This is a genomic window from Tessaracoccus sp. (assembly GCF_016714275.1).
Taxonomy (GTDB): domain Bacteria; phylum Actinomycetota; class Actinomycetes; order Propionibacteriales; family Propionibacteriaceae; genus Arachnia.
In genome coordinates this window covers 734049-849391 of the sequence record NZ_JADJNP010000001.1, presented here as the reverse complement: position 1 = coordinate 849391, position 115343 = coordinate 734049, and the positions used below count along the sequence as shown (strand labels likewise).

91 protein-coding genes and 2 pseudogenes (2 of these 93 cut by a window edge) are annotated in these 115343 nt (G+C 66.9%); 49 read left to right on the top strand and 44 right to left on the bottom strand.

Going from position 1 to position 115343, the window contains the following annotated elements; all coding sequences use genetic code 11:
• A protein-coding gene (locus tag IPJ61_RS03910) for an ATP-binding protein (protein WP_297103318.1) crosses the window boundary here: on the bottom strand, window positions 1–3778 show its 5' portion. 1703 nt of this gene lie to the left of the window's left edge; the window shows 3778 of its 5481 coding nt (coding positions 1–3778); its start codon is at window positions 3776–3778; its stop codon lies off the left edge, out of view.
• A 358-nt stretch (window positions 3779–4136) separates the two neighbouring features.
• Here IPJ61_RS03910 and IPJ61_RS03905 point away from each other — a divergent pair, with 358 nt between their 5' ends.
• Genes IPJ61_RS03905 through IPJ61_RS03895 form a run of 3 tightly spaced genes read left to right on the top strand, consistent with a single transcriptional unit; the run spans window position 4137 to window position 7491 of the window.
• Entirely contained in the window at window positions 4137–5486 is a 1350-nt protein-coding gene (locus IPJ61_RS03905) for an ABC transporter substrate-binding protein (protein WP_297103315.1), read from the top strand.
• Complete coding sequence (locus IPJ61_RS03900; protein ID WP_297103312.1) at window positions 5486–6646, top strand: carbohydrate ABC transporter permease; 1161 nt, start codon at window positions 5486–5488, stop codon at window positions 6644–6646. Before IPJ61_RS03905 ends, IPJ61_RS03900 begins: the two co-directional genes overlap by 1 nt.
• Window positions 6643–7491 carry a carbohydrate ABC transporter permease gene (locus IPJ61_RS03895; protein WP_297103309.1) on the top strand — a complete coding sequence of 283 codons (849 nt, stop codon included), beginning with the start codon at window positions 6643–6645 and terminating at the stop codon, window positions 7489–7491. The genes IPJ61_RS03900 and IPJ61_RS03895 overlap by 4 nt, the downstream gene beginning before the upstream one ends.
• Before the next feature lie 54 nt (window positions 7492–7545).
• Here the strand turns inward: IPJ61_RS03895 and IPJ61_RS03890 are convergent, their stop codons facing one another.
• The 7 genes from IPJ61_RS03890 to IPJ61_RS03860 all read right to left on the bottom strand — a co-directional run bounded on the left by IPJ61_RS03890 (window position 7546) and on the right by IPJ61_RS03860 (window position 16799).
• The gene (locus IPJ61_RS03890; RefSeq protein ID WP_297103303.1) at window positions 7546–9006 is read right to left on the bottom strand and encodes a glycoside hydrolase family 32 protein; all 1461 of its coding nucleotides are present in this window, start codon (window positions 9004–9006) and stop codon (window positions 7546–7548) included.
• Window positions 9006–10085, bottom strand: coding sequence for a LacI family DNA-binding transcriptional regulator (locus IPJ61_RS03885; protein ID WP_297103300.1), 1080 nt, complete (start codon window positions 10083–10085; stop codon window positions 9006–9008). Before IPJ61_RS03885 ends, IPJ61_RS03890 begins: the two co-directional genes overlap by 1 nt.
• A 48-nt stretch (window positions 10086–10133) precedes the next feature.
• Window positions 10134–11465 carry an ABC transporter permease gene (locus IPJ61_RS03880; RefSeq protein WP_297103297.1) on the bottom strand — a complete coding sequence of 444 codons (1332 nt, stop codon included), beginning with the start codon at window positions 11463–11465 and terminating at the stop codon, window positions 10134–10136.
• Between the two features lie 2 nt (window positions 11466–11467).
• Complete coding sequence (locus IPJ61_RS03875; RefSeq protein WP_297103296.1) at window positions 11468–12556, bottom strand: COG1361 S-layer family protein; 1089 nt, start codon at window positions 12554–12556, stop codon at window positions 11468–11470.
• The gene (locus IPJ61_RS03870; protein ID WP_297103294.1) at window positions 12553–13320 is read right to left on the bottom strand and encodes an ABC transporter ATP-binding protein; all 768 of its coding nucleotides are present in this window, start codon (window positions 13318–13320) and stop codon (window positions 12553–12555) included. The genes IPJ61_RS03875 and IPJ61_RS03870 overlap by 4 nt, the downstream gene beginning before the upstream one ends.
• A gap of 279 nt (window positions 13321–13599) precedes the next feature.
• Window positions 13600–15300: a fumarate hydratase gene (locus tag IPJ61_RS03865; RefSeq protein ID WP_297103293.1), complete on the bottom strand. Its 1701-nt coding sequence runs from the start codon at window positions 15298–15300 to the stop codon at window positions 13600–13602.
• 149 nt (window positions 15301–15449) lie between these two features.
• Window positions 15450–16799 (bottom strand): hypothetical protein, encoded by a 1350-nt coding sequence (locus IPJ61_RS03860; RefSeq protein ID WP_297103291.1) that lies wholly within the window; start codon window positions 16797–16799, stop codon window positions 15450–15452.
• A gap of 146 nt (window positions 16800–16945) precedes the next feature.
• Here IPJ61_RS03860 and IPJ61_RS03855 point away from each other — a divergent pair, with 146 nt between their 5' ends.
• On the top strand, window positions 16946–18166 hold the full coding sequence (locus IPJ61_RS03855) for an AGE family epimerase/isomerase (RefSeq protein ID WP_297103288.1): 1221 nt from the start codon (window positions 16946–16948) through the stop codon (window positions 18164–18166).
• Complete coding sequence (locus tag IPJ61_RS03850; protein ID WP_297103286.1) at window positions 18163–18579, top strand: hypothetical protein; 417 nt, start codon at window positions 18163–18165, stop codon at window positions 18577–18579. Before IPJ61_RS03855 ends, IPJ61_RS03850 begins: the two co-directional genes overlap by 4 nt.
• Window positions 18580–18672: 93 nt before the next feature.
• Here the strand turns inward: IPJ61_RS03850 and IPJ61_RS03845 are convergent, their stop codons facing one another.
• Entirely contained in the window at window positions 18673–20013 is a 1341-nt protein-coding gene (locus tag IPJ61_RS03845) for an MFS transporter (protein WP_297103283.1), read from the bottom strand.
• An 85-nt stretch (window positions 20014–20098) separates the two neighbouring features.
• Between IPJ61_RS03845 and IPJ61_RS03840 the strand changes: the two genes are divergently transcribed.
• From IPJ61_RS03840 to IPJ61_RS03830, 3 genes are all read left to right on the top strand, one after another.
• A complete protein-coding gene (locus IPJ61_RS03840; RefSeq protein WP_297103280.1) occupies window positions 20099–21175 on the top strand; it encodes a branched-chain amino acid aminotransferase in 1077 nt (358 codons plus the stop codon).
• 96 nt (window positions 21176–21271) lie between these two features.
• On the top strand, window positions 21272–21952 hold the full coding sequence (locus IPJ61_RS03835) for an SDR family NAD(P)-dependent oxidoreductase (RefSeq protein WP_297103277.1): 681 nt from the start codon (window positions 21272–21274) through the stop codon (window positions 21950–21952).
• Between the two features lie 188 nt (window positions 21953–22140).
• A complete protein-coding gene (locus IPJ61_RS03830) occupies window positions 22141–22506 on the top strand; it encodes an RNA-binding S4 domain-containing protein (protein WP_297103274.1) in 366 nt (121 codons plus the stop codon).
• A gap of 131 nt (window positions 22507–22637) precedes the next feature.
• On the opposite strand, the gene IPJ61_RS03825 is transcribed toward IPJ61_RS03830, so the two are convergent.
• Window positions 22638–24248: an alcohol dehydrogenase catalytic domain-containing protein gene (locus IPJ61_RS03825; RefSeq protein WP_297103272.1), complete on the bottom strand. Its 1611-nt coding sequence runs from the start codon at window positions 24246–24248 to the stop codon at window positions 22638–22640.
• 108 nt (window positions 24249–24356) lie between these two features.
• Here IPJ61_RS03825 and IPJ61_RS03820 point away from each other — a divergent pair, with 108 nt between their 5' ends.
• Entirely contained in the window at window positions 24357–25391 is a 1035-nt protein-coding gene (locus IPJ61_RS03820; RefSeq protein ID WP_297103270.1) for a sugar-binding transcriptional regulator, read from the top strand.
• Between the two features lie 122 nt (window positions 25392–25513).
• Here IPJ61_RS03820 and IPJ61_RS03815 read toward each other — a convergent pair whose 3' ends face one another.
• Both IPJ61_RS03815 and IPJ61_RS03810 read right to left on the bottom strand, forming a co-directional pair.
• Window positions 25514–26932 (bottom strand): sensor histidine kinase, encoded by a 1419-nt coding sequence (locus IPJ61_RS03815; protein WP_366505185.1) that lies wholly within the window; start codon window positions 26930–26932, stop codon window positions 25514–25516.
• Window positions 26929–27615 carry a response regulator transcription factor gene (locus tag IPJ61_RS03810; protein WP_297103267.1) on the bottom strand — a complete coding sequence of 229 codons (687 nt, stop codon included), beginning with the start codon at window positions 27613–27615 and terminating at the stop codon, window positions 26929–26931. The genes IPJ61_RS03815 and IPJ61_RS03810 overlap by 4 nt, the downstream gene beginning before the upstream one ends.
• 152 nt (window positions 27616–27767) lie before the next feature.
• Here IPJ61_RS03810 and IPJ61_RS03805 point away from each other — a divergent pair, with 152 nt between their 5' ends.
• Window positions 27768–28799 (top strand): LCP family protein, encoded by a 1032-nt coding sequence (locus IPJ61_RS03805; protein WP_297103265.1) that lies wholly within the window; start codon window positions 27768–27770, stop codon window positions 28797–28799.
• Window positions 28800–29263: 464 nt separating this feature from the next.
• Here IPJ61_RS03805 and IPJ61_RS03800 read toward each other — a convergent pair.
• A pseudogene (locus IPJ61_RS03800) lies at window positions 29264–29824 on the bottom strand (IS630 family transposase); the annotation flags it as partial.
• Between the two features lie 88 nt (window positions 29825–29912).
• Between IPJ61_RS03800 and IPJ61_RS03795 the strand changes: the two are divergent.
• Both IPJ61_RS03795 and IPJ61_RS03790 read left to right on the top strand, forming a co-directional pair.
• Window positions 29913–30281: a hypothetical protein gene (locus IPJ61_RS03795; RefSeq protein ID WP_297103262.1), complete on the top strand. Its 369-nt coding sequence runs from the start codon at window positions 29913–29915 to the stop codon at window positions 30279–30281.
• The gene (locus tag IPJ61_RS03790) at window positions 30278–31048 is read left to right on the top strand and encodes a COG3415 family protein (RefSeq protein WP_297103257.1); all 771 of its coding nucleotides are present in this window, start codon (window positions 30278–30280) and stop codon (window positions 31046–31048) included. The genes IPJ61_RS03795 and IPJ61_RS03790 overlap by 4 nt, the downstream gene beginning before the upstream one ends.
• On the opposite strand, the gene IPJ61_RS03785 is transcribed toward IPJ61_RS03790, so the two are convergent.
• Window positions 31032–32390 carry an IS256 family transposase gene (locus IPJ61_RS03785; protein ID WP_297103254.1) on the bottom strand — a complete coding sequence of 453 codons (1359 nt, stop codon included), beginning with the start codon at window positions 32388–32390 and terminating at the stop codon, window positions 31032–31034. The genes IPJ61_RS03790 and IPJ61_RS03785 overlap by 17 nt on opposite strands.
• A gap of 244 nt (window positions 32391–32634) precedes the next feature.
• Here IPJ61_RS03785 and IPJ61_RS03780 point away from each other — a divergent pair, with 244 nt between their 5' ends.
• A complete protein-coding gene (locus IPJ61_RS03780) occupies window positions 32635–32856 on the top strand; it encodes an integrase core domain-containing protein (protein ID WP_297103251.1) in 222 nt (73 codons plus the stop codon).
• Between the two features lie 17 nt (window positions 32857–32873).
• On the opposite strand, the gene IPJ61_RS03775 is transcribed toward IPJ61_RS03780, so the two are convergent.
• Window positions 32874–33428 carry an IS630 family transposase gene (locus IPJ61_RS03775; RefSeq protein WP_297103248.1) on the bottom strand — a complete coding sequence of 185 codons (555 nt, stop codon included), beginning with the start codon at window positions 33426–33428 and terminating at the stop codon, window positions 32874–32876.
• Between the two features lie 92 nt (window positions 33429–33520).
• Here IPJ61_RS03775 and wecB point away from each other — a divergent pair, with 92 nt between their 5' ends.
• The 5 genes from wecB to argF all read left to right on the top strand — a co-directional run bounded on the left by wecB (window position 33521) and on the right by argF (window position 37731).
• A complete protein-coding gene (gene wecB, locus IPJ61_RS03770; protein WP_297103246.1) occupies window positions 33521–34171 on the top strand; it encodes a non-hydrolyzing UDP-N-acetylglucosamine 2-epimerase in 651 nt (216 codons plus the stop codon).
• A 40-nt stretch (window positions 34172–34211) separates the two neighbouring features.
• Complete coding sequence (locus tag IPJ61_RS03765; RefSeq protein WP_297103146.1) at window positions 34212–34529, top strand: helix-turn-helix domain-containing protein; 318 nt, start codon at window positions 34212–34214, stop codon at window positions 34527–34529.
• A gap of 17 nt (window positions 34530–34546) precedes the next feature.
• The gene (locus IPJ61_RS22505) at window positions 34547–36082 is read left to right on the top strand and encodes a UDP-N-acetylglucosamine 2-epimerase (protein ID WP_297103244.1); all 1536 of its coding nucleotides are present in this window, start codon (window positions 34547–34549) and stop codon (window positions 36080–36082) included.
• 29 nt (window positions 36083–36111) lie between these two features.
• Window positions 36112–36552, top strand: a complete 441-nt coding sequence (locus IPJ61_RS03755) for a low molecular weight protein-tyrosine-phosphatase (RefSeq protein WP_297103241.1) — start codon at window positions 36112–36114, stop codon at window positions 36550–36552.
• A 174-nt stretch (window positions 36553–36726) separates the two neighbouring features.
• Window positions 36727–37731, top strand: a complete 1005-nt coding sequence (gene argF, locus IPJ61_RS03750; RefSeq protein ID WP_297103238.1) for an ornithine carbamoyltransferase — start codon at window positions 36727–36729, stop codon at window positions 37729–37731.
• Window positions 37732–37873: 142 nt separating this feature from the next.
• On the opposite strand, the gene IPJ61_RS03745 is transcribed toward argF, so the two are convergent.
• Window positions 37874–39991, bottom strand: coding sequence for a bifunctional metallophosphatase/5'-nucleotidase (locus tag IPJ61_RS03745; protein WP_297103235.1), 2118 nt, complete (start codon window positions 39989–39991; stop codon window positions 37874–37876).
• 175 nt (window positions 39992–40166) lie between these two features.
• Here IPJ61_RS03745 and pdhA point away from each other — a divergent pair, with 175 nt between their 5' ends.
• Genes pdhA through IPJ61_RS03730 form a run of 3 tightly spaced genes read left to right on the top strand, consistent with a single transcriptional unit; the run spans window position 40167 to window position 43788 of the window.
• Complete coding sequence (pdhA, locus tag IPJ61_RS03740) at window positions 40167–41234, top strand: pyruvate dehydrogenase (acetyl-transferring) E1 component subunit alpha (RefSeq protein ID WP_297105506.1); 1068 nt, start codon at window positions 40167–40169, stop codon at window positions 41232–41234.
• Window positions 41231–42208, top strand: a complete 978-nt coding sequence (locus IPJ61_RS03735) for an alpha-ketoacid dehydrogenase subunit beta (protein ID WP_297103232.1) — start codon at window positions 41231–41233, stop codon at window positions 42206–42208. Before pdhA ends, IPJ61_RS03735 begins: the two co-directional genes overlap by 4 nt.
• An 8-nt stretch (window positions 42209–42216) precedes the next feature.
• On the top strand, window positions 42217–43788 hold the full coding sequence (locus IPJ61_RS03730) for a dihydrolipoamide acetyltransferase family protein (RefSeq protein ID WP_297103229.1): 1572 nt from the start codon (window positions 42217–42219) through the stop codon (window positions 43786–43788).
• Between the two features lie 66 nt (window positions 43789–43854).
• On the opposite strand, the gene IPJ61_RS03725 is transcribed toward IPJ61_RS03730, so the two are convergent.
• Window positions 43855–44361, bottom strand: a complete 507-nt coding sequence (locus IPJ61_RS03725; protein ID WP_297103226.1) for a hypothetical protein — start codon at window positions 44359–44361, stop codon at window positions 43855–43857.
• Window positions 44362–44387: 26 nt separating this feature from the next.
• On the opposite strand from IPJ61_RS03725, the gene alr reads away from it, so the two are divergent.
• On the top strand, window positions 44388–45506 hold the full coding sequence (gene alr, locus IPJ61_RS03720; RefSeq protein WP_297103222.1) for an alanine racemase: 1119 nt from the start codon (window positions 44388–44390) through the stop codon (window positions 45504–45506).
• A gap of 9 nt (window positions 45507–45515) precedes the next feature.
• Here the strand turns inward: alr and IPJ61_RS03715 are convergent, their stop codons facing one another.
• The gene (locus IPJ61_RS03715) at window positions 45516–46301 is read right to left on the bottom strand and encodes an ABC transporter permease (RefSeq protein ID WP_297103218.1); all 786 of its coding nucleotides are present in this window, start codon (window positions 46299–46301) and stop codon (window positions 45516–45518) included.
• Complete coding sequence (locus tag IPJ61_RS03710) at window positions 46298–47320, bottom strand: ATP-binding cassette domain-containing protein (RefSeq protein ID WP_297103215.1); 1023 nt, start codon at window positions 47318–47320, stop codon at window positions 46298–46300. Before IPJ61_RS03710 ends, IPJ61_RS03715 begins: the two co-directional genes overlap by 4 nt.
• A gap of 61 nt (window positions 47321–47381) precedes the next feature.
• Between IPJ61_RS03710 and IPJ61_RS03705 the strand changes: the two genes are divergently transcribed.
• Genes IPJ61_RS03705 through IPJ61_RS03695 form a run of 3 tightly spaced genes read left to right on the top strand, consistent with a single transcriptional unit; the run spans window position 47382 to window position 50641 of the window.
• Window positions 47382–48365 (top strand): helix-turn-helix transcriptional regulator, encoded by a 984-nt coding sequence (locus IPJ61_RS03705; RefSeq protein WP_297103213.1) that lies wholly within the window; start codon window positions 47382–47384, stop codon window positions 48363–48365.
• 57 nt (window positions 48366–48422) lie between these two features.
• Window positions 48423–48926, top strand: coding sequence for a SigE family RNA polymerase sigma factor (locus IPJ61_RS03700; protein ID WP_297103210.1), 504 nt, complete (start codon window positions 48423–48425; stop codon window positions 48924–48926).
• A complete protein-coding gene (locus IPJ61_RS03695; RefSeq protein ID WP_297103208.1) occupies window positions 48923–50641 on the top strand; it encodes a hypothetical protein in 1719 nt (572 codons plus the stop codon). The genes IPJ61_RS03700 and IPJ61_RS03695 overlap by 4 nt, the downstream gene beginning before the upstream one ends.
• On the opposite strand, the gene IPJ61_RS03690 is transcribed toward IPJ61_RS03695, so the two are convergent.
• The gene (locus IPJ61_RS03690; RefSeq protein ID WP_297103205.1) at window positions 50633–51316 is read right to left on the bottom strand and encodes an EcsC family protein; all 684 of its coding nucleotides are present in this window, start codon (window positions 51314–51316) and stop codon (window positions 50633–50635) included. The two genes, IPJ61_RS03695 and IPJ61_RS03690, sit on opposite strands and share 9 nt — an antisense overlap.
• 281 nt (window positions 51317–51597) lie before the next feature.
• Here IPJ61_RS03690 and aat point away from each other — a divergent pair, with 281 nt between their 5' ends.
• The 3 genes from aat (at window position 51598) to pheA (ending at window position 54262) form a co-directional block, all read left to right on the top strand.
• Window positions 51598–52305 (top strand): leucyl/phenylalanyl-tRNA--protein transferase, encoded by a 708-nt coding sequence (gene aat, locus IPJ61_RS03685; protein ID WP_297103201.1) that lies wholly within the window; start codon window positions 51598–51600, stop codon window positions 52303–52305.
• A gap of 146 nt (window positions 52306–52451) precedes the next feature.
• Window positions 52452–53315, top strand: a complete 864-nt coding sequence (locus IPJ61_RS03680) for an Fpg/Nei family DNA glycosylase (RefSeq protein WP_297103198.1) — start codon at window positions 52452–52454, stop codon at window positions 53313–53315.
• Between the two features lie 26 nt (window positions 53316–53341).
• Complete coding sequence (gene pheA, locus IPJ61_RS03675) at window positions 53342–54262, top strand: prephenate dehydratase (protein WP_297103194.1); 921 nt, start codon at window positions 53342–53344, stop codon at window positions 54260–54262.
• On the opposite strand, the gene IPJ61_RS03670 is transcribed toward pheA, so the two are convergent.
• Together IPJ61_RS03670 and IPJ61_RS03665 are read right to left on the bottom strand one after the other, a co-directional pair.
• The gene (locus IPJ61_RS03670) at window positions 54249–55781 is read right to left on the bottom strand and encodes a bifunctional phosphatase PAP2/diacylglycerol kinase family protein (protein ID WP_297103191.1); all 1533 of its coding nucleotides are present in this window, start codon (window positions 55779–55781) and stop codon (window positions 54249–54251) included. The two genes, pheA and IPJ61_RS03670, sit on opposite strands and share 14 nt — an antisense overlap.
• Window positions 55771–56967, bottom strand: a complete 1197-nt coding sequence (locus IPJ61_RS03665) for an MFS transporter (protein ID WP_297105502.1) — start codon at window positions 56965–56967, stop codon at window positions 55771–55773. Before IPJ61_RS03665 ends, IPJ61_RS03670 begins: the two co-directional genes overlap by 11 nt.
• 353 nt (window positions 56968–57320) lie before the next feature.
• Here IPJ61_RS03665 and serS point away from each other — a divergent pair, with 353 nt between their 5' ends.
• The 9 genes from serS (at window position 57321) to IPJ61_RS03620 (ending at window position 68175) form a co-directional block, all read left to right on the top strand.
• Window positions 57321–58592, top strand: a complete 1272-nt coding sequence (serS, locus tag IPJ61_RS03660; protein WP_297103188.1) for a serine--tRNA ligase — start codon at window positions 57321–57323, stop codon at window positions 58590–58592.
• A gap of 54 nt (window positions 58593–58646) precedes the next feature.
• Window positions 58647–59447, top strand: a complete 801-nt coding sequence (locus IPJ61_RS03655) for an HAD family hydrolase (protein ID WP_297103185.1) — start codon at window positions 58647–58649, stop codon at window positions 59445–59447.
• 296 nt (window positions 59448–59743) lie between these two features.
• Entirely contained in the window at window positions 59744–60589 is an 846-nt protein-coding gene (locus IPJ61_RS03650; protein WP_297103182.1) for an ABC transporter permease, read from the top strand.
• Window positions 60590–60650: 61 nt separating this feature from the next.
• Window positions 60651–61346, top strand: coding sequence for an ABC transporter ATP-binding protein (locus IPJ61_RS03645; RefSeq protein ID WP_297103179.1), 696 nt, complete (start codon window positions 60651–60653; stop codon window positions 61344–61346).
• The gene (locus IPJ61_RS03640) at window positions 61343–62167 is read left to right on the top strand and encodes a CDP-alcohol phosphatidyltransferase family protein (RefSeq protein ID WP_297103175.1); all 825 of its coding nucleotides are present in this window, start codon (window positions 61343–61345) and stop codon (window positions 62165–62167) included. Before IPJ61_RS03645 ends, IPJ61_RS03640 begins: the two co-directional genes overlap by 4 nt.
• Window positions 62164–63057 (top strand): glycosyltransferase family 2 protein, encoded by an 894-nt coding sequence (locus IPJ61_RS03635; protein ID WP_297103172.1) that lies wholly within the window; start codon window positions 62164–62166, stop codon window positions 63055–63057. The genes IPJ61_RS03640 and IPJ61_RS03635 overlap by 4 nt, the downstream gene beginning before the upstream one ends.
• Before the next feature lie 164 nt (window positions 63058–63221).
• The gene (locus tag IPJ61_RS03630; RefSeq protein WP_297103169.1) at window positions 63222–65390 is read left to right on the top strand and encodes a glycosyltransferase; all 2169 of its coding nucleotides are present in this window, start codon (window positions 63222–63224) and stop codon (window positions 65388–65390) included.
• Between the two features lie 110 nt (window positions 65391–65500).
• The gene (locus IPJ61_RS03625) at window positions 65501–67192 is read left to right on the top strand and encodes a glycoside hydrolase family 16 protein (protein WP_297103166.1); all 1692 of its coding nucleotides are present in this window, start codon (window positions 65501–65503) and stop codon (window positions 67190–67192) included.
• Between the two features lie 176 nt (window positions 67193–67368).
• Window positions 67369–68175: a class I SAM-dependent methyltransferase gene (locus tag IPJ61_RS03620; protein WP_297103163.1), complete on the top strand. Its 807-nt coding sequence runs from the start codon at window positions 67369–67371 to the stop codon at window positions 68173–68175.
• A gap of 171 nt (window positions 68176–68346) precedes the next feature.
• Here the strand turns inward: IPJ61_RS03620 and IPJ61_RS22500 are convergent.
• Both IPJ61_RS22500 and IPJ61_RS03605 read right to left on the bottom strand, forming a co-directional pair.
• Window positions 68347–69332 (bottom strand): annotated as a pseudogene (locus IPJ61_RS22500) (IS1634 family transposase).
• A gap of 44 nt (window positions 69333–69376) precedes the next feature.
• Entirely contained in the window at window positions 69377–69862 is a 486-nt protein-coding gene (locus tag IPJ61_RS03605) for a hypothetical protein (protein ID WP_297103156.1), read from the bottom strand.
• Between the two features lie 325 nt (window positions 69863–70187).
• Between IPJ61_RS03605 and IPJ61_RS03600 the strand changes: the two genes are divergently transcribed.
• The 8 genes from IPJ61_RS03600 to IPJ61_RS03565 all read left to right on the top strand — a co-directional run bounded on the left by IPJ61_RS03600 (window position 70188) and on the right by IPJ61_RS03565 (window position 80288).
• Entirely contained in the window at window positions 70188–72359 is a 2172-nt protein-coding gene (locus IPJ61_RS03600; protein WP_297103153.1) for a glycosyltransferase, read from the top strand.
• Between the two features lie 427 nt (window positions 72360–72786).
• Window positions 72787–73365, top strand: a complete 579-nt coding sequence (locus tag IPJ61_RS03595; protein WP_297103150.1) for a hypothetical protein — start codon at window positions 72787–72789, stop codon at window positions 73363–73365.
• A gap of 37 nt (window positions 73366–73402) precedes the next feature.
• Entirely contained in the window at window positions 73403–74305 is a 903-nt protein-coding gene (locus IPJ61_RS03590) for an IS1634 family transposase (protein ID WP_459251248.1), read from the top strand.
• 60 nt (window positions 74306–74365) lie between these two features.
• Complete coding sequence (locus IPJ61_RS03585) at window positions 74366–74683, top strand: helix-turn-helix domain-containing protein (RefSeq protein WP_297103146.1); 318 nt, start codon at window positions 74366–74368, stop codon at window positions 74681–74683.
• 17 nt (window positions 74684–74700) lie between these two features.
• On the top strand, window positions 74701–75630 hold the full coding sequence (locus tag IPJ61_RS03580; protein WP_297103143.1) for an integrase core domain-containing protein: 930 nt from the start codon (window positions 74701–74703) through the stop codon (window positions 75628–75630).
• A 304-nt stretch (window positions 75631–75934) separates the two neighbouring features.
• Window positions 75935–77260 carry a glycoside hydrolase family 16 protein gene (locus tag IPJ61_RS03575; protein WP_297103141.1) on the top strand — a complete coding sequence of 442 codons (1326 nt, stop codon included), beginning with the start codon at window positions 75935–75937 and terminating at the stop codon, window positions 77258–77260.
• Window positions 77257–78429: a glycoside hydrolase family 16 protein gene (locus tag IPJ61_RS03570; RefSeq protein ID WP_297103138.1), complete on the top strand. Its 1173-nt coding sequence runs from the start codon at window positions 77257–77259 to the stop codon at window positions 78427–78429. Before IPJ61_RS03575 ends, IPJ61_RS03570 begins: the two co-directional genes overlap by 4 nt.
• A gap of 305 nt (window positions 78430–78734) precedes the next feature.
• A complete protein-coding gene (locus IPJ61_RS03565; protein WP_297103136.1) occupies window positions 78735–80288 on the top strand; it encodes a stealth family protein in 1554 nt (517 codons plus the stop codon).
• 111 nt (window positions 80289–80399) lie between these two features.
• On the opposite strand, the gene IPJ61_RS03560 is transcribed toward IPJ61_RS03565, so the two are convergent.
• The 7 genes from IPJ61_RS03560 to argG all read right to left on the bottom strand — a co-directional run bounded on the left by IPJ61_RS03560 (window position 80400) and on the right by argG (window position 89627).
• The gene (locus IPJ61_RS03560; protein WP_297103134.1) at window positions 80400–81842 is read right to left on the bottom strand and encodes a polysaccharide pyruvyl transferase family protein; all 1443 of its coding nucleotides are present in this window, start codon (window positions 81840–81842) and stop codon (window positions 80400–80402) included.
• Window positions 81839–83143 carry a polysaccharide pyruvyl transferase family protein gene (locus IPJ61_RS03555; protein ID WP_297103131.1) on the bottom strand — a complete coding sequence of 435 codons (1305 nt, stop codon included), beginning with the start codon at window positions 83141–83143 and terminating at the stop codon, window positions 81839–81841. The genes IPJ61_RS03560 and IPJ61_RS03555 overlap by 4 nt, the downstream gene beginning before the upstream one ends.
• Window positions 83144–83160: 17 nt before the next feature.
• A complete protein-coding gene (locus IPJ61_RS03550; protein ID WP_297103129.1) occupies window positions 83161–84213 on the bottom strand; it encodes an NAD-dependent epimerase/dehydratase family protein in 1053 nt (350 codons plus the stop codon).
• 5 nt (window positions 84214–84218) lie between these two features.
• Complete coding sequence (locus IPJ61_RS03545) at window positions 84219–84947, bottom strand: IspD/TarI family cytidylyltransferase (protein WP_297103126.1); 729 nt, start codon at window positions 84945–84947, stop codon at window positions 84219–84221.
• Between the two features lie 2 nt (window positions 84948–84949).
• Window positions 84950–86650, bottom strand: coding sequence for a CDP-glycerol glycerophosphotransferase family protein (locus tag IPJ61_RS03540; protein WP_297103123.1), 1701 nt, complete (start codon window positions 86648–86650; stop codon window positions 84950–84952).
• 131 nt (window positions 86651–86781) lie between these two features.
• Entirely contained in the window at window positions 86782–88200 is a 1419-nt protein-coding gene (locus IPJ61_RS03535; protein WP_297103119.1) for a Stealth CR1 domain-containing protein, read from the bottom strand.
• A 2-nt stretch (window positions 88201–88202) separates the two neighbouring features.
• Window positions 88203–89627 carry an argininosuccinate synthase gene (gene argG, locus IPJ61_RS03530; RefSeq protein WP_297103116.1) on the bottom strand — a complete coding sequence of 475 codons (1425 nt, stop codon included), beginning with the start codon at window positions 89625–89627 and terminating at the stop codon, window positions 88203–88205.
• Between the two features lie 228 nt (window positions 89628–89855).
• Between argG and IPJ61_RS03525 the strand changes: the two genes are divergently transcribed.
• Both IPJ61_RS03525 and IPJ61_RS03520 read left to right on the top strand, forming a co-directional pair.
• A complete protein-coding gene (locus IPJ61_RS03525) occupies window positions 89856–91253 on the top strand; it encodes a L,D-transpeptidase (RefSeq protein WP_297103113.1) in 1398 nt (465 codons plus the stop codon).
• 343 nt (window positions 91254–91596) lie between these two features.
• Entirely contained in the window at window positions 91597–93012 is a 1416-nt protein-coding gene (locus IPJ61_RS03520) for a right-handed parallel beta-helix repeat-containing protein (RefSeq protein WP_297103110.1), read from the top strand.
• A gap of 4 nt (window positions 93013–93016) precedes the next feature.
• Here the strand turns inward: IPJ61_RS03520 and IPJ61_RS03515 are convergent, their stop codons facing one another.
• The 3 genes from IPJ61_RS03515 to IPJ61_RS03505 all read right to left on the bottom strand — a co-directional run bounded on the left by IPJ61_RS03515 (window position 93017) and on the right by IPJ61_RS03505 (window position 99146).
• Complete coding sequence (locus IPJ61_RS03515; RefSeq protein ID WP_297103107.1) at window positions 93017–94609, bottom strand: stealth family protein; 1593 nt, start codon at window positions 94607–94609, stop codon at window positions 93017–93019.
• Window positions 94610–95130: 521 nt separating this feature from the next.
• Window positions 95131–97746: a bifunctional glycosyltransferase/CDP-glycerol:glycerophosphate glycerophosphotransferase gene (locus tag IPJ61_RS03510; RefSeq protein ID WP_297103105.1), complete on the bottom strand. Its 2616-nt coding sequence runs from the start codon at window positions 97744–97746 to the stop codon at window positions 95131–95133.
• 44 nt (window positions 97747–97790) lie between these two features.
• Window positions 97791–99146, bottom strand: coding sequence for a Gfo/Idh/MocA family oxidoreductase (locus tag IPJ61_RS03505; RefSeq protein ID WP_366505163.1), 1356 nt, complete (start codon window positions 99144–99146; stop codon window positions 97791–97793).
• Between the two features lie 129 nt (window positions 99147–99275).
• Between IPJ61_RS03505 and IPJ61_RS03495 the strand changes: the two genes are divergently transcribed.
• Window positions 99276–101945, top strand: coding sequence for a stealth family protein (locus IPJ61_RS03495; RefSeq protein ID WP_297103102.1), 2670 nt, complete (start codon window positions 99276–99278; stop codon window positions 101943–101945).
• Window positions 101946–101951: 6 nt separating this feature from the next.
• Here IPJ61_RS03495 and IPJ61_RS03490 read toward each other — a convergent pair whose 3' ends face one another.
• The 6 genes from IPJ61_RS03490 to IPJ61_RS03465 form a co-directional block, all read right to left on the bottom strand.
• A complete protein-coding gene (locus IPJ61_RS03490; protein ID WP_297103100.1) occupies window positions 101952–104696 on the bottom strand; it encodes an iron-containing alcohol dehydrogenase in 2745 nt (914 codons plus the stop codon).
• On the bottom strand, window positions 104693–105823 hold the full coding sequence (aepY, locus tag IPJ61_RS03485) for a phosphonopyruvate decarboxylase (RefSeq protein ID WP_297103098.1): 1131 nt from the start codon (window positions 105821–105823) through the stop codon (window positions 104693–104695). The genes IPJ61_RS03490 and aepY overlap by 4 nt, the downstream gene beginning before the upstream one ends.
• Complete coding sequence (gene aepX, locus IPJ61_RS03480) at window positions 105820–107178, bottom strand: phosphoenolpyruvate mutase (protein ID WP_297103094.1); 1359 nt, start codon at window positions 107176–107178, stop codon at window positions 105820–105822. Before aepX ends, aepY begins: the two co-directional genes overlap by 4 nt.
• Before the next feature lie 138 nt (window positions 107179–107316).
• Window positions 107317–108306, bottom strand: a complete 990-nt coding sequence (locus tag IPJ61_RS03475; protein WP_297103091.1) for a Gfo/Idh/MocA family protein — start codon at window positions 108304–108306, stop codon at window positions 107317–107319.
• Window positions 108306–109397 (bottom strand): DegT/DnrJ/EryC1/StrS family aminotransferase, encoded by a 1092-nt coding sequence (locus IPJ61_RS03470; protein WP_297103088.1) that lies wholly within the window; start codon window positions 109395–109397, stop codon window positions 108306–108308. Before IPJ61_RS03470 ends, IPJ61_RS03475 begins: the two co-directional genes overlap by 1 nt.
• Window positions 109397–109999, bottom strand: coding sequence for an acyltransferase (locus tag IPJ61_RS03465; RefSeq protein WP_297103085.1), 603 nt, complete (start codon window positions 109997–109999; stop codon window positions 109397–109399). Before IPJ61_RS03465 ends, IPJ61_RS03470 begins: the two co-directional genes overlap by 1 nt.
• 562 nt (window positions 110000–110561) lie before the next feature.
• On the opposite strand from IPJ61_RS03465, the gene IPJ61_RS03460 reads away from it, so the two are divergent.
• The gene (locus IPJ61_RS03460) at window positions 110562–110813 is read left to right on the top strand and encodes a hypothetical protein (protein ID WP_297103082.1); all 252 of its coding nucleotides are present in this window, start codon (window positions 110562–110564) and stop codon (window positions 110811–110813) included.
• Window positions 110814–111038: 225 nt separating this feature from the next.
• Here IPJ61_RS03460 and IPJ61_RS03455 read toward each other — a convergent pair whose 3' ends face one another.
• From IPJ61_RS03455 to IPJ61_RS03445, 4 genes are all read right to left on the bottom strand, one after another.
• Complete coding sequence (locus IPJ61_RS03455; RefSeq protein ID WP_297103079.1) at window positions 111039–112772, bottom strand: ATP-binding protein; 1734 nt, start codon at window positions 112770–112772, stop codon at window positions 111039–111041.
• Between the two features lie 40 nt (window positions 112773–112812).
• Window positions 112813–113487, bottom strand: coding sequence for a type II toxin-antitoxin system VapC family toxin (locus tag IPJ61_RS22130; RefSeq protein ID WP_366505159.1), 675 nt, complete (start codon window positions 113485–113487; stop codon window positions 112813–112815).
• Window positions 113484–113768 (bottom strand): type II toxin-antitoxin system Phd/YefM family antitoxin, encoded by a 285-nt coding sequence (locus IPJ61_RS03450; RefSeq protein ID WP_297103076.1) that lies wholly within the window; start codon window positions 113766–113768, stop codon window positions 113484–113486. Before IPJ61_RS03450 ends, IPJ61_RS22130 begins: the two co-directional genes overlap by 4 nt.
• 195 nt (window positions 113769–113963) lie before the next feature.
• Window positions 113964–115343 carry the 3' portion of a sunset domain-containing protein gene (locus tag IPJ61_RS03445; protein WP_297103073.1) on the bottom strand. It continues 78 nt past the right edge of the window, so the window shows 1380 of its 1458 coding nt (coding positions 79–1458); its start codon lies beyond the right edge, outside the window; the stop codon is at window positions 113964–113966.

Below are 115343 nucleotides of genomic sequence, written 5' to 3'. Positions count from 1 at the left end.
AGTCGTCGAGCGGCTTCAACGGCTCGGTGGGCGGGGCGCCGACCGACGCCGTCACGCCCGCGCCCGGCTGGGCATGGAAGCGGATGGCGAGCGGGGTGAGCGTGCCGCCGGTGCGGAAGCGGCCCTGGCAGAGGACCTCCTCGATGCCCGCGCCGTCGGAAAGCGGGGTGATCTTCGACTGCAGCGGGGTGACGTCGTCGAGGCTGAGGTCGATCTCCGGCCAGACGTCGATCCACACGTGGTTCATGTCCAGCTTGCTGCCGGCCGAGCCGCGCGCGGTGCGCGTCCGGCGGATGGCCTCGAGGCAGTGCGCGATGGCGCGCTCGGCGTGCGGGAGGGCGATGAGGTTGCCGTCCTCGTCGCGCACCGGAGACAGCTGACGGACCTGCGCCATGGCGACGAGGCGCCGGTCGCCGGGGTTCGACTTCGCGACGCACTCGAAAAGCCAGACGTCCTCCGGCGCGGGCAGGCGGGTGGTGTCGAAGTCGCGGAGACGCCACAGGTCGAGGCGGCGGCCGGCCATCGGGTGGGCGCCGCGGACACGGGTGTCCTCGACGAGCACGCCGTCGACGGGGCGGAACGTGTAGTAGGAGACGTCGTCGGTGCAGACGCCGACCGCGATGCGCTTCACCTCTGGGCCGACTGACCAGCCGTTCAGGAGGTCCGCCAGAACCGCGCCCAGTTCGTCGCCCGCGAGATCGCCGTCGGCATGGACGTACAGCTCAGCTACGGCGTCCTCGCCGGGCTCGCGAAGTGCGAACTGGTCCGCGACGAGGCGTTCCAGCGGGCCGCCCGTGCCCAGTTCGTCGAAGGTCCCGACGGTGGTCACGAAGCGACGCGGCCGCCCCTCGAGCACGTAGTCGGCGATGACGGCGGCGCGGCCGTCGACGTCGAGGCGGTGGACATCGCGGAGCTGGTACTCGGAGTAGTACTTGTGCAGCAGCACCTCGAGCATCGGCTCGACCGCGGGCACGCCGCCGGCGAGGTGCTGGGCCAGGTAGGTTGCCGTCCACTCGTGGATGCCGGCCAGGCGCTGGACGCGGTCGGCGTAGTCGGCGACGGTCGGGTCGGCGGCGAGCGCCGCGACCTCGGTACCGAGGCCGCTCAGCACGGACTCACGCTCGGCGTCGACCTGCGGCTGGTCGTACCAGCGGAACCGGACGGAGCGGGTGAGGTCACCGACGGCGGGGAACCGCAGCTGCGTGGCGCGCAGGATGCGCTCGAGGTCGGCGCGGGCCGACGCGGCGCGGCCGTCGTTCGGCGCGGGCTCGGCCAGCCAGCGGTCGAGGATGCCGAGAACGATTGGGACATCCGTGGCGACGCGCTTCTGTGCGAGGAAGATGCGGAACACCGCCTCCTCGAGCTGCGGCGTGCGGTCGAGCGATTCGACGCCGTAGTGCCGCAGCACGCGCGTCAGGCGCTCCACGAACTGCGCGGACAGCCCGGCGCGGTCGACGTCGAGCGTCGTCAGGTAACGGTGGAAGTGTTCGCGGTCCGAGTGGATGCGCAGCTCGGTGTGCTCCTGCGCGCCGACGGGGCGGTTGCGGCTGAGCTCGGCGAGGTCGGCGAACAGCTCGATAAGGGAGACCTCGCCGGTCAGCACATCCGATCCCGCTGCCTGCGCCTCGGCGCGCGCGGCGAGGTAGGCGGCGAGTGTCTTCGCCTCCGGGTCGACGTCGTAGCCCATGAGGGTGGCGGACAGGTCGTCGCGGAGGCGATCCGCACGTGCGGCGGGATCCGGGTCGGTCGCGGTGGCGGGTACCTCGACGGTGGCCTCGACCGCCTCGTCGGCCTCCTCGCCGTCGCCCAGCGGCTCGAGCCGCACCAGCGGCGCCATGGTCTCGACCTGGGAGCCGGTCATCACGTGAAGCTCCTTCACGCGCGCCGCGAACGGCGCGGGGATGACGGTCTCCATCTTCATGGACTCGAGCACGACGACGGGCGCGCCGGCCTCGACCTCGTCGCCCACGGCGACGGGCGTGGCGACGACGAGCGCCGGCGCGGGGGAGCGTAGAACGCCGCCCTCGTCGCGCGAGACGCGATGCATCACTCCGTCGACCTCGATCAGGTGCACCGGTCCGTGAGTGGCGCTGACGACGCGGTGCAGCCGGCCGCCCACGACGATGCGGCTGTGCACGCCGTCGAGCCGCGTGACCGTTGCGTCGGTGCTCTGGCCGTCGACGGTGACGCGGTACCTGCCGGGCGCCGTCGCGAACGGCACGACCGTGTGCACGACACCGCGCAGCTTCAGCTCGAACTGCGCGCCCGACTTGTGCTGCGTCTGCGGCCGCCCGCCATGCGCGGTGGTCAGCAGCCGCTCGGTCTCGATCGCGGTGTTCTCCTCGTAGGCCTCGATGGCAGCGACGACGAGCGCGACGCCGGCGTGCTCGTCGGCGACAAGGCCGCCGTCGGCGCGGACCCGGTCGATCCAGCCGGTGTCGGCCCACTCGGCCAGCGGTGACCCGACCACCTCAGGTTGACGCAGCAGCTCCAGCACGAAGCTCTTGTTGGTGGCGCCGCCGTCGATCACGACAGTGGTCTCACGCATGGCACGGCGGAGGCGGCCGAGGGCCTCGGCGCGGGTGCGGCCGTAGGCGATGATCTTGGCGATCATCGAGTCGAAGTCCGCAGGGATGGTGTCACCCTCGGCGACGCCGGTGTCGACCCGGATGCCGGGGCCGGCGGGGAGGTCGAGGCGGGTGATGCGGCCGGGGGCCGGCGCGAAGTCGCGGTCTGGGTCCTCCGCGTTCAGGCGGGCCTCGACGGCGTGGCCGAACTCGACCGGACGCTCGCCTAACCTCCCGCCCGCCGCGACGTGGATCTGCGCCTTGACGAGGTCGAACTCGTTGGTGACCTCGGTGATCGGGTGCTCCACCTGGAGGCGGGTGTTGACCTCGAGGAACGCGAACAGGCGGTCGCCCGGGTGGTAGAGGAACTCGACGGTGCCCGCGCCCTCGTAGCCGACGGCCAGCGCGAGGCGCTCGGCGGAGGCCTTGACGTCGGCCACCTGATCGGCGGTCAGCAGCGGCGAGGCCGACTCCTCGATGATCTTCTGGTTGCGGCGCTGGACGGTGCAGTCGCGGACGCCGAGCGCCCAGGCGGTCTCGCCGTCGGAGATGAGCTGCACCTCGACGTGGCGGGCGCCCGTGACGAGCTTCTCCAGGAAGACGACGCCGCTGCCGAAGGCGCGTTCGGCCTCGTCGCGGGTGCGCTGGTAGGCGTCGGTCAGGTCGTCGGCCGAGTCGACGCGGCGGATGCCACGCCCGCCGCCGCCCGCCGTCGCCTTGAGCATGAGGGGGTAGCCGACCCGGTCCGCGGCCGCGAGGGCCTCGCCAAGGGTGTCGACGCCGCCGCGGGACCACGGCGCGACGGGCACGCCGACCTCCTCCGCGATGAGCTTGGAGCCGATCTTGTCGCCCAGCTTGCGCATGGCGTCGCCCGAGGGGCCGATGAACGTGATGCCGAGCGACTCGACGAGGTCAGCAAAGGCCGCGTCCTCCGCGACGAAGCCCCAGCCGACCCACACGGCGTCGGCCTTCGCCTCCTGCAGCACGCGGGCGAGGAGCTGGTGGTTCAGGTAGGGCCGCTCGGAGGCCGGGCCGATCGGATAGGCCTCGTCGGCTTCGCGGGCGAACATGGCTGAGCGCTCGCCGTCGGTGAACAGCGCGATCGTCGTGATCTGTGGCCCGTCCGGGTTCTCCGCGTTCAGGTCCCGCACCGCATGGATGAGCCGCATGGCGGCCTCGCCTCTGTTGACGATGGCGATGCGCTGGAACATCAGGCCTCCTGAGAGCACGACGAACAGCTCCGGGTTGGAGCCACCTGCCAACAATGGCGCATCGGTGGCGGGCGTTGGCGCACGTCCGCGCCCAATGTCGCAGAAAGTTGTTTGTAGGGGTCTGACAATCCGCCGTTGAGGACCGCGGCGCCCGGCAGACGAACAGAGATCCGCGGCGGTTCGATGAGGCGTACGTGGGGTACAGCTCGTGCGGCCGACGCAGATTTGTGTTCGCTCTAGAGGTGACACTCATGAACTGACACGTGCTCAGATGTCGACCAGACACGTGTCTGGCGGTGTTGTTAGTCTATGTTGTCCCTCAGAGAGGCCCAACGCCGGGCCCTCTGAGAGGAGAATGATGAGCCAATCACGAGGACGGATCGGGCTTGTCGCCGTAACCGGCGTGGTCCTGAGCCTGGCTCTGACAGGCTGTCTGCAGGACCCGAATCCCCGAGCGGTCGGCGGGGGCGGTGGCAATGGTGTCATCGCACAGGGCGGCAGCACTGACAACGACAAGGTCGTGACCGTACTCGGCGCCTTCGGTGGCGACGAGGCGGTCGGCTTCCGCGAGTCGCTCGCGAAGTTCGAGGCCGAGTCCGGCATCAAGGTCGAGTACAACAACTCCACCGACTTCACGACCATCATCAAGGCCCGCGTGCGCTCCGGCGACACGCCTGACATCGCGATCTTCCCGCAGCCCGGTGGCCTCATCGAGCTGGTGGCCGAGGATCAGATCCAGCCGATCGACACCTACCTGGACTACGACGCGATCAACTCGACGCTGATTCCGGGCTTCCTCGACGCCGCCCGGGTCAACGGACGCGTCTACGGCGCGCCGATGCGCATGGCCGTCAAGTCCATCGTCTGGTACCCCGAGTCCTACAAGGAGACGGGCAAGCCGACCGAGTTCGCGTCCGTCCAGGAAATGCAGAAGGTCGGCGAGGAGATCGCCGCCGACGGCACCGCTCCCTGGTGCGTCGGGTTCGAGTCCGGCCCCGGCACCGGATGGCCGGGCACCGACTGGATCGAGGAACTGGTGCTTCGCATGTGGGGCCCCGACGTCTACGACCAGTGGACGAGCCATCGCATCCCCTTCAACGACGAGCGCATCGTCAAGGCCTTCGAGGAGATGGACAAGCTGCTCCTCGCCGACGGCGCCTCCTACGGCGGCCGCAGGGGCATCCTGGCGACGGCCTTCGGCGACACGATGAACCCGGCCTTCGAGAATCCCGCCAAGTGCTACTGGATGCGGCAGGGCAACTTCATCTCGGGCTTCTTCCCGAAGCCGATCCAGGAGACGTTGGACACCGCTGTCGGCACCACCGTGTTCCCGCCGTTCGAGGGCGGATTCGCGGGCCAGCCGATCCTCGGCGGCGGCGACATCGCGGCCCTGTTCAACGGCGATGACCCCGACGCCATCGAGGTCATGAAGTTCCTCACCAGCGACAAGTTCGGTGGCGAGTGGGCCAAGAAGGGCGGCTGGCTGTCCCCGCACAAGACGTTCGACGGGTCCAACTACCCCGACGAGACCACCCGCAGCATCGCCGAGATGGCGGCCAACGCGGACGTCTTCCGCTACGACGGCTCCGACCTGATGCCCAACGCCGTCGGCGGCGGCACCTTCTGGAGCGGCATGGTGGAGTTCACCGCAGGAACCAAGACGGCACAGCAGGTGGCCGACGACATCGAGAAGTCGTGGCCCCAGTGATGAGCGCCATGTCAGTCGCGGCCTCAGGGCCGCCTACAGCCAAGGCGCAGACCGCGGCGGACCCGAAGCGGATCGTGATCGGCGCCGCGGCGATGATCCTCGTCGGCTGGTTCATCGGCAACGGCTTCCTCGCCCTGGCCTACTACCCGCAGTGGTTCGCGGTGGGTCTGCCCGTGATCGACAAGATCATCCAGGCCCTGCTCGCCATGGTGCTGGGCATCGGCGGAGCGGTGTTGTTCTTCTACTGCATGAACATCTTCGTCGAGGGCCTGCCCGGGCGGCTCGGACAGTTCCTGATGCCGTACGCCTGGATCCTTCCCGGCTACTTCACCATCGGACTGCTCCTGCTGTACCCGGCCGTCCAGACCGTCAACTACTCGTTCGCGAACAAGGACTCGACGGCGTACGTCACGCCGATCTACCAGAACTTCGCGGACGTGTTCGCGGACGAACAGTTCACCCGCACCATCGGCAACAACCTGCTGTGGCTGCTGATCGTGCCGGCGTCGACGGTGGTCATCGGCCTCCTCGTCGCCGTCCTTGCGGACCGGCTGTCGCCCAAGGGCGAGTCGGTGTCCAAGGCGCTGATGTTCATGCCGATGGCGATCTCGTTCGTCGGCGCATCGACCATCTGGGGCTTCATCTACGACTACCAGTCCGGTGACACCCAGATCGGGTTGCTGAACGCCATCGTGAAGGCGCTGGGGGGCGAGGCTCAGTCGTGGCTGACCATCGACCGCTTCGCGCTGAACTCCATGCTGCTGATGGTGATCGTCGTCTGGCTCCAGGTCGGCTACGCCATGGTGCTGCTCTCGACGGCGATCAAGAACGTCCCCGAGGACACCCTTGAGGCCGCGAGGATCGACGGGGCGTCCGAGCTGAAGATCTTCTTCCTCGTCGTCGTCCCGCAGATGAAGGGCACCATCATCACGGTGTTCGTCACGGTGTTCATCATGGTCATGAAGATCTTCGACATCGTCTACGTCATGACCAACGGCAACTTCAAGACCAACGTGATCGCGAACATGTTCTTCCAGGAGCTGTTCGTGCAGCGCAACGCGGGCAAGGCGTCGGCCATCGTCGTCATCCTGCTGGTCGCGGTCATCCCCGTGCTCATCTACCAGGTGCGCCACTTCAAGCGTGAGGAGGCCGAGCGATGAGCAAGGCTGTTGACACCGAACAAAAGCGCAGCTGGGTCTCGATCATCGTCATGATCCTGCTCTGCATCCTCTGGCTGATCCCGACGCTCGGGCTGCTTGTCACGTCGTTCCGCGACATCGACCTCATCAACAGCACCGGCTGGTGGACGGGCATCCTCGGTCCGTTCACGGCGGAGAACTACGCCGGCGTCTTCCAGAAGACGGACATGGGAACGTCGTTCATCAACTCGTTCGCCGTCGCCGTCCCGGCCACGATCATCCCGATCACCCTTGCGGCCTTCGCGGCGTACGCGTTCACGTTCCTCGACTTCAAGGGACGTGACTTCCTGTTCGTGACGATCGTCGCGGTGATGGTCGTTCCCGCCCAGGTCGCGCTCCAGCCGATGCTGGACATGCTCGGCCCCCGCGGGATCAACATCTCCGGCCAGTACGTCTCGGTGTGGCTGCTCCACGCGGGCTTCGGCATGCCGCTGGCCATCTACACCCTCCGCAACTACATGACGACGCTGCCGCGTTCGATCATCGAGTCGGCGAAGGTGGACGGCGCGTCGCACTTCCAGACCTTCTGGAAGCTGGTGTTCCCGATGTCGATGCCGGCCATCGCCGGCTTCGCGATCCTGCAGTTCCTGTGGGTGTGGAACGACCTGCTGATCGCGATGATGTTCCTGAAGTCGCAGAACGCGACGGTCATCGTGTCGCTGGCGGGGATCATGGGCACGCAGGGCCAGGGCTGGGAGCTCCTGACCGCCGGCGCGTTCATCTCCATGCTGGTGCCGATGATCATCTTCTTCAGCATGCAGCGCTTCTTCGTCCGTGGCATGACCTCGGGCGCCGTGAAGGGGTAACAGCTGGTGTGACTGGGCGCCGGCGGGATCACTCCCGCCGGCGCCTTCCGCGTCCTATAGCGCGCTGACGGTGAGCGAGCGCAGCCGCGCGACCCCGCCGTCGGCGAACGCCACGATCCCGGTGCTCTCGGGTGAAGGGAAGATCAGGTCGCTGACAGCGACGGCCCCGTCCGCCGCGAGCACCTCCACGGAGGAGACGTCGACGAACACCTCCAGCGTGACGCGGTCGGTCTCCGCAAGCGGCGCCGGGTGCGCCGCGCCGATGTCCTGGGGCTCCAGGTGGGCGGCCGCCTCTGCCGCCTCGAAGTCCGGCGACTCCGGGGGGACGCGTCGCCGGGCGAGTCGGACGAGCCCGGAGCGGGTGCGGTCGACGGACACGGTCCCCGCCGCACGGTCCACGACGACACGCGTCGCCTCATCCCCGCCGACCCGGACGTCGAGGCCGAACCTGGCTGCCGTGCCCGCGTCGAAGTCCGCGACGATCCGCACGGCCGGCTCGGCGTTCGGGAACTCGTGCCGGCCGTCGACGACGACGTCGTGCGCCTCGAACAGCGGGGGACCCTCCCGGAAGACGGGACGCTGCACGAGCACGAGATCGTCGCCCTTGCGCCGGAGCGTGAGCCGCCGAGGGAGGCTCATCATGCCGCGGAACTCCTCGCCTGGGGTGTTGGCGGCGTAGGCCCAGTTGTTCATCCAGGCGTGGATGACCGGCGCGGGCGCGTCGGTGTACGCGACGCCGGCGTAGAAGTCGGAGCCGAAGTCCAGCCAGCGCGCCTCACCGATCGGGGTGAAGGTGTGGCCGTCATAGTCGACGACGAGGTACTGCATCCCCGAGCCGCCGGCGGGGCCGCCCGACTGGACGCTGAGCAGGAGAACCCATGCCGCGTCGTCGCCCCCCTCGATCGGCACGAGGACGATGTCCGGGCATTCCCAGACCCCTTCGGTGAAGCCGAACGGGCCGACCTCGCTGCTCAGGATCCAGTCGAGCAGGTTCTTCGACTCATACAGCCGGACGGTGCGGTCCTGGGTCATCACGATGGCCATGACGAACTCGTCCTCGCGGCGCAGGAGCTTTGGGTCGCGGAAGTCGTGGGAGTCGATGTCGATGATCGGGTTGCCCGCGTACGGCGTGAAGGTGCGGCCGCCGTCGGTGCTGTAGGCCAGCGACTGGCGCTGGATCTTCGTCACCGGGGAGAAGCTGGTGTAGATCGCGACAAGGGCAGGCCCCTCGGGGGTGCCAAGTCCGGAGACGTTTCGGTGGTCGACGACGGCGCTCCCGGAGAGGATGAACTCGTCGTCGGTGCTGGGGATCGCGACGGCAAGCTCGGTCCACTCGACGAGGTCCCGGCTCACCGCATGGCCCCAGGACGAGAACCCGGGCCACCAGCCGCGGGAGTTGTGCTGGAAGTACAGGTGGTACTCGCCATCGTGGAACAGCAGCCCATTCGGGTCGTTCATCCAGTTGCGGCGCGGCGCGAAGTGCGCGCGCGGACGCAGCGCGGGATCGAAGGTCATCACGACTCCTTGTGCGGGGCGGGCGCGGCCGTCGAGCTTCGCTCGCGCAGCGTGCAGGGGATCAGCCGGACGTCCGGCGCCCCGGCGAGGGTGGGGAAGGTCGGCGCTTCACCGACGTCGAGGCCGAGCCGGAGGAGCACCGACCGCATCGCCTCCTCGCCCATCCGACGCTGCGGCAACGCCACGCTCGTCAGGGCGGGCATCATCTGGTCCGCTACGCGGCGCTCGTCGTCGTAGCCGACGATCGACACGTCGTCGGGCACCCGCAGGCCGAGGCTGGCCGCGGCTAGCACCATGCCGACGGCGGCCCGGTCGTTGCCGGAGAGCAGCGCGGTCGGCCGCTCGGCAGCCGGCCGGTCGAGGACGTGCAGCGCGGCCGCGTACCCTTCCGCGATGTCCCACCCGGCCGGCCGTACCCAGTCTTCGCGGACGGCCGCTCTCGCGGCGCCCATCGCCTCCCGAAAGCCCTGCTCTCGCCAGCCGGCTGCGGGAGTGGTGGCGGTCCCGCCGAGGAAGGCTATCTCCGTGTGGCCCAGGTGGAGAAGGTGCCGGGCGGCGTCGGCGCCGCCGCGGACCTCGTCGGGGATGAAGGCCGGCACGGGCTGGGCCGGTGGCTCGGTGGGAAAGCAGTGGGCGAGCGCCGATGGGACGGTGTAGAAGCCCTGCGGCACGACGATCGAGTTGAGCCCGGAGAGGACGTAGAGCAGGCCGTCGACGGTGCGGTCAAGCAGGGTGCCGACGGCGCCGACGGTGCGGTGTTCGTCGTTCTCGGTGTCGGTCGAGAGGGTGAGGAACCCGAACCGCTGGGCCAGGGCGTTGGCGCCGGCGATGATCGCGCCGTCGAAGGCGCTGGTCACCGCCGCGTTGGAGACCAGGCCGATGACGTGCGACCGGCGATCGCGCAAGCTCCGTGCGACCTGGTTGGGGCTGTACTGCAGCTGCGCCGCCGCCTTGCGGATGCGTTCCTGGGTCTCCTTGGAGACGCTGCCGTCAGCGCGGCCGTTGAACACCATCGACACGGCACTCCGCGAGGCGCGGGCGAGCCGCGCCACGTCGAGAGCCGTTGCCTTGCGTGCCATGCGCCGATCCTAACCGCGCGCCCAGTGCCGAGAGAGGCGTGCGAGCCGCTATTGCGTCCGGATGGCGTCGAGTGGGCTCAGGCGGACGGCGCGCTGGGCGGGGGCGAGGCCCGCGAGGGTGCCGATCGCGGTCGAGAACGCGACGGCGCCCAGCATCAGCCAGGGCGGGATGATGGAGATCGCGCTGCCTTCACCGTCCATGCCGCCGCCCAGCATGCCGCCGAGGAACATGTTCATCGCCGCCGACACCCCAAGGCTGAGCGCCAGGCCCACCAGGCCGCCGAACATGCCGATCAGCGCCGACTCGAAGATGAACATGCCCCGGATGTCGCGCAGCGACGCCCCGAGCACCTTCATCACGCCGATCTCGCGGGTCCGCTCGAACACGCTCATCATCATGGTGTTCGCGATGCCGATGGCCGCGACGAGCAGCGATATGAACCCGATCCCGCCGAAGATCGCCTGAATCAGCAGCGCCTGGCGCTGCGCCTCCCGGATCCACTCGATCTCGGCCCACGCGCTGTAGCCCGCGTCGCGCAGCGTCGTCATCAGCGCCTCGGCGTCGTCAGGTGTCGGCGTGAACAGGCGGATCTCGTTGTAGACGAACTCGCCGCGGAGGGGTTTGCCGTCGGGTGTCGTCGGCTGGTTCGGCAGCGGCCTTCCCGGCGACTGCTTCTGCAGGAACTTGACGGTGGAGTCCAGGTCGGCGAAAAGCGCCTGCGAGAACTGGGTCCACGTCTGTCCGTCGCCCGCAACCTGTCCGGCGAACGGCAGGAGGAAGCGCTGGGGAGCGGGTGGATCGCCCCCGCCGTCGCCCGGCTCCTCGACGAAGCCTGCCTGGATGGTGGCGAACACGGAGTCGCGCTGGAAGTCGACATCCATGACCTCGCCCGTTGACTCGTCCCAGAACTGGGTGTTCAGCATGTCTCCGGCGACGACCGAGAAGGTGCTGTTCTCCGGTGGTAGCTCGCCCCACGCCAACTCCAGCCCGAGCTGCTCCAGCGCCGCGTGCGGCATAGCGGTGATCTGGCCCCACGTGGCCGAGCGGCCCACCCGGATCTCCAGGTCGACCATGTAGATCGGTGCTACCGACTGGATCTCGGGGTAGCTGGCCACCAGGTGGGTCACGAGGCGATCCGACAGCTTGTCGGGGATGCCCTGTTGTGCGGCGTCCGGCGGCGGGCCGCTCACGCTGACGGTGCGCAGAGTCCAGTTCGACTCCATGTTGCCGAGGAACTGCTGCGACATGCCGACGCCAAGGGACACCATCACGATCACGGCGGTGGTGCCGATCATGACGCCCAGCACCGTCAACGTCGTGCGGAACGCACGTTGCCGCAGCGACGCGAGGCTTGAGGCGACCAGGTCGGAGAAGCGCACGGTCAGTCTTCGCTGATCAGCGGCTCGGCGTCCATCGAAGCGAGCAAGTCGGCGTCGGCCTGCGCGGCCTTGCGGTGCCGCGCGCGCCGAACGACGATGAGAATGATGATGAGCGCGAGGAGTGCGGTGCCGGCGACCGCGAGGATCGGGATCCACGGCAGCGCCATGCCCTCCTCGGGCAAGGGCTCCTCCGGGCCGATGGGCTCCTCGGGCATCGGCATCCCCTGCGCCATGACCTGGACCTCCTGGGTGAACGACTTCTCGACACCCTCGTCGTCCTCGTAGCTGATCAGGATCTCGACGGGACCGGCCGACTCCATCGCCGCGGTCACCATCATGTCGACGGCGCCTGTCGAGCCGGGGTCGACGGTGCCGACGAACACCTCAGGACCGGTGATCGCCTGACCCTCGGGGATGCTCGCCTTCGCGTTGAACAGCTTCGACCGACCCTGGTTCTGGATGCTGAACGTCATCGACCCCTGCTGGCCGACCATCAGGATCTCCGGCATCAGCTCAGGGGCCGACGCCGAGGCCCGCGTCTCCTGCGTGACCACCACGGCCACGTCCTCCGAGCTTGTGTACGCGTTGGCCTGCATGTCCTCGTACTCGAGGTTGATGGTGACCTGGTACGGCTTGGGGTCCAGCGATGGCAGCGCGCGGAAGGTCAGCGTCCGGTTCGCGTAGTTGCCGGGCCGGATGCTCGGGATGAACAGCGACGACGTGCCCGCCATGGGGAGGAACGCGGAGTCGGCTGACGAGACCGTGACCTTCATGTTGCGCACGCGCGTCGTCGACGACGTGTTGCGCAGCGTGAAGCTCAGCTCGAACTGCTGGCCGGCGAGTACCGTGCCGGGCGAGGTGCTGAACTCCTCGACCATCACGCGCGGCACCGAGACGCCGGCGGGGCCGTCGGTGCCGCCTCCTCCGCCACCACCGCCACCTCCGCCGCCGCCGTTGCCTCCGCCGTCGCCCCCGTCGCCCGCGACGTCGGATCCGCCGTCCCCGGCGTCCGCGTGGGCCAGCCCGGCAGGCGTGATCGCCAGGAGCAGGACCGCGAGCATGGTCAGTGCGAGGCGGAGGAGAAGCTTCATGAGGCGGCCTTCTTGTGGTGTTCGGTGTGGCTGATGTCGGAGATGCGACCGTCGCTGATGGAGACGATGGTGTCGGCGAAGGACGCGAGATGGGCGTCGTGGGTGACCATCACCCAGGTCTGCTGGTAGCGCGCGATCACGGTGCGGATCAGGTTCAGGGTGGCGACGGAGGTGCGCGAGTCCAAGTTGCCGGTGGGCTCGTCGGCGAACACCAGCGGCGGCTGTGACACGAGCGCCCGCGCAATGCCGACGCGCTGCTGCTGACCGCCGGAGAGCTGGGTCGGCCTGTGGTTGACGTGCTTGCCGAGCCCCATCTGGTTCAGCACGATGTGCGCGCGCCGCAGCCGCGCCGCCTTCGGCACGCCGCGGAAGCTCAGGGGCAGCGCCACGTTCTGCAGCGCGGTGAGGTGCGGCATGAGGTTGAACGACTGGAAGATGAAGCCCACGTGGTCGCGGCGGAACGTCACGAGCTGCGACTCGTTCATCGTGTGCAGCGCGCGCCCGCCGACGTAGATTTCGCCCGCCGTCGGGCGTTCAAGCCCCGCGACCATGTTCAGCAGCGTCGACTTCCCCGAACCGGACGTGCCGACGACAGCGGTGAAGCTGCCGCGAGGGATGGAAAGCGTCACGCGATTGAGGGCCGCGAGCCGGGAGTCACCGACGCGGTAGACCTTGCTGAGGTCCTTGACCTGCAGCATGGGCGCACCGATCGGCGGCAGGGCAAGCCCCTTCGTGGGCGCCGAGCCCGGCGTCGTTGCACTCATGCGCTCGACCCTCTCAGGTGTTTCTCCCGTGCCGCATCCGACCCAGGTCTATGTTGTCGCGACAAAAGTACCCCAGTCGGGCAGTCGTGTTGAGCCTGATCCACTGCCCAACGACGCAGAATCGGCATCGTCTGCTGACGATGACTTAACCTCGATCCACCGATGTGCGCCTACTGCGCTGCCCCATCCAGGCACACTGGCTTCGCCCTGACCGCTCAACGGACGCTTCATCCGATCGTCGAATAGCGGATCCTGCTCACATTTCCGGGCGGCACGAGTTCAGAGGCCCTCGCGCTTCGGGATGGACAGCACCAGCGGCTTGCCGACCTCGGCGAAGAAGTCGTTGCCCTTGTCGTCGACGACGATGAACGCGGGGAAGTCCTCGACCTCGATCCTCCAGATCGCCTCCATGCCCAGCTCCTCGTACTCGACGACCTCGACGTGTCTGATGCAGTCCTGCGCGAGGCGCGCGGCGGGGCCGCCGATCGAGCCGAGGTAGAAGCCGCCGTGCGCGTTGCACGCCTCGGTGACGGCCTGAGAACGGTTGCCCTTCGCGAGCATCACCATCGAGCCGCCGGCAGCCTGGAACTGATCGACGTACGAGTCCATGCGCCCCGCCGTCGTCGGGCCGAACGAGCCCGAGGCCATGCCCTCGGGGGTCTTCGCCGGGCCTGCGTAGTAGACGGGGTGGTCCTTCAGGTACTGGGGCATCTCCTCGCCGGCGTCGAGGCGCTCCTTGATCTTGGCGTGAGCGATGTCGCGGGCGACGATCACCGGCCCGTTGAGCTGCACGCGCGTCTTCACGGGGTGCTTGCTGAGTTCGGCGAGGACGTCGGCCATCGGCTTGTTCAGGTCGATCCGCACCGCAGCGCCCTTTCCGGTTCCGCTGATGCCGTGCGAGTCGGCGTCGAGCTCCTCGTCGACGACCTCCGGCAGGAACCGCGCCGGCTCGGTCTCCAACGCCTCGATGAAAACGCCGTCGGGGGTGATCTTGCCGAGGCACTGCCGGTCCGCCGAGCAGCTGACGGCGATCGCGACGGGCAGCGAGGCCCCGTGACGGGGGAGGCGGATGACGCGCACGTCGTGGCAGAAGTACTTGCCGCCGAACTGTGCGCCGATCCCGAAGTTGCGCGTCAGCTCGAGCACCTTCTCCTCGAGCTCCACGTCGCGGAATCCGTTGGCCGCCATCGAGCCCTCTGTCGGAAGGGTGTCGAGGTACTTCGCGGAGGCGTACTTCGCCGTCTTCAGCGCGAACTCCGCCGACGTGCCGCCGACGACGATCGCCAGGTGGTACGGCGGGCAGGCAGCGGTGCCCAGCGAGCGGATCTTCTCGTCGAAGAACCTCATCATGGAGTCGGGGTTCAGGACGGCCTTCGTCTCCTGGTAAAGGTACGACTTGTTCGCCGAGCCGCCGCCCTTCGCCATGAAAAGGAACTTGTAGATGTTCTCGTGACCTTCTGCCGTGTCGGCGTACAGCTCGATCTGCGCGGGCAGGTTCGACCCGGTGTTGCGCTCGTCCCACATCGTCAGCGGCGCGTTCTGCGAGTACCGCAGGTTCAGCTGGGTGTAGGCGTTGAAGATGCCCATGCTGAGCGGCCGCTCGTCGACGCCCTTGCTCAGTACGCGCTGTCCACGCTTGCCCATGACGATCGCCGTGCCCGTGTCCTGGCACATCGGCAGGACGCCTCCGGCGGCGATGTTCGCGTTCTTCAACAGGTCCAGCGCCACGAACTTGTCGTTGGCGGATGCCTCCGGGTCGTCGAGGATGTTGCGCAGCTGCTGCAAGTGCGCAGGGCGCAGGTAGTGCGCGATGTCATGCATCGCCGTCTCTGCGAGGAGCTCCAGCGCCTCGGGCGCGACCTTCAGGAACGACGCGCCGTCCGGACCCTCGACGACCTCGACGCCCTCGGTGGTCAGCAGCCGGTACGGCGTGGTGTCCTCGCCGATGGGCAGCATGTCAACGTAACGGAACTCCGGCATTGGTCCTCCTTGAGGGGCGCATCTGACAAGAGGCTCCGCGGATAGGTGGTGCCGTAGCAAGGACGCCGTAGGTGCCACTTGTCCGCGGGACCTCTCGTAGTCTTTCAGACCGCAAGGAGCCGGAGGGATCCGGGGCTGGCGAAGCCTCTTCACGCTCCGTGCGCGGTCCTCGCCGTGGGTGTGGCGGCCGGCGGCGGGTCGATAACGGGCCATGCCCGGCGCAGTTGCCGCGCCGTCTCGACGTGCTCGCGCAGCGCGATCCATTCGACGAGGACCAGCCCGCAGACCAGGACGATCCCCAGCCGCAGGCTGAAGTCCCACGGCATCCCGACGAACGGCTCCTGACCCTCGGCCGCCTCGCTGGCCGCCGCGAGCGACGCCCAGACAAGGGCGGAACCCCATGCGGCGCACAGGCAGGCGGCGACCCGTAGCGGGCTGGTCCCTGTCAGCTGCGCATGCAGGGCGGACTCGCTGGGGCGGCGCCACCCGGCGTCGGGCGAAGCGGCGAGCGCGCGGAGCCGGAGTCGGGCGCGCTGCCCGACGACCGCGCCGAGGATCGAGCCGACCGTGAGCGCCGTGACGGCGAGGACTGTGAGCGACGCGCTGAACGCGAGCCCGGAGTCGATCAGCCACTCGACCGGGTCGGCATACTCCACGGGGTCGCAGCGTCGGCATGGCTTGCGGAGCAGTGCCATGACGAACACGCCGATGCAGGCCGCGACGGCGGCCCAGGCACCGATCTGCAGCATTCGCGCCGCGACACCGCCGATGGTGCGTTCGCGCGGCCGCTGCGGGGCGGGATGGTCGCCGTCGGTCGCGGTGCGCTGCGCTGCAGCCCTGCGCCGGACCTCTTTTTCCGCCCGCACGCTCCGGCCATCCGAGAAGAGCAGGAGATCCGGTGACGTCGCTTGGGCGGCGTTTCCCCGCAGGGAGAGGATCCTGCCCAGGGCGATCATTCCGATGGTGAGGGCGACGGCACCCAAGCCGATCGTGCGGGCCTCGCCGTCGACCATGATCGCGGCGATCCCGAAGATCACGAAGAGGGTGCCTCCGATCAGCATCAGCGCGAGGCCCGACACCGATACGTTCTCGCCTAGCTTCACCGCGGGCGTGCGCTGCGCGGCGATCGGGACGGCCGCGTCGTCGGTGTTGGCGTGGGCACGCAGGTCGCGGCGGAGCGCCAGGTCGCGGGCGAACGCGAGCGGCCACAGCAGCAGCGCAGGGAGCATGCCGCCGGCGAAGAACGTGTACCCGATCAGCACCCTGCCGAACCCGTCCAGCCGATCCCAGGAGCGCGGAAGGACGATGGCCTTCTCGTCGAACGCGATCATGAGGACGAACCCGACGCCGAAGGTCATTGCTCCGCCGATCGCCAGCCGAAACAGCACGTTCCAGGCGACGGTGAGGGCGGTCGTGGCCCGAGACGGCGGCACCTCGACGAACCGCGGGCCGTCGTCGAGGTGCCCGACCCGGGCGTCGTCGTTGCTGTTCGCGGTCATCGGCCGATGCTAGTGGTCCGTCGCACCTACATGCGCGGGTACGCGACACCACTCATCCCGCTGACGCCGCGTACTGGTCCGCACCTGAGGTGCGACAGACCGCTAGTTGGTGTGCCCGAGGGATCCTGTGGAATAGGCTCAGCGCCATGACGACGATCGACCGCGCCACGCACCGCAGCTGGCTTTTCGCGCACTTCGAGCACCTCCTGGACTTTGGGAGGCGGACACCAGTCGAGGGCGGCGGCGCCGCGTGGCTGGACGACGACGGTGCCCCCATTCCCGAGGAGGGCGCGCAGACGTGGATCACGTGCCGCACCGTCCACACCTACAGCTTGGGCGCGCTGCTCGGGCTGCCGGGCGCGCGGCCCATCGCGCAGGCGGCACTCGACGGCCTTACCGGCCGGATGCGCGACGCCGAGGGGGGCGGCTGGCATGGGCAGGTCGGCGGGGTCGTCCCCGAGCCCGCGGTCAAGGCCGCCTATCAGCACGCGTTCGTCGTGCTGGCGGCCAGCTCGGGCGTGCTGGCCGGGCTCGACGGCGCGCAGCCCCTCCTGAGCGAGGCGCTCCAGGTGATGGAGGAGCGGTTCTGGGACGAGGAGTACGGCCGCGTCGTCGACACCTGGAACGAGGACTTCACCGAGCTCGACCCCTACCGCGGCATCAACGCGAACATGCATACCGTCGAGGCGTTCCTGGCTGCGGCCGACGTCACCGGGGATCGGCTGTGGCTGGAAAGGGCCGCGCGGATCGGCGTGTTCGCGGCGGAGTCGGCCAAGGCGAACGGTTGGCGCCTGCCCGAGCACTTCGACGCCGAGTGGAACGCGCTTCTGGAGTTCAACGCCGACCGCCCTGCTGACCCGTTCAAGCCGTACGGGGCCACCGTCGGCCACGGGCTGGAGTGGGCACGCCTTTTGCTGAACCTGGAGGCCGCCGGGGCCGAGGGCGCCGACTGGGCCGAGGCCGCCGTCGCGTTGTTCGACTGCGCGGTCGAGGACGGCTGGGACGAGGAGATCGGCGGCTTCGTCTACACCACCGACTGGACGGGCAACCCCGTCGTCCCGGACCGCATGCACTGGGTGGTCGCCGAGGCCATCGGTGCGGCGGCGACGCTGTGGCGCCGCACCGGCGACGACCGCTACGCCGAGCTCTATCAGCGCTACTGGGACTATGCCGACGCCCACCTGATCGACCGCGAGCGCGGGTCGTGGCGGCACCAGCTGGACGGCGAGAACCACCCCGCGGACACCACGTGGCGCGGTAAGCCGGACCTCTACCACGCCGCCCAGGCGACGCTGATCCCGCAGCTCCCGCTCGCCCCGACCATGGCTAGTGCGATCGCGCGCAACCTCTGGGAACCGGCATCGTGACCGACGACGGCCTGAACGAGCGGCAGCGCGCCGCCAAGCTCCGCCACGAGCTGAGCCAACAGGCCCTCGAACTCGAGGCGGAACGCGCGAAGGTGCTGATCGACGAGTTCCTGGTCTCCATCAAGGCCGCGGGCATCGCGCCGCAGCCGCTGAAGGCGACAACACTGGACGGCCACGTCGTCAAGACCGACAAGGTGGGTTGGTACCTGCGCACCAATAGGTCCCTCGGCCTCGATACGGAAGGCAACTACTACGTGCTGACCGTCCCGGGCGGGTTCATGGAGCGGTTCCGCGGCGTGAAGCTGAGACCGTCGCTCGCGCCGATGACGATCGGCAAGGGCGGCCGCGACGGCGAGACCGGCGACCTCAAGGAGTTCCTGGACTGGGTCCTCGACGGCACCATCCCGCAATAACGTTCCTTGGATCCCGAGGCAACGGCGGCGAAGGAGCTGCAGCTCGCGAAAGAAAGCTCCGAAACCGTGGGCAGGTAGCTGCGGATAGGCCCGTCAGCTCGTCAGGTCGGCGTTGACGTCGCCGGCCGCATACGACGCCGTCAGCTTCTGGTAGGTCTTCGTGAAGAACGCCGCCCCCGTGACGATCAGGCCGACCAGGCTGACGAGCACGAAGACCAGCGCGATGCCGCGCCCCTCGCCGGTGCCGAGCAGCCAGCTCAGCGAGGCCTGGCCGCGATCGGACTCGGCGTAAGGGATCAGCCAGAACTCGGCGACGGGGCCGATGATGAATGCGCTGACCGGCGCCGCGGACGTCTCGACGGCCTGTGCGAAACCGAACACGCGGCCCTGCTTGGCCAGCGGGACGACGCGCTGCAGCATGGTCTGTTCGGCGGCCTCGATGAACGGCATCAGGGCCATGTAGAGGAAGCAGCCGCCGACGAGCAGCCAGACGGAGTCGCGGATGGTGAACAGCGCGGCGACCACCCACATCGCCATGCACGCCCAGAGCAGCGTGCGCAGTGGACGCGTGCCGAGGCCGGTCTTCGCGATGATCGCGCCGCCGACGATGAAGCCGATGCTGGCGATGCCGAAAAGGATGCCCCACACCTCGACGGAGACGAGCTCGAGGCCGTAGGCGTCGAGGAGCCCCATGAACACGCCGCCGAGCAGGTTGTTCAGCGTCGAGAACAGGATCAGGCCGAACAGGCCGGGCACGGCGACGACGGCGATCCAGGCCACCTTGAAGTCGACGGGGCTGGGGACGCCCTCGGCGTGCACGATGGTCGGCTCGGGGATGCGGATCAGGAACAAGTGAACGAGCGATGCCACGACGACGGCGATGGAGATCCACAGCGTCCAGCCGATCCCCAACCGTCCGATGGCGAGGCCGGATAGGACGCTGACCACGAGCATCGTCGCCCCGTTGACGGCGCCGACGACACCGTTGGCGTTGGCCCGCTTGTCCGGCTCGACGAGGATCGTGACGCAGGTCGACAGCGCCAACCCGCGGATCATCGCGAGCAGCGAACCGAAGAGGATGAGGCCTGCGAAGAGCCAGAACCAGGGTCGGCCGATGTCGACAAGGACGTCGTCGGGCGTCAGGAGGAAGACTACGGCCGCGAGAAGATAGGTTCCCACCGTGCCGACGGCGGAGGCCGCCATCATCGTGTGCTTGCGATGCCGGTCGATCAGCGCCCCGAACGGAACGCCGAGGACGGCGAGCAGCAGCATGTAGGCGCCGCCCATGAACGAGGTGACGAGCACGGACCGCGTCTCGAGGTAGGCCCAGAACGTGATGCCGAACCAGATGAAGGCGGTGCCCAGCATCGCCGCCGCCGTGTTGCCGAGGACGTGGGCGAAGGCACGGGAACGTGTGCGTTGGTCGGAAATCACGGGGCAACGTAACACGCCGAGGACGCGCCGTCGAGGCCGTGGACGGCGCGGAACCGGGGAAATCGTGACGGCTACCATCGGGCGCATGGCCGAGTTCTCGCTGACGCGCACCGCGCATCCCACGTCCGACGCTGCCCGTCAGGCGGCCCTCGCCGACCCTGGTTTCGGGCGCTACTACGTCGATCACATGGTGGTCATCGACTACGTGGAGGGCGACGGCTGGCAGGACCCGCGGATCGTGCCGATGGGTGACTGGTCGCTGCATCCCGCGGCCGCCGTCCTGCACTACGGCCAAGAGATCTTCGAAGGAATGAAGGCCTACCGTCGCGACGACGACTCCATCTGGCTGTTCCGCCCGGATCGCAACGCGGCCCGATTCGTCGTCTCGGCGCAGCGCATGGGCATGGCGGTGCTGCCGGAGGAACTGTTCCTCGAGTCGGTGACGCGCCTCGTCGAGCTGGAGCGCGCTTGGGTCCCCGCGGGCGACGGCGAGCAGAGCCTCTACCTGCGCCCGTTCATGGTCGCCTCGGAGCCCTACCTCGGCGTCCGTGAGGCCGACACCTATCGCTTCGCCGTCATCGCGACGCCGGCGGGTCCGTACTACTCGGAGCCGGTGAAGCTGTGGATCACTCCGAACTACACGCGCGCCGCCCCTGGTGGCACCGGTACCGCGAAGTGCGGCGGCAACTACGCGGCTAGCCTCGTCGCCACGAAGGAGGCGTACGAGAACGGCTGCGGCCAGGTGCTGTGGACCGACGGCGCCGAGCACAAGTGGATCGAGGAGTGCGGCACGATGAACGTGATGTTCATCACCGCCGACGGCGAGTTGCTGACGCCGTCGCTGGGCTCGATCCTCGCAGGCGTCACGCGCGAGTCGATCCTGAAGCTCGCGCCCGAGCACGGCCTCACCCCGGTCGAGCGCCCGATCACGGTCGACGAGGTGCTCGACGGGATCGAGAGCGGCGCGATCACAGAGGTGTTCGCCTGCGGCACCGCTGCGGTCGTCACCCCGATCACGGGATTCAACTCGCCTGCGCGCGGCCCCCAGACGGTCGGCGACGGGACGCCCGGCCCGAAGACCCAGGAGATCCGGCGGCACCTGGTCGACATCCAGTTCGGCCGCGCGGAGGACTCGTTCGGCTGGACCCGCCGCGTCTGCTGACCCCCGCTGGTTGAGCCGGGCCTCCGCGCGAAGCGCCGGGTCCGTGTCGAAACCAATAGACCGTCACGTATCCGCAAACCGACAGTAGGAAAAGCAGTGCCAAAGAAGGCGATCGTTACCGGGCACACCCGCGGATTGGGCGCGGCGCTTGCCGCGCAGTTGGAGGCTGACGGCTGGGACGTGCTCGGCGTCGCCCGCTCCGGCGGAGAGCGCGTCGACCTAGGCGATCCGGAAGCGCTCCTGGCGTGGCTCGACGGCGGGACCCTGCGGGCACACCTGGCGGATGCCGACGAGATCCTCCTGATCAACAACGCCGGGTACCTCGGTCCTTCGAACCTGGTGGGCGACCAGGACCCCGCCCAGGCCGCCCTGGCCGTCAACGTGAATCTCACCGCGCCGATTCTTTTGACCAACGCCGTCCTTCGCGACCGTCCCGCCGGTACGCCCACGCGGGTCGCGCACATCTCCAGCGGCGTCGGGCGTCGCCCCATTCCGGGGTGGAGCGTCTACGGCGCGACGAAGGCCGCGGTCGATCACCACGCCCGGACCGTCTCCGCCGAGGGCCACGACGGGGTGCGGATCGTCTCGATCCGGCCGGGCGTCGTCGACACCGAAATGCAGGGCGAGATCCGAGAGTCCGCGGGCTTCCCGTTGCGTGCGGACTTCGTCGCCATGAAGGAGGAGGGGCGCCTCGTCTCTGCCGCCGACGCCGCCCGAGCCGTCCTCGCGATCGTCGACGCCGACGACTTCGGCGCGGAGCCCTTGGCCTCCGTCTAGTGGCCCGTCGCCCCTAAATGCACGGGAACGCAGCGCCATGCGGGCGATTGACGTCGTTGTCGTCGGTCGACGTAGTGCGCCGCTATGACTCCCTCCTCCGCCTTGTCACTCATCCCGCCTGACGCCGCGTCCTGATCCGCACCTTTAGGGGCGACAGGCCACTGGCGGCCAGGCAATATGCTGGCCGCATGGCTCGACTCGACTCCTGGCTCTGGGCGGTGCGCATGTATAAGACGCGCTCGCAGGCGACAGATGCGGTGCGCGGCGGTCACGTGCGCGTCGACGACAAGCTGGCGAAGGCCGCGCAGGAGGTGGTCACGGGGCAGCGCATCCGCGTGCGGCGAGACCAGGACGAGAAGCTGATCGAAGTCGTGGACCCGACGCTGGCCAAGCGCGTGGGCGCCCCCTTGGCGCAGGCCGCCTACATCGACCGGACGCCGGAGCGCCCGCCCCCGATCCTCGGCATGAGCGGCCGCGTCGCGGTCCGAGAGCGCGGCGCCGGTCGCCCCACGAAGCGCGAGCGCCGCGACCTCGACAAGTTCCGCGGTCGCTGAGCCGGGTTCGGCTCAAGTGGCGTACACAAATCTGCGTGGGTTGCACGAGGTGTGCGTATTGCACAGCTGATGCAACCCACGCAGATTTGTGCACGGGTCCCGGTGTCCGGAGGCGCCGGGAGGGCCGTCGGTCAGGAACCGGCGAGGAGGGCTTGTTCGGCCTCCTTGGTCCAGATGCCGTTGTTCAGCTTGGCCGCCACGTGCGGCAGCCTCTCGGGCATGTCGACCAGGCGGGTCAGCGGGAGGTCGTGCAGCTTCGGGTAAACCATGATCTTGCCGCCGCTGGTGCGGTTGATCACGGAGTCGATGGCGTCCCGGAAGCCCGCCATGCCGGTCACGGCGTCGAGGGAGATGTGCGTGTCGATGATCCCCTCCTCGATCTTCCGCAGCACCGTGCGCATGTCGGAGACGTCGGAGCCCGAGGTGCCAAGCATGAAGACGCGGCGCTCGACGATGCCCTGTAGGTCGAACTCGCCCAGCGTGCCGGCCGGGATGCCCGCGAACGCGTTGAGGATGGCGCCCTCGGCGGCGAGGTCGACGGCCTGCGACACCAGCGCAGGGACGGGGACCATGCACGACAGGTGCGTGTAGCCGGGCTGCAACGCCACCTCGGCGCTGTTGATGTAGCCGAAGGGCACGTCGCGGGCCTCCGCGATCGGGTCGACGATCGCGGCCAGGTGCTTCAGGCGATCCGTGCTGACGTCGGTGCCGGTGACGCTGATCCCCTCGACGCCCGAGGTGACGGCGCGGATGGTGTGCATCGTGCCCATCGGGCCCGCGGCGCCGATGATGACGACCTTGTCGCCCGCGCGCAGGTCGCCGGTGGTGGGCACCCAGGCGTAGCCGTCGGCGGGGTCGGAGCCCGTGGTGCCGACGAAGCGGATGAAGTCGTAGTGGACGCGGCCGATGTCCAGGTTCACCCTGCGGCCGATCCGCTCGCCACCGAGCACGAGGCAGAAGATCGCCCTGCTGCCGAGCAGCGCGGCGGCGGACTCGATGGCGTCGGCATCCGCTCCGTAGAAGACGATGTCATCGAAGGCTTGGCCCTCAAGCCCGGCGAGCTCGGAAGGAGCGACGGTGACGATCTCGGAGGGGACGTGGCCCGCGGTGAGGGCCTCGATGCCGGCGGCCTCGCCGTCGGCCACCACAAGCAGGCGGCCGCCGTCCTGGACGTGATTCCGCTCGACCCAGGCGTAGGAACCCTCGACGGTGGCCCACGGCTCGATCAGGCCCACGGCGGCGGCCGACGGGCCGTCGCTGACGTGGATGAGGAACTCCTCGCCCGACGGCGACACGACGGTGCGCTCGTCGATGACGACATACTCCTGCAGCGCGCCCTCGAAGTTGTAGCCGAAGGCGCCGTTCGACTTCGGCGTGCGGAGGTGCTTCCAGTCGGCCTGGACGAGGACGCGGTCGCCGACCTTGAAGTGTGTCACCTTGTCGCCCACCTCGATGATCCGGCCGACGGGCTCGTGGCCGGGGACCGTGGGCTCGCTTCCCGGCTTGTAGCCCGGGATCTCAGCCAGCGCCTCGGGGCTGATGCCCGCGATCACGTCCTTCTTGCGCGGGTGCGAGTCGAACGCGTGCAGCAGCTTCGTGTCGCTGAAGCAGATGCCGCAGGACTCGACCTCCAGCATCATCTGGTGGGGGCCGACCGGGTCGACGGCCTTGGACGTGTTGTGGACGATCTCGTCGACGCCGACGATCTGGATCGCGTGCTGGACCGACGGAAGCTGGGTCACGGGGGCACCTTTCTCTCGATGGCACCAATCTAGGCCGGTTCGGCGGAGAGCGTGAGCGTTTGCGGGAGAGTTGGGCATATGCTCAGGAGCAGAGGAGAGGATCGTCTAGTGGTTTCACTTCGACACGACGGCGAGGCTTCGCCCGGCGCCTCGGCTCAGTACGGCGCGACACGCCGACCCGCTGACGCTCGTGCGGCGGCTCGACCGGCGGCCTCTCCCATCGACGTCGATCTCGCCGTCCGCGCCGCGTGGCTGTACTACGAGGACGGCCTTACCCAGGCGCAGGTCGCCGGGCGGCTGTTCGTGTCGCGGCAGACCGTCGGGCGACTGCTGGAGTCCGCGCGCCAGCACGGCATCGTGCGCATCGAGCTGGACCCCGCCTACCTCGCGACCATGCGCCTGGCCACGACGGTGCGCGACGTCTTCGGCCTCCGCGACGCCATCGTCGTTCCGACGGCGACCGGCCGGCTCTCGCAGGAGCGCACCAACGAGCGGGTCGCCGCCGCGCTGGCCGCCTATGCGCGGCGCTTCCTCCACCCGGGCGCGGTCGTCGGGGTGAGTTGGGGCGACTCGGTCGCCCGCGCGCTGTCGATGCTGTCCGAGGAGGCCCTCGACGGCGTGCAGCTGGTAGCCGCGACGGGCGGGCTCAGCTCGATCGACGAGGTGCTCACCCAGGCGCCCGGCGTGCTGCGCCGGCTGCGTACCGTGCCCGCGCGGATGCTCGTCTCGAGCCCCGAGGTGGCCGACACGTTCCGGGCGGAGGCGGCCGTGGGCGAGGTCCTCGACCTCGCGCGCGGCGCCGTCGTCACGGTCACGGGCATGGGCGCGGCGACCCCCGGCGGCTCCGCGGTCCGCGCCGGCGTCACCACCGACGAGGAGGTCGCGGAGTTCGCCGCGCGCGGCGCCGTCGGCGACATGATGGGCGAGTGGTTCGACATCGAGGGCCGCGTCGTGACGACGCCGTGGACCACCCAGCGCGTCGGCCTGAGCCTCGACGAACTGCGGGGCATGAGCAACGTCGTCGGGGTCGCGGGTGGGGCCGAGAAGGTCGATGCGATCCGCGGCGCCGTCGTCGGGGGCCTGATCGACGTCCTCGTCACGGACGAGCCCGCAGCCACGGCGCTCCTCGACCGCTGGGGATGACTGCGGACTCCCTGCGCGGCGGGCGCGCGGACCCTCGCTCTGGCCATCCGCTGAGCCGGGCCACGTCGGACGTGCAGGCAAGGAGGCGACACTGCCTCGCGCGCCGAGCGGTGGCTCCAGGCTCAGTCTTCCTCGTCCGGGGGCTCGACCGTCGGCAGCTTCAGGACGAGCTTCGCACCGGCTCCCGGCTCGTTGGCTGCCCTGACCGTGCCGCCGTGGGCCGACGCGGTGTGGGCAACGATCGCCAGGCCCAGGCCCGTGCCCGGCGTGTTGCGGGCTTTGTCGGAGCGGTAGAACCGGTCGAAGATCAGCGGGAGGTCCTCCTCCTCGATGCCGGGGCCCTCGTCGATGATCGTCAACGCGGAGTCATCGAGGTGGACGGTGATGGTGCCGTCCGGGGGGGAGAACTTCACCGCGTTGTCGAGCAGGTTCGTGATCGCGCGCTCCAGCGTGGAGGGGTCGCCCATGATGGGTGTCGGCTCGAGCTGGACGTCGAAGACGATGCCCGGGCCGCGACGGCGGGCGCGCGCGATCGCCGACTCGACGACCTCCGCCATGTCCAACGGCTCGTGCGGGCGCTGCAGATGGTCGTCGCGGGTCAGTGCCACCAGGTCGCCCACCAGCGCGGAGAACTCACCCAGCTGCGCCGCCACATCGCCCAACACCTCGGCTCGGGCGCCTGCCGGCAGCATGCCCGTCGCCTCGTCGGCGACGAGCAACTCAACGTTCGTGCGCATCGACGTCAGCGGCGTGCGCAACTCGTGGCCGGCGTCGGCGATCAGCTGCCGTTGCTGTTCCCGCGACTGCTGCAGCGACCGCAGCATCTTGTTGAACGACTGCGTGAGGGCGCCGAGGTCGTCGCGCCCATAGATGCGGATGGGGTTCAACTGGTCGGTCTGCGTGACCGAGGTCACGGCCTGGGACAAGCGCCGGACGGGGGCCAGTACGACGCGCGCGTTCCACAGCGCGGCGATGGTTGTGACGACGACGCCCAGCACGCCGGCGGTCAGGAGCACGAGCCACAGCGAACCCAGCGTCGAGTCCAGCGACGTCATGGGGCGCGCATACATGACGGCGTACAGCTTCCCATCCACTTGAATCGGCACCGCGACCAGCCGGTACCGGTCGCCGTCGGCGTCGAATGTGCGCGCGGACGAGCCGACCTGCATGCGCGCGACCGTGATCTCATCCGGACCGACCGGCAACTCCTGCACCTGACCCGGCATCTGGGTCACGACGCCGTCGGCTCGCACCATGGCGAGGAGCCCGCTGGAGGCGCCGATGGTGCCCGCCGAGAGCCCGCCCATGTCGGGGAGATTGGCCCTGATGGTGTCGGCGGCGTCCTGGGCCACGGAGATCAGTTCGTTGTCGAGTTGGTCAACCAGCGACCAGCGAGCGACGGTGTAGGTGGCCCCGCCGACGACGATGACTGACAACGCGACGCTCAACCCCGTCAGCAGGGCGAGGCGCCACTGCAACGACTGGCCACTGACCAGCCGGCCTATGCCTCGACGGAGCCGAATCCAGAGGCTGCCGATCACGGGGGCGTTTCACGCAGGACGTAGCCGATGCCACGGACCGTGTGAATCAGGCGCGGCAGGCCACCCGTCTCGGTCTTGCGTCGCAGGTACCCGATGTAGACCTCAAGCGAGTTCGCGGTGGTGGGGAACTCGAAGCCCCAGACCTCGTTCAGCAGGGTGTTGCGTTCCATCACCCGCCGCGGGTGCTCCATGAAGGCCTGCAGGAGGGCGAACTCCGTGCGCGTGAGCGAGATGTGCTGCCCGGAGCGGGTGACCTCGCGGTGGAGCGTGTCGAGCGTGACGTCCTCGAACGTCAGAACCTTCGACTCTGCCTCGGGCACTGGCTTCGAGCGCCTGGTGAGCGCGCGCAGGCGGGCCAGCAACTCGTCGAGCGCGAAGGGCTTGACCATGTAGTCGTCGGCCCCGGCGTCGAGCCCATCGACGCGGTCTCCGACGGCGTCGCGCGCAGTCAGGATGAGGATGGGGGTGTCATTGCCGCCGTCGCGCAGCATGCGCGTGGTCTCCAGACCGTCGAGGCGGGGCATCATGACGTCCATGATGATCGCGTCCGGCGTGTAACTGACCAGCTTGGCCAGGGCTTCGACCCCGTCGGCGGCGGTCTGTACCTGGTCACCCGAATAGGTCAGCGAGCGGGCCAGCGAGTCGCGCACCGCCTGATCGTCATCCACCACCAAGATCTGCATGGTCCCTACCCTGCCACCTTCCACCGACGTATCGGCATCCTACCCGGGTCTTCGGCATGCAGTCGGCGACGCTCGCGTCCGGCGCGGGTAGGATCTCCAAGAGTTTCGGGGAATGCGCCGTCCGTGGGTTCCCCTGGTGGGTTAGGGAAATCATGAGTGATCACTCTTTGTCCTTCATGGAGGACCAGGACGACGACGCGCCGCGCGGTGGGAGGGGAGAGAAGCGCAGGAATCGCTGGCTGCTGTTCACCGTGCTCGGCATTCTCGTCGCGCTGGTGCTCGGCAGCATCGGCGTTGCCGCCTGGTACGGCAAGTCCGCCTTCGACGCCCTCGACAACATCAGCCGCGACCCCGGCTTGATGCCGACCGGTCAGCGCCCGGCCCCTGTCGAACCCGTCGACGCCGCGAAGGCGCCCATCAACATGGTATTGATGGGCTCGGACACCCGCGGTGGTGAACGTGGGCGTTCCGACGTCCTCCAACTTCTTCACATCTCCGGCGACCGCCAGAACGTGTTCCTGATGAGCATCCCGCGCGACTCGTACGTCGAGATCCCCGGACGCGGCAAGGCGAAGATCAACGCGGCCTACTCGTGGGGAGGCGCGCCGCTCGCCGTCGAAACCATGGAACTCCTGCTCGACGTGCCCATGGATCACACCGTGCTGATCGACTTCGAGGGCTTCAAGAACGTCATCGACTCGCTGGGTGGGGTCACCGTCGTCAATAAGGAGGCCTCGAGCAGCGACGGATTTGACTTCCCAAAGGGCGAGATCACCCTTGACGGCGAGGCGGCACTGCGGTTCGTCCGAGAGCGCAAGAACCTCTCCAACGGCGACTTCGGCCGCGCGGAGCGCCAGCGCGATGTCATCAAGGCGGTACTGAGCAAGCTGGCCAGCGGCGGCGTCCTCGCGGACCCGGGCCGCTTCCGTGAGTCGGTCACCGAGCTCGGCAAGAACTTCACCGTCGATGATGGACTCACCAACGACGAGATCATCCGCCTCGGCTGGGAGCTGAAGGGTGTGCACCCCGCGGACATCAAGTCATTCCAGCTGCCGACGGCGGGCTTCGGGTGGACCGCGGACAAGCAGTCGATCGTGCTGGTCGACGAAAAGAAGCTCGACGAACTGAAGACGGCGCTGAGGGCCGACGACATGCTCGCGTTCTACGAGTCCGTGCCGAACTAGTGGCCCGTCGCACCTAAATGCACCGGTACGCGGCGCCATGCGGGCGATTGGCGTCGTTGTCGTCGGTTGACGTAGTGCCCCGCAATGACTCCCTCCTCTGCCTTGTCACTCATCCCGCCCGACCCCGCGTCCTGATCGGCACCTTTAGGCGCGACAGACCACTAGTGCCCCGCGTCGGAAGTGCGCTGCGATCTCGGTGCCCCAGCGGCGCCTCGCTGCGTTCTCCTCGCTCGACGAGCAACCAAGTGCTCCTTCGCTCGTCGGCCTTGCGATCCATCCACTGGAACACCGGAACTCATCAACGACCTTCCGACGCAGGACACCAGGAGCAAGCGCCTAGGCGGGCGTGAGGGCCCAAGGGCGGGCGGCAAAGACTTGGCTACGGCCGTCCGACAGCAATATCGAGAGCTTCTCTCCAGATCAACTTCGGTTGACTGCGGCTGTGCGCATAGATCGATCACCGTCTAGTGTCCTGATTCGTTAATTCGTTTCAGGTATCTGGCGATGGCGTCGAGGATGTCTTCGGCGGTCTTGGTCCAGATGAACGGCTTGGGGTTCTCGTTCCAAGCCGCGACCCAGCCGCGGAGGTCTCGCTCGAGTGCCTGGACGGTGCGGTGGTCGGATCGTTGGAGCAGGTCGCGGGTGACCTCGGCGAAGAGCCGTTCGACCTGGTTGATCCAGGAGGAGTACGTCGGGGTGAAGTGCATGCGGAAGCGTGGGTGCTGCGCGAGCCACGTCTTGACCGTGGGGTGCTTGTGGGTGGAGTAGTTGTCGCAGATCACGTGCACGTCCAGGTGCTCGGGCACGGTCTTGTCGATCTTGGCGAGGAACTTCTTGAACTCGATCGACCGGTGCTTGCGGTGCAGGGAGGAGATCACCGTCCCGTCGGCGACGTTCATCGCGGCGAACAGGCTCGTGGTGCCGTGGCGCACGTAGTCGTGGGTGCGACGCTCGGGTGCCCCTGGCATCATCGGGAACGCGGGCTGGGAGCGGGCCAGGGCCTGTACCTGGCTCTTCTCGTCCACCTTTGCGCGTCTGAGATCGCTAACCAGGATCCGGTTTTAAATGTCCGCGTCCTTGCTGGTTGGATCAACCGGACAAGGAGATCAGATCATGACTACACAGCAGCCATCGGTGGCGGGCCAGTCGGGCCAGTCGGGCAGGGCGTCGCGGCGCAAGCGTAAGAGGCTCGCGCCGTCGCAGAAGTACGAGGTCTTCACCTCGGTCTTGACCTCGTCGGCGACCCAGCGGGAGCTGGCCGACAAGTATGGCATCGACCGGACCACGATCCGTTCGATCTGCGCGACCGCGAAGCAGGGCGCGTTGGACGCGTTGGCGGCGGCGGTGCCCGGTCGGCGCGGTAAGACGGCCGAGCAGGCCGAGTTGGACGATGCCCGGGCGGAGATCGAGCGGCTCAAGGCCACCATCTGTGAGCAGGCCGTCGCCCTGCATTTGGAGAAGGGAAAAGACGGTTGGGAATGATCGCCGGCGCCGTTCCCAGCCGTGTGGATGCGCCGGTCAAGAAGGCCCTGCTGGACCTGGTCGATCATGCTGTGGCGGAGGGCTTCTCCACACGGTGGGCCTGCCGGCAGCTCGGCGTGGACCACGCCCGGGTGCTCACCTGGCGGTCCCGGGCTGCGGACGGCGGCGACCTGGCCGACGCGCAGCCCGGCCCCCTGCCCGGGGAGGCGTCGCATGCACTGTTGGACTGGGAACGCGACGAGATCGTCCAGATCGTCCGGGACTGGGAGCAGGTGGACCTCTCGCACCGCAAGCTGGCCCACCGCGGTTCCTATCTTCAGCGGGTGTTCGTGGCCGAGTCCACGGTGCTACGGGTGCTGACCGCGGCCGGGATGCACCTGCCCGGCCTGCCGCCACGCCCACCGCGGCCGAAAACGCCGTGGCCGGAGTGGGCCGAGCTGGTCCCCGGGGTGATCTACATCTACGACTTCACGCACTTCTCGGCGCTGCCCGGCTGGTGCGCGCTCGCCGTCGTGGACGTCGTGTCCCGCTACTGGCTGGCGACCGTGTTCTCCCCGGAGGAGACATCGGTGCAGGTCGAGAACGCGTTCATCGACGCTCTGGAGGCAGACGGAAAGGGCTGGCTGCTCGAGGATCTGGCGTTCGTCGACCAACTGGCCTTAGGCGAGATCCCAGATAACGACGAACGAGTGCCGATGCTGCTTGGAGCTTGTCAAGTTGTTTGTGTAAGGAGTTCGGTCTCCGGGTGGGTTAGAGGTAGGGGTTGATGCGATCGGGGTAGGCGATCGCGAGTTGGGCGAGGGCCTGTTTCCAGTTCGTGGTGACCTGCCCCTCGACGAGGCGGCCTTCGGCGTTGCGTTTCTCTCCCTTCTTGCGTCCTTTCTCCTTGGCGCGGTCGCGGGCCCGCTTGTCTTCGATGTTGCAGATCGCCAGCCAGAGGAGCTTCACGGCGGCCTCGTCGGAGGGGAAGTGGCCGCGGTTCTTCGTGACTTTCCGCAGCTGGTAGTTCAGCGACTCGATGGCGTTGGTGGTGTAGATCACCCTGCGCAGCATCGGCGGGAACGCCAGGAACGGCACGAAGCGGGTCCAGGCGTCGATGAACACGCGTACCGTGTTCGGGTTCGCCCGGCCGAGCTCGGAGGCGGCGAACGCGTCCAGGGCGGCCCTCGCGGCTGGCTCGTCGGCGGCCTGGTAGATCGGCTTCAACGCCGCCGCCATGGCTTTGCGGTCCTTGTAGTTGACGAATCGCATCGCGGAGCGGATCAAATGGACCACGCACGTCTGAACGGTCGACTGGGGCCAGGTGGCCTCGACGGCCTCGGGGAAGCCAGTCAGGCCGTCGCAGCACACGATCAGCACGTCACGCACGCCGCGGTTGGCGAGCTGCGCGCAGACCCCGGCCCAGAACTTCGCGCCTTCGGTGGCCTGGATCCAGATCCCGAGGACGTGTTTGATGCCGTCGATGTCGACGCCGACGGCGATGTGAGCGGCCTTGTTCCGCACGTGGGCGCCGTCGCGGACCTTCACGATCAACGCGTCGAGGTAGATCACCGGGTAGAACGAGTCCAGCGGCCGCTGCTGCCAGATCATCACCTCATCGGCGACCTCGTCGGTGATCTTCGAGATCGTCTCCCTCGAGATCTCGGTCCCGATCGTGGACACCAGATGGTGCTCGATGTCACGGACCGTCATCCCGCCCGCATACAAGCTGATGATCATGTCATCGAGGCCTGACAGGCGCCTGGAGCCCTTCGGGACCAGCATCGGGGTAAACGACCCGTCCCGGTCGCGGGGGATCGCCAGATCCACGTCTCCGACGCTGGTGGCCACTGTCTTCGGATACGACCCGTTGCGCGAGTTCGGGAACATCGCGGCATCCGGGTCGCCCTTGTCGTAGCCGAGATGGTCGGCCAGCTCGGCCTGCAGGCCCCGCTCGAGGCCGGCCTTGATCAGCTGCTGGATCAGCCCGTCACGGCCTTCCAGCTGGACCTCGCCGGCATCGATGCGGGCATACAGGTCATCCAAGGCCCCGGAGGCCTCCAACGCGGCCACGCCGTCGCGCTGCGCACGGCGCCGCTCCTCACGGTCGAGTTTGTCTATCACGGTCATCATTCTGCTTTCGTGTCAGGAGCCACCCCTTACACAAACCATCTGACACCCTCGCTGCTTGCTGTCTCCGACAACGGGCCCCAGATGCGATCCGACCGCACCGCGCAGTTCATGGCCATCGCCCGCATCGCCCAGCACTTCGGACGCCCAGGCACTCCGAACGACCAGGCGTGGATCGAGTCGTTCTTCGGCCACCTCCAAGACCGAACACCCACACCTGGACACCATCGACGACCCCGCCGTCATGCGCACCGAACTAGACGCCAGAAGAGAGCACTACAACAACGTCAGACTCCACGAGGGCATCGGCTACGTCACCCCCGCCGACGAGCACTACGGCCGCGGCGACGCGATCCGCAAGGCCCGCCGCGACGGCCTAGCCGACGCCCGCGCGACCCGCATTGCCACCCGCCGCGCCATGCGGCACAATCAACCCAAACAGGCCAGCCCGGATGAGGACAATTAAAACCCGCTACTGGTTAATTATTTCAGAAACGTGGCGTCCACGCTGAGAACAACCGCTGACTCCGGCGGGTTCAGGTAGAGCCCGACGATGTCGTAGACCTTCTCGGTGAACAACGGGTCGGTGGAGAGCTTGAACCCCTCCTCCAGGTGCGGCTTGAGCCCGAACGCTTTCCAGATCCGTCCCACCGTCGACTTCGACAGCCCGGAGCGCTCGGCCATCTTCGCCCGCGACCAGTGCGTCGCGTTCTTCGGCGTCGACTCCAGCGTGTCCACGATGACCTGCTCGACCCGGTCCACCCCGATCAGCGCCGGACGACCAGGCCGCGGCTCATCGACCAGACCGTCCAAGCGGCGCTCCAGGAACCGGGAACGCCACTTACGCACGGTCGGCAGCGAGACCCCCTGACGGCGTGAGACCTCAGCGTTCGAAGCCCCCATCGCGCACTCCAGCACGATCCTGGAACGCAGTGCGAGATCCTGCGCCGACTTCCGGCGACGCACCCACCGCTCCAACTGATCGCGCTCCTCGTCTGAGAGCGTCAACTCGGGTAGCACGGGTCCTCGTCGCGGCATACCCCATTCTACAAAACAAGAAACGAATTACCGGCGCGACACACTAGAGTGCCCAAGGGGGGTGTGCGTATACGCCGTCCTGGGAGTGAACTGTGAAGAAACGTGTGATGGTCATCTATGGCACGCGGCCAGAGGCTGTCAAGGTGGCGCCTCTCATCAAAGCGCTCACAGCATCAGATGTCCTCAAACCGATCGCAGTGAGCACCGGGCAACACCGCGAAATGATGGATCAAGTCAACACGTGGTTCGGCATCACCCCGGAAATTAACCTCAAGGTGTTCAAGCAGGGGAGCGGGCTGAACGATCTGGCTGCGCGCATTCTCGCCGCTCTCGATCCGGTGCTCGATGCCGAGAAGCCCGACGCCGTTGTCGTGCAAGGCGACACGACGACCGTTGCTATCGCGGCCATCGCCTGCTTCTATCGCCTCATCCCGGTCGTTCACCTCGAAGCTGGTCTCAGGTCGGGCAACATTCACTCACCCTTCCCAGAGGAATCCAACAGGAAGATCGCTGGACAGGTTACGAGTCTTCACCTGGCCCCGACGGGTGTGTCAAAGCAGAACCTTCTCCGCGAGGGCGTCGACCCTCGCACCGTAGTCGTGGCGGGCAACACCGTGATCGACGCTCTGCAGTGGACAGCCGACCAGCCAGTGGTCTTCTCAGACGTGCGTCTGCGCAGTGAGGCCAACGCAGGGCGACCCATGATCCTTCTTGTCGCGCGTCAGACTATGTGGCAGGGGTAGTTAGTTGCTGAGGCAACGCCCCTATCGAAAGGTCTGAGTCATGAGTCGTGCCCCGACGATCCCGGTGGAGAAGAAGCTCCGCATTGTGTTGTCCGTGCTGCAGGGTGAGATCTCGATCGCTGAGGCGGCCCGTCGTGAGAAGGTGTCCGAGCAGGCGATCGGGAACTGGAAGCGTCAGTTCCTCGAGGGCGGGAGGGCCGGCATCGAGGCGGGCAAGTCCAAGCCCTCGTCGCGGGAGCAGCAGCTTCAGGACGAGGTCGCCGAGCTGACCCAGGCCCTCGGCGAGGCGGCGGTCGAGATCCGTGTGTGGAAGAAGAGTGCCGAGGGCCGTCTGGGCCCTTCGAGGACCTCGAGGTGATCCGTGTGGAGTCGGGCATGTCGACCGCGAGGTTCTGCAAGCTGATCGACATGCCCGAGCGGACCTGGCGGCGCTGGCAGGCCAAGGTGAAGACCGAACGGCCGGTGAAGGGTCCGTGGCCGCAGCCGGCGCGGGACGCGGCCCGGCCGCTGGTCACCGCGCATGCGTTGAAGAAGCCGGAGTGGGGGCATCGGAAGATCTGGGCGATGACCCGCCACGACGGGCATAAAGTGTCGCAGGCAACCGTGCTGCGGCTGCTGCGCGATGACGGGCTGATCCTGCCGTCCGAATATCAGAAGCAGCGTCGGGAGCTGGCGAAGGACCGCAAGGCCGCGTTCGCGAGGAACCCGACGGGACCGAATCAGGTGTGGCAGCTGGACTTCAGCGAGTTCGAGACCACCACCGGCGGGACGTGGCGGATCGCGGGGTGCCGGGACTGGTTCTCCAAGGTCGAGCATCCGTTTCACACGTCACCGACGGCGAATCAGCATGACGCGATCGAGCTCGCCCTCGCCGACTACGAGGTCATGTTCGGGCACCCGCTCATCGACCAGTGCGAGGTCGATGCCGAGACGGGAGAGCTACTGCCCGTCGTCACGATCGTCACGGACAACGGCGGCCCGTTCCGGTCGCTGAACTTCGAGCTGTTCATCATGCGCCACCCCGAGCTGCGGCACGTCCGCACCCGGAGTGAGATCACCCGGGCAGAACGGGTCACGCGAACGCGGGTTCGGGACGCTGAAGTACGAGCGGCTGTTCCTCGACGACATCCCCGACGCGCTCACGCTCGTCGAACGCGCCGAGGACTACCGCATCGAGTACAACGAGATCCGCCCGCACGAGGCCATCGCCTGGAACCGGCCGATGGAGGTGCACCTGGGCCTGGCCGACCCCACCATCCCCAACTTCGAAAGAGAAGAAATCCTGCCAACTACTTGACGCGGGACATTCTCACGACGCATCGTCGAGAGAACTGGGGGGAGCCGATGCGTCGTATCGGACTAGCGACTGCTGAGATCGCGCGGAAGTATCCCGAGTACCTCACCGTCTTCCCTGCGCACGCGAACCCGCTGGTACGAGAGCAAGTGCTCCCCGCCGTGGAGAACCTTGACAATGTCATCGTGTGCGAGCCCCTTGACTACCCTGAGTTCGTTCACGCTCAGAAGTGGGCGCAAATCATCCTCACCGACTCGGGCGGCGTCCAGGAGGAGGCTCCCTCGTTCGGGAAGCCCGTTCTCGTTCTGCGAGAGAATACCGAGCGTCCCGAGGCGGTAGATGCGGGCACGGTTAGGCTCATCGGTACCGAGGTCGACCGCATCGTGACCGAGATCTCAAGGCTGATCGACGACCCGATCTCCTACGAAGCAATGAGCCGCGCCGTGAACCCGTACGGAGATGGCCGCGCTGCCGAGCGCAGCGCGGCGGCGATCGCCGAACTGCTGGGTGTAGGTCAGCGGCTTCCTGAGTTTGTGGTCGATCGCAGCAGACCGGAGGTAGTCGGCGACGCCGATGACTCGGAAGGGGCTCGGCGATCGCCCGTTCTGGCGTCATGAAGATGCGTTGAGGGCTGTAGGGTGCCAGGATGAAACGACTGGCCTTCGTCTGCTGGGGAAACATCTGCCGCTCGCCCATGGCGGAGCGTGTCGCGAGGAAGCTGGCCTCGGGTGTCGAGGTGGAGAGCTTCGGGATCTCGACGGAGGAGTTGGGTAACCCTATTGACCGCCGTGCGGCCCGCACCTTGACCGCCGCAGGGTACGACGCGTCGGCCCACCGCGCGCGTCAGATCACCCGCGACGACCTGCTCGCCAATGACCTCGTTGTCGCCGTCGAACCCTTCCAGGTGGATCGGCTGTTGCGCCTCGCTCCGGAGGCCAACGTCGTCCTCTTGAACGACTTCAACCCCGCCCTGTCGAAGGGCACCCCGCTCATCGACCCCTGGTACGGCGACGAGGCGGGCTTCTCAGACACCCTCGCCGACATCGAGGCCGCGATGCCCGGCATCCTCGCCGCGTTGGAGGCCTGAACCCCTGCTCTGCCGTTCAGCCTCCGGCCGGCCAACACAGAGCTCTCCATGTGGGAGGCCAGGTCCAGACACGGCCTGGACTCGCGTATGGAGAGATCTGTGTACGGGCCTGCCCGAATCGGTGTCCGGGCCTGGGCGATAAGGTGTCCCTTTCACCCCGCAAGGAGACCGACGATGAGCCTTCTCGGCCGCAGCTTCCTCAAGGAGCTCGACTTCACCACCGACGAGTGGCTGGCGCTGCTCGACCTGTCCGCCCGGCTCAAGGCTGAGCGCCGCGAGGGACGCGAGACGAAGCGCCTCGTCGGCACGCAGATCGCTCTGCTGTTCGAGAAGACCTCGACCCGGACCCGGTGCGCGTTCGAGGTCGCCGTCGCCGACCAGGGCGGCACCACCACCTATCTCGACCCGTCCGGCTCGCAGATCGGGCACAAGGAATCCGCCGCCGACACTGCACGCGTCCTCGGCCGCTGGTACGACGCGCTCGAGTACCGCGGCTCCGGCCAGGACGTCGTCGAGACCCTCGCGGCGCATGCCGGAGTCCCCGTCTACAACGGCCTCACCGACGAGTGGCACCCCACCCAGATGCTCGCCGACCAGCTCACCATGCTGGAGCACAGCGGTAAGCCGCTGACCGAGATCGCGTTCGCGTTCCTCGGCGACGCCCGCAACAACGTCGGCAACTCGCTGCTCATCTCCGGCGCCATGATGGGCATGGACGTGCGCATGGTCGCGCCCGTGTCGCAGCAGAACGCGGCCGACGTCGTCGCTCAAGCCGAGCGCATCGCCGCCGAGACCGGGGCACGGATCACCATCACCGACGACGTCGCCGCGGGCGTCGCCGGCGTCGACTTCGTCTACACCGACGTCTGGGTCTCCCTCGGCGAGCCCAAGGAGGTCTGGGCCGAGCGCATCGAGCTCCTCCGCCCGTACCAGGTCAACGCCGAGCTCCTCGCCGCCACCGGCAACCCGAACGTCAAGTTCATGCACTGCCTCCCGGCCTTCCACGACCTCGAAACCTCAGTCGGACGGGCCCTCTTCGACGAGTTCGGCCTCGACGGCGTGGAGGTGACCGACGACGTGTTCGAGTCGCCGGCCAGCGTCGTCTTCGACCAGGCCGAGAACCGCATGCACACCATCAAGGCGATCCTGGTCGCGACCCTCGCCGCCGACGCCGGTTGAGGACACGGGCGCTCCTACGCCGCGGCCCGGCTCAACCAGCGGTGATCTCCGCGTCTCCATGGAGAAATGACGCAAGGTTGCCCCTTCTGCGCTCGATAGAGCACAGAAGGGGCAACCCTGCGTCGAAAATCCACTCCTGTGGTTAGTTGCCCGTGTCCGGGAGGCCGGGCTTGGTCGGCTTCGTCGGGGTGGGCGTCGGAGTCGGGGTAGGGGTGGGACGGGTGTCCTCCTTCAGCCGGAGCGTCACCGGCAACCAGATGCTGGTGTCCGACTCCTGGACGTTGAACTCCACGATCACCGTGACTTCTTCGCCGGGGTCCACGCCGTCGATCTCGACGCCGTCGGGCAACGCGATCGACACGGTTCCCGCGCCGTCGGTGACGGTGCCCTCGCCGATCTTCAGGTCGCCCAGGTAGGCCGTGATCGTGTTGTTCGCCAGCGGCGGGGTGACCTTCGGGTTGCCCGGCTCGAGGAACATGTCCAGCGTCTGGGGAGCGAGCCCGCCCTCAAGGGCAGAACCGAACGAGAACTCGAGTGCGTCGCCGCCCTCGACCAGGACGCCGTCGGGGATCTTCGCGGAGACGCCACGCATCGAGTAGTCCGGGCTGAGCGGTGAGACGAGGCCGACGTACTCCACCCACACACCGAGGTCGCTGAGGCCCGTGTCGGCGGTGTTGACGCCGTTGGCGAACTCGCGGAAGTTGTCACCGCCCGCGATCAGGAACGAGCCAGACCCGACGGTGTACAGCTTCTCGAGATCGATCGGCTCCCCGTTGATGGCGACCGACGTGATCCGCGATCCCTCCGGCAGCGACTCGTCGTAGGTGTAGCTCACGTTGTCGGATAGCCCGAGCGCGAGGAACGGCCGGGAGGGCGCGTTGCCCTCGGCGTCGCGCTGCCACTGCTGCTCCAGCACCGTCTTGAACTGAGCGCCGGTCAGCTGCGTCGTGAAAAGAGAGTTCGCGAACGGCAGCGTGAGCGCCGCCTCGCGGAAGGTGACGTCGCCCTTGTCGAAGCTGTCGCGCGTGCCGCCCGGGTTCTGGACCCCGATGAACTCGGGATCGTCTCCGCCGAGCACGTCGGCGAACATCTGCGCGACGAGGTTGCTCATCGGGGACTCGACGTTGCGGATGTCCGCGTTGCCGAGGCTGCCGGGTGTCGAGATGGCCTCGGTGGTCTCGCCGATCACCTGCTGGCCCTTCTCCATCGCGACGGCGTACGCGGCGCGGGCGATGTCGTTGATCTCCTTGATCCGCGGCAGCGACTCGTCCGACTCCGCGGCGGGCGCGATGATCTCCTGCGTGACCTCGCAGACGCCCTTACCCGTGCCGTCGACGACCAACTCCACCTTTGCGAGCTTTCCCGCGTAGGAGCCTGCCTGGATGATCGGGCGGTCGGTGCTGTTGGCGCTCGTGTAGGTGTACTCCTGGTGCGTGTGCGCGTTGAAGATCGCCGTCACGCGGGGATCGATGTCGCGGTAGATGCTGTCGAACGCGGCGCTGGCGGCGGCGTTGGCCTCAGCGGTCAGCTTGCCGTTGCCCGCGCCCTCGTGCAGCGACGCGAGCACGACGTCGGCCTCCCCGTTGGTGGGGTCGCCGTCGAGCAGTTGCCCTGTGACGCGGTTGACGGCCGCGACGGGGTCGCCGATGGTCAGCGTCGAGATCCCCGCGGGGGAGACGAGCGACGGCAGGTCTGCCGTCACCACGCCGACGATGCCGATCTTGACGCCCGCCTTCTCGATGACGGTGTATTCCTTCAGCGGGGCGGCGACCGTCGTCGTGCCCTTCTCGTACACGTTCGCGCCGAGGTAGTCGAAGCCGCTGGCCGCGCCGGCGACGCGGCCGGACAGGTCACTCCAGCCTTTGTCGAACTCGTGGTTGCCGACGGTGGACGCCTCGAGTCCGGCGGCGTTCATAGTGTCGAGCGTGGGGGTGTCGTCGGCCATCATCGACACGAAGGTCGAGGCGCCGATGTTGTCGCCCGAGGAGATCAGCAGCACGTTGTCCTCGCCGTCGGCGACGCGTGCCTGCTCGACCGGTGTGAACAGGCGCCCCGCGAGGTAGCCCACGGTCTGGTCGAGGGGGCGGGAGTCGTCGTAGATGCGGCCGTGGAAGTCGTTGAACGCGAAGATGGTGATGGTCTCGGAGGGTGCGACACACTCCCCGGGCGCGGCCTGCGCCGTCGGCGAGAGAGTGGTGAATCCTGCGAGTGCGAGGGCGACGGCGGAAAGGGTGGCCGTCGCGCGGCGTGCTGATGACATGGTGCTCCGATTCGGGGGGCGGACGTACGTCAGTTTTGTCAGCATCCCACAAACGGGCGGCGCGAGGTGTGGAATGTCCCTATCCGGCGGTGTTCGCTGAATAAGCTACGCTGGCGTAAGTTACGGTTACGTAGGTTGGGAGAAAGGGGGCCGCGTGCGCGGTCAGAGTCACGACATGGTGCAGCTGCTCACCCCTGATGGGGAGCGCGTCGACAACGACGACTTCGAGTTCACCGGGACCACAGAGGACCTCGTCGGCTATCTCCGCGACATGATCCTCGCGCGCCGATTCGACGCAGAGGCGACGGCCCTGCAGCGGCACGGCGAACTGGGCTTGTGGCCCCCGCAGCTGGGTCAGGAGGCCGCCCAGGTCGGCTCCGCCCACGCAATGCGCCCGGCTGATGTCGTCTTCCCCTCGTACCGCGAACACGCCGTCGCGATGGTCCTCGGCGTCCCGCTCGCTAACCTGCTCGGGCTGTTCCGCGGCGTGAACGGGGGCGACTGGGAGAAGCTCGAGACCTTCAAGAACTACCAGATCGTGATCGGCTGTCAGACGCTGCACGCTACCGGCTACGCCATGGGGCTCCAGTTCGACGGCGTCGTCGGCACCGGCACCGACAAGGACGCCGCGGTCATCGTCTACCACGGCGACGGCGCGTCCAGCCAGGGCGACGTCAACGAGGCGTTCGTGTTCGCGGCGTCCTATAACGCTCCCGTCGTGTTCTTCTGCCAGAACAACCAATGGGCGATCTCGGAGCCGATCGCGCTCCAGTCGCGCATCCCGCTCTTCGAGCGCGCACGCGGCTTCGGCTTTCCCGGGGTACAGGTGGACGGCAACGATGTGCTGGCCGTCAAGGCCGTCACCGACTGGGCGATGGAACGCGCCCGTGCGGGCGAGGGGCCCACCTTCGTCGAGGCGTTCACCTACCGCATGGGCGCCCACACCACCTCCGACGACCCGACGAAGTACCGCGGCTCCGTGGAGGAGGAGGCCTGGCGGGGGAGGGACCCCATTTTGAGACTCACCCGCTACCTAGAGCGAGAGGGCGTCATCGACGACGCGTGGCTTGCCGCCGTCGAGGAAGACGCCAAGCAGCTGGGTGTCGATGTCCGCGCCACCATCAAGCAGCTCAAGGACGTCACCATGGACAGGCTGTTCGAGACGGTCTACGCCGAGCCCACCGTCGCGCTGGAGGCCCAGCGCCGCGAGTACGCCGAGTACGCCGCAGGGGAGGACGCATGAACGAGTCGTTGACCATGGCGAAGGCCCTCAACCGAGGCCTCCGCCGGGCGCTGCAGGCCGACCCGAAGGTGCTCCTCGCGGGCGAGGACATCGGCAAGCTCGGCGGCGTGTTTCGCATCACGGAGGGGCTTCAGGCCGAGTTTGGCGAGAACCGCGTGATCGACTCCCCTCTTGCCGAGTCGGGCATCATCGGCACCGCCGTCGGCCTCTGCATGCGTGGCTACCGCCCCGTCGTCGAGATCCAGTTCGATGGATTCGTCTTCCCCGGATTCGCCCAGATCGTCACGCAGGTGGCCAAGTTCCACATGCGCACCGGCGGCCAGAACCCGATGCCGATGGTGATCCGCATCCCGTTCGGCGGCGGGATCGGGGCTATCGAGCACCACTCAGAGTCGCCCGAGGCCTACTTCGCACACACCCCCGGCCTGAAGGTGGTGTCGTGCTCGAACCCGAACGACGCCTACTGGATGATCCAGCAGGCCATCCAGTCCGACGACCCGGTCGTGTTCTTCGAGCCGAAGCGCCGCTACCACGTCAAGGACATGGTCAACTTCACGTCGCGCCCGGCGCCCATGCATCAGGCCGCGATCACCCGCTACGGCACGGACGCCACGCTGCTCTGCTACGGCCCGATGGTCAAGACATGCCTCGACGCCGCCGCTGTCGCCGCGGAGGAGGGCACGTCGCTGGAGGTCGTCGACCTCCGCACGCTGAACCCCATCGACTGGGTGACCATCCAGTCGTCGGTGCGGCGGACCAGGCGCGCCATCGTCGTGCACGAGGCGCCACGGACGCTGGGCATCGGGTCAGAGATCGCTGCGAAGCTGCACGAGGACCTGTTCTATGTGATGGAGTCGCCCGTGATGCGGGTCACCGGCTACGACATGCCGTACCCGCCCGCGCGGGTCGAGGAGGAGTACCTGCCCTCCGTCGACCGCATCTTGGACACCGTCGACCAGTCGCTGGCCTACTGAGGAGAGCTATGAAGCGCCAATACCTGCTGCCGGATCCGGGCGAAGGACTGCTCGAGGCCGAGGTCGTCGCCTGGCGAGTCGCCGAGGGCGACGTCATCGAGGTCAACGACGTGCTGGTCGAGATCGAGACCGCGAAGTCTCTGGTCGAGTTGCCGTCGCCGTTCGCGGGCACCGTCGTCTCGCTGCTCGTCGCGGAGGGGACGATGGTCGAGGTAGGAACGCCCATCGTTGAGATCGACGACGGCGAGGAGGAGGCCCCTGCCGCGGCCGAGGAGTCTGGGCCGAACCTGGTCGGTTACGGAGCCAGCGACGCGCCCTCCCGCCGACGGCGCCGTGGCAAGGTCGCGGAGGACCGCGGGGGCGCTTCCGAGGCCCTTTCGACCGCGTATGAGCCGCACGAGCCCGGCCGCCGCGCCGACGAGGTCCACCCGGCCACCACCGTGCACGCCCAGGCGACGGGTGACCCGCTACCCACCCCGGGCAAGGCACCGTCGGAGTCGCAGCTGGTGCTGGCATCCGACGTCGGCTCCGTGAAGGCCAAGCCGCCCGTGCGCAAGTACGCCGCCGACCTCGGGGTCGACTTGAGCGGCGTCGTCGGCACCGGCCCCGACGGCACCATCACTCGCCGCGACGTCGAGGCGGCCGCCGCATTCCGGTACCTCGACGAGCAGCCCAAGCAGGGAAGGATCCTCAACGACCAGGCGTCCTTCCAGGCGTTCGGCGGCGCGACCGAGGCCCCGAGCTACGCGGGCACGTCGTTCTCCGGCTCCCACTTCGGCGGCGGGTTCGGCCCGACGGAGGGCCTGGGCGGCTTCGGATCAGGCGGCTTCACGGCCCCCGGCGCGGGCGGCTTCGACCCGTCGCAGGGCCGCAACGAGCGTCGCGTCCCCATCAAGGGCGTGCGCAAGATCACGGCTGAGAACATGGTGCGCTCCGTGCGCACCCACGTGCACGTCACCGAGTGGATCACCGTCGACGTCAGCGGCACCATGGAGTTCGTCGAGACGCTGAAGTCGCGCCGGGAGTTCACCGGGCTGCGCATCTCGCCGCTGCTGATCTACGCCAAGGCCGTGTGCCTCGCCCTGGGCCGCAACCCCGACCTGAACACGTCGTGGGACGAGGAGCGCCAGGAGATCGTCTACTACGGCGACGTGAACCTGGGCATCGCCGCAGCGACCCCGCGCGGGTTGATGGTGCCGAACATCAAGGGCGCGCAGCGGCTGAACCTGCTGCAACTCTGCCAGGCCGTCAACCAGCTGGTGCAGGTGTCCCGCGAGGGCAAGCTTCAGCCGGGCGACTACTCGAATGGCACGTTCACGATCACCAACGTCGGAGTCTTCGGCATCGATGCGGGCACCCCGATCATCAACGGCGACGAGTCGGCGATCTTCTGCATGGGCTCGATCGAGCGCCGTCCGTGGGTCGTCGGGACGGGTTCCGAGGAGCGGATCGAGCCGCGCTGGGTGACAACCCTCGCCGTCGCGTTCGACCACCGGATCATCGACGGCGAGCAGGGCTCTCGCTTCCTGCACGACGTCGCCTCGATCCTCCGCGAACCGGCGGTCGCGCTGCTGTTCTGACCACTGTTCCTTGAGCCATGCCCCGCGAAGCATCGGGCGGCGGCTCCTTCGTCGCCGTTGCCCGGCTCAAGGAACGGGAGCGTCGTCGGTCTTGTCCTTGAGGTGGGTCGTGACCGCGACGCCGATCTCGATCAGCACGCGCAGGACCAGAACCTTGACCAGCAGCGCGCCGGCGCCGCCGACGACGGTCTGCAGTACCGCGAGGGGCGAGACCAGGATGTAGTCGCTGCCCGTGGCAAAGACCCTGACGACGGCGAACAGCCACTCGACGGCAAGGCCGATGGTTCCCAACAGGAAGATCAGCCCTGCCGAACCGGGCAGTGACAAGGTCGTGAGCGTGAAGTCGAAGGGGCTCGGCTTCGACGGTGAGGGCTGCGCCCACAGCTTCGGGTTCTGCGGCGGGGCATCCCAGGCCGGCGGCGGCTGCGGCCAGGGACCGTCTTGCGGCTGGGCCCAGGGATCGCCGCCCTGTGGTTGCGGCTGGGCCCAGGGGTCGCCCTGCGGCTGCTGTCCCGTCACGGGGTCCTGAGGCCGTTGCCATTCCTGGCCGGGCGTCCACTGCTGGTTCGACATGCCTGCGAGTCTGCCAGACTGTGCGCATGCCCACGCCGACGCGCTTCCAGGTCGATCTCGACGCGCTCCACGCCAACCTTGCCGCCGCGCGCGGCCTGGCCGGTGGGCGGAAGGTCCTCGCCGCGGTGAAGGCGAACGCGTACGGGCACGGGCTGGTCCCCGTCGCGCGGAGCATTCAGGAGCGCGGCTCCGCGGACTGGCTGGGAATCGCCGTCACCGCCGAGGGCCAGCAACTGCGCGCCGCGGGCCTGACGCTCCCCATCCTCAAGTTCACGCCGACGCTGCCGGACGACCTCCGTGCGGCCATCGACGCCGACGTCACGCTCTCGGTCGGCGATGAGGACGCGGTCCTGGCGGCCCGTGTGGCCGCCGCCGAGGCCGGCCGCGTCGTCGACGTGCATCTCGCCGTCGACACCGGCATGCGCCGCGTGGGGGCCGAGCCTTCCGACGTCGAACGCCTCGCCGCACTGCTGGCGGAGTCGCCGTCGCTCCGGGTCGGGGGCATCTTCACGCATCTGCCGATCAGCGACGTCGCCGCGGGGGAAGAGTTCACGCGCGCGCAGCTCGCGGTGTTCGCCGACGCGGTCGGCGCCGCGGAGTCGGTGCTCGGCCCCATCGAACTAGTGCACGCGGCGAATTCCGGCGCGGTCCTCGGCCACGACCTCGGCCGGACGAACATGGTCCGCCCGGGCATCATGATCTACGGCTCCTACCCCGACGCGGCGACGGTGCCGACCCGGCCACTCCGGGACGTCGGACGCTGGATCTCGCGCGTGACGTTCGTGAAGCGCATCCGGGCCGGCGAGTCCGTCGGTTACGGCCGCACCTGGACGGCGCCGGCCGACACGTGGATCGCGACGGTCGCCGTCGGCTACGGCGACGGCTATTCGCGGCTGAACTCCTCGCGCGGCCGGATGTTGATCGCTGGGCGCTCCTACCCTGTGGTGGGTCGCGTGTGCATGGACCAGACCATGCTCGACCTGGGGCCGGAGGCGCCGTCGGTAAGGGTCGGCGACGAGGTCGTGCTGATGGGTACGAGCGGCGCCGAGCGCGTCGGCGTCGAGGAGCTCGCCGCGCTAATGGGAACCATCACCTACGAGGTCACCTGCCTGGTCGCCGACCGCGTCCCCCGCGACTACGTCTAGCGCCCGGTCTCAGCTACTGCGACGCATCCCGCGGATGCCGACGGCCAGGCCGAGCACAGCGACCGCGACCGCGGCAACCCAGCCCCAGAGCACGGTCGGGTTCGTGAAGTCGCCCGCGATCAGAGCACGCTCGGCCTGCACCACCCAGTTCACCGGGTTGACGGCGGAGACGGCGCGCATCCACGCCGGGCCTTCGTCGAGGGGAAGCAGCATCCCGGAGAGGATCAGCAGCGGGAAGATCAGCGTCTGCTGCACGCCCCAGAACAGCCACTCGCGGTCTTTGGTGGCCAGGGCGAGGGCGTAGGACAGCGAGCCGAGTCCGACGCTGAACACCGCGAGCAGGACCAAGCCGATCAGCAGCCCCGCCGCGTGGAAGCGGAAGCCGAAGATCGCCGAGATCGACACGATCAGCAAGGCCTGAGCCATGATCGGGACGATCTCCTTGAGCGCGCGCCCGATCAGCAACGACGACCGTGACAGCGGCGCGACGAGGGTGCGCTCGTGCGAGCCCGTCATCATCTCGTACTGGAGATTCGAGCCCACCGCACCGGTGCCGAACAGCACGATCATGACGATCACTCCCGGGACGAACCAGCGCAGGGTCTCACCGACGGGCATGCCGGACTGTCCCACAAGCAGGGGTGCGAACAAGCCGAGGAAGACCAGCGGTTGCACCAGGCTGAAGATCAGCGTGAAGGGGTCGCGGGCCACGGGCCGGAGCTCACGGGTGAGGATGTGCCATGTGTCGCGGACGACACCCGACGGTGCGGCGGTGCCTGTCTTGGTGCTGCTCATTGGTGTGCCCCTTCCTGCTGGGTGGTGGTCTCGGCGGTGGTGCTCTCGGTCATGTCGGCGTCGCGCAGCGTCCTGCCGGTGAGGGCAAGGAAGACGTCGTCGAGGGTCGGCGGCACCCCTGTGGCCCGCTCGACGCGCAGCCCCGCAGCGTCCAGCTCCCGGACCGCGGCAGGCAAGAGGGCGTCGCCGTCGGGAACGGTCATCGTCACGGAGGCGTCGCCGGTGCGGCGAGCTTCACGCTGCGCGAGGCGCTCCAGGACCGGGGCTGCGCCGTCGGCCTCGTCCTGGGAAGCGAAGGTGAGGGTGATGATGTCGCCGGCCAGATTCGCCTTGAGCCGGGCCGCGGTGTCGTCGGCGATCACCCTTCCCTGGTCGATCACCATGACCCGTTCCGCGTAGCGGTCCGCCTCCTCCAGGTAGTGCGTGGTGAGGAAGACGGTGGTGCCATGCTCCGCGCGGAGATCGATGATGTGCTGCCACAGGTTGGCGCGGCTCTGCGGATCCAGGCCTGTCGACGGCTCATCGAGGAAAAGCAGCGGAGGCGCGTGCATGAGGCCGAGTGCAACGTCCAGGCGCCGCTTCTGGCCTCCTGACAGCTGCTGCACCGTGCGTTTGGCGAACGGCGCCAGGTCCAGCGACTCGATCAGTTCGTCGGCGCGGCGGCGGGCGACGTCCTTGGCGATGCCGTAGAACGCGCCTTGGCTGATGAGCTCGTCGCGCACCCGCTGGGCGAAGCTGCCGCTGGTCAACTGGCCGACGTAACCGATGCGGCGGCGCACGTCGGCCGGCTGCCGGAGGATGTCGTGACCGACCACCCGCGCGGTACCGGCGGTCGGTGGGATGAGGGTGGTGAGCATGCGCAGGCTGGTCGACTTGCCCGCGCCGTTGGGCCCGAGAAAGGCCACGAGCTCGCCGGGCGCGACCTCGAAGGAGAGGTCGGTCACGGCCTCGACAGTGTTCTTTCCGACGGTGAAGCGCTTGGTCAGTCCGCGCACCTCGATGATGGGTTCATTCGGCATGAAACCACCGTAGAACCAATTCAGGTCAGATCCTGTCCGCAATGAATGGCATAGTGAGGGCATGTCCGATACGACGACGCGGGCGCTCGCCCTGTTGAACCTACTGCAGACCCACCGGCACTGGCCGGGCTCGGAGCTCGCGGACCGTCTGAGTGTCACCGAACGCACGGTGCGCCGCGACGTGGAGAGGCTGCGCGAGCTGGGGTACCGGATCGCGTCGGTTCCCGGCCTGGCCGGCGGCTATCGTCTCGAGGCCGGGAGCGCGCTCCCGCCGCTCCTGCTTACCGACGACGAGGCCGTCGCGATCGCCATCGGCCTGCGCGTCGCGGCCTCGCAGCGGTTGGTCTCCGGCCCCGAGACAACCGTCACCGCGCTGGCCAAGCTGGAGAAGGTGTTGCCCGCGCCGCTGCGTCGGAGAGTGTCCGCGATCGTCGCTGCCATGCAGCCTGCGGGGATCCAGGCCGGTGTCGCGGTGTCCGGCGAGGTGCTGGGCGAGTTGGCGCTGGCCTGCCGCGACCGCGAACGCGTCCGGTTCACCTACACCTCGGCCTCGGGCGCGGTCACCCGCCGACACGTCGAGCCGCATGCGCTGGCGCCCGCCGAACGCCACTGGTATCTGCTGTGCTGGGATCTCGACAAGGACGACTGGCGTACGTTCCGTGTCGATCGTCTCGAGGACGTGGAGCACACCCAGGCGCTGTTCACGCCGCGGCCGCTGACGTCCGAGGAGGTCGAGGAATTCATCTTCGTGGCCCGTTCCTGGGGACGGCAAAACGTCGAGGCCGATGCGGTGATGGAGCTGCCCTACGACGAGATGCGCGGCTACTTCGGCCAGTGGGGCCAGGGTGCTGAGCCCGTCGGAGACGACAAGACCAGGTGGCCGGTGGGAGGCGCGGACTTCCGCGAGACCATGTATGGCCTTTCCTGGATCCCCGCGGGTGTCGAGTACACCACCGATCTCGCGGAGCCCGCTCGCTCCGAACTGCGGGAGACCTTGGAACGGATGCTGCGAGCCTTGGACGGGCAAGCCTGGCTATCGGCGTGAGCAGTGGAGCAACCTCCGCGGCCTTCCAGAGCGTGTAATGGGATAGGAGGTGCGGCGATGAACGACGAGCAGGGCTTCGAGGCGTTCGTGCGGCGGCGCGGGCGCGACCTGTGGCGGTCCGCGTGGCTACTCACAGGAGACGGTGGGCGCGCGGAGGACCTGGTTCAGACCGCGCTCGCCAAGACCTATCCGCGCTACGACGGCAACGACCGTTCATTCGAGGCCTATGTCCGCACGACGATCTACCGCACGTTCGTCTCGTGGTGGCGGCGGCGCTGGACCGGCGAGGTACCGAGCGAGCGCATGCCGGAACCCGGGCCCGACGGCGGGAGCGCGCCCGCCGTCGACCTCAACGAGGGCCTACGCATCGACGTCCTGCGTGCCCTCGCCGAACTTCCTCGCGCCCAGCGCGCCGTGCTGGTGCTGCGCTATTTCGAGGACCTACCCATCGCCGAAGTCGCCGAGCTTCTGGGTCTCGCCCAGGGCACGGTCAAGGCGTATTCCCACCGCGCGCTCGAGCAGCTGCGCGGGTCCGTCCATTTGGAGGAGCAACAGTCATGAACGACGAAGATGTGACCAAGATTCTCGGTCAGGTAGTGCCGGACGCACCCTCGCCCGACGCGTGGGCGGGCGCAGCCGTGCGGCGCGCGCGTCGTCGGCGGATCGGGGGCGTAGCAGCGGTCGTCGCGCTGGCCCTTGTCGCGGTGCCCATGGGCGCAATGATGTTCAACAGGCCGCTGGTGGCCGGTCCCGCCGAGTCGACAGGCGAGGTGACCGGCGACGTGATGATCCTCGGCAGCGCCGACGCGCCGGAGTTGTGCCTAGGCGCGATCCGCGAGTCCTATCCGCCCCAATGCGGCGGGCCCGCGCTCAAGGGTGACTTCCGTTGGGAACAGGTCGAGTTCGAGGAGGCCAACGGCGTCCGTTGGACCAACAGCACCTATACCGTCCGCGGCCACTACGACCCCGACGACGGCGACAGCGGCTCGTTCACGCTGACCGCACCTCCTGTCGTCGCCCCGCTCGTGCAGGAGCCTGCGGGTCTGGACTTCCCACAGCTCTGCGACGACCCGTACGCCGACGGAGGCGACCCGGGGGCAGGTGGAGAGGCGCCCGACGGCTCGGAGGCGCTCCATGCGGCAGCCGCGAAACTGCCTGTGGTCACGATGTACGTGTCCGACGGGAGCAGCAACTTCAACGTGCTGGTGCAGGGAGCCGCCGACGAGGCCTTCCGCGCGCTGCGGGCCGTGTGGAAGGGAGGACTGTGCGTGCAGTCCTCGGATGCGCCGACGGAGGCGCGCCGGATGGAGGTGCTCGGTGCCGTGATGGCCGCCCTGCCGGACGGCCAGCTCGTGACCGCCGATGCCGGCGGCATGAAGCCCGAGGTGAACGTCCACGTGGTGATCATCACGCCGGAAATCGAGGCCGCGGTCCGCAAGGCGGCAAAGGACGTGCCGGTCACGCTCACAGCGGTGTTCAACCCGGTCGGTCCGGACACGCCGACACAGACCCCGTCAACGGATCCGACGGCGCCCGTGACCCCGCCCGCGTCGGACCTCCCGACCACTGACCCGGATTCGCCGACGTCGTCGGACTCAACGCTCACGCTCCGCACCTTGCGGGGCACCGCGCGGATCCTCCAGAAAGAGGGCGAGCTTCCGCGGCTGTGCGTGAGGGAGGCGTGGGAGGCGACGGAGCCGTTCTCCTGCGAGGGCCCGACCCTCAAGGGTGACGTCAACTGGGACGAGATCCCGCACACCACGGATCAGGGGGTCCTTGTCAGCGACGGGCACTACACAGTCACGGGCACGTACGACCCCACCGACGGCGACCCCGGCTCCCTGACGCTCGACGGCCCGCCGGTCTTCGCGGGGCAGCCCGGCGTCGAGTTCGAGCGGTACTCGACGTTGTGTGCCGAGAAGAGCGACACGTGGCGGGACGACCCGAGGTGGCCGACGATCGTGATCGCACCAGACCCCGAGGGCCACATCCCGCTTCCAGATCCGCAGGGTTGGGTGTGCTCCCGCCTCACCGGAGCGGTTGCCGACGACAAGCTCGACGCCATTCTAGACGCGCTGCCTACCATCCGCGACCCGCGGATCGTCGGCTACTCGCGCGATGGAAACGACCTCGTCGTGAAGGTGCTCGCGGCAGACGACAAGCTGATGGACATGGTGTACGCCGTCGTCGAGGAGACCGGCATGCCGGTTGTGGTTCGTACGGCGCTCACGCCCCCGGGCGAGAACGACACAACGATCGTCGCGCCCTCACGCTGATTCGGTGGTCACCGACCCTGAGCGCTTCGGCCGACGGTTGGGGAACTCGTGCATGGCGTGCCTGGCGATCGACAGCGTCGACCAGCCGTCGACGGCGGCGCCGACCCCGCCTCCGACCAGCGGGATGCGCTTCCCGATCCACACGCCGAGGCGCTTGCCCGTCAGCTGGTTGAGTGAGCGGTCGAGGAGTGCACGGGCGACCTGAGCGTCGAGGCGGGCGTCGAAGACCGGCGCGGTGGCGACCAGCAGCGGCGACGACGGCAGCACGCCCTTCGAGACCAGGGACGCGGTGGTGCTCGGCCCCAGCATCACCATCAGGATGGCGGTGCGGACCCGAGGGTCGGCCAGTTCGTACCCGCGCAGGTGCGCGATGCCGGAGACCAGCCGCGCCTGGAGGAAAGCTGCGGCCGTCATGTTCGCGGGCGCAGTGATCAGGCTGACGAAGAAGCCGCCCCAGTTCGTCGCGAACCCCTGCCCGCCCGCCATGGCGGTGTGCGACGTGATCATCCGGGAGATGGCGTCCTCGACGTCGTTCTTCTGCAACAGCAGTTGCTTCGCCGAGTGTTTGGCACCGGGCAGTTTGCCCTTGCCCTCGATGGCGATCTCCAAGATCTCGTGAAAGACGTTGGCGGAGATGCCTTCGCTGATGGCGATGACTTGGTTCTTCTCGCTCATGGCACCCTCCTCACGGGTCCAGACTGTCACACCTCCCCAAGCGCGTCGAGGGTGACCAGGGATGGAGCCGGGACGGCTCCGGGTCGTCCCCGACGCGACGTTGGTCGAGCCGTCCATGGAGGAATGACGCACGACCCGTCCTTCTGTGCTCTGGAGAGCAGGATCGGCCTGCTCGTGCGCCAAAACTCCAGGCGACGCGGATCGTCGGTGCGGGCGGCGCACTGCGGCGACGTCGCGGGCGGAGCCGCGCCGTCGTGTCGAAGTGATGCGAGGATGGGTGGATGGAGGACGGGCTGTTCGGACGGGTCGAGGACTGGCCGAGCCGCGACTTGATCGGCTATTCGGAGGAGTTCGACGCCGTCGTGGCGCTCGCGGCCTACCGCCAGGGCGTATTCCCCATGCCGTTGGATGCGCGGGCGATGGGCTGGTGGTCGCCGATGTATCGCGGCGTGATCCGCGTGCCGGAGGTGAGGGTGACGCGCTCGCTGCGGAAGTCGGCGCGCCGGTACACGACGACGGTGGACGCCGCGTTTCCCCGTGTGCTCGCCGCCTGCGCCGACCCGCGCCGCGACGGTGGATGGATCGACTCGCGCGTCCGCGCCGCTTACACCCACTTGCACGAGGCCGGGTGGGTGCACTCGGTGGAGGTTTGGGATGCGGAGGGCCGCCTCGTCGGAGGGCTGTACGGCGTCCACATCGGCGGGCTGTTTGCCGGCGAGTCGATGTTTCACGACGAAGAGTTGGGCCGCGACGCCTCGAAGGTCGCGCTGGTGCGGCTCATGGTGGAGCTCTTCGCGCTGGGCGTGACGCTGCTCGATGTGCAGTGGCTGACCGAGCATCTAGGAACGCTCGGCGCGTACGAACTCACCCGCGACGAGTACCTGCGCCGCGCCCGTGCGGCTGTCGCTCTGCCGACGGCGCCCTGGACCCGCACCGGCGTGGTCACCGGCGCGGACGCCGTCGCCGAACACCGCCTGATCGCGCCCTGACGTTCCCTCCCACAGCGACTTCCTCTGTGCGGCGCGCACACAGATCTCTCTATGCAGGGGGCCAGCCCGTATACGGACCTGGCCCGCCATATAGAGAGATCTGTGTCGGCGACGGGGCGTAGGGTGGGCGAAACGGAGGGAGTTCGATGCCCGAGATGCCTGAGGTTGCGGCCGTTGTGGCCGAGCTCGACGCCAAGATGCGCGGCAAGACCATCGCCGCGGGGCACCTGGTGGCCTTTTCCGCGCTCAAGACGTTCCGGATTGGGCTCGACGCCCTCGCAGGCCTTGAGGTCAGCAGCGTCGCGCGGCACGGCAAGTTCATCGACGTCGATGCCCAGGGCATCCACCTGGTCTTCCACCTCATGCGCGCCGGCTGGGTGACCTGGCACGACGTCGCTCCGAAGGTTCCCGGGCGGCCGGGTAAGTCGGGTCTTGTGCTGCGGATCGTGCTCGACGACGACTCGGGCTTCAGCCTCACGGAGGCAGGTACGCAGCGGGCGCTGGCCGTGTATGTCGTCGAGGATCCGCAGGAGGTGCCGGGCATCGCGGCGCTGGGCCCGGACCCGCTCGCTCCCGGCTTCACCGTCGACGACTTCCGCGCCGTCCTCGCCGGGGCCGGGCGCTCTCAGCTGAAGGGAGTGCTGCGCGACCAGAAGCGCTTGGCGGGGATCGGCAACGCATACTCGGACGAGATCCTTTTCGTCGCGAAGCTCAGTCCGTTCAAGCCCGCCGACGGCCTCGACGACGCGGAGACCGTTCGTCTGTTCGACGCCATGGTCTCCGTGTTGACCGAGGCGGTCGCCGTCGCCGTGGGCCGTCCACTGACGGACCTGAAGGACGCGAAGCGTGCCCACATGCGCGTCCACGGTCGCACGGGCGAGCCCTGTGCGGTGTGCGGCACCCCCATCGCGGAGATCTCGTACTCCAGCTCGTCGATGCAGTACTGCCCTGGCTGCCAGACCGGCGGTAAGCCCCTGGCCGACCGCCGCCTGTCGCGCCTGCTGAAGTGACCGCTGACAAGCGCCATACTAGGCGGGTGCTCGGATACTTCGGTCCCGCGGGGACGTTCACCCATCAGGCGTTGCGCACGGTCAGCGACGACGAGGCCATCGCGTTCGCCAGCGTGCGCGAGGCGCTGGAGGCGGTGCGCGCGGGCGAGGTGCGCGGCGCTATTGTCCCGATCGAGAATTCCGTCGAGGGCGGCGTTTCCGCCACGCTCGACGAGTTGATCGCTGGCGAGCCGTTGGCGATCCGTGCCGAGATCGTCATCCCTGTTGAGTTCGGGCTGTACGTCCGCGAGGGCACGGCGCTCGGCGACATCCGCAACGTCCTCACTCACGGGCATGCGGCGGCGCAGTGCCGCGAGTGGCTCGCGACGACGTTGCCCTTCGCCCACGTGACCGAGGCGGGGTCGACGGCTGGCGCCGCCGCTGAGGTGGCGCGGCCGGACTCGCGCTACGACGCAGCAGTCTGCGCCCGCGTCGCCGGCCAGATGTACGGCCTTGACGAGGTGGCCTACCAGATCGAGGACAATCCGGGCGCGGTGACGCGCTTCGTCTGGGTCGGCCCCGCCGGGCCGGTGCCTCCCCGAACCGGGGCCGACAAGACGACGCTCGTGGCCTACATGCGAGAGGACCACGCGGGCGCGCTGTTGGAGATCCTCGAGCAGTTCGCCGTTCGCGGTGTGAACTTGAGCCGGATCGAGTCGCGGCCGACGAAGACGACGCTCGGCTCCTACTGTTTCTCCATCGACGCCGAGGGGCACCTGCACGACAAGCGCGTCGCCGAGGCCCTTGAGGGGTTGCACCGCGTCTGCCCGACGGTGCACTTCCTCGGTTCGTACGCCCGGGCCGACGGCGCCCGGCCCGCGATCGGCGTCGGGTTCAGCGACGAAGAGTTCGACGAGGCCGCCCGCTGGATCGCGACCCTTGAGACTCTGGGGACTAACGAGTCCTGATCCGCAAGGCAGACGGCACTACCTCGACGGTGAGCGAGGTGACGTTGCCGAGGACGTCGCCGTCGACCTGGCACGGCACGGGCTGCTCGGTCGTCACCTCGACGCGGCGCCCGCGGTAGCGGTCGAGGCCGTGTCCACGGCGCGACCCGGCGAGGGTGCCCGCCATCATCCGCAGCACATCGCGCGCGTGTCGCGGTGAGGCGGCGACGATGTCGAGGCGTCCGTCCGACGCGTTCGCCCCGGGCATCAGCGCGACGCCGGGCCGTAGTTCGCCGACGTTTCCCACGCTCACTAACGACGCATAGCCCCACGTGGGGGCGCTGTCGTCGACGGCGATGCCGGTGCGAACGGGGCGTGCCGTTACGTGTTTCGCCCCCGCGACGAGGTACGCGCCGGCGCCGAGGAGCTGCTTGAGGGGTTCGCGGGTGTCGGCGAGCACGGCGGCGTCGGCGCCGACCCCCGCCATGACGAGGGCCACCTCCACACGCCCGGCGGCTTCCGCGCGGAGTAGGTCGAGCGGCCGGGTCGTGCCGCCGAAGGCGACGGCGAGCGCATCGACGGTGTCCTGGGGGAGCCGCAGGTTCCTGGCGAGGAGGTCGCCACTGCCGAACGGGAGGACGCTGAGCGCGGCCGTGGAGCGCACAAGCGGACCCGCCGCGGCGCGCAGCGTGCCGTCGCCGCCCGCGACGAGCACGAACTGGGCACCGGCGTCGATGGCCGCGCGGGTGGCGCCTGCCCCCGGGTTCGCCAGCGTGGTCTCGAACCAGCCGACTTCCCGCCATCCGTGTTCGACGGCCGCGGCCCGGACGAGCCGACGCAGCAGCTCGGTGTCCCGGACCCGCGCCGGGTTCACGACGACGGCGTAGGTCGGGTCTACTGGTTTCACTTCGACACGACGCTGGGGTTTCGCCCCGTGCGTCGGCGCAACCAGCTGCAGTCGAACGAGAAGCCAGGACGTCGCGGCAGCGAACCCCGCCACGAGCGATCCTGCCATCACGTCGCTCACGTGATGCACGTGCAGGAGCAGGCGGTCGGCCCAGACCGTGAGCACCAGGGCGATCCCCAGGCCTGCGAGGGCCAGCGTGCGTCGTCGGGTGAATCGGGCGACGACGGCGAGCACGATGAGCCCGAGCGCCAGCGCTGAGAGGGCGGAGGAATGGCCCGAGGGGAAGGAGGCGTCGGCGTGCAGGTCGCCGAGCCAGGGCGTATCTGGGCGGTTGCGGCGCACGGTCGCCTTGAGAATCGTCGTGAAGGAGAACGTCAGCATGCTGCTGAGCAGCAGGTGTGCGGACAGCCGGTAGAGCCGACGGCGCCCGGCCCACACCGCGAGGGCGATCAGGACGATGTAGGAGATCGTGGGCTGAAGAATCCAGTCGACGACTTGGCCAACGCGGCCAATCGTCGAACCCAGCTCGGGCGGCGGCCAGGGCCAGAGTGCGTCGAGGGAGGTCGGCAGCAGCGCCGTCCACAGCACCACGGCCAAGCCGAGGGCGACGGCGAGTCCCGCTCTACGTACCATGCTGCTTGAGCATAGGGGCCACGAACAACCACGGCAGCGCGGAGACGGCCATGACGATGCCCGTGACGGCGAACGCCCATCCGAAGCCGACGGCGTCGGCGATGGCCCCGGCGAGAAGCGTGCCGGTGATGGATCCGAGGTCCGTGGCCATCGAGTAGGTGGAAAGGGCTTGGCCGCCGTTGCGGTTGGCGCCGATCAGGTCGGCGAGCAGTGCCTGCGACGCAGGGCCGACGAATGCGGCACCCACGCCGGCGAGCGCGGAGAGCCCGAGGAAGACGGCGAGGTTCTCGCCCCAGCCGAAGGGGATGGTGGCGGCTGCTGAGATCAGGAGGCCGAGCACGATGAAGGGGCGCCGCCCGTGTCTGTCGACGAGCCGCCCGCTGACCTGCTGCGTCAGCGCGCTCCCCAGCGCGAAGAGGGTGAGCGCGATGCCGGCCGCGGTGTCGCCGATGGCCGGGATTGCGGCGGCCATGAGCGGCAGCAGCGCGATGCGGACGCCGAAGTTGGACCAGCCGTTGGCAAAGGCGGTGATCAGCAGCGCGCGGTAGTACGGCAGACCCATCGCTTCCGCGAGTGTCATCTTCGGCTGAGCGTCGGTTTCGGTCGGGCGCCCGCCCGGTCCACCGCGGAGGAACACCATCACGACGAGCGCCGCGGCGAACACGGCGCCGGCATAGATGAAGAAGGGGATGCGGAGCCCCAGGCCTTGGAGCGCGGAGCCGAGGATCGGGCCGAGGATGTTTCCCAGCAGGAAGGCGGTGCCGTACAGCGACGACGTGTGGCCGCGCTGCTGGATGGGTGACAGCCGAACAATGAGGCCCATCGATGACACGGTGAACATGACGGAGCCGACGCCACCGAGTCCGCGGAAAAGCAGGAGTGCCCAGTAGTTGGGCGCGAGGCCGCTGAGCGCGCTGGAGAGCGCGACGATGACAAGGCCGATCAGGTAGATCCGCCGCTCGCCGAACCGTGTGATGAGCGCGCCGCCGGCGGGCGCGAACACGAGGCGCACGAACGCGAAGATCGACACGATCGCGGACGCCGCCATGACCCCGACGTCGAACGACCGGGCGAACTGCGGGAGGATGGGCGCGACGATGCCGAACCCCAGCGCGATCAGGAAAGCGGCGGCGACCAGCACCCAGATCTCCACCGGCACCGGTTGCCGGGTTCCCGTCGACGTCATCCGCACGCGCCACACCCTAGTGCCGCGTGTCGCACGTAGCTTGCGGCTTCTGGCGCCCCAGCGGCGCCTCGCGGCGTTCTCCTCGCTCGACGCACGACCAAGTGCTCCCTCGCTCGTCGGCCTTGCGATCCATCCGCCGGAACGCCGGAATCCATCAACCTACTTCCGACACGCGACCCTAGCCCGACCACGGACAGGAAGCGTGAGCGTGATCCGCTGGTCATCGGGCGCGTTGGGGCATCGTCTGCAGACGATGCAGGACCTCGTTCAACGAGCACCAGATCACCCTCAACCCGAGACCCGCGGCAGGTGGGCGGGCAGCGCGGGGATGGGCGGACGATAGGCTGAGCACCATGATTGATCCGAAGTGGCTCCGCGTCGATCCCGACCGTGTCCGGCGCTCGCAGGCCGCGCGCGGTGCGTCGGTCGAGCTGGTCGACGACCTCATCGCCGCCGACGAGGCCCGCCGGTCCGCGATCCTCACCGCCGAGACACTGCGCGCAGAGCAGAAGTCGCTGGGCAGAGACGTCGCGAAGGCCCAGGGCGAGGAGAAGCAGGCACTGCTGGCGCGGACAAAGGAGCTGGCTGCCGAGGTCAAGGCGACGCAGGCCGCTGCGGCCGCCGCGGGCGAGACCTTCGACGAGCTGATGAAGCAGGTCGGCAACCTCGTGCTCGACGGCGTCCCCGAGGGCGGCGAGGACGAGGGCGTCGTGCTGGAGACCGTCGGAACCCCGCGGGACTTCGCCGCCGAAGGCATCACCCCCAAGGACCACCTGGAGATCGGCGAGCGGCTCGGCGCCATCGACATGGAGCGTGGCACGAAGATCTCGGGCTCGCGGTTCTACGTGCTCACCGGTGTCGGCGCGCAGCTGGAGATCGCGCTGCTCAACCTCGCGATGAACAAGGCCGCGGAATGGGGCTTCACCCCGATGATCCCGCCGGCGCTGGTCAAGCCGTCGGCCATGGAAGGCACGGGCTTCCTCGGCCAGGCCGCGCAGGACGTCTACCACCTCCCCGCCGACGACCTGTACCTCGTCGGCACCTCGGAGGTGGCGCTCGCCGCGTACCACGCCGACGAGATCCTCGACGCAGGCACGCTCCCGCGCCAGTACGTCGCCTACTCGCCGTGCTTCCGCCGCGAGGCCGGCTCGTACGGCAAGGACACCCGCGGCATCTTCCGCGTGCACTGGTTCGACAAGGTTGAGATGTTCGTCCACTGCGACCCCGCCGACGCCGAGGCCTGGCACGACAAGCTGCTCGGCTACGAGAAGGATTTCCTCGAGGCGCTCGAGATCCCGTTCCAGGTGCTCGATGTCGCGTCGGGCGACCTCGGCCTCAGCGCCGCCCGCAAGTTCGACTGCTACGCCTGGCTGCCCACGCAGAACCGCTACCGCGAGGTGACCTCGACGTCGAACTGCACAGAGTTCCAGGCCCGCCGCCTCGGAATCCGCGCCCGGTTCGACGACGGCGTCCGCCCCGTCGCCACCCTCAACGGCACGCTGTGCGCCATGACCCGCATCATCATCATGCTGCTGGAGAACCACCAGCAGGCCGACGGCTCGGTCCGCGTCCCCGAGGCGCTCCGCCCTTACCTCGGCGGCAAGGAAGCGCTGTCGGCCGGCTGACACCTTCCGTTCACCGGGCTGTGTGACAGTCGTCGCCATGGAAAGAGGAGACCTATGACGTTCGCGCCGAAGTTGGTGGCGCTCGACATCGACGGCACCCTCGTCGACGCCGACGGGATCATGCCCGTCGAGATCCACGCCGCGGTGCGCCGCGTCGTCGACGCAGGCGTTCCCGTCGTGTTGTCGACGGGGCGGTCCTGGGTGGCGACCCGGCCGATCTTCGAGATGCTCGACCTTCCGCCGGGCTGGGCGGTGTCGGCCAACGGCGCCATCGTCGTCACGTATCCGCCGTTCGAGGTCCGCCACGAGGTCCGGTTCGATCCCTCCGATGTCGTGCACCAGGTGGCCGCCGTCGCGCCGCACGCGCTGATCGGCGTGCAGGACCTCGATCGCTGGCGGGTCAGCCGTCGCTTTCCCGATGGCGAACTCCAGGGCGAGGTGCTCGTTCAGTCGATCGATGAGCTGGCCGCGCAGGAGGTGTCGCGCGTCGTCGTCCGCGAGCCGAACAGCTCAGAGAAGGTGTTTGCCGAACTCGTGGGTCAGCTCGGTCTGCACGAGGTCTCCTACTTCGTCGGTTGGTCCGCGTGGCTGGACATCGGCCCACAGGACGTAGACAAAGCGCATGGCCTGGCGATGGTGTGCAACGACCTGGGCATAGCCCCCGCCGATGTCCTCGCCCTCGGCGACGGCCGCAACGACATCGAGATGCTGCAGTGGGCCGGGCGCGGCGTCGCGATCGGCGACGCGCCCGAGGAGGTCAAGGCCGCGGCCGACGCCGTGACCGGCGGCTTCGTCGAGCTGGGCACCGTCGCGGAGCTGAACCGCTGGTTCCCGCCGCGCGCCGAACCCACCTGAGGGCTGCGCCAGACCCGCGAATCGTCGGCCGAGTTGGCATGTCGGTGGGATGGCTCAGGAGTTCGTTGAGCCGTGCCACGCAACGGTCCCCCCTCTGCGCGACGACGAGGAGGCTCGGATCGTCGCCTCACACGCAACTGCGAGCAGGACCTCGGAGCCGACGGCCAAGGCCGCGTGACGCTGACCCTGGCCGGGTGAAGCCCGCTCCGGCCAAGGCTGCCGGCGGTTTGGCGCCTCGTCGCCCGGCTGTGGGGATAGACTTCAGCGGAGTTGTCCCTGTAAGGAAAGGCGCGCCGGTGTCGTTGGCTCCCCTTGCGCAGGAGTGGGGACTTCCCCGCGTCGGCGGTCGGCCCCCCTTGTTCGCGTACTTGCGGGAGGTATGGCGGCGACGTGAGTTCATCGTCACGATGGCCCGGTACCGGATGCGGTCGGAGTTCGAGCTCAACCGGCTGGGGATGGCATGGGTGGTGCTTCGGCCTCTCATCAACGCCGCCATCTACGGGCTGATCTTCGGGCTCCTCCAAGGGCTCAACCGGCCGCCGAACTTCCACGTTTTTGTCGTGATCGGAGTGTTCTTCTTCGAGTTCTTCCAAGGCTGCTTTAACGACGGCTCCAAGGCGATCACCAGCAACCGCAGCCTCGTGCAGTCGCTCGCCTTCCCCCGGATGACGCTGCCGTTGGCCGCGGTCGTCGAGCGGTTCCTGCAGTTCCTCGTGATGCTCGGGGTGTTGATCCCCATCCTCGCGGTGTTCGGCTTCTACCCCAGGTGGGACTGGCTCCTGATCATCCCGCTCGTGCTGCTGTTCACGCTGTTCAACACGGGGGTCGCGTTCGTCACCGCCAGACTGACTGTGCACGTCTCGGATCTCTCCCAACTGCTGCCGTTCATCAGCCGGCTGCTGTTCTACAGCTCCGGCGTGCTGTTCGCCGTCGACCGCATCCTGGCCGCGCACCCCTGGGCGCTGCGCCTGTTCGACTTCTACCCGCTGTATCAGGTACTGCGGATCGCCAGGCACCACTTGATGGGCGCCGACGCCTACCCGCTCTACTACTGGGCGATGCTCGCGGGATCGGCGGTGCTGACTTTCGTCATCGGTGTCGTCTTCTTCTGGCGGGCGGAGGAGCGGTATGGGCGGGACTAGCCCGAGGCGCGCGGTGTCTGAGTCCGCGCCCGCTCCAGTTGTGGTCGTTGACGACTTGCACGTGAAGTACCGCGTCTTCGCCTCTGGCAAGGCCGCGAAGGGCGCGCGCAGCGGCATGCTGAACGTCACGCGCGGCGTGCGTACGGTGCATGCGCTGAAGGGGGTGTCGTTCGTCGCCTATGAGAACGAGTCGATCGGCGTGATCGGCTCCAACGGGTCGGGCAAGTCGACGCTCATGCGCGCGCTGACCGGCCTCACCCCTCCGGCCGCAGGTGCCGTATATGCCCGTTCCCGCCCCAACCTGCTCGGGGTCGGCGCCGCGCTGCTGCCCAACCTGTCCGGATCGCGCAACATCGTGCTCGGCGGGCTCGCGATGGGGTTCACCAAGTCGGAGGTGCTGGAGCTGCGCGAGGAGATCGGCGAGTTCGCGGAACTGGGCGACTCGCTCGACCTGCCAATGCGCACGTACTCGTCGGGAATGTCGGCGCGGCTGAAGTTCTCTATCGCTGCGGCGCGCAGGCACGACATCCTCATCATCGACGAGGCCCTCGCGGTCGGGGACCGGAGCTTCCGGAAGCGGTCCGAGGCGCGGATCCGCGAGATCGCGAAGGAGGCCGGGACCATCTTCCTAGTGTCCCACTCGATGGGATCGATCCGGGACACCTGCGAGCGCACCATCTGGATCAACAAGGGCCTTCTCGAGATGGACGGCCCCACCGACGAGGTGGTCAAGGCCTACGAGAAGTCGAAGAAATGACCGACGACGAGCCTCGTCCCAAGAACCCGACGATGGAGCAGCTCAGGCGGGTCGTGCAGACGGACGAGGTGATGGCGCGCAACGCCGAGCATTGGACCGGCACCCTGTACATGCGGCGGCTCTCGATCAACCTGACGTACCTGCTGGTGCGCACCTCCATCAGCGCCAACGGCGTCACCGGCCTGATGATCCTCTTCGGCTTCCTTGCCGGTCCGGCGCTGCTCCTGCCGGGCATCTGGGGCCCGTTGCTGGCCGTGCTCTGCACGCAACTGCAGATGTTCCTCGACTGCTGCGACGGCGAGGTCGCCCGGTGGCGGCGCACCATGAGTCCCAAGGGGATATTCCTCGACCAGATCGGGCATTACCTGGCGGAGGCGTCGATCGGCGTGTTCCTGGGGCTCAAGGCCGCGGCGCTGATCGACGGCGGGGCCGCGGGTGCCGACTGGTGGTACGCCTTCCTGGGCGGGCTGCTGGCCGTCGGGATCGGCTTCAACAAGTCGCTCAACCTGATGGTGTCCGTCGCGAGGCTGAACGCGGGCCTCGGCGTGCTTCCCGAGGCGGCGACGGCGCGCGCCATGACCGGTGGCGGGCCGCTGGTGCTGCTGCGACGCGCGGCCAGGTTCGTTCCCTTCCAGCGGATCTTCCACTCCATCGAGCTCACGCTGGTGACCCTCGTCGTCGGGATCTTCGCGGTCTCCTCGGCTGACGAGTTGGCGGTGTGGCGGCTCTACCTCTCGATTCTCGCCGTGCTGATCTGGGTGGTCAGCGCCGGGCACTTCTTGGCGATCTGGAAGTCGCCGAAGCTGAAGGCGGCGGCGTGACCGGAGCCGACGAGCGACCTACGTGGGGCGTCGTCCTGCTCACCATGGGAAAGCGGCCCGTGGAGATGGGTCGGGCGCTGGCGTCGATGCTGGCGCAGACCGGGGTCGCGCTCGACATTGTCGTGGTGGGCAACAGCTGGGAGCCCACCGGGCTGCCCGATGGCGTCCGCACGTACTACAGCCCCGAGAACCTCGGCATCCCCGCGGGCCGCAACGCCGGCGTCGGCCTCGTGGGGGGCGAGTACATCGCGTTCATCGACGACGACGCGTGGCTCCTCGACGACGACTTCCTCCTCACCTGCACCCGGCTCTTCCGGGAGGATCCGAGCCTGGGCATGATGCAGGCGAGGGTCACCGATCCCGAGCACCCCGGGGAGGAGCCGTCGCGGTGGGTCCCGCGGATGCGCAAGGGCGACCCGCGCCAGACCAGCAACATCTTCTCCGTCGTCGAGATGGTCGTCGTCCTGCCGCGCGCGGTGTTCGACGCCGTCGGCGGCTGGGCCGGCGAGTACTTCTACGCTCACGAGGGCATAGAGCTGGCCTGGCGCGTCTGGGATCAGGGCAAGCGCGTCGAGTACCGCGGCGATCTCCGGATCGGCCACCCGGTGATGGAGCCCACCCGGCACGACGACTACTACTTCAAGAACGCTCGCAACCGGGTGTGGTTGGCGCGACGCTGCCTCCATTGGCCGTTCTCCTGGGCCTACGTGGCGTCCTGGACGCTGGTGCAGCTGGTCCGGACCAGGGACCGCGCAGCGATGCGCACCTGGTGGCAGGGCTGGCGGAACGGCTGGACAGAGAGCCCCTGGCCGGGGGGTCTGCGTCCGAAGAAGCTGAGTTGGCGGACCATCGCGCGGATGGCCCGTTACGGTCGGGCCCCGGTGGTGTAGCGCCTACGGACTCGGATCGTCGCGCGCTTCGGGTGCCGTATTGCCGCGGAGTCGGCGGCCGATCACCACACGATCTTCGCTGCGTCGGCAACGGCCGAGCGCCCGTGTGCTCTAATAGGTGCTCCGGGGGCGGACGGTATTCAAAAGTGTTAGTGGGGTGCGCAGTGCCAGCCGTCTCAGTGATTGTCCCGGTCCACAACGCGCGAGACCATGTGCAGGCCTGCCTTGATAGCGTTCGGGCACAGTCGCTGACCGACATCGAGATAGTCCTGGTGGACGATGGTTCGACGGACGGTTCGACGGAGGTACTGGCGGACTTCGCGGCGTCCGAGCCCCGAGCACGGGTCGTCCAGGGGCCGGCTGTCGGTTCGGCCGGGGCCGCTCGTAACGTCGGCTTGGCGATCGCCACTGGCGACTACCTCGCCTTTCTTGACGCTGACGACTACTTCCTTCCCACGATGCTCGAGGAGTTGCACTCGAAGGCAGAGGCCGACAACGCCGACATCGTGGCATGCAAGTTCGCCGTCTATAACGACGTGTCACGTGAGGTTGGTAAGGCGGACTGGATGTTGCGGGTTGAGGACCTCCCGCGGAGTCAGCCCTTCTCGGGGCGCCGGGTGGGCGACCACGTCTTCTCAGCCTTCAACCCCGCCGCGTGGAACAAGCTCTTCAGGACGGCCTTCGTTCGCCAGCACGGACTGCGGTTTCAGGAACTCAGGCGCACGAATGACGCCTATTTCACCTACCTGTCGTTGGCCATCGCCGAGCGCATCAGCTATCTGGACCGCCATCTGTTGAACTATCGTGTCGCGAACGGCGCTAGTCTGCAGGGCACCCTGCACCAGGATCCTTTGGAGTTTCTCCAGGCGCTGGAGGCGATACGAGCAGCACTCAAGGAGAAGGGAGCCTGGGGTTGGGCCGAACGGTCCTTCACCGGCCTGGCCGTGTCCTTATGCATCGGCAATCTCAAGCGCCAGTCCGACCCGGCCGCCTTCCTAACCCTCTACGGTGCGCTGAGGGGAGGCGTCCTCGAGAGGCTCGGGGTGCTCGGCCGTCCTAGCGGCTATCTCCTTCGTCCGGACCACCAGCAATGGTGTGCCCGGATTATGCGGGAGACGGCGGCCGAGTACCTGTTTGAACGCTCAAGGGACGCCGAGGCCGAGTCCGAGCAGCTGGGGTTGGAGATGAGGGAGGCGCGGAGAAGCGCGGCGGCGTTACTCGTGCAACCATCTGCCGACCCGCATGCAACAGAACCCCTCGAGGATGCGAGCGCGGAGACGGGGGACGCGGATCGACCCGACGTCTCGGTCATAGTCCCGGTGTACAACACCCTGGTGTACCTAGCCGAATGCATCGAGAGCGTCCAGAGCCAGACGGGGTGCAGTCTGGAGATCATCTGCGTGGACGATGGTTCCGGGGATGGCAGCGGCGAGGTTCTCGACAGGTACGCCGAATCGGATCCTCGTGTTCGTGTCGTCCACCAGGAGAACCAAGGTCTTTCGCGAGCCCGTAACGTCGGCATTGCTGTCGCGACCGGCCGTTACGTCTCTTTCCTTGACAGCGACGACTATTGGCAGGGCGACAGGTTGGCAGAGCTGGTTCGCAAGGCCGATGCCAGGGAGCTCGATGTACTCCTTTTCGATGCAAGCTGTGTGCGCGAACCCGGCGTGGACGACCAGCTATGGGCGAAGTATGACAGCTACTACACGCGGCAGAGCTACGAGGGGGACTATGACGGTCCGCATCTCATGGCGGCGATGAACAGCGCGAGGGAGTACCGCGCGAGCGCGTGCCTCTTCCTGGCACGTCGCAGCCACCTCGTCCGGTGCGGTCTGCAGTTTTTTCCAGGGATCGCCCACGAAGACAACCTCTACACATTCGCGCTGCTGCTCAGCGCTCGGCGAGCAGGGCATTCGCAGATCTGTCTCTATGGCCGTCGGGTGCGGCCGGGGTCGATCGTGACCGCCGGCAGCAGGGCATCGGCCGCCCACGGATACTTCGTCACTTGGATTGAGATGATGCGCCTCGTGCATCGACAGGATATCGGCTCCGCCGAGGTGAAGCTTCACGTAGCGGGCATCGTCCACTCGATCTACGGGGCTGCCCGCAGGAGCGTGTCGCGGCTCCCCGAGGACGTCGTGTCCGACCTTGCAGCAGCCGATAGGTACGCGGACGCGGCGGCTTTCTATCTCCTTCTTCGGCGCGGTCGGGGCGACGAGCGGGCGAAGAGGCGTCTTGAGAAGCAGCTCAAGAACGTGGCGGTCCCAGCGCCGCGTCCGACACTCGCGCGTCGCGCCAAACGCTTCGCCAAGAGGCTGCTCGGAGTGGCTTGATCCTCGCTTGCCTGGTAGCTCACCCCGATGCCGCGTCATCGGCAACACCCATCTATAGTTGGCGGACGCCCGTCGGGGCACCCAATCCCGAATGACCTCGAGGGAGATCGATGAAGAGGCAGCACTTCCTATCCGCGATGGCACTCGCGCTAACGCTCGCGCTATCGCTCGTCGTGTCGCCGTTCGCCCCCATCGCCGCGGAAGCTGCTCCGACAGCATCAAAGGCGGCGCTGAAGTCGAGCGTGAAGACTGACAAGAAGGCGACCCTGAAGTTCGCTGCGGTCAAGAACAAGAAGCAGGTTGCTACGGCGAAGTTCGGCACCGGTTACAAGGGGCGCGTGGTCAGCCTCCAGTACAAGGACGGCAGCAAGTGGAAGCAGGCTGCCTCGGCCAAGATGAACGCCAAGGGCAAGGTCACCTTCACGCTGAAGCCGGTGAAGAAGAAGACCACCTATCGCGCGGTCGCCGACACACACAAGGTCAAGACGAAGAATAACAACAAGACCACCACCAAGACCGTCAAGCCGGTTACCACGCCGACGGTCACCGTGAAGCCTCCGACCACTGTCACCACGCCGTCGAAGGCGGCGCTCGCGTCGAAGGTCAAGGTCGACAAGAAGGCGACCCTGAACCTTCTTCCGGCCGACTACGGCACGAAGGTAGCCACGGCGGCGTTCGGCACCGGTTACAAGGGACGTGTTGTCAGCCTTCAGTACAAGGTTGGCAGCAAGTGGAAGCAGGCGACTTCGGCGAAGATGGACGCCAAGGGCACCGTCACCTTCACTCTGAAGTCGGTGAAGAAGTCCAGCTACCGCGCCGTGGCCGACACGCACGAGGTTAAGACGAAGAAGAACAAGAAGACCATCACCAAGACGATCAAGCCGGTCACCACGCCGTCCGTTAAGGCCGGCAGCCAGTGGAAGAGGGTCGTTCGCGACGACTTCTCGGGACCGACGCTGAACAAGCGATGGAGCCATGCCCAGGTCGGCGCCTTCTACGGCAGCCGCTTGTGTTCTGCGGTAGACCCGGCCCGCACCATCCTGAAGGACGGGGAACTCGTCTCCTCCGTCCGGAGGCTGGACGCCGGGAATGCCGCGGACAAGGAAATCATCGATCAGGCCAACGAGGCGGCAAGGGTTGAGCAAGAGGATCGCAAGGCCGCTGCCATTGAGGCCGCCGACAAGCTCAAGGGCGCCCCACGCGCCGAGGCCCTCAAGGTGGCCAACGCCATGAAGACCGACGGCTGTCCCGACGGGGTGTTTCACAACGCCCGGGTCGAGACCAAGGGAACCTTCTACATGGCCGAGGGCATGGTCGCCGCGCGCGTGAAGTTCCCCAAGGACCAGGGTATGCACGGCTCAGTGTGGCTCCAGTCCGACACTCGGGGCGGCGCGGCCCCCGCCGGGGCCGAGATCGACATGATTGAGTCGTTCGGCTACGGCAAGGGCGTCTCTAGCGTCGTCCACCTCGACGAGAAGGCCGAGGGCAAGCTGACCCAGTTCGGCGGGTATGCGCTGAAGGACAGGACCAAGGACCAGAAGTGGTGGGACCGGTACCACGTCTACTCCGTGGAGTGGACCCATTCCGAGTTCGTCTTCCGCGTGGACGGCGTCGAGTCCAGCCGCATCAAGAAGGCCGCGGTGAAGGGCGACACGTACTTCCTCGCAATCAGCATGCTGGCGTCCGACTGGGAGACCCCCCTAATGAACAAGCCATCGGGAAGCCTTCCCGGGATCAAGAAGGCGAACCTGCCGAAGGCCACCATGCATGTCGACTGGATCGAGGGCTGGGAACGGGCCTGACGACGGCGCTCCGCGAGTGGTCTGCCCGGCGATGCGGTGAGCCTCATCGCGGCTGCTGTCGACGATGCTGAACGCGAGCGGTGACTGGCCTTGTTCACGAACGAGTGGTGGCCTGGTTGTCAAGATGGAGGCGCGCACCTAAGCTCTGAGGCGATCAATAAAGGAGTATCGACGCTATGACTGACGGGTCCTCATCGGGCGCCTCGCACTCGCGGGATCAGGCATCCTCGAACGGGATGCATGGCGAGACTGGCTGCGAAATCCGCCAGCTCAGCGCGAGCCTCGAAGAGGTGAGACAGCTGCTAGCGAGTCTGGCATGGGATGTGCGAAAGCTCGTGCCCGAGATCCTCACCGAGACTCAGGCCCTACAGCAGCTACTCGGGCGCTATGCGCCGCAAGAGCCTCTTCCAAACGTTTCCGGGTGGGCGATGAAACCCACGGGTCTTGTGGTTCTGTTGAGTTGCGTGGATTCGGTCAAGCCCGGCCTCGTGGTCGAACTGGGCGCCGGCACATCAACACTATGGATCGCACGCGCCCTGAAGGAACAGGGTTCGGGGCGGTTGATCTCGTTCGAGCACCAGGAACAATACGCCGCGCGCTATCAGCGGATGTTGGTCGCTCACGGACTAGATGATTGTGCTGAGGTCCGATACACGCCGCTAGTCAACGTTGACACTCCCCGCGGCCCGAGGAAGTGGTATGACCTGGACCCGGGGTCGATCGGTGGCGAGATCGAGTTGCTCCTGGTTGACGGTCCGCCAGCAACAACCGACGAACATGCGCGCTACCCAGCATTGCCTCTGCTGCGCCGGGTGCTGGCTGCTGAAGCGTACGTTGTCGTCGATGACGCAAACCGGAGGGCCGAGACGGAAATGATCGCATTTTGGCAAGAGGAGGAGCCCGGGCTTGAGCGGTTGGAGAGAGATCAGAACGGTTTGGCCGTGCTCCGATTGACCGGAATGCAGCGTCGGATCGAGTCGTGAGTTCGGAGCGGGCCGGATGGCCGAGCCGTCGGCTCCGGCTCCCGCAGAAACCTCGCGCGTCAGTCTCCCGCCACACGGCTCCTGCGGCTCTGGTCATCAGGGATCATCAGGGATGGCGGGCCCTTGGGGAGGGCCTCGGATCATAGTACGACCCGACTTGGGCCAGATTAGTCAGGTTTTCGCGAGTCGGTGGATGAGGGCCTGGGCGTCGGTGGGGAGTGGTGTGGCGGCGTGGACGATGTGGCCGTTGATGTTGAGTTCGAAGGTGCGGTAGCGTTTCAGGGTGCGGACCAGACGGCGTAGGGAGAGCCCCGTGCGGTGTTCGAGTTCGTGGCCAACAGCCATCGCGGCCATCACGATGGTCAGGTGCGCATCGATCGAGTCCTTCTTGCGGTGGTAGATCGGTCTGGCCTTCAGATCGGTCTTTGACATGCGAAATGCCTTCTCAATCCGTAGAAGCTGGCGGTAGGCGTTGATCACTTGCTCGGCGTTGAGGTCGATCTGGTTGGTTTCGTAGCCCTTGATCCCGGCCAGCGCGGTGTTCTTCTCGGCGAGTTCGTAGTTCACGGTCTTGGTCGGCTTGTGGAGGTCGACGTACCGGTTGCGTTTCACCGCGGTCTTCCCGCGACGGCGTCTTCGGCTTTGCGGACCTGTTCGGCGATGCCTTTCCGGGACCGCCGCGCCCGGTCGGCTGAGTACTGGTAGTAGGTGATCGAGTGCGGGATCCCGTCAGGGCCTCTGCCGCTGCGATCAGCGATCGTCCAGATCTGCCCGTCGACATAGTCGGTGTCGGGGTGTTCGCGCCGCCACCGCGCGATCGGGTAGGGCACCTGAGCGAACTTGGTGCCGAGGATGCAGCCCAGTCCGGCATCGATGATCGACTTCTTGTTGCCGGCCGAAAACATGCCGGAGTCGGCGACCACGGTGACTCGGGTCAGGTCGTAGGTGCGTTGCAGCTGCTCGATCATCGGCAGCATGGTCAGCTTCTCGGACTTGTTGCCCTCGAACGCCGCCACCGCAAGCGGGAACCCTGTCTCATCAGCCAGGAGCCCGACGGTGATTTGGGGCTCCAAACGTCGCTCTTTCGAGTATCCGGGTATCCGGAGCTCGTCAGGGGTGTCGGTCTCGAAATACAACGTGGTCACATCGAAGAGCACCAGGACACCGGGGCCGATACCCGCTTTGGCTGCGCAGGCCCTTGTCAATCCGTCTTGGAACCCTGGTTTCGCGTACCTGGGAGCCGGCGCTTGATCGTGCGGTACGACGCGGACCGGATGCCGATCTCGGCCAGAGTCTCGATCGAGTCGAGCTTGGAGCCGGGATGCACGATCCTGGCCATCACCAAATGCTCGAACACCTCGTCACCATTAGTAGCGGTGTCGAACCCCAGGCTGCGGTACACGCCTTGGATCGCGTCGATGAGATACCCGGCACGCTCCCCAGCGATCGCGAGCGGCGCCTCCACCGAGCCGGTCGCAGCCTTGGCGGCGTCGCCGTCGAGAGCCAGCCGAGGTTGCCGGTCGTCGATCAAGCGCTGCGCACGCGCGTTCAGCAGTACGAGTTCTTCGTCAGTGTGAGCCGAGCCGATGTGATCAAGAACAGGCTTGTTGTCACGGTAGTGCCAGATCACCTGCACCGCACGGGCACCAGAGGCCGTCGGCACCACACGGATCCGAGGCAAAACCATGCCTGAACCCTACCCACACTCCCAGATTTAGTCAGGAAAACAGGCCTTCCCAGACACTGTCACCCCTTGTCACAAAGGGTTCAACCAAGCAACTTTCCAAGGCGTGGCCCAAGTCGGGTCGGATCGAGTCGTGAGTTCGGAGCGGGCCGGATGGCCGAGCCGTCGGCTCCGGCTCCCGCAGAAACCTCGCGCGTCAGTCTCCCGCCACACGGCTCCTGCGGCTCTGGTCATCAGGGATCATCAGGGATGGCGGGCCCTTGGGGAGGGCCTCGGATCATAGTACGATGATCGCCTAGCCGTCCAACCCTCATGAAAGGGGCATCTGATGTCCCAGGTGTCTTCCGGGTATTTCTCTGATACCACGAGACCGCAGAACCGCGTACCAATCGTGCTTATTAGCAATGAGACTTATGTCTTACCTACAGCCGTCGCGATCTATTCGGTAATTGAATCAAGAAAGCCCGATACCGAGTATGTGATATATATAATCGGATCGGATATTTCCGACTCGAGTTCGTCCCTGTTGGAGGGGTTGTCTCGGCCGAATGCGTCCGTGCGCGTGCTCCGTCGCTCCGCCGAGATGATTCAGGGGTTGCATCAAGACAGTGCCGACTCGATTGCCGCGGCCACCAGTGATGCCCTACTCAAGTTCTATATCCCGGAGATATTGGAGCACGAGGACGTTGTGCTTTACCTCGACGGAGATATCCTCGTGCGAGACGACCTCGCCGAGTTGTTCGCGGTCGACCTGGGGGACAACTACATTGCGGCCGTGGGAGACTCTGGTGCGATTTATTACCGACACAAGTTCGTGCAGGCCGTGGAGCGGTATTTCAACTCGGGTGTTATGGTGCTTAATCTGGACGCTTGGCGAAGAGACAATTTGACGCAGCGTTTGGTCGATAGAAAGAGAGCACTGGTCGACTCCTCGCTCGTGGATCAGAACGTTCTCAATCTCGAACTCGATGGCCGTGTCACGTTGCTTCCGCCGAAGTTCAATGCGCTCATGGTGAACCTCATGCGAGCGAGCAAGGCGCGGAAGATCGCTATTGAGGACTTCAATGCGGGATTCGGCGTCGACTATGCTAGTTTCGAAGATTTCTTCGAGGATGCAGCGATCATTCACTATTCGTCTCGAGATAAGCCGTGGAAGTTCTCCGACACCCCTGGGGCGGACGACTGGTACCGAACCTATCTCGACGCCGAGATTCCGTTGCGTACGAGTCGGAGGTCTGCGAAGGCAGACGAGGCGCCAGAGCTGTTCGATTCTGACACCCCTCGCGTATCGGTGATCATTCCGTTCTATCAGTCGGTTGACTACGTGCGAGACGCTATTATGAGTGTGCTGACGCAGGACCTCGCGGAGCTGGAAGTGATTTGCGTCGATGACGGTTCTACTGATGGAGGCGACGTGATTGTCGCCGGGCTGGCGGCGCGTGATCCGCGCGTTGTGCTCTTGCGTCAGGATAACCGCGGAGCCGCTGCCGCCAGGAACCTTGCCCTAGAGCATGCAACCGGCGAATACATTCTCTTCCTGGACAGCGATGATTGGCTGGAGCGGGACACCTTGTTGGCTCTGTATGCAGATGCTGCACGCAGCGATGTGGATGTCCTGCTTTTTGAGGGCAGGTCGTTCTTCGAGACGGTCGAACTGGAGGCTGAGCACCCGGGATATGCCAAGTACTATCGGTACCAGGGGGAGTACAGGAATACAGTTAGTGGACCCGAGCTCTTCGTTGCCATGGCGAAGAACTGGGACGTCAAGGACTCGGCCGCGCTGAGGATGATTCGGCGGTCCTTGGTGCAGGAACATGACCTACGGTTTCCCGAAGGTATCGTGCGTGAGGACATCTACTTCGCGTTCGCCTCGACTGTTGCAGCTCGACTAGCGAAGGTCGTCAATCGCACATCTTACGTCCGCCGAGTTCGCGGTGGCTCGGTAATGACAGCGTCCGCGGATGCTCGTCACTATCAGGGACTGATCACCGTCACGGGGATGATCATCGACAGACTTATCGACATGTCGGCCAACAATGAGCTGATAGGCGCATCTTTGCCGCGTCTTGATCTCTACCTTAAGACGACTCAAAGATACGCGGACGCCCTCGATAGCGAGGAGCGCGCGTTAGTCGAGGCCGAGTATCATCTCACTACGAGGCATTTCGGCTTCCTGGCGGAGGCGGCGAAGAAGGCGTTCCGCAAGGGGGAGGAGACGCAGCGATTCCGGGGAATGGCATCTGAGGCGCGGGCTGATGCGAAGAACGCCCGAGCGGAGACCCGTGCCGTGCGGAGCGAACTGCGAGCCATGCAGGAGGACTACGTTCGCCTCCAGGAGAAGACGAAGAGGCAGATTCGTGAGCTCAAGGAGGCCCGGGCCCGCGACGTGGAGTTGGTTCGATCGTCGATGAGCTATCGGTTGGGCAACGGAGTGGTGCGCCCGCTCTCGATGCTGCGACGGCGTCTTCAGGCGAACAGAGGCACTCGGCAGATCGAGTAGCAATTTCGACCTTTTACGCCGCCGGTGCTGGTTCAGCCCGGTCCAGCCCCGATCCGCCGAGCCGGTATCGGGTTGGTCCGCTTCGGGGGTTCCTAGGCGGGCGGTGGTGGAAGTGGGCCTGGCGGGGCTGCGGGTCTGCCATGGGTTTCCACTTTGTGTTTCCTTGTGTCGTGGTGTCGCGCGTCAGACTATGTGGCAGGGGTAGTTAGTTGCTGAGGCAACGCCCCTATCGAAAGGTCTGAGTCATGAGTCGTGCCCCGACGATCCCGGTGGAGAAGAAGCTCCGCATTGTGTTGTCCGTGCTGCAGCCCGACTTGGGCCACGCCTTGGAAAGTTGCTTGGTTGAACCCTTTGTGACAAGGGGGTGACAGTGTCTGGGAAGGCCTGTTTTCCTGACTAAATCTGGGAGTGTGGGTAGGGTTCAGGCATGGTTTTGCCTCGGATCCGTGTGGTGCCGACGGCCTCTGGTGCCCGTGCGGTGCAGGTGATCTGGCACTACCGTGACAACAAGCCTGTTCTTGATCACATCGGCTCGGCTCACACTGACGAAGAACTCGTACTGCTGAACGCGCGTGCGCAGCGCTTGATCGACGACCGGCAACCTCGGCTGGCTCTCGACGGCGACGCCGCCAAGGCTGCGACCGGCTCGGTGGAGGCGCCGCTCGCGATCGCTGGGGAGCGTGCCGGGTATCTCATCGACGCGATCCAAGGCGTGTACCGCAGCCTGGGGTTCGACACCGCTACTAATGGTGACGAGGTGTTCGAGCATTTGGTGATGGCCAGGATCGTGCATCCCGGCTCCAAGCTCGACTCGATCGAGACTCTGGCCGAGATCGGCATCCGGTCCGCGTCGTACCGCACGATCAAGCGCCGGCTCCCGGTGTACGCGAAACCAGGGTTCCAAGACGGATTGACAAGGGCCTGCGCAGCCAAAGCGGGTATCGGCCCCGGTGTCCTGGTGCTCTTCGATGTGACCACGTTGTATTTCGAGACCGACACCCCCTGACGAGCTCCGGATACCCGGATACTCGAAAGAGCGACGTTTGGAGCCCCAAATCACCGTCGGGCTCCTGGCTGATGAGACAGGGTTCCCGCTTGCGGTGGCGGCGTTCGAGGGCAACAAGTCCGAGAAGCTGACCATGCTGCCGATGATCGAGCAGCTGCAACGCACCTACGACCTGACCCGAGTCACCGTGGTCGCCGACTCCGGCATGTTTTCGGCCGGCAACAAGAAGTCGATCATCGATGCCGGACTGGGCTACATCCTCGGCACCAAGTTCGCTCAGGTGCCCTACCCGATCGCGCGGTGGCGGCGCGAACACCCCGACACCGACTATGTCGACGGGCAGATCTGGACGATCGCTGATCGCAGCGGCAGAGGCCCTGACGGGATCCCGCACTCGATCACCTACTACCAGTACTCAGCCGACCGGGCGCGGCGGTCCCGGAAAGGCATCGCCGAACAGGTCCGCAAAGCCGAAGACGCCGTCGCGGGGAAGACCGCGGTGAAACGCAACCGGTACGTCGACCTCCACAAGCCGACCAAGACCGTGAACTACGAACTCGCCGAGAAGAACACCGCGCTGGCCGGGATCAAGGGCTACGAAACCAACCAGATCGACCTCAACGCCGAGCAAGTGATCAACGCCTACCGCCAGCTTCTACGGATTGAGAAGGCATTTCGCATGTCAAAGACCGATCTGAAGGCCAGACCGATCTACCACCGCAAGAAGGACTCGATCGATGCGCACCTGACCATCGTGATGGCCGCGATGGCTGTTGGCCACGAACTCGAACACCGCACGGGGCTCTCCCTACGCCGTCTGGTCCGCACCCTGAAACGCTACCGCACCTTCGAACTCAACATCAACGGCCACATCGTCCACGCCGCCACACCACTCCCCACCGACGCCCAGGCCCTCATCCACCGACTCGCGAAAACCTGACTAATCTGGCCCAAGTCGGGTTAGTTGCTGAGGCAACGCCCCTATCGAAAGGTCTGAGTCATGAGTCGTGCCCCGACGATCCCGGTGGAGAAGAAGCTCCGCATTGTGTTGTCCGTGCTGCAGGGTGAGATCTCGATCGCTGAGGCGGCCCGTCGTGAGAAGGTGTCCGAGCAGGCGATCGGGAACTGGAAGCGTCAGTTCCTCGAGGGCGGGAGGGCCGGCATCGAGGCGGGCAAGTCCAAGCCCTCGTCGCGGGAGCAGCAGCTTCAGGACGAGGTCGCCGAGCTGACCCAGGCCCTCGGCGAGGCGGCGGTCGAGATCCGTGTGTGGAAGAAGAGTGCCGAGGGCCGTCTGGGCCCTTCGAGGACCTCGAGGTGATCCGTGTGGAGTCGGGCATGTCGACCGCGAGGTTCTGCAAGCTGATCGACATGCCCGAGCGGACCTGGCGGCGCTGGCAGGCCAAGGTGAAGACCGAACGGCCGGTGAAGGGTCCGTGGCCGCAGCCGGCGCGGGACGCGGCCCGGCCGCTGGTCACCGCGCATGCGTTGAAGAAGCCGGAGTGGGGGCATCGGAAGATCTGGGCGATGACCCGCCACGACGGGCATAAAGTGTCGCAGGCAACCGTGCTGCGGCTGCTGCGCGATGACGGGCTGATCCTGCCGTCCGAATATCAGAAGCAGCGTCGGGAGCTGGCGAAGGACCGCAAGGCCGCGTTCGCGAGGAACCCGACGGGACCGAATCAGGTGTGGCAGCTGGACTTCAGCGAGTTCGAGACCACCACCGGCGGGACGTGGCGGATCGCGGGGTGCCGGGACTGGTTCTCCAAGGTCGAGCATCCGTTTCACACGTCACCGACGGCGAATCAGCATGACGCGATCGCCGCGATCGAGCTCGCCCTCGCCGACTACGAGGTCATGTTCGGGCACCCGCTCATCGACCAGTGCGAGGTCGATGCCGAGACGGGAGAGCTACTGCCCGTCGTCACGATCGTCACGGACAACGGCGGCCCGTTCCGGTCGCTGAACTTCGAGCTGTTCATCATGCGCCACCCCGAGCTGCGGCACGTCCGCACCCGAGTGAAATCGCCCGGGCAGAACGGGTCACGCGAACGCGGGTTCGGGACGCTGAAGTACGAGCGGCTGTTCCTCGACGACATCCCCGACGCGCTCACGCTCGTCGAACGCGCCGAGGACTACCGCATCGAGTACAACGAGATCCGCCCGCACGAGGCCATCGCCTGGAACCGGCCGATGGAGGTGCACCTGGGCCTGGCCGACCCCACCATCCCCAACTTCGAAAGAGAAGAAATCCTGCCAACTACTTGACGCGGGACAGTGGCCCCGGGTGGGGCGGGTTGGTCAGCTGTCAGGTCACGGGCCTGGTTCGCGACGCGGGCCGCGACGGTGACCAGGTAGCTGCGCACGGTTGCGGTGTGGGCTTGCCCGAGCGCTGTTGAGGCGGCCCTTCCGGCGGCGCGGGTCAGATTCAACGCGGCCACGGCCAGGGCGGCGGAGCTTGTGCGCAGTCAGGCGTCGAAGGTGAGTTCAGCACTGGTCGGGTCGCCCTGTATCGTGGACAACTCCGTCCGCGCTCAGCGAGGGACGAATCTGAGGAAACGAGGTAGGCGAGATGAAGAGACTGCGACTGCTGATAGCTGTGTTACTGGCCACGACGGTCCTCGTGGCGGGGCCGGTAGCACCCGTGACGGCACAGGCGGCGCAGACCGTGAAGGTGTCGGCGGCCGCGCTGAAGTCCTCCGTGAAGGTGGATAAGAAGGCCAAGCTCGTCATTGATCCCGTGACCTACGGCAAGAAGCGGGTGGCGGTCGCGACCTTCAGCAAGGCGGTGAAGGGGCGGCCCGTCTCGCTTCAGCTGAAACAGGGCAAGAAGTGGAAGCAGGTCGCCACCGCCGAGATGGACAAGAAGGGCCGCGCCTCCTTCACCGTCTCCAAAATCGGGACCGGCACGTATCGTGCCGTCGCCGACAAGACGAAGGTGAAGAAGAAGACGGTTGCTGCAGCGGCGAGCCCATCGGTCGAGGGCGGCTCCCAGTGGAAGCGCACCTTCCGGGACGGGTTCGGTGGTCGCGAACTGAGTTCGAAGTGGACCACGCGCGCCCCGGGCAGGTTTAGCGGAGGTCGCGCCTGTGCCGCATCGGATCCGAGCATGGTCGAGGTCAAGAACCACACCGCGGTGCTGTCGATTCGGCGGCTGGACCCCAAGTCGAAGGCGGACAAGGCGATGATCGCCGCCGCCAACAAGGTGGCCAAGAAGGTCCAGAAGGCGAAGCGGGACGCCGCCATCAAGGCGGCCAAGAAGCTGAAGGGCGACGCGAAGAAGAAGGCGCTCAAGGCGGCAGAGGCGATGGAGACCAAGGGCTGTGTGAACGGCGTGTTCCTCAACGGGATCGTCGACACCAGCACGAGCTTCTCCATGCCGAGCGGCATTGTGGCCGCGCGCGTGAAGTTCCCGAAGGGCCAGGGGTTCCACGGCTCGGTCTGGTTGCAGACCACGCGCAGCGGTTCCGCGAAGCCCCGCGGAACGGAGATCGACATCGTCGAGTCTTTCGGCTACGGGAAGGGCGTCATCAACTTCCTCCACTCGGACGAGAAGAAGAATGGGACCCTCGTCGGGTCCGGCGCCTACGTCCTCGCCTCCAAGACGAAGGATCCCAAGTGGTGGGACAAGTACCACGTCTACTCCGTTGAGTGGTCTGGGAAGACCTACATCTACCGCATCGACGGCGTGGAGACCATGCGGTTGTCGAAGTCCAACGTCAAGGGCGATCGGCAGCAGTTGATCATGAGCCTGCTGTCCTCGGACTGGGAGCTGCCGCTGCTCACGAACCCTGTGAGCATGTCTGGCTCTGGCGTCAAGGCGTCCACCGTGAAGAAGGCGAACGTGTCCAAGTCGAAGGTGTACGTCGCTTGGGTCGAGGCGTGGGAGAAGGCATGAGCCCGCGCGATGCGATCAGCCGCCGGCGGGTGGCGGGCTACGCCGTCGCGGGCGTGCTCGTGGTGGTGGGGCTAGCCGCGGCCACGGCGAGCCTCCGCGGGATCGGCGGCGGTGCGGTCCCGCAGATCGCCCCCTCCGTCAGCCAGTCCCCGGCCCCAACGCGCGTGGCGAGTCCCGAGCCGTCGGATTCGCCAACCCCAGAGCCGTCTCCCACACCCGATGCCGAGCCGACACCTGAGAAGGTCGACCTCTCGGCAGCAGCGCTGAAGGCTGACGGCTGGAAGCGCGTATTCCGAGACGACTTCAAAGGCTCGCGCCTCGGCGACGCCTGGACCACCCGCGCCCCAGGTGTGTACGCCGGCAGCCGCTTGTGCTCCGCTCCTCGCCCGGAGATGGCGCGTGTCGAAGACGGGAAGTTCATCGCGTCGATCCGGAAGCTGGACGCCGATAGCTCTGCGGACCGCGAAGAGATCCAGGCGGTCGAGCGCGCGGCAAGGAAGGCCCAGAAGGACAAGAAGGCGGCCGCGATCGCGGCCGCCGAGAAGCTGAAGGGCGACGAGCGGGCGGAGGCATTGGAGAAGGCGCAGGCGATCGACGTCGAAGGGTGCCCGGAGGGAGTCTTTGCCAACGGCATGGTCGACACCAGCACGTCGTTCCGGATCCCTGAGGGCATCGTCGCGGCGCGCGTGAAGTTTCCCGTGGGCCAGGGCATGCATGGCTCGGTATGGATTCAGACGACGCGCAACAACGGCACGCAGACCCCGAAGGGAGCCGAGATCGACATGATCGAGGCATTCGGCTACGGCAAGGGCGTGAGCAACATCGTCCACGCTGACGTTGAGGAAAATGGGAAACTGACCCAGCTCGGCGGCTATGTCCTTGAGGATGCGGCGGCGGATCGCCAGTGGTGGGACGAGTACCACGTCTTCTCGGTGGAGTGGACCCGGAAGGAGTTCATCTTCCGCCTCGACGGGGTGGAGACCAGCCGGATCAAGGCCACGGCGGTGAAGGGCGACGAGTACATCCTCATCATGAGCCTATTGACTTCCGACTGGGAACTGCCGCTCTTGACCGAGCCCAAACAGAGCCTGCCGGGCGTGGTCGAGACCGATCTCGGTGAGGCGAGCATGAGCGTCGACTGGATCGAGGCGTGGGAGAAGCGTAACTAAAGCCTCTCCCCGCGTCCGATCTACGCGGGGTAGTAGTTTGCTTATTGCGCTCGGTGAGAGCCGCTGCTCCGCGGATGGGTGAGCCAGTGTTCCGGTGATCGCTGAGCCGCGCGGGACGGGACGCACTCGACCGATCTCAGACGCGCACAAGAGCGTAATATCCATGGAGACTATGGAGAACGTCGTCTCCGGCAGCAAGGAGAAGCCCCCTCGCCAGAGGCGGCGGCAAGGTAGCCGAGCCGTAGGGGTGACGCCGTCGCTATGCTGCTAGTCACCATACCGACCGGACAGGAAGCGGAGGTCCCATGCTCAGTGACGCCAAGGCGCTGATCAAGCGCCGGATTCGTGCAGGAGCCCGCACCTGGGACCGCGTTCGCCCAGCGGCCCTTTCCCACCCGGTGCGCGCCGATGCGCGGACTCCAGTGCGCATCTTGACGGCATCGCTGACAGATGTCCTTGAGGCGCTGGAGCAGGAGGGGATCCAAGCGTGGAGCTTCGGCCGCGAGACTGACAACGCCAGCAAGGTGGGAGTCCATGCCGCAGACAGGGAGCGCGTGAGCTCCGCCCTGCGGAGGCTAGGTGAGCTCGGCTACTGGGTGCGGATCAAGAAGCGGTACTTTGACCGCGAGTTCCCCCTCGCGAGCGCCGACGCTGCGAGCTTGTGCTCCGAGGATGTGTTGGCGATCTTCAAGCCGCGCAAGCTGAACGACGTACCCTGGATCATCCGTGCGCAGTTCGGTTGCGAGCTTGAGTTCTGGGCGACGGAGGAACTCGACGGTGCGGAGTATCTGGTAGCCCCCCGGGAGAACGCGGCATCCAAGCAGCTGCCACTCTCCGAGTTCGCTCTGGTTCCTGCGCAGTGGCACGGGATGACAGTGCAGACCCCCGCTGTTTTCGCGCAGCGGATGGTGGACGACGTGGTGTTTCCCATCGACGTGGTCTACACCTGGGTTGACGGCAGCGACCCGCGTTGGCGCGAGAAGCGTGCCCGCGCGGAGGCGGACGAGCGGGGGGTCGAGTATCATCCCGAGGCGACGACGGCCTCGCGTTTCGCCGACCATGAGGAGTTGCGGTATTCGCTTCGTTCGCTCGAGTACTTCGCCCCGTGGGTGCGGAAGATCTATCTGGTCACCGACGATCAGGTGCCCGCGTGGCTTGATGTGAACAACCCGAAGATCCAGGTCGTCGACCACCGCGACATCTTCACGGACCCGGCGAACCTGCCTACCTTCAACTCCAACGCGATCATCTCGTCCCTGCACCACATCGCGGGATTGAGCGAGCACTACATCTTCATGAACGATGATTTTTTCATCGGTCGGTGGATCACGCCGGACCGGTTCTTCACGCCATTCGGGCATGCGCGGGTTTCGCCGGCCAACAACCGCCGCCCATTCGGCTCACCCCGCATCGAGGAGGGGCCGCACTTCAACCTGTCGCGCAACATCAGGGCGCTCCTCCAGGAGAGGTTCGGCGTCACGGTCTCGCGGGCGATCAAGCACACGCCCTACCCGCAGTTACGCTCGGTGCACCAGCGGATGGAGGAGGAGTTCGCGGCGGCATACGCCGAAACCACGTCGCACCGGTTCCGGCACCACGACGACATCGTTGCGGATCAACTGTTCCACTACTACGCGCAGATGACGGGCTCAGCGGTGCGGGCCTCCCTGCGCTACAACTACTTCAACATCCAGGACTCCGCCGATATCAGGCGCCTCGATCTCCTGCAGCGGGCACGAGACCGAGATGTCTTCTGTCTCAACGACGCCCCCGGGGAGGGCCTCGTGCCCATCGAGGACGCCGTGATCGATCGCTTCCTGAAGAGCTACTTCCCAGTGCCTTCATCGTTCGAGAAGTGACGCTGCGGAAACACGACGTGACGAGGACCGAGTCGCCCTCAGAGGTCGATCCCGGTCAGGAATCGTTTCGCGCTCTACTGGCAGAACAAGGCGCGAGTGGCGCTCCATATCTCAACTCTTGTACGCGACGCGTCGGTAGTTCTCGTAGGTGCGGCGGAGCTTTCGTGTGACTTTTTCGCGGTATTCTTTCTCGCTGGTTCCTTCGTAGCGGGGGAGTTGGGCTTGGAGTTGGGTGTAGGTCCAGGGCGTGGTCTTGCTGTCCGGCGTGATGATGCTTTTGAGTCCGGTGAAGAGGGTGTCGTATACACTCATGAGGAAGGCTTCGTCTTTTGTTACGCCTTCTTTCATGGCCTTTTCTAGTGCTGGGATGACGTCGGTGGCGGTCCAGCGGCTGGGGTCGAGGGCCCTGTCGTGGTGGCCGACGGACTGGTAGAAGTAGGGGACTTTGAAGTTCCAGGAGAGTCCTATGGAGGGGATGCCGTAGGCGAAGGCTGCGATGGAGGCGTGGAGGCGGAAGGCGATGATGCCGTCGCAGGCGCTGAGTTGGGTGTGTAGTTCTTCTGGCGAGTTCACAGTGACGGCCGCCTTGGCCGCCGGGATCCCGTCTGATTTGACCATCAGATCGAGGACCGCTTCGTCGGCGAAGTGTCCGGTGGTGAACAAGGAGTAGTCATAGCCGCGGGCCGTCAACTCCGCGATAATATCCCTCCAAAATGAGCGCTGATCCGCGAGCGTGAACTTGATCCCGTTGTCTTTGAAGATCCCGGCGCGGGTGACCACGAGACCGATCTGCTTCTTTCTCGGGGACTGCGGGCGTCCCGAGTCCGGTGCGACCGAGGACCCTCTAGTTGGAGTGGGTCTGCCGAGCAGGCGACGGATGGCCCGCTCTAGGGGAGCCGGGATCGCGCGCCTGAGGCGCCCACCAACAGTCATGGGTTGGGAAGGTGCCGGTCGCGATGCGGCGAAGATGATGTCGGCGAAGACGGCTGGGTCGGACACGTGGGCGATGGCGATGTCGGTTCCCTCGACGTACTTCTCCACAGAGGCGAGGTCGTCTCGGGTGGTGATCTGCCGGACGACGGGTAGTTCGAGAGCCTTCTTGAGTTGCAGGGACTTGGGGTTGGTGTCGTCGAATGGTTCTACGCCGATGCTGGAGAACAGGACCGGGATGCCGTACTCCTGGGCCAACTCGATCGTGCGGATCGTTCGTAGGTAGAACATCTGGTAGGAGTAGTTGAACAAGGGTGCCCCGCCGAAGACGATGACGTCGGAGCTGGCGATGGCGTCGCGGGCCGGCTTGAGCAGCGCGGGGTTGCCGCTCTTCAGGTAGGCCTTGGAGATGATTCCGGCCGCACGGCTGCGGATGACGTACGATCGCGGTGGCAGCCCGAGGGTCTTCATGACGCCTTTGATCAGTGAGATCGCGGACGCCTCGATCAACTGGTCACCGACGTTGTCGGAGTCCCTGTTGGTGAGCAGGAGAACCCGGACCTTGCTCCCCGGTGCGGGTGCGCGCACGGTCTGAGGGGCGGCGGCATTTTGATCGGAACTCACGCGGGCATCTTACCGATTGACCTCGGTTGAGCAGGTACAAAGGCGTGCCGCTGATAGGCCTCATAGGCCCGTCGGAGCTTGCGGGTGACCTTGGCGCGGTACTCCTGCGGGGTGGTTCCGGGGTAGCGCTGAAGCTCGGCGCGAAGCTGGTCATGGCTGTAGGGTGCCACGGCGTTATCGGGAGCGACGACGCTCCTGATGCCCGAGAACAGCGACTCGTAGACGGTCATGAGGAAGGCGATGTCCTTGTGAACTCCTTCGGCCATGGCGGTCTCAAGAGCAGGGACAACCTCGTCGGCGCTCCAGCGCTCGACCGGAAGAGCACGGTGTGCAAGTCCAACGGACTGGTAGAAATACGGGACTTTGGGGTTCCAGGAGAGCCCGATGCACGGGATGCCGTAGGCGAAGGCCGCGATGGAGGCGTGGAGACGGAAGGCGATGACGCCGTCGCAGGCAGTGAGTTGAGCCTGTAGCTCCTCGGGCGAGTTAACGGCAATGCAGGCTTTGCGCAGCGGGAAGCCGTCCTCCTTCACCATCTGGTCGAGCAGCGTCTCGTCGGCGAAGTGTCCGGTGGTGAAGAGCCGGTAGTCATAGCCACGGGCTGTGAGCTCGGTAACCACGTCGCGCCAGAAACGGCGCTGCCGTCTAGCGGTGAACGGGAGCCCGTTGTCCTTGAAGATGCCCGCTCGGGTAACCATGAGACCGATGCGTCTCTCGGTCCGTGGCTCTGCAGGTCTGGCGGCGGCGGGACCGAGGACGAGGTCGGTGAAGACGGCGGGATCGGCGACGAGCGCGGTGGGCAGGCCCGTCCCTTCGGTGAACATCCTGAGCGAGTCGAGGTCGTCGCGCGTGGTGATCTGACGAACCACCGAGAGCGCGAGCGCCTCCTTGAGGGCGATGGCTTTGGGATCCTCTCCGTTGAAGGTCTCTACGCCGATGCTTGAGAAGATGGCGGGAACCCCATACTCCTGGGCCAATTCCAGCGTCTTGATCGTGCGCAGGTAGAAGTCTTGGTAGGCGTAGTTGAACAATGGCGATCCGCCGAAGACGATGAGGTCTGCATTCGAGATCGCCGCTCGGGCAGGTCCAAGAAGACTTGTGTCCCCAGTCTCTCGGTACCGCTGAGGGATGATCTCGGCGTCGCGACTGTCTATCTGGTAGCTGCCGTGCTCCCAGCCGAGGTTCTTCATCGCGCTCTCGATGAGGGAGATGGCGCAGGCTTCGATCAACTGATCGCCGACGTTGTCCCAATCCCGGTTCGTCAGCAGCAGGATCCGCAGGGGATCAGGTGTAGCCGGCACGTCGCTACCCTCTCTGCTCAGCGACTCTCGTAACTGCGCAGCATCCGGTCGATGCCGCGGGTCAGGTCTACCTGCGCGCTCCACCCCAGTGCCTCAAGGGCGGAGCTGTCAAGACCCAGGTACTTGGCTCTGTTGTAGGCGCGGTCGTCGGCGTGCTCGGGGTTGGCGAAGATCCGCTCCAGGTTCCGCTCCGGCCGTGCCTGCGCGAACATCCGCGCGAGCTCGCGGATGCTGACCATGCCGTTCGCGTCGGCGACGTTGTAGACGCGCTCCGTTCCGATGAGCAGCGCGGTGAACATCCCGGCCACTGCGTCGGCGACATACGTGTAGGTTCGCATCGCGGCGCCGTCGCTGTTCAGGACGATGTTCTCGCCGCGGACGACATTTGCGGCGAAGTCGGCCTGGACGCGGCCGTCGTCTAGCGCCATGCCGGGGCCGTAGATGTGGCCGAATCGCACGATGCGGGCGTCGATGCCGTGCTGGTGCGCGTAGACGCTCGCGATGGTCTCCGCCGCGCGCTTGCCCTCGGAGTAGCTGGCGCGCGGATCGAGGATGTCGAAGCCGCCGTACGAGTTCTCCGGGATCAGCCGCACGTCGGCGGGTTGCGCCCCGTAGACCTCCGACGACGACATCAGCACGAAGCGCCCCGTTCCCTTCGCGACGCAGAGGTCGAGCAGCGAGAAGCTGCCGAGAAGGTTTGCCTTGATCGTGGCCACCGGATCGGCCGCGTGCAGCGCGGGCCGGGCCGCGCTGGCGCCGTGGATGACGAGGTCGAGCGGGCCGTCGAACGCGTCGAGGGCCGTCACGTCGGTGGCGAGGAGGTCGAAGTCGGGGCGGTCGAGGACCGGCCCGAGGATGCGCCGTGCCTTCTGTTCGTTGCGGACCAGGCCGACGACCCGGATGCCGGCGCCGAGGGCGTCGTTGAGCCCCAGGAGCGTGTGAACGGCGTAGGAGGGGAGCATGCCGTTGGCGCCGGTGACGAGCGCCGTCGCACCCGAAAGCTCGCCCCAGGGCAGGGCGCGGCCGACGATCTCGGCGACGTCCTCGGCGATGACGGGAGTGAGCGCCACCGCCATCACAGGCCCGCGATCTGACGCGTCTCGAGGACGTCGAAGTAGGTGCGGCACACGTAGAAGTCCTCCGCCGTGGTGATCTTGATGTTGGACCGGGGTCCCTCGACGCGGTACAGCGTCCGGCCGTGCGCCTCCATGAGCGAGCAGGAGTCGATCGAGTCGTGCTCTCCCTGGGCGACGGCGAGGTCGTATAGGCCGAGGATCTCGTCGAGGTGGAACGTCTGCGGGGCCTGCGCTGCGTAGATGTGGTCGCGGGGGATGACCTCGCTGATGGTGTCGTCGGAGCTGACCGCGACCGTCTCGTTGAACTTGGTGCAGGTTATGGCGTTGCCGCGCTCGGTCGCCGTTGCGATGTTGGCGGAGATGAGCTCGTCGTTGATTAGGGGGCGGACGCCGTCGTGCAGCAGGACGAGGGTGTCGCTCGGATCGTCGACGTCGGCCGCCACCGCGCGCAGCGCCTTGTGCCGCGACTCCTGACCTGTCTCGCCGCCGTTGACGACCCAGCGCGCCTTCGTGATCTCGTGTCGCCGCAGCAGCTTCTCGGTCATCGCCCGCCAGTCGGGGTGCGTGGCCAGCGCGATTGCGTCGATGTCCGGGTGGTTCTCGAACTTCTCGAGTGTGTGGACCAGGATCGGCTTGCCGTGGATCTCGAGGAACTGCTTGGGTAACGCGTGGCTGTTCATGCGTGTGCCCATTCCCCCGGCGAAGATGACGGCGACGTTCGTGGTCATGATCACCCCTGACTCGTGACGGGTGCGATGGCTTCTAGCGGCGGCTCGCCCAGGATCAACCAGTCGATGACCCGGTCTGAGGAGCGGGCGTCGATGTGGTCGAAGTTCTCCTCGCGGAACTTGTCGCCACGCCAAGTCTCGTGGTCGCCGTCCCTGAGAGCCGTGAGCAACTCGCCGAACGTGTGGCAGATCTTGCCAGGAGCGGTCTCGGCGTAGCGCCGGTGGAAGCCGCGTACGGCGGAGTAGACCTGCTCGTCGTAGGCGAAGAACAGCATGGGGCGCTTGAGGAGCGAGAACTCATAGATGATCGACGAGTAGTCGGTGATGAGGATGTCGGAGACGAGGAGGAGCTCGTTGCCCTCCGCGTAGTGCGACACGTCGACGAGACGGTCGCGCATCGAGTCAGGGATCGGGACGGGGCCGGGGATGAAGTGGTGCATCCGAAACGCGACGATGGTGTCCTCGCCGCAGAAGTCGTACAGCTCCTCGAAGTCGATCTGGCCGTAGTCGTAGCTGGCGTCCTTCAGCCCGCGTCCTCGGAAGGTCGGGGCGAAGAGGATGACGCGCTTGCCCTTCAGGTTCGGGAACCTCCGGTAGACCCGCTCGGTGGCCTCGGCCTGCCGTGCGGGGTCGAGGAAGGCGTCGATCCGGGGCAGTCCAGTCGGGATGACGGCCTCCTCCTCGATGCCGAACGCCTCCGCGTACACGTGCTTGAGGTGCCGCGACCCGGTGATCGAGTAGGTGTAGTGGCGGTGGGCGTTCCGGAGCGCAGGCGAGCCGAACTTGCCGAACCGGCTGTAGCCGATGCTCTTGAAGCCGCTGCCCGCGTGCCACAGCTGAATGTACTTGGCCTCCGGGTTGAGCCTCAGCCAGTCGAGCGGGGCGAAGTAGTCGTCGAGGAGGACGATGTCGGCCTGCGCCAGCTTCCTCAGCATCGCGATGAGCGTCTTGCGCTCCGCGGTCTGGGGTGTGCGGAAGGAGTACCGGAAGTCGAAGTCCTTCTGAAGGCCCCGCTCGACCATCCGGTCGCGGACGGCGAGCAGGTTGCCCTCCAGCCCATTGCGCTGCTCGGACGCGAAAAGGATCCGCGGCCTGGGCGGATTGCCCCCTGACCGCTGCATGGCCCGCCGTATTTGATGGGCCTTCAGCTCCGCGTCGTAGATCATTCGGACGACCTTGCGCTTGCGGACCCCGGAGGTGACGCCCTTCGCCTCCCTCCATAGGCGCTTGATCGGGTGGCGCAGCAGCGAGGGCTTGGCCGCAGGCCCTCCCCGGGAGAAGAGGTACGAGCGCATGGCGAGCAACGGAGCAAGCTCGTTCTCCGTGATGCCGAACGAGACGGTGTAGGCCTTCTTATTGTCCGAGAAGAGGAAAACGCGGGTGTAGTCGTCGAGGGCATCGACGGCGTCGAGGTCGCAGGTCGCGCCGATCTCCTCGCCGCTGCTCAGCACAGCGTGGAACTTCCACGTGCCGCTGGGAAGGAAGGTGCGGTTCCGGAAGGTCGAGATGTTGATGTGGACGACGTAGCTGTCGTCGCCCTCGCCCGACCACTCGACGTCGTGCCACTGGGTGACGTCGCGGATGAAGATACGGTCGACGGAGGGGACGTCGTCCGCCGCCGTCCCGTAGGAGGTGACCTGCAGGCGGATGGTCAGATGGACCCGTTCCCACTCGATCGCGGTGACGGTCAGGTGAGTGGCCATTGGGGGCAACCTCTCTCGGCATGTTCGTCCGGGGGGCGAGGGCAGAAACTACGGACCGACGAGCTGGGGCTGGCCCGTGTCGGAGCGCAGGGATGCTCGTAGGAACGATACAGGAGCAGCGGAGGCATCAGCTACGTCGCGAGGAGGGGGAAGTAGCGCCCCGCCCAGGCGCTGACGCGACGTGCTGCCGCAGCGGGCACGTCGAAGGTGGCGTTCAGGCAGATGACGGCGGCGTCGCGGTGCTCAAGTAGGCGGGGCAGGCGCCAGGTGAGCTCTTCGGAGGCGATGTCGGCGTAGAAGTGGCTGATCTCGCCCTTCACGGCGCGGCCCGTCGCCAGTGCGTAGTAGGCCAGCAGCGACGACGCCACGGAGAGGTCCGACGGGGCGCGAAACGGTGAGCACTGGGTCTCCCTGAACCGCTCCGCGGCCAGGGCCTCCAGCTCGCACGCTACCGACCGCAGCGTGGCGTACGGCGCATGCTTTAGCTTGAACGTCGCGCGCGTGCCCGTCGTCGCGGCGAGGACCTCCGCGTTGTTCTTCGCCGCGGCCACGACCGGCTGGTCCTCGAGGGTCGCCGCGCCGCCGGGGACGGACTCCTTCGTGAGGAAGACCCGCGGGCGGCCGTCGGTGGTGAAGTAGTCGGTCGGCTGTGCGTAGCGGCCGAGGAGGAAGTCGTCGTTGAAGTACAGATAGCGCTCCGCGAGCCCCGGAATGTGGTGGAGCCGGGACTCGATGGCATGCGAGTTGAAGGTTGGAAGGGCCGTGGGGTCGGAGAAGATCTCCTCGTGACGGACGAGGCTCACGTGCGGGAACTCGTCCGCGAGCCAGCGCGGCGACTGGCCGTCGGTGACCAGGTGGATGCGGCGGATCCAAGGCGCGTACCGGGCGACGGCGCGGAGGGCGTAGCGGAGCTCGTCGATCTGGGTGAAGCGGGCGTCGTTGGCGGCGGCCTCGTGCAGCGACTCATGGGTCAACGTCTGCAGCCGCTGCCGCTTCCGGTCCTGCCAGGCCGGGTCCGCGCCGTCGACCCAGGTGAAGACGGCGTCGATGTCGCCGAGCGCGGGAACCGAGGCCGGCGCCTCCCCGCGGACGAGGTCTATGCCGACATCAGCGCCGGCCAGGTAGCTGCCGGAGGGAGACGCCCACGTCCGGAAGACGCGGATGGCCCCCGGCTGGGGGCGGAGCCGTGTGAGGGGAGTGGGACCGTTCGCCTGCTGGGCGTGGAGATCGAGCGGTTTCAACGCGGCGATGACCACCGGCCAGGACGCGGAGGGGACGGCCACCGTCGGTGGGTAGGTCGCCGCGACCTCGTGCATCACGCCGGCCATCGTCAACGCGGCGGTGACCTCCGCGAGCGTGGCGTCGATCGCCTTGCTGCCGACGAACGAGGTCACCCGCCGGGCCGCGAGTGCCCGCCCGCCGAGCGTCGTCCACACCGCATCCGGCGGAGCGAGGCGCCGGTCGCGCGCCCGGGTCCACGCATGGCCCACGGCCTCCTGCGCTGCTTCGCGGGCGCGGAGGCCGCGATGGGCCGCGGTGGAGAGGCGCACGATCAGTCGGTGCCCGAGTCCATGGCTGAGCGCAGCGCAGCCGACTCCAGGTCGGTGTCCGGGGCCGCGGCGCCGAGCTCGGAGATCGCGGCGGACCTGCCCTGCTCGATGGCGCCGATCAGGTCCGCCTGGCCGGCGAGCAGCGTGCCCTGGGTGGCGTACAGCTCCAACTTCGCGCGGGAGTCGGCGATGTCGAGGTTGCGCATGGTCAGCTGGCCGATGCGGTCGACGGGGCCGAACGCCGCGTCCTCGACCCGCTCCATCGAGAGCTTCTCGGGGGAGTAGGACAGGTTCGGACCGCGCGTGTCCAGGATGGTGTAGTCGTCCCCGCGGCGCAGTCGCAGGTCGACCTCGCCGGTGACCGCGGAGGCGACCCAGCGCTGGATGGACTCGCGCAGCATCAGCGACTGCGGGTCGATCCAGCGGCCCTCGTACAGCAGCCGGCCGAGGCGCAGGCCCTCGGAGCGATAGTTCGCGAGGGTGTCCTCGTTGTGGATGGCCGACAACAGCCGCTCGTACGCGATCCACAGCAGCGCCATGCCCGGAGCCTCGTAGATGCCGCGCGACTTCGCCTCGATGATGCGGTTCTCGATCTGGTCGCTCATGCCGAGGCCGTGGCGCCCGCCGATCGCGTTGGCCTCCATGACGAGGGCGACCGCGTCGTCGAAGCGGACTCCGTTGATCGAGATGGGGCGGCCCATGTCGAAGCCGACGGTGACGTCCTCTGTCGCGATGTCGACAGAGGAATCCCAGTACTTGACACCCATGATGGGCTCGACGGTCTCGAGGGAGACGTTCAGGTCCTCGAGGGTCTTGGCTTCGTGGGTCGCGCCCCAGATGTTGGCGTCCGTCGAGTACGCCTTCTCCTTGGAGTCGCGGTAGGGAAGGTCGCGCTCGAGTAGCCACTGGCTCATCTCGTCGCGGCCGCCGAGCTGCGTGACGAAGTCCTGGTCCAGCCAGGGCTTGTAGATCCGCAACTGCGGGTTGGCCATCAGGCCGTAGCGGTAGAACCGCTCGATGTCGTTGCCCTTGTAGGTAGAGCCGTCGCCCCAGATGAACACGTCGTCCTCCGCCATGGCACGCACGAGCATGGTGCCGGTGACTGCGCGGCCGATGGGGGTGGTGTTGAAGTAGGCCTTGCCCGCGGACCGGATGTGGAACGCGCCGCATGCCAGCGCCGAGAGGCCCTCATCGACGAGCTGTGCGCGGCAGTCGACCAGGCGCGAGATTTCGGCGCCGTAGAGCAGGGCGCGACCAGGTACGGACGCGATGTCCGGCTCGTCGTACTGGCCGATGTCGGCGGTGTAGGTGCAGGGCACGGCCCCGGCCTCGCGCATCCACGCCACGGCGACGGAGGTGTCGAGTCCGCCGGAGAACGCGATGCCGAGACGCTCGCCGACGGGAAGGGAAGTCAGTACTTTTGCCACCCGGACATGCTAGTCGATGCCGACCCCCCCGACGGCAGGAGGGCACGCGTGCGGATGTTAGGCTGAAGTTGCGCCGATCGTATGCAACCCCCGACCGCGACCGAGCGTATTAGTCCAAAAGGGATTGAGATTCCGACGGCCGAGGAGCAGCCACACGGCGGCCCGACAGGCCGGCCGCGGATCTCTTGACGATCGGGGGACACCATGTCATCGCAAAGGACTGGCCGCGTGAAGCTGCTACGCCAAATTGTCATTGCCGCTGTGAGCGGCGCGCTCCTCGCCTCGGGTTCGGTCGGTAAGGCCGTGGCCGACGAGGGCGAGCCGCCAGTTGAGACGGCACCAGTAATAGAGATCGCGGTGTCGGCCACCGCGCCGTCGTCGGCGTACCTGCACAGCGCCGTCGCCGCGAAGGGAAAGGTCACCGTCACGAACGCGACGGGCGACGTCACCGTGCAGGCCCAGGCGAAGGTCGACGGCGCATGGAAGGACCAGGGCGCGGCAACCACCGTCGCCGCGGCCGAGGCCGGCTCGGCGTTTGTGCTGCCGCTGACCTACAAGACCGGGACGCTCGGCACCTCCGAGTGGCAGGTCGTCGCCGCGGTGCCCGCCAGCGGTGAGACCGCGGCCGTCTCTGCGACCTCCACGTCGTTCAAGATCAAGCGCCTCGCTCAGAAGGTGAGCATCACGGCCGCCACCCCTAAGCGGGTGGGGTCGACGGTCACCGCGAGCGGCAAGCTGACCGGCTTCGACGACGCGGTCACCGTCAAGGCCCAGGTCTACGTCGACGGCAAGTGGAGCACGAAGAAGACCGTCACCGTCAGGAGGGGCGCCGACGCGTACAAGGTCGAGTTGCCCTACGCCAAGAACAAGGTCGGCACGCGCACCTGGCGGGTGACGGCGACCTCCGGTTCACAGAAGGCGACGTCGTCGAAGGTCAAGCTGCAGCGCATCCCGCTGCGCGCCATCACGGCAAAGGCAGACCGGACGAAGCAGATCGGCTCGAAGGTCTACGCCAAGGGCAAGATCACCGGCTACGAAGGCAAGGTTAAGGTCCGCGCGCAGGTCAACCTGAACGGAAATTGGACCACGAAGAAGACCGTCAAGGTCAAGGTGAAGTACACGGGCACCTCCTACAAGATCGAGTTGCCGTACGGCGTGAACGCCATTGGCACCACGACCTGGCGTGTGCTCGTCGACGACGGCACCGCCGCGCGCAAGTCCTCGAAGTTCAAGGTCAGCCGCGTCGCCGGCACCATCGATTCGCGGTGCCTGACCGGCCGGACGCTCTGCATCTCGAAGAAGGACCGGAAGATGCGGTGGATGGTTGACGGCGTGATCAAGAAGACGTTCGACGCCCGCTTCGGCCACGTCACGAAGTACCCCACGCGCAACGGCTCGTTCAAGGTCTACTGGAAGTCGCGTGATCACGTCTCGTCGATCTACCACACGCCGATGCCGTTCGCGATGTTCTTCTCCGGCGGTCAGGCCGTGCACTACTCAGCGGACTTCGCCGCCCGTGGCTACAACGGCTCGTCCCACGGCTGCGTGAACATCCGCGACCGCTCGGGGATCAGGAAGCTGTTCGACCAAGTCCGCGTCGGCGACAAGGTGATCGTCTACGGGTGAGCCAATCAGGTGGGCCGGTGCGGAAAACGCACCGGCCCATTCCTATGCCACGGATCTCTCCGCGCTTCCGTAGGAGCGTGCTGGACAATCATTCCTCGGCTACGGCGCACCAGATCGGGCGATCTGCGACCCGCCAATACCTTGACGAGTGTGTCCAATATGCTTACGAGATCGGGGGGCGTATCTCATCCCGCCTGGCACGTCCTCGCCGGAGGAAGCGCTGTTCGACACCGACCACCTAGCAGGGGCCGATTTTCGATCCAGGGACCTCTTCACGTATGATTCTGCGCGGGCAAACGTCCCTGGGGGGCACGCAATCACACCCGACCTGGAGAGATACCTCGTGCGAACCGGCTCCCCCAAGCCCCTCTTTCGTCTGATCGGCGCCGCGCTCCTCACCGCCGCGCTCACCGCGACATACGCCGCCCCCGATGCGAATGCCGCCGCTTCCACCGACCTCAGCGTGGCTGCCGACGCGCTCGATATCGGCGGCACGTACAGCGTCGTGAGGCTCGCCGCGAGGACAGACATCACCACTGACCTCATCGCGGCGACCAAGACCGCGGCGAGTTCGAGCAAGCCCCGAGTCGTTGTGTTGCCTGTCGGCAGCTTCGCCGTCAAGAAGGCCGTTCGGCCCGCCAACCACGTGTACCTGGTCGCGCAACCCAACACCACCGTGACCTGGCGCGGGTCTGACAGTCACATGCTCCGCTTCGACCACGTGACCAGTGGCGTGTACGGCGGCGTGTGGGATGGTGCCAAGCGCGGCTCGGCGAATGTGTTCAGCGCCAGCGCTGCCAATGTCAACTACTCCGACCTCACCGTCAAGAACGCGGCCAACAACGGCATAGCCGGGTACAACGGCTCGACGCTCAAGGTCGAGGACGTCAAAGTCACGGCCAACGGGCGAGACGGCGTCTATATGCAGGAGACGAAGGTCACCGCTGTCCGCCTCACGGCGACCTCGAACGAGAGGACGGGTCTGATGCTGTCCAAGAAGTCGTCGGGGACCGTCAGCGGCAGCGCGCTCGACGGCAACGGCCAAGGCGTCTCGGGCAGCACCACAGGGAAGACGGGGCACGGGCTGGCGCTCGATGCCTCGGAGGCGACTGTGTCCTCGACCAGCATGTCGAGGAACAAGGTATGCGGCATCTCGTTGACCAAGAAGGCATCGATCAAGGTGACCGGGTCCAGCATCGCCTCCAATGGCCGGCACGGGGTCGGCACGCGGGGCTCCGTCAAAGGCAGCCTGACCAAGACGAAGATCACGAAGAACGGCTACAACGGGGTACTCGCCACCGACTCGGGCACCAAGATCACGCTCAAGAGCTCCATCATCGAGTCCTCGAAGAAGTACGGACTCTCCGTTCCGTCGAAGGGTGCGGCCACGCTCACCGGGACCACCGTGAAGGGCTCCGGGAATAGCAACATCTCCGTCTCCGGCGGCGGCAAGCTCACCCTGAAGGCGTCCAACTCGGTGACCTCCGCACAGGGGGATGGCATCGCGGTTACGTCCAAGGGGCGCATTGCGGTGTCGGGCGCCGACAACGTCGTGAGCAAGAACAAGGCCAACGGTTTGCGCTTGTCGGGCTCGGGTACCCAGGGCACCGTGGTCGAGAAGATGAGCGTGAAGAGCAACAAGCAGATTGCCATTCTCGTCCACGCGAAGGGCAAGCTCGAGACGGTTAAAAACTCGGTCTCCGGCGGCAAGAAGAAGGGTGTCGTCACCAGGAGCGGCGGCAAGGTGGTAAAGCTCTAGGCCGTTACCCCTTCTCGAAGGACGAGGGGAGCGGGAAGTACGCAGTCAGGAACTTCGTGATCTCCTCGTCGGTCATCGGATCTACATCCAGTAGAGGGGTATCGTTCAAACAGAAGAAGTCGCGATTGTGTTTCTTGTTGAGATCGTGAAGCTGGCCACGATCTCCGCTGTCCTTCGTGTTGATGTACTCGTATCGGGATGATCCGGCAACCGCTTGACCGGTAATCTGACCGTAGTAGTGGAAGAGTTGGTCCGCCGCGATGTCGTCGTGATGACGGAATGGATGGGACGAGGTCTGCTCGTAGCGGGCTCGGAAGGCATCCTCAATCTCGTACTGAACCGACCGCAACTGAGGGTGGGGGGTGTGTTTGATGGCCCGTGAGACTGTGATCCCGAAACGCTCTCGGAGGAGCTGCCTGATGTTTCGGGTCAGGTTCAGGTGAGGTTCGTCCTCGACCCGTGCCGGGGCGAATGGGCGACGGTTGTATGAGGCGAAGGCCTTGGCAAGGCCCGATGGTGTGAAGAACCGGTCAGGCGTGACCCAGCGCCCGAGGAATACGTCGTCGTTCATGAAGATGTAGTGCTCGGACAGGCCCTCGATGTGATGCAGCGAGGAGATGATCGCGTTGGAGTTGAACGTGGGTAGGTTCGCCGGGTTAGTGAAGATGTCGCGGTGGTCGACGACCTGGATCTTCGGGTTGGTGGTGTCCATCCAGGCGGGTACCTGGTCGTCGGTGACCAGGTAGATCTTGCGCACCCATGGGGCGAAGTACTCCAGCGAGCGCAGCGAATACCGCAGCTCCTCGTGGTCGGCGAATCGCGAGGCGATGGTGGCCTCGGGGTGGAACTCGAGACCGGTCGCCTCGGCCTCAGCCCGCGCCCGCTTTTCGCGCCAGCGAGGGTCGCTGCCGTCTACCCAGGTGTAGACGACATCGATCGGGAACGTCACGTCGTCGATCATCCGATCTAGGAGCACCCTTGGTGTCAGCGCCTCGACGCCGTGCCAGGTTGTTGTGGCTAGGTCGAACCCCTCGGCGGCGAGCTGCCTAGCGGCCCGGTTCTCGCGCGGAGCCATCAGGTATTCAGCTCCGTTCACTGTCTCGCTCTCCCACAACTCGACCTCGCAGCTGTAGTCGCCGCGGATGAGAAGATCGCTGCCGGCCACGGTGTACCGCTTGAAGAGCACGAAGACGGTGCTGAGCTTCACCAGCTCGGAATGATCGAACGTCGATAGGGGGGCCTCAGGCCTTGTCTTGTCCGGAAGGCGCACCCAATAGCCTCGGTCTGCCAACCGTCCCAAAGATCGCCCGAATGCCGCCCGATCAGAAGCCATGATGCCGACGATGCTTCGAATGCTCGTCTCGTCGGATATGAGCCAGGACGCGATGCCCTCCGCGGTCAGCGCGCTCGTGACGGCATGGAAGTTGTCGACCAGAATCTCGACCGGGAGCAGTTTCGTCTCCGGCGCAGGCGGTGTGGGCGACGGTTCTGCGTGGCGTTGGGTCGGGGCGCTCCTGACGCGCCGCCAGAAACGGTCAATGAGATCAGTCACGGTGGTCAACGGCATCGCGCGGCTGCCTTCCTCGTCATCGCGCATCCGGTCCCTCCGTCGCGCGGAGCCCGAAGCGCCGCGGCGCCTCGGCACGTCGGAGGCGCCTGCGATGCCCTTCGTGGAACAGGTCGAAGGTGCCGTATGTGATGACTCGGGTCAACGCATCTCCTACAGGGCCGGGTGAACTCTTGTTCCGAAACATACCGTGGGATCCGCTCAAGGACCGGACCCGTGGGAGGACCACTCCGCGCGCCGACCGGCCGTCCACCGCATGGAGATGAACAAACCTGAGTTCAACAGCGCGCCGGTGGCGTGGCGTGGACTGTGGTTAGGGAGCGGCGCGGGTCCTGAACAAGGAGAGGTTCATCGTGCCATTGGTCTCGGTGATTCTCGGCACAGACGCGGATGCGGCGGCGCTCATCTGGGCCTCTAGGCGCGCGTGGAGGGAGGATAAGGAGACGAAGCGCCTCGAACGGCGGTTGAAGGAGATTGCGACTCAAGTCGGGCCTCAGGATGCGGGGCCCGAGAAGGGTTGTCGGCAAAGGCGTCGTTCGTGCGGCGACCCGCTAGTCGATCCGCTTCAGGATCCGTCTAGCGGGTTGCACCTGGAACAGTGAGTTGATCGCGCGGAACACCCGCTCCGAGTTCTCGCCGTCGTTCGGAAGGAAGGTCTCGTCGACGCGACGCCTGTGCTCGTTCGCCATGCCTTCCACCGCGAGCCTTCCGATGTGCTCGGCGAGCACAGTCGGGGACTCCGAGACAGGGCCGAAGCCATCGCGTTCGTAGTCGAAGTAGCCCCGCTGATATATATGGCTGCCGCCGCCGTAGACCTCGTCGCGGTCGGACTGCAGGTACGCGACCGGGACGCCCGCATATGCCGCGTCGAAGGCGGTCGACGAGTAGTCGGTGACCCAGACGGCCGCGGAAGATACCAGATCTGAAAAGGGAAGGTCCGTCCAGGCGAGCAGCTCCATGCCGGGGTGCAGGGCCTGCATGGCCTCTCCAAGGCCGTTCATCGACGGGTGAGGAAGAAACGCGACTCCCATGCCCACGGGAAGGCTGCCGGGTGCGCTGAGCCGCTCGATGAGGGAGCTGAAGGACTGGAAGTAGGCGGAGCCGGTGATGTCGGCTCGCGCCCGCCACGCCCCGGAGAGGCCCGGCTCGGACTCGGCAAGGGACCTGCGCCACGTCTGCGAGACGACGACCCGGTTCTTGGGTGCAGTCGCCGCGTCCCGGAGGCGGTCGTGGCGAGGCATGCCGGTCAGCCTCGCCTCCAAGGGGGTGACCGTGTAGGGCGAGCCGAGGCCGCCGATGTCGGCGTGTTCCTGACGGGAAGCCGTGACCATGAGGGAGATGTCCTTGGAGTTGAACCAGGTGGACATGTCGTGCAAGGTGATGCCGTGCTGTAGGAAGACGAACTTCCAGTTGCGGTACCGGCGGAGCCCCCAGGGGAGCGGGTCGGTGATGAACCCATCGAGATGCGAGCTGATCAGCGCCGTGGCCTGTGTGAGAGCGATGTAGAACTCGGGGCTGTTGTGTTCGATGAGCCGAAACCCCTCGGCCTCCAGCCGACTCCAATCGGGGCTCTCCCCCGACAACACGAAGAACGCCTTCGTCTTCGGATGGGCCTTCATGATGTGCCGGTAGAGGTGCTCGGCGTTGTCGTTGGCGAGGCCGATGCGATCCATCAGGATCCAGCAGTCGCGGTACCTGACGTGGAGCGCCGCGGGAACCGACCCCTTCCTCAGAAGCTCGAGGTCGGACTCGGTGACTCGGCCCCCGGTCAACCTCCGGAGCACCTTTGCCGTGAACGTAGCGGGTGGTGCCACCCTCGGACGGGGGTGCGTCGTGCGGTACTGATCGAGCGCCCGCACCGCCCCGTTGGACGCGTCTCCCGGCACCCGCCCGCCCGCGGGTTCCAGCCCGTGGAAGACGCCGTCGACGGAGATGGCCGCGCTGCTCATGATCGGGACCCAGAAGGTCAACTGATGAGTGAGGGTCTCCCCGAAGGCCCTGACCGGCGCCACCGACATCATGGCTGGCGTGTGGCGCGCGCCGTTCCTCGACACCGTGACCGTCGGGTGCGGGTTCTTGGTGAAGCCGACGAGCTTCATGATGTTGCGCGTGTGGTCGACCGTCACCACGCGCAGCATGGGTGGCAACGCGACGTCTTCGTAGTAGCGCGCGATGATGCCCTGCTTCATCGCGGGCGATAGGTTGGGAGAGAGCGACTGGAGAATCACATCGGCGGCGATGTGGCCGAGAGTGTTAGCGAAGTCCGCGTCCAGCTGGCGGCAGATCTCGTCGTCGAGGCGCGAGCTCGGCTTGTTGTCGGAGGCCTCGGAGCGGAAGTACCACGCGATGTCGTAAAAGAGCAGGAACTGCAGCCATGCGGGCACTCGGCCGAGCGTCCGCATCGCGTGGTCGACAAGGGCCCGGTGCCCCGCGCGCGGCACGACGGTGTACTTCTCGACCTTGAGGTTCGAGATCTGGACCGAGGAGTCGCCCGCCGCTCGCACCCGGTAGTAGTACTCGGCGTTCGAGAGGTAGGCCACGGGGTCGCCGTCGCAAGCCAGGAGGTAGAGCGCCGTGAACGCGGCGTCCTCGAACACGGGGAGGCGCACGTCGAAACGCAGCGCCGATCCTTCGACGAGGTCCCTGCGAAAGAAGGCGGAGGCCGCATGCATGTGGAAATACTTGGGCAAGCGGTCAAGGTTCACGAGTTTGTCCTTGGCCTCGAACCGGTAGGCGAGCGGGTGCTTGAGGTCGTAGGTGTCGTCGGCCTCGAGATAACGCACCATTTTGGCGATGTACAGCCGAGCCTTGGCGAGCTCGGGGTCGCCAAGGGCCTGCGCGACGCTCTCCAGATACGTCGGGTTCACCCAGTCGTCCGGGTCGGTGAACGTGATCCACGCGCCCTTCGCGTGCTCCAACCCCAGGTTCCTCGCCGAGCCCTGCCCACCGTTCTCCTTGCGCAGCAACGTGATGCGGAGATCGCTGGTCCGGGCGAAGTCCTCGATGATTGCCTCTGAGTCGTCGGGCGAGCCGTCCGACACGAGCACCAGCTCGAACCGGTTGTGTTCGAGGCTCTGCGCGGCGAAGGACTCGAGGAATTGCCTCAGGTAGGGAGCGACGTTGTAGAGCGCCGAGATGACGCTGAAAAGTGGGCTCGCGTGAGGCATTTACGGGATACTACAGTGCGTCGGTCCACAGGAGTTCGGCATCGTTAGGCCCCACCGTGCTCCAGGCCGAAGACACACGGGTTGGCGCGTGCCTGCTCGATGATGCGGGCCAGCGCGACAGACTCGCCGCGCCGGAGTTTGAACGACTCCGCCGCCCGGTCGCGGATCATGATCATGAACTCGGCCAGCTCGTAACGCAGGCCGTCGCCGTCGTACTTGTAGTAGTACTTGCGGTTCTCGCGGGGATCCTCGAACCGGGTCTCGAAGTACTCGGTAAGCCACCACGGCGAGGGAACGTAGAGGTAGCCCTGCGTGCCTGCGACCACGAGGTCACCCTCCGACTTCACCCCGATACCCACCTTCGCGGTGGCGATGGCGTGCGGATACGCGAGATCGATGCGCGCGAACTGCTCGACAAGGCTGTCCTCGGGCTTGAACGCGCGGCAGATGATCTCGTCCGGGTTGTCGCCCAGGAGCTTCGTGATGGCGAGAAGGGGGTAGGAAGCCAGCTCGGTGATGGCCCCGCCGACGGGGGAGTCGACCTCGCGCCCGGTGCGGATGAGCTTGGTGAAGGTGGCGTCGACCGAGCGGATGCTGCCGATCGTCCCTCCCCGCGCGATGGCGACCATCCGCTGGAAGCCCGGTGCGAACGCCGTCTTGAGGGCCTCAAGGAGGACGAGGCCCCTCTCGTCGGCCAGATCGTAGAGCTCGACCACCTCGTCCGCGCGGAGGCCCATCGGCTTCTCACACAGCACATGGACGCCTGCGCCGAGCGCCTGCCTTGCATACGGCACGTGCGTCTCGTGAGGGCTGGCGATGTAGACGGCGTCGACCTCGGAGAGGAGTTCCTCGAAACTGCCGCTGGTTCCCGGCAGCTCGAAGGCGTCGGCGAACGCGCGCCGCTTGACCGGGTCACGCGCCCACACCGTGACCGCATCGACGCCCGAGACATGGCGGGACTCACGCACGAAGCGCCGGGCGATTCTGCCCGCGCCGACGACGCCGAGCCGGATGATCCCGTCGGCCTGCCGCAACTCCGTGCTCGACACGCCCTTCGTCCGGTCTAGGTAGACGACCTCGCAGTAGTCGGCGAGGTAGTCGAACTTGCCCTCCCAGTCCGAGCCGATGACGAAGACGTCGATGTTGTACCGCTGGATGTCGCGGATCTTCTGCCCCTCGTACTCCTCGACGATGACCTCGTCGGCGAGGCCGGACTCGGTGACCTTGCGGAGCCGCTCCACCAGCGAGTCGCGGACATTGAGCTTGCCGCGCGTGTCGTCGTAACCCTCGGTGGTAACGCCGACGATGAGGTAGTCACCGAGTGACCTGGCCCGCTCAAGGAGCCGACGGTGCCCCTCGTGGAACAGGTCGAACGTTCCGTAGGTGATGACTCGCGTCACGGTTCCTCCGCTCGTGGAGTCGAGGCTGTGGCAACGAAGACTACACGGAGACTTTTCCAGTGGTGTCGACGCCGACACCTATTCGGGCGGGGAGGTCTGGAGGCGTCGGACGCGGGTACTGTTCTCATGGTGAACGTCGGCTTCATCCTCACCACGCCGTATCAGCTGTTCCACTACCGCGCGATCGCCGCACACCTGAGCGCGGAGGTCACCGTCTACGTCGAACTACGCGACGAAGACTTCAGCGTGTCGAGCGACGACATCTTGACGCAGATTCCCGGCTGCCGCATCGCGTGGATAGAGAGCTCCCGGCTGGCGTCCATCGACGGCGAATGCGACGTCCTCGTGTGCCAGACGCCGGTCGCCGCGCTCCAGTTCTTCAGCAGGTCCCTGCTCGTCGCGCAGCAGTACAGCCTGGCGAAGGAGGCGTACCAGTACGGACCCTGGCGCGCGCAGGCCAGCCTGAACCTGATGTACGGCGATTACTCGACCCGCCTAGTCTCTGGCTACGCAACCGCGGTCGCCGTCGGCAATCCACTCTTCGACGGCTACGTTCCCGACCACGGCATGCCGCCGCCCCCGGCGCCGTCGTCGCAGAGGCTGAAGCTCCTGTACATGCCGACCTACGGCGACCTCTCCGACCGTGTCTCCGTGCTCAACGCGCTCACCGGCCTCGACGCTGAGGTCGCGGTCAAGGTACATCACGCCGACTTCGAGATGCGCGAGCTGGCCGGGGAACGCGGCCTCAGGGTCTTTCTGCCGGACGCCCACCCCGCGGAGGTCATCACCCAGCACGACTGCATCGTCAGCGACTACTCCGGCGCGATCTACGACGCGCTCGCGCTGAGGAAGCCGGTCCTCCTCGTCGACGAGATCAACGAGACGAGCGAGTCGCTCTTCCGGCTCTCCGACGGCGACAGGACGCGCGACTCCCTCGCGCAGCTCGCCGCGTTCTGGCGTCCGGGCGACCCAGTCGGCGGCGCCTACGAGAGGTCTCGTGGCGCCTTGGCCGACGACGACCTCTACGCGGCATTCGTGAATCGCTACTTCACCAACCTCGGTGCTTCGGGGGTCGCGTGCGCCCGCGCGATCGAGGACCTCGCCCGCGGCGGCGACCAGGCCGACTTCGGCGTCGTTCAGGTGCGCGAGACCCTTCGGCGCTACGTCACGGAGAACCGACGCCTGCGCGCAGAGGCCAAGGTTCGACGCGCCAAGGCGGGCCGCAGCGTGCGAGAGCGCATCGGCTTCGCGATCGCGCAGGACACGCCAAGGACGCTGCTCGCCAAGGTCGAGAGTCGGGCGCGCAGGCTCGCGGCGAGGGCGCTCCGGCGGTCCGGGCCGAGTGCAGTCGACGCGTCCGGCGCCCCGGACGACGGCCGCCGGCTGTCGGTGGTCCCGCGGGTCCGCAGGGCCGAGCTTGACCGCCTCGTGCGAGCGGCGTTCGATGCGCACGGGATTGCCTACCGCGGCTGGAGCAGCCCCTACACGCAGATCCTCGGCGTGCGTGCCGACGACGCGGACCGCGTCTACCGCGCGGTGAAGGGGATTGCGCTGCCGGCCGACGCCGAGCTCGTGGTGTGGACGGGGGCCGGCGCGAAGTACCGGCCCCGGGAGGGCGCTGCGGAGTTACTGCTCTCGGACTTCGCCGCCAGCGAGTCCGTCGTCGTCGGCGCCCGGCATCCCGCTGACGTCCGGAAGCCAGACAGGACAGGAGGGGTGGAGATCGCCCTGCTTGAGCCGCGGTACGGCCGCCTCGTGGCCCGCAGGCACCGGCTCGAAAAGGTCGACTGGTCGAGCGACTTCGGAGTCGCCGACGACGGCGACGTCGCCCCGTTGGCAGGACCGGCCGCGGAGGAGCCCGTGGACATCGTCTACACCTGGGTCGACTCCGACGACGCCGAATGGGCGCGCGAGCGCCGGCGGTGGAGCAGCGAGGTCGAGTTCGACATGCCCTCGGCGGCGAACGATGAGCGCTACCTCGCCCGCGACGAGCTGCGGTACTCGATCCGGTCCGTCTGGATGTACGCGCCCTTCGTCCGCAACATCCACATAGTGACCAACGGGCAGCGCCCCGCGTGGCTGCCGCAGGACACGGACCGCATCCGGGTAGTGCCGCACTCGGATATCTTCCCGGACCCCTCCGTTCTGCCGACCTTCAACTCCCACGCCATCGAGGCCTGTCTGCACCGCATCCCCGGCCTCGCGGACCGCTTCCTGTACTTCAACGACGACGTGTTCCTCGGTCGGGAGATGAGGGTCGATGACTTCTACACGCAGGCAGGGATGATCAAGAGCCGGTTCTCGCCGTCGGCGTTCGTCACTTCCGGCCGCCCGGCGGACGACGCGATTCCGACGGATTGGGCCTCGTACAACGCGGTCACGCTCATGCGGCGCGAGTTCGGCATGACACCCACCCACAAGACCAAGCACGTCGCCCACCCCCTCCTTCGGAGCATGCTCGAGGAGATGGAGCAGCGCTACCCCGAGGTGTTCGCCCAGACGCGGGGTTCGCGGTTCAGAGCTCACACCGACTACTCGGTGGCCTCCATGTTGGCCCAGTACTACGCGGTGGCGACGCGGCGCGGGGTCGAGTGGCCGGGGGCCGCGCTCGAGTATGTGTACGCCGACACCGGACGCAGGGACTTCCCGGCGCGCCTGAAGTTGATCGCCAAGCAGCGGCCCGCGTTCTACTGCCTCAACGGGACGATGTATCGCGACATCGATCTCGCCACCCAGGCGCGGATGATGCGGGAGTTCCTCGAGGCGCAGTACCCCGAGGCCTCCCCGTACGAGAGCTAGTCGGAGCTAGTCGGCCGACGGTGCCGACGGCGCGGACGCTGCGGACGGCGCGGACGGCGAGAGGATCTCGACGTAGAAGTCGTGCTTACGGTGCCCGTCCCCGACGACGGGAATACCCCCGTAGTTGGGGCCGTAGATGCTGGCGAGCATGTCCTCGGCGCGGTCCGGAACAGGGATGGACAGACCTTCGAAGGGGACCCTTCTACCCTCGCCGAACCACTCCTTGGGGAACACCTGCCTGCTCAGCGCGTAGTAGCTGCACAGGTTGGCCCAGTGTGCGGAGGTGGGCTTCGCGTTGAACTCCGAGAGCATGTACACGATCCACTTGTGCACCGTCGCCGTCGGAACGACCTTGGTGAGCAGGAAGATCGGGGTCCGCGCCAGGAGGTTGTTGCGGAAGCCCGGGGCGGAGCGGCCGGAGCTCATGAAAAGACCGCGACGCAGGCCCCGAAGGAGGTAGGCCTGGAGCCGGAACTTCCGGCCGAACGGCTTCTCCACCGGGTCCACGGTGAAGATGTCGATGTGCGGGCCTGGCGCCATCGATACGTGCGCCACCTGCGGCTGGACGAACCTCGTCGGCTCCGTCATCTGGATCTTCGATCCGAGCACCCAGTGCTTCGGGTTCGTCTCGAAGCTGTCGAGGTTCAGCGCGGGCGGTAGCTCACCCTGCGCGACGAGCTTGAGCAGCCGCTGGTAGTCGGAGCGCGGCATCATCACGTCGATGTCGTCGTCCCATGGGATGAAGCCGCCGTGCCGGATGGCGCCCAGCATGCTGCCCTCGCTGAGGTAGTACCTGAGATCGTGGGCGGTGCAGAACTCGTCGAATTGGGCGAGGATCTGCAACTCGTGCGCCTGCAGGTCCGGCAGGTCGCGATGGGCGATCTTCTCGTACCTGCCCGGCACCCGGCGGCTGTACCGGCGCGGCGTCGCGCTGCGACGCAGTCCCAACGCGTGCTCGTAAGCCCGGCGAAGATCCGCCGGGGTCATCGGGACGGGGCTGTTGCCCAGACGCTCGGCGTTGACCCCGCCGACGAGCTGGTCGACGTCGATCGGGTCGGCGAGGTGCAGGGTGTCGAGGATGGCGTCGAGCTTGCCGATGGCCTGCTTCGAGGACTTAACGCCGAAGACGTCGTTCAGTTCGGCGAGCGATTGCCGCAGGCCGTCGGCCTCGGGGCCGCCGTCCTCGGCGACCGCGGCGTAGTAGCTCCACACTGCGCGGAGGCTGAGCGCGGCGGCGTGGCCGTGCGCGAGGCCGTAGTGTGACGTGAGGCCGTAGCTCATGGCGTGGGGCGCCGTCGTCTTGGTCAGATTGATCGCGCGTCCGCTGTAGTTTGCGGCGAGCTGGATCCGGCGCGTGACCTCGACGTCGAAGTCGATGCCCTTGTGGAAGTAGGGAAAGAAGTTGTCGAGGATCAGCTGTAGGCCGCGGCGGGCGTAGCCCTTGCTCTGCGGTGTCGCATCCTTGGCCCAGGTGGACTCGACGCACTGCGCGAGTGCGTCCAACAGACTGGCCTTCTTGTGGTAATCGGGCAGGCTGCGCAGCAGTTCCGGCTCGAGGATGACGTAGTCCGGCAGCAGGGCGTCGTGCGCGATCGAGTGTTTCTCGCCTTCGATGTAGACGACGGCGAAGTGGGTCGACTCGGACCCGGTGCCCGCCGTCGTCGGGATGGCGATCTGGGGTATGTTGCGCACGAGCGGCGCGCCGAACCCCGGGAACTCCACGGAGTCGGTGGCGGCGAGGAGCTTGATGCACTTCGCTACGTCCATCGCGCTGCCTCCACCGACGGCGACGATCGCGTCGCAGCCCTGACCGCGGAACTCCGCGAGCCCGGCGAGCACCTCCGGCAGCTTCGGGTTGGGGGAATATCCGGAGAAGAGGGAGTAGCCCACGCCGGCGTCGTCGAGCAGTTGCTTCACCGGCGACGACTGGAAGCTCCGGCCGCCGACGACCAGCGGCCGGGCCGACCGGGCCTCGGCCAGCAACTCCGGGAGCCGCGCGAGGGAGCCCGGGGCGGCGAGGATCGGCTGGTCGTCGAAGTCGCGCAGGCGCAGCGCCGCGGCGTGCACTGCCAAGTCCTCAATCGTGTCGATCTCGTTGACGAAGTGGTCCGCGTAAGACCAGGCACGGATGTCGGCGTCGTGGACGATCTCGTTCAGCGCGTTCTCCGCGTAGACGCCGGTGGTGCCCGCCTCCACGAAGTCGCTCACGCGGCCGAGCCAGGCGCCGATGGCGGCCCTGCTCAGCTTGTACAACGGCTGGAAGGCGACGCAGTCGGCGTCGTGGATCTTCACGGAGACCTCGGTGATGAGGTCGACGTCGATGCGGGCCTTGAAGTCCTTGTCCGGCTGCGGCAGTGACGCGTTCACGGCACCCAGCGAGTGCCGCGGGTCCGCGAGGATCGCGGGGAGCGCGCCGCGGTCGAAGACCAGGTCGCCGTGCAGCATGAGGATGTCGTCGTCGAGGAGATCGCGCGCCAGGTACATCGAATAGATGTAGTTGGTCGTGTCGTAGACGTCGTTGGCGACGAACGACACGTCCAGCCCGGGGAAGCCGGCGGCCACGCCGCGGAGCTGCTCCACGTGCGGCCCCGTCGTCACGACGATCTGGGTGATGCCGACCGCGGCGAGAAGCCGCAGCTGGCGCCCGAAGATGGTCTCGCCATCGGAGAGCACGGCCATCGACTTGTGGTTGTCACGCGTGAAGTCCCCCATGCGGTTGCCCACACCGGAGTTGAAGATCAGAGCTTTCAACGGCGAGTCCCCTCGAACTCCGCGATCATGTCGACCTTGTTGGCCGACGGCGAAACCGTGGGCCGCCCGAGGTCCGGCCGCGATCCCTGGACCGTCTCGACGATGAGCGCGGACCGCGGCCGGGCCGTGACCCGTGCCACAGCGTCGGCGATGTCCGCGCCGTCGGTGACCAGCTCGACGTGCTCGAAGCCCGAGCCCTTCAGGATCGCGGGGATGTCGATGTCGAACGCGACGGTCGGCTGCCCGCCGACCGACTCGTGCGCGCCGTTGTTGATCAGGATGTAGCGGTAGTTGTCGCGGGCGCGCTGCGCGATGACCGGAGCCGACCCCATGTGCATGAGGAAGCCGCCGTCGCCGTCGACGCAGTAGACGAGATCCTCGGTGCCGAGGCAGGCGCCCATGGCGATCGAGGAACTATGCCCCATGCCGCCGACGGTGAGGAAGTCGCGCGCGTGGCCCTCGCTGCGACCTTCACGCAGCTCGAACACCTCGCGGGAGGTCTTGCCGGTGGTCGACACCACGAAGGCATCGGGGCCGATGGCCTCAAGCACCGCGGCGAGGGCCGCCTCACGGGTGAGCGTCAGGCCGGGCTTGCTGGGCGTCGCGAAGGGGTAGGTGCTGAAGGTGCCCTTGCGGACGAGCAGCGCGACGGGGGCGTTGGCCTCGCGCATGGTGGCCAGCGCGTCGTCGATCTGCGTCTGCCAGCGATCCGGGTCGACGACCTGGTACGGCACCTCCATCGCGTCCAGCATCGCCGTGGTCAGGCGACCCTGCGCGACGTGCTGCGGCTCGTCCTTCACGCCGGGCTCGCCCCGCCAGCCGATGATCAGCAGCATCGGGATTCCATAGACCTCGGAGTGAGCGAGCGAGAGCACCGGATTGACGATGTTGCCCAGACCGGAGTTCTGGAGGTACACCGCCGCGTACTTGCCCGTGGCCACGTGGTAGCCGCAGGCAAGCCCGACGGCGTTGCCCTCGTTCGCGGCGACGATGTTCGCCTCGCGAGGCGTGCGGTCGTAGATGCAGGCGCACAGGTCCTGCAGCAGCGAGTCGGGCACTCCGGTGAACAGCTCGACGCCCTGGCCGACCAGGTGGTCGTAGAAGGCGGTGGTATCGATGACGCTCATTCGGGGATCAACCTCAGGACTTCCTTGATCGACATGATCTCATCGTCGACCTCCTTGCTGCGGCCCGCATCCAGGATCTTCTGGGCGGTGCGCAGCATCGCCGGGTAGGCGCTGCGCAGCAGGTGGTTAGCGTGGATGATGACGTTGGCGCCGATCTCGTGCAGCTCCTCCTCGTAGAGGTGGTTGTACGACGTCGGCACCATCACGACCGGGACGTCGGTGCTGTACTCGCGGAAGCGGCGCATGAACTCGCGGATCTCCTCGCCGTCCTTGTGCCGCGAGTGGATCATGATGCCGTCGGCGCCGGCCTCGATGTAGATCTTGGCGCGCTCGATGGCGTCGTCGATCCCCGCCCCGGCGATGAGGCTCTCCAGGCGGGCGATGATCATGAAGTCGCGCGTCACTTGGGCCTGCTTGCCGGCGTTGATCTTCTCGGCGAAGGCCTGCGGATCGTCGAGGACCTGCACCGCGTCGGTGCCGAACAGCGAGTTCTGCTTCAGGCCGGTCTTGTCCTCGATGATGACGGCGGAGACGCCCGCGCGCTCGAGGGTCTTAACGGTGTACTTGAAGTGCTCGATGCGGCCGCCGGTGTCGCCGTCGACGATGATCGGCTTGGTGGAGACCTCCATGATCTCGTCGATGGTCTCCATGCGGCTGGACCAGTCGACGAGCTCGATGTCGGGCTTGCCCTTGAACGAGGAGTCGCAGAGGCTGCTCACCCAGAACGCGTCGTACTCGCGCACGCTCATCGTCTTCGGGTCGAACGACTGCACGTTTTCGACGATCAGCGCGCTGAGCCCGTTGGACACCTCCATCGCGCGGATGTACGGGCGCAGCGCCAGGAGGCGACGGAGCTTGCCACGACGCAACTCCGTGGTGTTGATGATCGGGCGCATCGCGTGATCGATGTCCGAGCCGGAGACACCCTCGGTGTAGGGGACCTCGACGAGCTCGCCGCCGTACTCGGCCAGGACCTTGATGACCTCGTCGCGGGCCATCGCCTGGATGCCGGAACGCCAGTCATCGCCGTGGACGACGTAGTCGGGCTTCAGCGCGCGCAGGTTGTCGGCATACGACAGCGACTCCTGTGCGACGACGTTCTTCACCTTCCCGAGGCTCTCGGCGAGCGCCTTCCGCGACTCCCAGTCCACCACCGGGAGCCGCTTGTAGGTCGCGATGCTCTCGTCCGTGAGGAGCCCGACGGTCACGTCGCCCAACTCGGCCCCGACGTCGATGATCTTCAGGTGCCCCTTGTGCAGGATGTCGGATGAAATCGCTATATACACCGTCTTGCTTGCTGGCACGTCGTTGTTTCCCTTGTCGTTGCGCCACCCGTGGGTGGCTCCCCTCCGCATTGCGACCACGTTTGTGTGAACGTTCGGTTAACAAACGATCGTAGCGCTGAGTCGGGTGCGGATTCACATCGAGGTCGCAGGCGTGAGCAGAATCCCGCTCGGGTAGACATGTTGGAGGCGCCTCGCGCCCGGTAGCTCTCAGCCGATCGCGACGAACCGGTTGGTCGCGGCCGACTCGATCATCGCCTCGCAGACCTCCACGACACGGGCGCCCTGCGCGAGGGTCACGATGTCGGCCGGACGGCCGAGCACGGCGTCGCGGAAGTTCTGGTGCTCGATGCGCAGCGGCTCGGGTTTCGCGATGGCGAAGCGCGTGACGTCGCCCTCGGAGACCCCGCGGAACTGCGCGATGTCGTCCCACGTGGTGATGACGGTCCCGTTGGCGTGGAAGGTGAGATCTGCGGTGAGGGTGTCGGCAACGAACATGCCCTTCTCGCCGGTCACGATCGTCAGGCGCTCCTTCGCCGGGGTGAGCCAGTTGACGAGGTGGTTGCTCATCAGGCCGCCACTGAGCTGACAGGTCGCCGAGACCATGTCCTCGTACTCGCGCCCGGCCTTGAACATGGTGCGCGCGGCGACGAGCTCGTAGTCGCGCTGCGTCACCCACGCCGTGAGGTCGACGTCGTGGCTGGCGAGGTCCTTGATCACGCCGACGTCGGCGATCCGGGCAGGGAACGGGCCTTGGCGGCGGGTGCAGATCTGGTAGATGTCGCCCAGCTCGCCGGCCTCGAGCCGCTTCCGCAGCGACTGCAGCGCCGGGTTGTACCGCTCGATGTGTCCGACGGCCCCGACGAGCCCCTTGTCGGCGAAGGCCCTGGCGAGGGCGCGGGCGCCCTCGGTGGTCTTCGCGAGTGGCTTCTCGATCAGCGCGTGCACACCGGCGTCGGCGAGCGCGAGGCCGATCTCCTCGTGGAACATGGTGGGAGCGGCGACGACGACGTAGTCGAGACCCTGCGCGATCAACTCGTCGACGCTCGCGAGCACCGGCAAGCCGTCGGCCAGGCCATGCGGGTCGCCCGCCGCGTCGGCGACGGCGACAAGGTCCACGCCGTCGACAGCCCGGAGGTTACGGGCGTGGTGGCGGCCCATCATGCCCAGCCCGATCAGGCCCGCGCGGAGGTTCCCCATCAGGCACCGGCCTGGGCGACAGCGTTCACGGCGGAGACGATGCGCTCCAGCTCGCCCTGCGACAGCGACGGGTGCACCGGCAGCGAGAGGCATTCGAGGGCGGCCCGCTCGGTGCCCTCCAGGTGCACATCGACCTGGAACGGCTTCAGACGATGGTTCGGCACGGGATAGAACATGCCGGAGCCGACGTTGTACTCATCCTTCAGCGCCTTCGCGAATCCGTCGCGGTCGTCAGTCACGCGGATCGTGTACTGGTGGTACACGTGGACCGCGCCGTCGGCCACGGCCGGGGGAGTGACGCCCGCGAGGTTCGCGGACAGGAACGCGGCGTTGTCCTGACGAGTCTTGGTCCACGCGCCGACCTTCGTCAGCTGCACGCGGCCGATCGCGGCGTGGATGTCGGTCATCCTGTTGTTCAGGCCGACGACCTCGTTGTGGTACTGCTGCAGCATGCCCTGGTTGCGGTAGAGGCGCAGGTTCCGCTCGATTTCGGCGTTGGCCGCCGACACCATGCCGCCCTCCCCGGAGGTCATGTTCTTGGTGGGGTACAGCGAGAACATGGCGAAGGTGCCGAACGCGCCGACGGGGATGCCGTGCAGCGAGGCGCCGTGCGCCTGTGCGGCGTCCTCGAACAACAGCAGGCCGTGCCTGTCGGCGATGGCCTGCAACTGGTCCATCTTCGCCGGGTGCCCGTACAGGTGGACCGGCATGATCGCCTTCGTGCGCTCGGTGATCGCGGCCTCGACGGAGGCGGGGTCGAGCGTGAAGTCGTCGAGCGCGATGTCGGCGAAGACCGGGGTGGCGCCGGTCAGCGCGACCGAATTTGCCGTCGCGGCGAATGTGAAAGAAGGCACGATGACCTCATCGCCTGCGCCGATGCCCGAGGACAGCAGGCCGAGATGCAGGCCCGAGGTCCCGGAGTTCACGGCGACGCAGGCGCGGTCGAGGCCGAAGTGCGCAGAGAACTCCGTCTCGAAGGCGGCCACCTCGGGGCCTTGGGCGATCATGCCGGAGCGCAGCACGCGGTCGACGGCCTCGCGCTCCTCGTCGCCGATGATCGGCTTGGCGGGCGGGATGAAGGCTTCAGTCATCAGGCTTCCTTGATCAGAGTGAGGGTCTCGCCGTCCTGGACGAACTGGTCGCCCGTGTGCGGATCCGTGAACGTGTTGTCGCCGGTGGCCTCCAGCGGGAAGCCGGACCGGCCCACCCACTTGATCCGGCGGGCAGGGACACCGGCAACGAGAGCGAAGTCGGGGACGTCCTTGGTGACGACGGAGCCCGCAGCCACTGTCGCCCAGCGCCCGACCGTGACCGGCGCGACGCACACGGCGCGGGCGCCGATGGCGCAGCCTTCGCGAAGGGTCACCCCGACCGGCTCCCAGTCGTGCGCGCTCTTCGGGGTGCCGTCGGGATTGATCGCCCGCGGGAACGTGTCGTTGGTCAGCACCGCCGCGGGCCCGACGAAGACTCCGTCCTCGAGGTGCGCGGGCTCGTAGACGAGGGCGTAGTTCTGGATCTTGCAGTTGTTCCCGACGTGGACCCCGCTGCCGATGTAGGCTCCGCGCCCGACGATGACGTTCTCACCGATGTCCGCGCCGCCGCGCACCTGCGCGAGGTGCCAGATGGAGGACCCGTCGCCGATGCTGACGCCGTCGTCGAGATCGGCTGAGGGGAGGATGCGATGCTCTGCCATATGGTCTCCTTTGGGGGTCGGTGGACAGTCTATCCGTCGCCGGTGACGAGCCATCGGGCAGTACCCGCAGGCCCCCTGTTCTTCGCCGTCTGCCGGTGTACAGTTCGTTGATATGTTGCTGCGTTCGCGTCGGACGCGCGGGCCGACTCGGGGATCGACACCGGCGACAAGGAGTCGGTGCGCTCCGCATACCTGAACCAGCTGTTGCCCACCCGGCAGGTATCGCCGGGCTGGACCGGGCGACGTCAGCAGGTGTGTCGCGACCGCGCCCGAGGAACAGCCTGCCGCGGCCGTGGGGACGCAGAGCGCAGCCTCGAAGAAGGCGACTTTCCAGGCCATCAACTTCTTCCGCGCCATGGCCGGGCTGGCGCCGGTCACCGAGGACCCAACGGCGTCGGCCCAGGCGCTGCAAGCGGCGTTGATCATGGACCCCCCCCCCCCCCCCCCCCCTTCCCCCAATCTCCTCCTCGGAGGGGCCGAGGAGCCGGACCAGCAGGGACCGGTTGTCGGCGAGTCGGCGTCCTCAGGTCCGGTGCAGCCCAAGCCACCCATGACGACTCCCGTGCCGGTCATCACAGGCGCGGCCACAGTGGGCAAGAAGCTGACCGCGGCGCCAGGAACGTGGAAGCCTGCGACGACGAAGCTGACCTATCAGTGGTACGCCGACGGCGCCAAGATTGGCGGTGCGACGGCGTCGACGCTGATGCTGAAGAAGGCACAGAAGGGCAAGAAGATCACTGTGAAGGTTACGGGCAAGGCTGGCGGCTACACGACCGTGACCAAGACCTCTAGCGCGACCAAGAAGGTCGCCTGACCCCTTGGGGAAGCGTTGATCGTTGGTTCATTGGGGATGGCGCGAGTCGGCTGCGGTCCTAGCGAACCTGAGGGTTCCAGACTCTGGCGATTCTCTTGAGTCTCAGGCGCGCCGAGGCGTCTTTGAGACCGGTCCCGCGGAGTACGTCGTTCTCCCGCGCGCTCGTCCAGCGGTGCGGTGGCGGTCGATCAACCGCGTTGGTCCAGACGAGGCGATGAGGGCCTTTTATGAGGACCGGTCGCCGACAACGCGGTAGCTCTGTTTGCTACTCCTCTTGGGCCGCGTGGGCGTAACCAGGTCCCGGTCCTCGAGTTCGCGTAGGCGTCTGAGGACTGAGTGATATCCCATGCCGAGGTGCTCAGCTAAGCCGCGCGCCGTGGTGTGCCCGGCGTGGATGGCTTGGACGATGATGTCGAGGTCGGCCCTGACGCCCACCTGCTCCGAAGGAGGGGTCGCCTCCTCTTGGATGGGGGGTTGTCGTCGATCGACTTCCTCGATCAGTCGGTAGCTGGCGTAGCGCTTTCCGCCGGTCCGGACGCACACCCCTCGCTCGACGAGATCACGGACCGCACGGCGGGCATCGGTGTCGCTGACGCCCCACGCGCGGAGCATGCCGACGCTGGCTCGGCCGGAGCTTCGCATGATGGCCAGGGCGAGGTGCTGCGCATCGGTAAGGCCAACGAGACCTAGTCGCGCGATCCATTCGACCGTCGCAGGCGCCAACAGCGCGGTGCGCGGCACGGTGACCATGAGTCGGCCGGGCTCCGCGTCGAACTCCGGAGGTGACATTCCCGCCTTGCGCAAGGCGACCACAGCGGAGACGAGGCCGGAGCCCCGGTTCTCGGCAACGGTTTCGCCCGGCCGATCGGGAAGCGGGACATCTGCGAGCAGCTTCGCTAGCGTCGCGTTGCGCGACTTCGACTCGATCCGCCCAGCGCCCAGTTGATCGACCGTGACGCCGCCGAAGAGGCCGCCGGTGTTCTTGACCACGAACCGGTCTGGGTACAGCTCGATCTGGACCTGCGTTCCACGGCTTTCAGGGCTGTAGTCGCGGTGCATCAGTGCGTTGGTGACGAGCTCGCGGATAACCTCGATGGGATAGTCGTAGCGGTCTTCGCGACCCAGACCGCGGACGATTGCCGCTCGGCTCATGTTCCGTCGCAGGATCGCGACGACGTCCTGGAGGATTGATGAGATCGGCCCGTCGACCGTGGCGTTCTCGAGGAATCGCTCACCCTCGGGGCCAACCTCACCCATGCGCACGGTGGGGAGTACGACCACGGACGCGAAGAGCTGAGGAAAGAACTGCTGAGGATAGATCCCCAGGCACAGCAGCCCAGCAAGGGTGGGACGCGGGACACCATCAACATCCCGCGCTGCGCCAAGACGCTTTAGCGCCGTGACTGGCTCAACATCGCCGAAGGCACGGGGCGACCGCTCCGCGGCGCGGCGTAGCACGTGCTCGACGAGACGCGGGTCGAGATCATCAAGCGTGGCGTCGGCCACAGCCTCCTGATCGTCGAGCGGCTGGCCGCGGTTCGACAAGAGTTGGGTGACTTCGTACCGACTCAGACGCCGGTCACCGTCGCCGCCGCGAATGAAGGACCCGTTGTACTCACCACGATCCGTCACGAAACACGGCTTGTCGACAGGATCGATCTCCTCCACATCAAGACGAACAACCTGCGCCCCCTGGAAGTCGATGACCTCAATGGAGGCCCGGACAGGCGGTGTCACCTTCCGATGGCACGCGTCAGCCAATGCGTCTCGGATCTTCGACGCATCGAAGCCGACAGCAGGAACGAATCCGTCCTCGTCGAGGCCAAGCAACAGGGTCCCACCGTCGCCATTGCCGAACGCACTCAAGGTCTCCACGACCGTCTTCGGCAACCCGCCAACGGCGGCCTTGACCTCGATGTCTGTGGGCTCCAGCCCAAGCCGCTGGAGTCGCTCAACCATGCCGCTCAGACTCGAGTCCGACACTCTCGCACCTACTCTCTCACCAACTCTCGCAAAGACTATCGCATACTCTAGCATCACCGCGTGGCCTTGCTGCGAGAGTTGCCCGTGTCTGGGGCGCTGTCGACCGGGCTACGTGTTCAGGAGGGGCTACAGTAGGTGCGACCCCGTCTCGCGGGTCGGCTTTGGTTACGTTCCGTGGAGTTTGACGCCGAGTTGGGCCTCCTGTGTCCTGTCGGGCACCAGTGGGCCGACTCTGCGTCAAAACTCCATGAAAGCTGCGGCGCCACGGCGCCGAGGTGGGTTCTTGGTCCTCGAAGGGGTTGACCACCCGGACGCCGGTGCCGTCGAAGTCGCGAACATTGCGCGTGGCGACGGTGAGATCGTGCGCGAGCGCGGTGGCCGCGAGCAGGCTGTCGATCGTAGACAAGGTCCTCGTGGTGGGAATCGATGCCCAGTAGCTCATCACGCGCCTATCGATCGGCAGTATCCCGTCAGCGTATGCGGACTCGACGGAGCCCAGCCAGGTTGACAGGCGTGCGGAGTACCGTGGCTCGCGCTTCCGGCAGAGCCATGCTCCCCGCTCGATCTCTCCTAGCGTCAGCACGCTGAGGTAGGCATTAGGGAGACCCTGCACCCAGCCGACGACGGTGGGGTTGCGGTCAGGCCGGGATAGCTCGGAAATGACGTTGGTGTCGAGCAGGAAGCCCGTCATTCGTCGCTGCCGAACAGGTCGAGAGTGCGATCGCGGTCAATCGTGCGCGGAGGGATCTCGAGGAGCCCTTCCGGGAGATCGAGATCGCGGAGGGACTCGATAAGGAACTCCGTGAACGGCTGACGTTCGGAGTGGGTCTTTCGATAGTCGTCGATGGAGACGATGACCGCGACGGGCTCACCGTGTTTCGTGATGAACTGAGGCTCCCCGGCTTGGACCGCGCGCAGCACCTCGCTGAAGCGCTGCTTCGCCGTCTGGACCTGCCACGTATCTGCTGGCATGACGACATTCTAGCTGATCTGTCTAGTCTGTCTAGAACTGGATCCTCTGGGTCGGCCAAAGACTGCCGGGTATCCCCGAGTCCACGAACCGGGCGCCAGTTCATTGGTAACGACCACGGACCCGGCGCTTCGCGCGGGGGTCCGGCTCAACCAGCGGGGGGCGTGACCCCCGCAAGGCGCCCGGGTGTGGGCGCGTCAACGCTTGGAGGCGCGGTAGCCGGCCTTCTCGGCAGCGGAACGAGTCGAGAAGCACTCCTCGGGCTTCGTGCGCGAGTAGTACGCGCCGCCGGGGACATGGTAGATCATCGAGCTCGCGTTGCCCTTGATCGGATGGGACGCGGGGCAGTTCCACTCGCTCGTCGGCGCCGCGCTCGCGGAGACCTTCTTCGGCTTCGCGGGTGCGCCCTTCACCGTCGAGGTGGCCTTGGAAGTCTTGCTCGCGGTCGTGTAGCCGCTCTTCTTGCCGGTGACCTTGACCTTGATCTTCTTGCCCTTGTCGGCGGACTTCAGCGTGTACGTCGACTTCGTGGCGCCCTTGATCTTCGAGCTGCCGCGGTACCACTGGTAGGTGAACTTCAGGCCAGTGGGCTTCCAAGCGCCGGGCTTGGCGGTGAGCTTCTTGCCGACCTGGGCGGTGCCGGAGATCTTCGGGGTCTTCGCGGCGAGGGCGCCCGCCTTGACCGCCTTCGTCTTGGCGGAGGTCTTGGTCACGGTGACGTAGCCGGTTTTCTTCCCGGTGACCGCGACCGAGATCTTCTTGCCCTTGTCGGCCGACTTCAGCGTGTACGTCGACCTCGTCGCCCCGCTGATCTTCTTCCCGTCGCGGAGCCACTGGTAGGTGAGCTTCACGCCCGACGGCTTCCACGTTCCAGGACTCGCGGTGAGCTTCTTGCCGACCTGTGCGGTGCCGGAGATCTTCGGCGTCGGTGTCGCGGTGAGCGTCTTCGGTACCTGGACCGTCACATCGACGCTCCAGGACGCCTGGCCCCAGATGAAGAAGGGATCGATCCACACCAAGCTCGCCTGCTCAAGGGTGAACGACCCGGCCCTCGTGCCGCCGGAGGACTCCTCCTCGTCGACGAGGGCGACGATCTGAGGGGTGTTCAGGTCGAGCGCAAACAGCCCGATGCCGAACGGTGAGCCATCAGCGAGGTGGTTGCCCGAATAGGTGGCGGTGTAGGTGTAGGTCCCCTTGTCGAGCAGGTAGAGGCCCGAGGTGTCGAGGCCCGTGCCCTGCGCGCTGAAGGACTTCACCGGCGATGTCGGCTCCGCAGCGGGCGCGACGGTGGCGGACCACTCGACGGCGGGCTCGGCGTCGACATCGAGCCAGAGCTCCTCGCCCTCAAAAGCCAGGAACACCCGCTTCGTGTGGCCCGAAGCCGCGTCGTCGTACGCGAGCGTCGCGACCTCGCCGTACTCGCTGCTCATCAGCCAGACGTCTACCAGGTCGGTGGCTCCGGTGTACGCGAAGTCGATGACGTAGATACCGTCGTCGAGAAAGAAGGAGTCGGATTCCCCGGCTCCCGTTCCGCTGACCTTGGCTGTGTCGGCAGCGGCCGCGGGCTGGGCGGCGAG

What these genes read in the sequence shown, in the direction of transcription:
- IPJ61_RS03640 (WP_297103175.1), top strand. Translation starts at nt 61,343, where the DNA reads ATGACCGACGACGAGCCTCGTCCCAAGAACCCGACGATGGAGCAGCTC.
- serS (WP_297103188.1), top strand. Translation starts at nt 57,321, where the DNA reads ATGATTGATCCGAAGTGGCTCCGCGTCGATCCCGACCGTGTCCGGCGC.
- IPJ61_RS03710 (WP_297103215.1), bottom strand. Translation starts at nt 47,320, where the DNA reads ATGCCGAATGAACCCATCATCGAGGTGCGCGGACTGACCAAGCGCTTC.
- IPJ61_RS03810 (WP_297103267.1), bottom strand. Translation starts at nt 27,615, where the DNA reads ATGCAGATCTTGGTGGTGGATGACGATCAGGCGGTGCGCGACTCGCTG.
- IPJ61_RS03585 (WP_297103146.1), top strand. Translation starts at nt 74,366, where the DNA reads ATGAGTCGTGCCCCGACGATCCCGGTGGAGAAGAAGCTCCGCATTGTG.
- IPJ61_RS03900 (WP_297103312.1), top strand. Translation starts at nt 5,486, where the DNA reads ATGAGCGCCATGTCAGTCGCGGCCTCAGGGCCGCCTACAGCCAAGGCG.
- aepX (WP_297103094.1), bottom strand. Translation starts at nt 107,178, where the DNA reads ATGCGGAGGGGAGCCACCCACGGGTGGCGCAACGACAAGGGAAACAAC.
- IPJ61_RS03565 (WP_297103136.1), top strand. Translation starts at nt 78,735, where the DNA reads ATGCTCAGTGACGCCAAGGCGCTGATCAAGCGCCGGATTCGTGCAGGA.
- IPJ61_RS03885 (WP_297103300.1), bottom strand. Translation starts at nt 10,085, where the DNA reads ATGGCACGCAAGGCAACGGCTCTCGACGTGGCGCGGCTCGCCCGCGCC.
- IPJ61_RS03470 (WP_297103088.1), bottom strand. Translation starts at nt 109,397, where the DNA reads ATGACTGAAGCCTTCATCCCGCCCGCCAAGCCGATCATCGGCGACGAG.
- IPJ61_RS03785 (WP_297103254.1), bottom strand. Translation starts at nt 32,390, where the DNA reads ATGACCGTGATAGACAAACTCGACCGTGAGGAGCGGCGCCGTGCGCAG.
- IPJ61_RS03595 (WP_297103150.1), top strand. Translation starts at nt 72,787, where the DNA reads ATGGTTTTGCCTCGGATCCGTGTGGTGCCGACGGCCTCTGGTGCCCGT.
- IPJ61_RS03730 (WP_297103229.1), top strand. Translation starts at nt 42,217, where the DNA reads ATGAAGCGCCAATACCTGCTGCCGGATCCGGGCGAAGGACTGCTCGAG.
- IPJ61_RS03855 (WP_297103288.1), top strand. Translation starts at nt 16,946, where the DNA reads ATGACGACGATCGACCGCGCCACGCACCGCAGCTGGCTTTTCGCGCAC.
- IPJ61_RS03895 (WP_297103309.1), top strand. Translation starts at nt 6,643, where the DNA reads ATGAGCAAGGCTGTTGACACCGAACAAAAGCGCAGCTGGGTCTCGATC.
- IPJ61_RS03600 (WP_297103153.1), top strand. Translation starts at nt 70,188, where the DNA reads ATGTCCCAGGTGTCTTCCGGGTATTTCTCTGATACCACGAGACCGCAG.
- IPJ61_RS03690 (WP_297103205.1), bottom strand. Translation starts at nt 51,316, where the DNA reads ATGAGCGAGAAGAACCAAGTCATCGCCATCAGCGAAGGCATCTCCGCC.
- IPJ61_RS03570 (WP_297103138.1), top strand. Translation starts at nt 77,257, where the DNA reads ATGAGCCCGCGCGATGCGATCAGCCGCCGGCGGGTGGCGGGCTACGCC.
- IPJ61_RS03860 (WP_297103291.1), bottom strand. Translation starts at nt 16,799, where the DNA reads ATGACCGCGAACAGCAACGACGACGCCCGGGTCGGGCACCTCGACGAC.
- IPJ61_RS03455 (WP_297103079.1), bottom strand. Translation starts at nt 112,772, where the DNA reads ATGGTTGAGCGACTCCAGCGGCTTGGGCTGGAGCCCACAGACATCGAG.
- IPJ61_RS03775 (WP_297103248.1), bottom strand. Translation starts at nt 33,428, where the DNA reads ATGCCGCGACGAGGACCCGTGCTACCCGAGTTGACGCTCTCAGACGAG.
- IPJ61_RS03575 (WP_297103141.1), top strand. Translation starts at nt 75,935, where the DNA reads ATGAAGAGACTGCGACTGCTGATAGCTGTGTTACTGGCCACGACGGTC.
- IPJ61_RS03875 (WP_297103296.1), bottom strand. Translation starts at nt 12,556, where the DNA reads ATGAAGCTTCTCCTCCGCCTCGCACTGACCATGCTCGCGGTCCTGCTC.
- aat (WP_297103201.1), top strand. Translation starts at nt 51,598, where the DNA reads ATGGAGGACGGGCTGTTCGGACGGGTCGAGGACTGGCCGAGCCGCGAC.
- IPJ61_RS03735 (WP_297103232.1), top strand. Translation starts at nt 41,231, where the DNA reads ATGAACGAGTCGTTGACCATGGCGAAGGCCCTCAACCGAGGCCTCCGC.
- IPJ61_RS03715 (WP_297103218.1), bottom strand. Translation starts at nt 46,301, where the DNA reads ATGAGCAGCACCAAGACAGGCACCGCCGCACCGTCGGGTGTCGTCCGC.
- IPJ61_RS03540 (WP_297103123.1), bottom strand. Translation starts at nt 86,650, where the DNA reads ATGGCCACTCACCTGACCGTCACCGCGATCGAGTGGGAACGGGTCCAT.
- IPJ61_RS03905 (WP_297103315.1), top strand. Translation starts at nt 4,137, where the DNA reads ATGAGCCAATCACGAGGACGGATCGGGCTTGTCGCCGTAACCGGCGTG.
- IPJ61_RS03670 (WP_297103191.1), bottom strand. Translation starts at nt 55,781, where the DNA reads ATGGTACGTAGAGCGGGACTCGCCGTCGCCCTCGGCTTGGCCGTGGTG.
- IPJ61_RS03780 (WP_297103251.1), top strand. Translation starts at nt 32,635, where the DNA reads ATGCGCACCGAACTAGACGCCAGAAGAGAGCACTACAACAACGTCAGA.
- pdhA (WP_297105506.1), top strand. Translation starts at nt 40,167, where the DNA reads ATGGTGCAGCTGCTCACCCCTGATGGGGAGCGCGTCGACAACGACGAC.
- IPJ61_RS03580 (WP_297103143.1), top strand. Translation starts at nt 74,701, where the DNA reads ATGTCGACCGCGAGGTTCTGCAAGCTGATCGACATGCCCGAGCGGACC.
- IPJ61_RS22505 (WP_297103244.1), top strand. Translation starts at nt 34,547, where the DNA reads ATGTCGACCGCGAGGTTCTGCAAGCTGATCGACATGCCCGAGCGGACC.
- IPJ61_RS03665 (WP_297105502.1), bottom strand. Translation starts at nt 56,967, where the DNA reads ATGACGTCGACGGGAACCCGGCAACCGGTGCCGGTGGAGATCTGGGTG.
- IPJ61_RS03830 (WP_297103274.1), top strand. Translation starts at nt 22,141, where the DNA reads ATGGCTCGACTCGACTCCTGGCTCTGGGCGGTGCGCATGTATAAGACG.
- IPJ61_RS03465 (WP_297103085.1), bottom strand. Translation starts at nt 109,999, where the DNA reads ATGGCAGAGCATCGCATCCTCCCCTCAGCCGATCTCGACGACGGCGTC.
- IPJ61_RS03745 (WP_297103235.1), bottom strand. Translation starts at nt 39,991, where the DNA reads ATGTCATCAGCACGCCGCGCGACGGCCACCCTTTCCGCCGTCGCCCTC.
- IPJ61_RS03605 (WP_297103156.1), bottom strand. Translation starts at nt 69,862, where the DNA reads ATGGTTTTGCCTCGGATCCGTGTGGTGCCGACGGCCTCTGGTGCCCGT.
- IPJ61_RS03765 (WP_297103146.1), top strand. Translation starts at nt 34,212, where the DNA reads ATGAGTCGTGCCCCGACGATCCCGGTGGAGAAGAAGCTCCGCATTGTG.
- IPJ61_RS03695 (WP_297103208.1), top strand. Translation starts at nt 48,923, where the DNA reads ATGAACGACGAAGATGTGACCAAGATTCTCGGTCAGGTAGTGCCGGAC.
- IPJ61_RS03700 (WP_297103210.1), top strand. Translation starts at nt 48,423, where the DNA reads ATGAACGACGAGCAGGGCTTCGAGGCGTTCGTGCGGCGGCGCGGGCGC.
- IPJ61_RS03790 (WP_297103257.1), top strand. Translation starts at nt 30,278, where the DNA reads ATGATCGCCGGCGCCGTTCCCAGCCGTGTGGATGCGCCGGTCAAGAAG.
- IPJ61_RS03840 (WP_297103280.1), top strand. Translation starts at nt 20,099, where the DNA reads ATGGCCGAGTTCTCGCTGACGCGCACCGCGCATCCCACGTCCGACGCT.
- argF (WP_297103238.1), top strand. Translation starts at nt 36,727, where the DNA reads ATGAGCCTTCTCGGCCGCAGCTTCCTCAAGGAGCTCGACTTCACCACC.
- IPJ61_RS03620 (WP_297103163.1), top strand. Translation starts at nt 67,369, where the DNA reads ATGACTGACGGGTCCTCATCGGGCGCCTCGCACTCGCGGGATCAGGCA.
- IPJ61_RS03795 (WP_297103262.1), top strand. Translation starts at nt 29,913, where the DNA reads ATGACTACACAGCAGCCATCGGTGGCGGGCCAGTCGGGCCAGTCGGGC.
- IPJ61_RS22130 (WP_366505159.1), bottom strand. Translation starts at nt 113,487, where the DNA reads ATGACGGGCTTCCTGCTCGACACCAACGTCATTTCCGAGCTATCCCGG.
- IPJ61_RS03725 (WP_297103226.1), bottom strand. Translation starts at nt 44,361, where the DNA reads ATGTCGAACCAGCAGTGGACGCCCGGCCAGGAATGGCAACGGCCTCAG.
- IPJ61_RS03655 (WP_297103185.1), top strand. Translation starts at nt 58,647, where the DNA reads ATGACGTTCGCGCCGAAGTTGGTGGCGCTCGACATCGACGGCACCCTC.
- IPJ61_RS03805 (WP_297103265.1), top strand. Translation starts at nt 27,768, where the DNA reads ATGAGTGATCACTCTTTGTCCTTCATGGAGGACCAGGACGACGACGCG.
- IPJ61_RS03475 (WP_297103091.1), bottom strand. Translation starts at nt 108,306, where the DNA reads ATGGGGAACCTCCGCGCGGGCCTGATCGGGCTGGGCATGATGGGCCGC.
- IPJ61_RS03450 (WP_297103076.1), bottom strand. Translation starts at nt 113,768, where the DNA reads ATGCCAGCAGATACGTGGCAGGTCCAGACGGCGAAGCAGCGCTTCAGC.
- IPJ61_RS03870 (WP_297103294.1), bottom strand. Translation starts at nt 13,320, where the DNA reads ATGAGTGCAACGACGCCGGGCTCGGCGCCCACGAAGGGGCTTGCCCTG.
- IPJ61_RS03510 (WP_297103105.1), bottom strand. Translation starts at nt 97,746, where the DNA reads ATGCCTCACGCGAGCCCACTTTTCAGCGTCATCTCGGCGCTCTACAAC.
- IPJ61_RS03680 (WP_297103198.1), top strand. Translation starts at nt 52,452, where the DNA reads ATGCCCGAGATGCCTGAGGTTGCGGCCGTTGTGGCCGAGCTCGACGCC.
- IPJ61_RS03515 (WP_297103107.1), bottom strand. Translation starts at nt 94,609, where the DNA reads ATGCGCGATGACGAGGAAGGCAGCCGCGCGATGCCGTTGACCACCGTG.
- aepY (WP_297103098.1), bottom strand. Translation starts at nt 105,823, where the DNA reads ATGAGCGTCATCGATACCACCGCCTTCTACGACCACCTGGTCGGCCAG.
- IPJ61_RS03705 (WP_297103213.1), top strand. Translation starts at nt 47,382, where the DNA reads ATGTCCGATACGACGACGCGGGCGCTCGCCCTGTTGAACCTACTGCAG.
- alr (WP_297103222.1), top strand. Translation starts at nt 44,388, where the DNA reads ATGCCCACGCCGACGCGCTTCCAGGTCGATCTCGACGCGCTCCACGCC.
- IPJ61_RS03865 (WP_297103293.1), bottom strand. Translation starts at nt 15,300, where the DNA reads ATGCCGGAGTTCCGTTACGTTGACATGCTGCCCATCGGCGAGGACACC.
- IPJ61_RS03625 (WP_297103166.1), top strand. Translation starts at nt 65,501, where the DNA reads ATGAAGAGGCAGCACTTCCTATCCGCGATGGCACTCGCGCTAACGCTC.
- IPJ61_RS03545 (WP_297103126.1), bottom strand. Translation starts at nt 84,947, where the DNA reads ATGACCACGAACGTCGCCGTCATCTTCGCCGGGGGAATGGGCACACGC.
- IPJ61_RS03755 (WP_297103241.1), top strand. Translation starts at nt 36,112, where the DNA reads ATGAAACGACTGGCCTTCGTCTGCTGGGGAAACATCTGCCGCTCGCCC.
- IPJ61_RS03890 (WP_297103303.1), bottom strand. Translation starts at nt 9,006, where the DNA reads ATGACCTTCGATCCCGCGCTGCGTCCGCGCGCGCACTTCGCGCCGCGC.